The 114,359-nt window shown below is 60.2% G+C and carries 109 protein-coding genes, 1 tRNA gene, 1 other RNA gene and 1 pseudogene (2 of these 112 cut by a window edge); 36 read left to right on the top strand and 76 right to left on the bottom strand.

Annotated elements, in window-relative coordinates:
* The 29 genes from rpmC to fzlA all read right to left on the bottom strand — a co-directional run.
* Positions 1-115, bottom strand: the beginning of a protein-coding gene (gene rpmC, locus Asbog_RS03650; protein WP_023978996.1) for a 50S ribosomal protein L29. It extends 119 nt beyond the left edge of the window; only the first 115 of its 234 coding nucleotides appear in the window; its start codon is at positions 113-115; its stop codon lies off the left edge, out of view.
* Between the two features lie 2 nt (positions 116-117).
* Complete coding sequence (gene rplP / locus Asbog_RS03645) at positions 118-534, bottom strand: 50S ribosomal protein L16 (RefSeq protein ID WP_023978997.1); 417 nt, start codon at positions 532-534, stop codon at positions 118-120.
* 47 nt (positions 535-581) lie between these two features.
* On the bottom strand, positions 582-1,259 hold the full coding sequence (rpsC, locus tag Asbog_RS03640) for a 30S ribosomal protein S3 (RefSeq protein ID WP_023978998.1): 678 nt from the start codon (positions 1,257-1,259) through the stop codon (positions 582-584).
* A 1-nt stretch (position 1,260) separates the two neighbouring features.
* Positions 1,261-1,692: a 50S ribosomal protein L22 gene (gene rplV, locus Asbog_RS03635; RefSeq protein ID WP_023978999.1), complete on the bottom strand. Its 432-nt coding sequence runs from the start codon at positions 1,690-1,692 to the stop codon at positions 1,261-1,263.
* Positions 1,693-1,694: 2 nt separating this feature from the next.
* Positions 1,695-1,973, bottom strand: a complete 279-nt coding sequence (gene rpsS / locus Asbog_RS03630; protein WP_023979000.1) for a 30S ribosomal protein S19 — start codon at positions 1,971-1,973, stop codon at positions 1,695-1,697.
* Positions 1,974-1,990: 17 nt separating this feature from the next.
* Entirely contained in the window at positions 1,991-2,821 is an 831-nt protein-coding gene (gene rplB, locus Asbog_RS03625; protein ID WP_023979001.1) for a 50S ribosomal protein L2, read from the bottom strand.
* Positions 2,822-2,837: 16 nt separating this feature from the next.
* Entirely contained in the window at positions 2,838-3,134 is a 297-nt protein-coding gene (locus Asbog_RS03620; protein ID WP_171840724.1) for a 50S ribosomal protein L23, read from the bottom strand.
* Between the two features lie 41 nt (positions 3,135-3,175).
* A complete protein-coding gene (gene rplD, locus Asbog_RS03615) occupies positions 3,176-3,790 on the bottom strand; it encodes a 50S ribosomal protein L4 (RefSeq protein ID WP_062164120.1) in 615 nt (204 codons plus the stop codon).
* 12 nt (positions 3,791-3,802) lie between these two features.
* Entirely contained in the window at positions 3,803-4,486 is a 684-nt protein-coding gene (gene rplC / locus Asbog_RS03610; RefSeq protein WP_023979004.1) for a 50S ribosomal protein L3, read from the bottom strand.
* Between the two features lie 10 nt (positions 4,487-4,496).
* Positions 4,497-4,805 carry a 30S ribosomal protein S10 gene (gene rpsJ / locus Asbog_RS03605; RefSeq protein ID WP_007282720.1) on the bottom strand — a complete coding sequence of 103 codons (309 nt, stop codon included), beginning with the start codon at positions 4,803-4,805 and terminating at the stop codon, positions 4,497-4,499.
* A 123-nt stretch (positions 4,806-4,928) separates the two neighbouring features.
* Complete coding sequence (gene tuf, locus Asbog_RS03600; protein WP_023979005.1) at positions 4,929-6,119, bottom strand: elongation factor Tu; 1,191 nt, start codon at positions 6,117-6,119, stop codon at positions 4,929-4,931.
* Positions 6,120-6,224: 105 nt separating this feature from the next.
* Positions 6,225-6,701: a 30S ribosomal protein S7 gene (gene rpsG, locus Asbog_RS03595; protein WP_023979006.1), complete on the bottom strand. Its 477-nt coding sequence runs from the start codon at positions 6,699-6,701 to the stop codon at positions 6,225-6,227.
* A 14-nt stretch (positions 6,702-6,715) separates the two neighbouring features.
* A complete protein-coding gene (rpsL, locus tag Asbog_RS03590) occupies positions 6,716-7,087 on the bottom strand; it encodes a 30S ribosomal protein S12 (protein ID WP_023979007.1) in 372 nt (123 codons plus the stop codon).
* A gap of 366 nt (positions 7,088-7,453) precedes the next feature.
* Positions 7,454-11,704 carry a DNA-directed RNA polymerase subunit beta' gene (gene rpoC / locus Asbog_RS03585; protein ID WP_023979008.1) on the bottom strand — a complete coding sequence of 1,417 codons (4,251 nt, stop codon included), beginning with the start codon at positions 11,702-11,704 and terminating at the stop codon, positions 7,454-7,456.
* Between the two features lie 88 nt (positions 11,705-11,792).
* On the bottom strand, positions 11,793-15,968 hold the full coding sequence (rpoB, locus tag Asbog_RS03580) for a DNA-directed RNA polymerase subunit beta (RefSeq protein WP_023979010.1): 4,176 nt from the start codon (positions 15,966-15,968) through the stop codon (positions 11,793-11,795).
* A 238-nt stretch (positions 15,969-16,206) separates the two neighbouring features.
* Positions 16,207-16,581: a 50S ribosomal protein L7/L12 gene (gene rplL, locus Asbog_RS03575; protein ID WP_023979011.1), complete on the bottom strand. Its 375-nt coding sequence runs from the start codon at positions 16,579-16,581 to the stop codon at positions 16,207-16,209.
* A gap of 78 nt (positions 16,582-16,659) precedes the next feature.
* Entirely contained in the window at positions 16,660-17,178 is a 519-nt protein-coding gene (gene rplJ / locus Asbog_RS03570; RefSeq protein WP_062165691.1) for a 50S ribosomal protein L10, read from the bottom strand.
* Between the two features lie 294 nt (positions 17,179-17,472).
* A complete protein-coding gene (gene rplA / locus Asbog_RS03565) occupies positions 17,473-18,165 on the bottom strand; it encodes a 50S ribosomal protein L1 (protein WP_023979013.1) in 693 nt (230 codons plus the stop codon).
* Between the two features lie 4 nt (positions 18,166-18,169).
* On the bottom strand, positions 18,170-18,604 hold the full coding sequence (rplK, locus tag Asbog_RS03560) for a 50S ribosomal protein L11 (RefSeq protein ID WP_023979014.1): 435 nt from the start codon (positions 18,602-18,604) through the stop codon (positions 18,170-18,172).
* Between the two features lie 138 nt (positions 18,605-18,742).
* Entirely contained in the window at positions 18,743-20,365 is a 1,623-nt protein-coding gene (locus Asbog_RS03555; RefSeq protein WP_062164119.1) for an efflux transporter outer membrane subunit, read from the bottom strand.
* Complete coding sequence (locus tag Asbog_RS03550) at positions 20,362-21,645, bottom strand: efflux RND transporter periplasmic adaptor subunit (protein ID WP_062164118.1); 1,284 nt, start codon at positions 21,643-21,645, stop codon at positions 20,362-20,364. Before Asbog_RS03550 ends, Asbog_RS03555 begins: the two co-directional genes overlap by 4 nt.
* The gene (locus Asbog_RS03545; protein ID WP_023979017.1) at positions 21,642-24,812 is read right to left on the bottom strand and encodes an efflux RND transporter permease subunit; all 3,171 of its coding nucleotides are present in this window, start codon (positions 24,810-24,812) and stop codon (positions 21,642-21,644) included. The genes Asbog_RS03550 and Asbog_RS03545 overlap by 4 nt, the downstream gene beginning before the upstream one ends.
* A gap of 347 nt (positions 24,813-25,159) precedes the next feature.
* Complete coding sequence (locus Asbog_RS03540) at positions 25,160-26,614, bottom strand: sensor histidine kinase (RefSeq protein WP_062164117.1); 1,455 nt, start codon at positions 26,612-26,614, stop codon at positions 25,160-25,162.
* On the bottom strand, positions 26,601-27,326 hold the full coding sequence (locus Asbog_RS03535) for a response regulator transcription factor (RefSeq protein WP_062164116.1): 726 nt from the start codon (positions 27,324-27,326) through the stop codon (positions 26,601-26,603). Before Asbog_RS03535 ends, Asbog_RS03540 begins: the two co-directional genes overlap by 14 nt.
* 48 nt (positions 27,327-27,374) lie before the next feature.
* A complete protein-coding gene (locus Asbog_RS03530; RefSeq protein WP_062164115.1) occupies positions 27,375-28,607 on the bottom strand; it encodes a DNA recombination protein RmuC in 1,233 nt (410 codons plus the stop codon).
* A 162-nt stretch (positions 28,608-28,769) separates the two neighbouring features.
* Positions 28,770-29,015 carry a hypothetical protein gene (locus Asbog_RS03525; RefSeq protein ID WP_062164114.1) on the bottom strand — a complete coding sequence of 82 codons (246 nt, stop codon included), beginning with the start codon at positions 29,013-29,015 and terminating at the stop codon, positions 28,770-28,772.
* A gap of 84 nt (positions 29,016-29,099) precedes the next feature.
* A complete protein-coding gene (locus Asbog_RS03520; protein WP_062164113.1) occupies positions 29,100-29,636 on the bottom strand; it encodes a type 1 glutamine amidotransferase domain-containing protein in 537 nt (178 codons plus the stop codon).
* Between the two features lie 99 nt (positions 29,637-29,735).
* The gene (locus Asbog_RS03515; protein WP_062164112.1) at positions 29,736-30,914 is read right to left on the bottom strand and encodes a BaiN/RdsA family NAD(P)/FAD-dependent oxidoreductase; all 1,179 of its coding nucleotides are present in this window, start codon (positions 30,912-30,914) and stop codon (positions 29,736-29,738) included.
* 17 nt (positions 30,915-30,931) lie between these two features.
* Entirely contained in the window at positions 30,932-31,600 is a 669-nt protein-coding gene (fzlA, locus tag Asbog_RS03510; protein WP_023979024.1) for an FtsZ-binding protein FzlA, read from the bottom strand.
* Positions 31,601-31,732: 132 nt separating this feature from the next.
* On the opposite strand from fzlA, the gene minC reads away from it, so the two are divergent.
* The 4 genes from minC to Asbog_RS03490 all read left to right on the top strand — a co-directional run bounded on the left by minC (position 31,733) and on the right by Asbog_RS03490 (position 34,062).
* On the top strand, positions 31,733-32,470 hold the full coding sequence (minC, locus tag Asbog_RS03505) for a septum site-determining protein MinC (RefSeq protein ID WP_062164111.1): 738 nt from the start codon (positions 31,733-31,735) through the stop codon (positions 32,468-32,470).
* Positions 32,471-32,580: 110 nt separating this feature from the next.
* Complete coding sequence (minD, locus tag Asbog_RS03500; RefSeq protein ID WP_023979026.1) at positions 32,581-33,396, top strand: septum site-determining protein MinD; 816 nt, start codon at positions 32,581-32,583, stop codon at positions 33,394-33,396.
* Complete coding sequence (gene minE / locus Asbog_RS03495; RefSeq protein WP_023979027.1) at positions 33,393-33,665, top strand: cell division topological specificity factor MinE; 273 nt, start codon at positions 33,393-33,395, stop codon at positions 33,663-33,665. The genes minD and minE overlap by 4 nt, the downstream gene beginning before the upstream one ends.
* The gene (locus Asbog_RS03490; RefSeq protein ID WP_371861662.1) at positions 33,583-34,062 is read left to right on the top strand and encodes a YidB family protein; all 480 of its coding nucleotides are present in this window, start codon (positions 33,583-33,585) and stop codon (positions 34,060-34,062) included. The genes minE and Asbog_RS03490 overlap by 83 nt, the downstream gene beginning before the upstream one ends.
* 674 nt (positions 34,063-34,736) lie before the next feature.
* Here the strand turns inward: Asbog_RS03490 and Asbog_RS03480 are convergent.
* Positions 34,737-35,918 carry an SMP-30/gluconolactonase/LRE family protein gene (locus Asbog_RS03480; RefSeq protein WP_062164109.1) on the bottom strand — a complete coding sequence of 394 codons (1,182 nt, stop codon included), beginning with the start codon at positions 35,916-35,918 and terminating at the stop codon, positions 34,737-34,739.
* A 247-nt stretch (positions 35,919-36,165) separates the two neighbouring features.
* Between Asbog_RS03480 and Asbog_RS03475 the strand changes: the two genes are divergently transcribed.
* The gene (locus Asbog_RS03475; RefSeq protein WP_083510691.1) at positions 36,166-38,472 is read left to right on the top strand and encodes a TonB-dependent receptor; all 2,307 of its coding nucleotides are present in this window, start codon (positions 36,166-36,168) and stop codon (positions 38,470-38,472) included.
* Between the two features lie 98 nt (positions 38,473-38,570).
* On the opposite strand, the gene Asbog_RS03470 is transcribed toward Asbog_RS03475, so the two are convergent.
* The 10 genes from Asbog_RS03470 to Asbog_RS03425 all read right to left on the bottom strand — a co-directional run bounded on the left by Asbog_RS03470 (position 38,571) and on the right by Asbog_RS03425 (position 50,800).
* A complete protein-coding gene (locus Asbog_RS03470; RefSeq protein WP_062164108.1) occupies positions 38,571-39,524 on the bottom strand; it encodes an ABC transporter ATP-binding protein in 954 nt (317 codons plus the stop codon).
* Positions 39,521-40,522: an ABC transporter ATP-binding protein gene (locus tag Asbog_RS03465; RefSeq protein ID WP_083510690.1), complete on the bottom strand. Its 1,002-nt coding sequence runs from the start codon at positions 40,520-40,522 to the stop codon at positions 39,521-39,523. Before Asbog_RS03465 ends, Asbog_RS03470 begins: the two co-directional genes overlap by 4 nt.
* Positions 40,512-41,492: an ABC transporter permease gene (locus Asbog_RS03460; RefSeq protein WP_062164107.1), complete on the bottom strand. Its 981-nt coding sequence runs from the start codon at positions 41,490-41,492 to the stop codon at positions 40,512-40,514. Before Asbog_RS03460 ends, Asbog_RS03465 begins: the two co-directional genes overlap by 11 nt.
* On the bottom strand, positions 41,489-42,451 hold the full coding sequence (locus tag Asbog_RS03455) for an ABC transporter permease (RefSeq protein WP_062164106.1): 963 nt from the start codon (positions 42,449-42,451) through the stop codon (positions 41,489-41,491). The genes Asbog_RS03460 and Asbog_RS03455 overlap by 4 nt, the downstream gene beginning before the upstream one ends.
* A gap of 151 nt (positions 42,452-42,602) precedes the next feature.
* On the bottom strand, positions 42,603-43,613 hold the full coding sequence (gene holA, locus Asbog_RS03450) for a DNA polymerase III subunit delta (RefSeq protein ID WP_062164105.1): 1,011 nt from the start codon (positions 43,611-43,613) through the stop codon (positions 42,603-42,605).
* Between the two features lie 6 nt (positions 43,614-43,619).
* Entirely contained in the window at positions 43,620-44,270 is a 651-nt protein-coding gene (locus Asbog_RS03445; RefSeq protein ID WP_062164104.1) for an LPS assembly lipoprotein LptE, read from the bottom strand.
* A 4-nt stretch (positions 44,271-44,274) separates the two neighbouring features.
* Entirely contained in the window at positions 44,275-46,872 is a 2,598-nt protein-coding gene (gene leuS / locus Asbog_RS03440; protein ID WP_062164103.1) for a leucine--tRNA ligase, read from the bottom strand.
* Positions 46,873-46,919: 47 nt separating this feature from the next.
* Positions 46,920-47,453: a DUF3576 domain-containing protein gene (locus Asbog_RS03435; RefSeq protein ID WP_062164102.1), complete on the bottom strand. Its 534-nt coding sequence runs from the start codon at positions 47,451-47,453 to the stop codon at positions 46,920-46,922.
* Positions 47,454-47,571: 118 nt separating this feature from the next.
* Positions 47,572-49,683 (bottom strand): BTAD domain-containing putative transcriptional regulator, encoded by a 2,112-nt coding sequence (locus Asbog_RS03430; RefSeq protein WP_062164101.1) that lies wholly within the window; start codon positions 49,681-49,683, stop codon positions 47,572-47,574.
* An 832-nt stretch (positions 49,684-50,515) separates the two neighbouring features.
* Positions 50,516-50,800, bottom strand: coding sequence for a hypothetical protein (locus Asbog_RS03425; RefSeq protein ID WP_146926470.1), 285 nt, complete (start codon positions 50,798-50,800; stop codon positions 50,516-50,518).
* A 304-nt stretch (positions 50,801-51,104) separates the two neighbouring features.
* Here Asbog_RS03425 and Asbog_RS03420 point away from each other — a divergent pair, with 304 nt between their 5' ends.
* The gene (locus tag Asbog_RS03420) at positions 51,105-52,337 is read left to right on the top strand and encodes a dicarboxylate/amino acid:cation symporter (protein WP_231944649.1); all 1,233 of its coding nucleotides are present in this window, start codon (positions 51,105-51,107) and stop codon (positions 52,335-52,337) included.
* Positions 52,338-52,355: 18 nt separating this feature from the next.
* Here the strand turns inward: Asbog_RS03420 and Asbog_RS03415 are convergent, their stop codons facing one another.
* Positions 52,356-53,762 (bottom strand): amino acid permease, encoded by a 1,407-nt coding sequence (locus Asbog_RS03415; RefSeq protein ID WP_062164098.1) that lies wholly within the window; start codon positions 53,760-53,762, stop codon positions 52,356-52,358.
* Between the two features lie 466 nt (positions 53,763-54,228).
* Between Asbog_RS03415 and Asbog_RS03410 the strand changes: the two genes are divergently transcribed.
* On the top strand, positions 54,229-55,866 hold the full coding sequence (locus tag Asbog_RS03410; RefSeq protein WP_062164097.1) for a dihydroxyacetone kinase subunit DhaK: 1,638 nt from the start codon (positions 54,229-54,231) through the stop codon (positions 55,864-55,866).
* 84 nt (positions 55,867-55,950) lie between these two features.
* Here the strand turns inward: Asbog_RS03410 and Asbog_RS03405 are convergent, their stop codons facing one another.
* Both Asbog_RS03405 and Asbog_RS03400 read right to left on the bottom strand, forming a co-directional pair.
* Positions 55,951-56,769 carry a GntR family transcriptional regulator gene (locus Asbog_RS03405; RefSeq protein WP_062164096.1) on the bottom strand — a complete coding sequence of 273 codons (819 nt, stop codon included), beginning with the start codon at positions 56,767-56,769 and terminating at the stop codon, positions 55,951-55,953.
* A 96-nt stretch (positions 56,770-56,865) separates the two neighbouring features.
* On the bottom strand, positions 56,866-57,870 hold the full coding sequence (locus tag Asbog_RS03400; protein WP_062164095.1) for an alcohol dehydrogenase catalytic domain-containing protein: 1,005 nt from the start codon (positions 57,868-57,870) through the stop codon (positions 56,866-56,868).
* A 307-nt stretch (positions 57,871-58,177) separates the two neighbouring features.
* Between Asbog_RS03400 and Asbog_RS03395 the strand changes: the two genes are divergently transcribed.
* Both Asbog_RS03395 and Asbog_RS03390 read left to right on the top strand, forming a co-directional pair.
* Positions 58,178-58,960: a class I fructose-bisphosphate aldolase gene (locus Asbog_RS03395; RefSeq protein WP_062164094.1), complete on the top strand. Its 783-nt coding sequence runs from the start codon at positions 58,178-58,180 to the stop codon at positions 58,958-58,960.
* Positions 58,961-59,007: 47 nt separating this feature from the next.
* Positions 59,008-60,375, top strand: a complete 1,368-nt coding sequence (locus Asbog_RS03390; protein ID WP_062164093.1) for an FGGY family carbohydrate kinase — start codon at positions 59,008-59,010, stop codon at positions 60,373-60,375.
* 46 nt (positions 60,376-60,421) lie between these two features.
* Here the strand turns inward: Asbog_RS03390 and Asbog_RS03385 are convergent, their stop codons facing one another.
* The 4 genes from Asbog_RS03385 to pstS form a co-directional block, all read right to left on the bottom strand.
* Positions 60,422-60,949 (bottom strand): fructosamine kinase family protein, encoded by a 528-nt coding sequence (locus Asbog_RS03385; RefSeq protein ID WP_062164092.1) that lies wholly within the window; start codon positions 60,947-60,949, stop codon positions 60,422-60,424.
* Complete coding sequence (locus Asbog_RS14620) at positions 60,933-61,145, bottom strand: hypothetical protein (RefSeq protein WP_062164091.1); 213 nt, start codon at positions 61,143-61,145, stop codon at positions 60,933-60,935. The genes Asbog_RS03385 and Asbog_RS14620 overlap by 17 nt, the downstream gene beginning before the upstream one ends.
* Positions 61,146-61,160: 15 nt before the next feature.
* Complete coding sequence (locus tag Asbog_RS03375) at positions 61,161-61,628, bottom strand: low molecular weight protein-tyrosine-phosphatase (protein WP_062164090.1); 468 nt, start codon at positions 61,626-61,628, stop codon at positions 61,161-61,163.
* Positions 61,629-61,866: 238 nt separating this feature from the next.
* On the bottom strand, positions 61,867-62,859 hold the full coding sequence (gene pstS, locus Asbog_RS03370; RefSeq protein WP_062164089.1) for a phosphate ABC transporter substrate-binding protein PstS: 993 nt from the start codon (positions 62,857-62,859) through the stop codon (positions 61,867-61,869).
* A 138-nt stretch (positions 62,860-62,997) separates the two neighbouring features.
* On the opposite strand from pstS, the gene Asbog_RS03365 reads away from it, so the two are divergent.
* Entirely contained in the window at positions 62,998-63,369 is a 372-nt protein-coding gene (locus Asbog_RS03365) for a DUF4870 family protein (protein ID WP_062164088.1), read from the top strand.
* Between the two features lie 270 nt (positions 63,370-63,639).
* Here the strand turns inward: Asbog_RS03365 and Asbog_RS03360 are convergent, their stop codons facing one another.
* From Asbog_RS03360 to Asbog_RS03330, 7 genes are all read right to left on the bottom strand, one after another.
* Positions 63,640-64,713, bottom strand: a complete 1,074-nt coding sequence (locus Asbog_RS03360; RefSeq protein WP_062164087.1) for a sensor histidine kinase — start codon at positions 64,711-64,713, stop codon at positions 63,640-63,642.
* 84 nt (positions 64,714-64,797) lie between these two features.
* On the bottom strand, positions 64,798-65,493 hold the full coding sequence (gene phoB, locus Asbog_RS03355) for a phosphate regulon transcriptional regulator PhoB (protein WP_023979056.1): 696 nt from the start codon (positions 65,491-65,493) through the stop codon (positions 64,798-64,800).
* Positions 65,490-66,206: a phosphate signaling complex protein PhoU gene (phoU, locus tag Asbog_RS03350; protein WP_023979057.1), complete on the bottom strand. Its 717-nt coding sequence runs from the start codon at positions 66,204-66,206 to the stop codon at positions 65,490-65,492. The genes phoB and phoU overlap by 4 nt, the downstream gene beginning before the upstream one ends.
* A gap of 31 nt (positions 66,207-66,237) precedes the next feature.
* Positions 66,238-67,044: a phosphate ABC transporter ATP-binding protein PstB gene (gene pstB, locus Asbog_RS03345; protein ID WP_062164086.1), complete on the bottom strand. Its 807-nt coding sequence runs from the start codon at positions 67,042-67,044 to the stop codon at positions 66,238-66,240.
* A 19-nt stretch (positions 67,045-67,063) separates the two neighbouring features.
* Positions 67,064-67,933, bottom strand: a complete 870-nt coding sequence (gene pstA, locus Asbog_RS03340; RefSeq protein ID WP_062164085.1) for a phosphate ABC transporter permease PstA — start codon at positions 67,931-67,933, stop codon at positions 67,064-67,066.
* A complete protein-coding gene (gene pstC, locus Asbog_RS03335) occupies positions 67,930-68,904 on the bottom strand; it encodes a phosphate ABC transporter permease subunit PstC (RefSeq protein WP_023979060.1) in 975 nt (324 codons plus the stop codon). The genes pstA and pstC overlap by 4 nt, the downstream gene beginning before the upstream one ends.
* Positions 68,905-69,041: 137 nt before the next feature.
* Positions 69,042-69,980: a glycosyltransferase family 2 protein gene (locus Asbog_RS03330; RefSeq protein WP_062164084.1), complete on the bottom strand. Its 939-nt coding sequence runs from the start codon at positions 69,978-69,980 to the stop codon at positions 69,042-69,044.
* 150 nt (positions 69,981-70,130) lie between these two features.
* On the opposite strand from Asbog_RS03330, the gene Asbog_RS03325 reads away from it, so the two are divergent.
* Complete coding sequence (locus Asbog_RS03325; RefSeq protein WP_062164083.1) at positions 70,131-72,635, top strand: glycosyltransferase family 2 protein; 2,505 nt, start codon at positions 70,131-70,133, stop codon at positions 72,633-72,635.
* Positions 72,636-72,717: 82 nt separating this feature from the next.
* On the opposite strand, the gene Asbog_RS03320 is transcribed toward Asbog_RS03325, so the two are convergent.
* Positions 72,718-73,929, bottom strand: coding sequence for an MFS transporter (locus Asbog_RS03320; RefSeq protein ID WP_051395895.1), 1,212 nt, complete (start codon positions 73,927-73,929; stop codon positions 72,718-72,720).
* A 50-nt stretch (positions 73,930-73,979) separates the two neighbouring features.
* Between Asbog_RS03320 and Asbog_RS03315 the strand changes: the two genes are divergently transcribed.
* The 3 genes from Asbog_RS03315 (at position 73,980) to Asbog_RS03305 (ending at position 76,854) form a co-directional block, all read left to right on the top strand.
* Positions 73,980-74,357 carry an AtzH-like domain-containing protein gene (locus Asbog_RS03315; protein ID WP_062165689.1) on the top strand — a complete coding sequence of 126 codons (378 nt, stop codon included), beginning with the start codon at positions 73,980-73,982 and terminating at the stop codon, positions 74,355-74,357.
* A gap of 231 nt (positions 74,358-74,588) precedes the next feature.
* Positions 74,589-75,125: a DNA starvation/stationary phase protection protein Dps gene (dps, locus tag Asbog_RS03310; RefSeq protein ID WP_023979065.1), complete on the top strand. Its 537-nt coding sequence runs from the start codon at positions 74,589-74,591 to the stop codon at positions 75,123-75,125.
* Between the two features lie 298 nt (positions 75,126-75,423).
* Positions 75,424-76,854 carry a hypothetical protein gene (locus tag Asbog_RS03305; RefSeq protein WP_062164082.1) on the top strand — a complete coding sequence of 477 codons (1,431 nt, stop codon included), beginning with the start codon at positions 75,424-75,426 and terminating at the stop codon, positions 76,852-76,854.
* Between the two features lie 125 nt (positions 76,855-76,979).
* Here Asbog_RS03305 and Asbog_RS03300 read toward each other — a convergent pair whose 3' ends face one another.
* The 4 genes from Asbog_RS03300 to ahpC all read right to left on the bottom strand — a co-directional run bounded on the left by Asbog_RS03300 (position 76,980) and on the right by ahpC (position 81,480).
* Positions 76,980-77,963 carry an aldo/keto reductase gene (locus tag Asbog_RS03300; RefSeq protein WP_062164081.1) on the bottom strand — a complete coding sequence of 328 codons (984 nt, stop codon included), beginning with the start codon at positions 77,961-77,963 and terminating at the stop codon, positions 76,980-76,982.
* 58 nt (positions 77,964-78,021) lie between these two features.
* Entirely contained in the window at positions 78,022-79,134 is a 1,113-nt protein-coding gene (locus tag Asbog_RS03295; RefSeq protein WP_023979068.1) for a DNA topoisomerase IB, read from the bottom strand.
* Positions 79,135-79,273: 139 nt separating this feature from the next.
* The gene (ahpF, locus tag Asbog_RS03290) at positions 79,274-80,833 is read right to left on the bottom strand and encodes an alkyl hydroperoxide reductase subunit F (protein WP_062164080.1); all 1,560 of its coding nucleotides are present in this window, start codon (positions 80,831-80,833) and stop codon (positions 79,274-79,276) included.
* An 83-nt stretch (positions 80,834-80,916) separates the two neighbouring features.
* On the bottom strand, positions 80,917-81,480 hold the full coding sequence (gene ahpC / locus Asbog_RS03285) for an alkyl hydroperoxide reductase subunit C (protein WP_023979070.1): 564 nt from the start codon (positions 81,478-81,480) through the stop codon (positions 80,917-80,919).
* A gap of 143 nt (positions 81,481-81,623) precedes the next feature.
* On the opposite strand from ahpC, the gene Asbog_RS03280 reads away from it, so the two are divergent.
* Positions 81,624-82,565: a hydrogen peroxide-inducible genes activator gene (locus Asbog_RS03280; RefSeq protein ID WP_062165688.1), complete on the top strand. Its 942-nt coding sequence runs from the start codon at positions 81,624-81,626 to the stop codon at positions 82,563-82,565.
* A 111-nt stretch (positions 82,566-82,676) separates the two neighbouring features.
* Here Asbog_RS03280 and Asbog_RS03275 read toward each other — a convergent pair whose 3' ends face one another.
* The gene (locus Asbog_RS03275; RefSeq protein ID WP_062165687.1) at positions 82,677-83,306 is read right to left on the bottom strand and encodes a transglycosylase SLT domain-containing protein; all 630 of its coding nucleotides are present in this window, start codon (positions 83,304-83,306) and stop codon (positions 82,677-82,679) included.
* A 617-nt stretch (positions 83,307-83,923) separates the two neighbouring features.
* Entirely contained in the window at positions 83,924-84,136 is a 213-nt protein-coding gene (locus Asbog_RS03270) for a hypothetical protein (protein WP_062164079.1), read from the bottom strand.
* A 178-nt stretch (positions 84,137-84,314) separates the two neighbouring features.
* On the opposite strand from Asbog_RS03270, the gene Asbog_RS03265 reads away from it, so the two are divergent.
* Positions 84,315-84,692, top strand: coding sequence for a hypothetical protein (locus tag Asbog_RS03265; protein ID WP_062164078.1), 378 nt, complete (start codon positions 84,315-84,317; stop codon positions 84,690-84,692).
* A 103-nt stretch (positions 84,693-84,795) separates the two neighbouring features.
* Here Asbog_RS03265 and Asbog_RS03260 read toward each other — a convergent pair whose 3' ends face one another.
* Positions 84,796-85,041 (bottom strand): hypothetical protein, encoded by a 246-nt coding sequence (locus tag Asbog_RS03260; RefSeq protein WP_062164077.1) that lies wholly within the window; start codon positions 85,039-85,041, stop codon positions 84,796-84,798.
* Positions 85,042-85,045: 4 nt separating this feature from the next.
* On the bottom strand, positions 85,046-85,954 hold the full coding sequence (gene thyX, locus Asbog_RS03255) for an FAD-dependent thymidylate synthase (RefSeq protein WP_062164076.1): 909 nt from the start codon (positions 85,952-85,954) through the stop codon (positions 85,046-85,048).
* 171 nt (positions 85,955-86,125) lie between these two features.
* Between thyX and ssrA the strand changes: the two genes are divergently transcribed.
* Together ssrA and Asbog_RS03245 are read left to right on the top strand one after the other, a co-directional pair.
* Positions 86,126-86,458, top strand: a transfer-messenger RNA (tmRNA) gene (ssrA, locus tag Asbog_RS03250).
* A 250-nt stretch (positions 86,459-86,708) separates the two neighbouring features.
* On the top strand, positions 86,709-87,233 hold the full coding sequence (locus Asbog_RS03245; RefSeq protein WP_062164075.1) for an SspB family protein: 525 nt from the start codon (positions 86,709-86,711) through the stop codon (positions 87,231-87,233).
* Positions 87,234-87,340: 107 nt separating this feature from the next.
* Here the strand turns inward: Asbog_RS03245 and Asbog_RS03240 are convergent, their stop codons facing one another.
* Positions 87,341-87,871 (bottom strand): TetR/AcrR family transcriptional regulator, encoded by a 531-nt coding sequence (locus Asbog_RS03240; protein ID WP_231944648.1) that lies wholly within the window; start codon positions 87,869-87,871, stop codon positions 87,341-87,343.
* 104 nt (positions 87,872-87,975) lie between these two features.
* Here Asbog_RS03240 and Asbog_RS03235 point away from each other — a divergent pair, with 104 nt between their 5' ends.
* From Asbog_RS03235 to Asbog_RS03225, 3 genes are read left to right on the top strand one after another with little or no spacing between them, the layout of a single operon-like run.
* Positions 87,976-88,542 carry a hydrolase gene (locus Asbog_RS03235; protein ID WP_062164073.1) on the top strand — a complete coding sequence of 189 codons (567 nt, stop codon included), beginning with the start codon at positions 87,976-87,978 and terminating at the stop codon, positions 88,540-88,542.
* Positions 88,539-89,678: an AbrB family transcriptional regulator gene (locus tag Asbog_RS03230; protein ID WP_062164072.1), complete on the top strand. Its 1,140-nt coding sequence runs from the start codon at positions 88,539-88,541 to the stop codon at positions 89,676-89,678. Before Asbog_RS03235 ends, Asbog_RS03230 begins: the two co-directional genes overlap by 4 nt.
* A gap of 33 nt (positions 89,679-89,711) precedes the next feature.
* Complete coding sequence (locus Asbog_RS03225; protein WP_062164071.1) at positions 89,712-90,104, top strand: VOC family protein; 393 nt, start codon at positions 89,712-89,714, stop codon at positions 90,102-90,104.
* A gap of 81 nt (positions 90,105-90,185) precedes the next feature.
* Here the strand turns inward: Asbog_RS03225 and Asbog_RS03220 are convergent, their stop codons facing one another.
* The 5 genes from Asbog_RS03220 to Asbog_RS03200 form a co-directional block, all read right to left on the bottom strand.
* The gene (locus Asbog_RS03220) at positions 90,186-90,410 is read right to left on the bottom strand and encodes a hypothetical protein (RefSeq protein WP_023979083.1); all 225 of its coding nucleotides are present in this window, start codon (positions 90,408-90,410) and stop codon (positions 90,186-90,188) included.
* Positions 90,411-90,561: 151 nt separating this feature from the next.
* Positions 90,562-91,188, bottom strand: a complete 627-nt coding sequence (locus Asbog_RS03215) for a YceI family protein (protein WP_231944647.1) — start codon at positions 91,186-91,188, stop codon at positions 90,562-90,564.
* Positions 91,185-91,811 carry a cytochrome b gene (locus Asbog_RS03210; RefSeq protein ID WP_062164070.1) on the bottom strand — a complete coding sequence of 209 codons (627 nt, stop codon included), beginning with the start codon at positions 91,809-91,811 and terminating at the stop codon, positions 91,185-91,187. Before Asbog_RS03210 ends, Asbog_RS03215 begins: the two co-directional genes overlap by 4 nt.
* A gap of 157 nt (positions 91,812-91,968) precedes the next feature.
* A complete protein-coding gene (locus Asbog_RS03205) occupies positions 91,969-92,586 on the bottom strand; it encodes a YceI family protein (protein ID WP_062164069.1) in 618 nt (205 codons plus the stop codon).
* Positions 92,587-92,617: 31 nt separating this feature from the next.
* Positions 92,618-93,229: an FMN-dependent NADH-azoreductase gene (locus Asbog_RS03200; RefSeq protein ID WP_062164068.1), complete on the bottom strand. Its 612-nt coding sequence runs from the start codon at positions 93,227-93,229 to the stop codon at positions 92,618-92,620.
* A 171-nt stretch (positions 93,230-93,400) separates the two neighbouring features.
* Between Asbog_RS03200 and Asbog_RS03195 the strand changes: the two genes are divergently transcribed.
* The 5 genes from Asbog_RS03195 (at position 93,401) to Asbog_RS03175 (ending at position 97,978) form a co-directional block, all read left to right on the top strand.
* Positions 93,401-94,414, top strand: coding sequence for a LysR family transcriptional regulator (locus tag Asbog_RS03195; RefSeq protein WP_083510687.1), 1,014 nt, complete (start codon positions 93,401-93,403; stop codon positions 94,412-94,414).
* A gap of 80 nt (positions 94,415-94,494) precedes the next feature.
* On the top strand, positions 94,495-95,532 hold the full coding sequence (queA, locus tag Asbog_RS03190; RefSeq protein ID WP_062164067.1) for a tRNA preQ1(34) S-adenosylmethionine ribosyltransferase-isomerase QueA: 1,038 nt from the start codon (positions 94,495-94,497) through the stop codon (positions 95,530-95,532).
* Positions 95,529-96,701, top strand: a complete 1,173-nt coding sequence (gene tgt, locus Asbog_RS03185) for a tRNA guanosine(34) transglycosylase Tgt (protein ID WP_062164066.1) — start codon at positions 95,529-95,531, stop codon at positions 96,699-96,701. The genes queA and tgt overlap by 4 nt, the downstream gene beginning before the upstream one ends.
* A gap of 13 nt (positions 96,702-96,714) precedes the next feature.
* Positions 96,715-97,776: a tRNA epoxyqueuosine(34) reductase QueG gene (queG, locus tag Asbog_RS03180; RefSeq protein WP_062164065.1), complete on the top strand. Its 1,062-nt coding sequence runs from the start codon at positions 96,715-96,717 to the stop codon at positions 97,774-97,776.
* Entirely contained in the window at positions 97,769-97,978 is a 210-nt protein-coding gene (locus Asbog_RS03175; protein ID WP_062164064.1) for a ribbon-helix-helix domain-containing protein, read from the top strand. The genes queG and Asbog_RS03175 overlap by 8 nt, the downstream gene beginning before the upstream one ends.
* Positions 97,979-98,051: 73 nt before the next feature.
* Here the strand turns inward: Asbog_RS03175 and Asbog_RS03170 are convergent, their stop codons facing one another.
* Positions 98,052-98,303 (bottom strand): hypothetical protein, encoded by a 252-nt coding sequence (locus Asbog_RS03170; protein WP_062164063.1) that lies wholly within the window; start codon positions 98,301-98,303, stop codon positions 98,052-98,054.
* Positions 98,300-98,776, bottom strand: coding sequence for a DUF2778 domain-containing protein (locus tag Asbog_RS03165; RefSeq protein WP_062164062.1), 477 nt, complete (start codon positions 98,774-98,776; stop codon positions 98,300-98,302). Before Asbog_RS03165 ends, Asbog_RS03170 begins: the two co-directional genes overlap by 4 nt.
* Positions 98,777-99,027: 251 nt before the next feature.
* Here Asbog_RS03165 and Asbog_RS03160 point away from each other — a divergent pair, with 251 nt between their 5' ends.
* The 4 genes from Asbog_RS03160 to Asbog_RS03145 all read left to right on the top strand — a co-directional run bounded on the left by Asbog_RS03160 (position 99,028) and on the right by Asbog_RS03145 (position 104,278).
* Entirely contained in the window at positions 99,028-102,225 is a 3,198-nt protein-coding gene (locus Asbog_RS03160) for a hybrid sensor histidine kinase/response regulator (protein ID WP_197669052.1), read from the top strand.
* Positions 102,226-102,257: 32 nt separating this feature from the next.
* Positions 102,258-103,085 (top strand): TerB family tellurite resistance protein, encoded by an 828-nt coding sequence (locus Asbog_RS03155; RefSeq protein ID WP_062164061.1) that lies wholly within the window; start codon positions 102,258-102,260, stop codon positions 103,083-103,085.
* Between the two features lie 134 nt (positions 103,086-103,219).
* Positions 103,220-104,065: a sulfite exporter TauE/SafE family protein gene (locus Asbog_RS03150; RefSeq protein WP_062164060.1), complete on the top strand. Its 846-nt coding sequence runs from the start codon at positions 103,220-103,222 to the stop codon at positions 104,063-104,065.
* Between the two features lie 18 nt (positions 104,066-104,083).
* The gene (locus Asbog_RS03145; protein WP_062164059.1) at positions 104,084-104,278 is read left to right on the top strand and encodes a hypothetical protein; all 195 of its coding nucleotides are present in this window, start codon (positions 104,084-104,086) and stop codon (positions 104,276-104,278) included.
* Between the two features lie 150 nt (positions 104,279-104,428).
* Here the strand turns inward: Asbog_RS03145 and Asbog_RS03140 are convergent, their stop codons facing one another.
* Positions 104,429-105,580, bottom strand: coding sequence for an aldose epimerase family protein (locus Asbog_RS03140; protein ID WP_062165684.1), 1,152 nt, complete (start codon positions 105,578-105,580; stop codon positions 104,429-104,431).
* 359 nt (positions 105,581-105,939) lie between these two features.
* Here Asbog_RS03140 and Asbog_RS03135 point away from each other — a divergent pair, with 359 nt between their 5' ends.
* The 3 genes and pseudogenes from Asbog_RS03135 to Asbog_RS03125 form a co-directional block, all read left to right on the top strand.
* Entirely contained in the window at positions 105,940-106,785 is an 846-nt protein-coding gene (locus Asbog_RS03135; RefSeq protein WP_023979098.1) for an MlaA family lipoprotein, read from the top strand.
* A 12-nt stretch (positions 106,786-106,797) separates the two neighbouring features.
* A complete protein-coding gene (locus Asbog_RS03130) occupies positions 106,798-107,415 on the top strand; it encodes an MlaC/ttg2D family ABC transporter substrate-binding protein (RefSeq protein ID WP_062164058.1) in 618 nt (205 codons plus the stop codon).
* 94 nt (positions 107,416-107,509) lie between these two features.
* A pseudogene (locus Asbog_RS03125) lies at positions 107,510-108,064 on the top strand (metallophosphoesterase family protein); the annotation flags it as partial.
* Between the two features lie 104 nt (positions 108,065-108,168).
* Here Asbog_RS03125 and Asbog_RS03120 read toward each other — a convergent pair.
* The 3 genes from Asbog_RS03120 to Asbog_RS03110 form a co-directional block, all read right to left on the bottom strand.
* Positions 108,169-108,687, bottom strand: coding sequence for a GNAT family N-acetyltransferase (locus tag Asbog_RS03120; RefSeq protein WP_062164057.1), 519 nt, complete (start codon positions 108,685-108,687; stop codon positions 108,169-108,171).
* A gap of 68 nt (positions 108,688-108,755) precedes the next feature.
* Positions 108,756-110,435 (bottom strand): energy-dependent translational throttle protein EttA, encoded by a 1,680-nt coding sequence (gene ettA / locus Asbog_RS03115; RefSeq protein ID WP_023979103.1) that lies wholly within the window; start codon positions 110,433-110,435, stop codon positions 108,756-108,758.
* An 83-nt stretch (positions 110,436-110,518) separates the two neighbouring features.
* Positions 110,519-110,592: transfer RNA gene (locus Asbog_RS03110), tRNA-Ile, on the bottom strand.
* A 301-nt stretch (positions 110,593-110,893) separates the two neighbouring features.
* On the opposite strand from Asbog_RS03110, the gene Asbog_RS03105 reads away from it, so the two are divergent.
* The 3 genes from Asbog_RS03105 (at position 110,894) to Asbog_RS03095 (ending at position 113,550) form a co-directional block, all read left to right on the top strand.
* Entirely contained in the window at positions 110,894-111,193 is a 300-nt protein-coding gene (locus tag Asbog_RS03105) for a SelT/SelW/SelH family protein (protein WP_062165683.1), read from the top strand.
* Positions 111,194-111,346: 153 nt separating this feature from the next.
* Complete coding sequence (gene ppa, locus Asbog_RS03100; RefSeq protein ID WP_062164056.1) at positions 111,347-111,868, top strand: inorganic diphosphatase; 522 nt, start codon at positions 111,347-111,349, stop codon at positions 111,866-111,868.
* 212 nt (positions 111,869-112,080) lie between these two features.
* Complete coding sequence (locus tag Asbog_RS03095; RefSeq protein ID WP_083510927.1) at positions 112,081-113,550, top strand: carbohydrate porin; 1,470 nt, start codon at positions 112,081-112,083, stop codon at positions 113,548-113,550.
* Between the two features lie 66 nt (positions 113,551-113,616).
* Here Asbog_RS03095 and Asbog_RS03090 read toward each other — a convergent pair whose 3' ends face one another.
* Positions 113,617-114,359, bottom strand: partial view of a glycosyltransferase gene (locus tag Asbog_RS03090; RefSeq protein WP_062165682.1) — the 3' portion only. The gene runs 481 nt beyond the window's last position; only the last 743 of its 1,224 coding nucleotides appear in the window; the start codon falls outside the window, past its right edge; it ends in the stop codon at positions 113,617-113,619.

The following is a 114,359-nucleotide window of genomic DNA, read 5'->3' as shown; positions in this document are numbered from 1 at the left end:
CCGTGGCAGCCTGGAACCGGAGGTTCAGCTGCTCACGCTTCAGGTCCAGAAGAAGGGCCTGCAGTTCATCAGGGGACTTGGCGCGAAGATCGGCTACCTTGTAAGCGTCAGCCATTCTTATGCCTCCCCGATACGGGTGATGAACTTGGTCTTGATCGGCAGCTTCGCTGCGCCAAGAGCCAGGGCCTCACGTGCCACTTCAGGCGGCACGCCTTCGATTTCAAACAGCACGCGGCCGGGCTTCACGCGGGCCACCCAGAACTCGGGCGAGCCCTTGCCGGAGCCCATGCGGACTTCAGCAGGCTTCGTGGAAACCGGGAGATCCGGGAAAATCCGAATCCACACGCGACCGGCACGCTTCATCGCACGAGTGATCGCACGACGCGACGCCTCGATCTGGCGTGCGGTGATACGTTCGGGTTCAAGAGCCTTAAGACCGAACGCGCCGAAATTCAACGTCGTTCCGCCCTTGGCCAACCCATGAATGCGGCCCTTGTGGGCCTTGCGAAACTTAGTCCGCTTCGGGGAAAGCATGGTGTCGTATCCTCATGCGCCTCGCGGCGCTTGTCATAATCTACTGCTCAGCGCTGCGGCGCTTGTTCCGCTGCACGACGGTCCTGAGCCATCGGATCATGGGCAAGGATTTCACCCTTGAAGATCCAGACTTTCACACCGCACGTACCATAGGTCGTCTTGGCAGTGGCGATACCGTAATCGATGTCGGCGCGCAACGTGTGAAGTGGCACGCGACCTTCGCGATACCACTCGATACGAGCGATTTCCGCACCACCGAGACGGCCGGAGCAGTTGATTCGGATACCCTGCGCGCCAAGACGCATGGCAGACTGAACCGCACGCTTCATCGCACGACGGAAGGCCACGCGGCGCTCCAGCTGCTGTGCAATATTCTCGGCAACCAGGGTTGCGTCGATTTCGGGCTTGCGGATCTCGACGATGTTCAGCGCAACGTCGGTCTTTGCCAGGCGGCTCAGATCCTTGCGAAGAGCGTCGATGTCCTGACCCTTCTTGCCGATGACGACGCCCGGACGCGCTGCATAGATCGTGACGCGCGGCTTCTTGGCCGGACGCTCGATCACAACGCGGGAAACGCCTGCACCCGAGAGCTTGCGACGCAGGTAAGCGCGCAGCATCAGGTCTTCATGCAGCAGACGGGAATAGTCATTGCCGGCGTACCAGCGGCTATCCCAGGTGCGGTTTACGCCGAGCCGGAGCCCGATCGGATTGACTTTGTGTCCCATATCAGGCTGCCTTCTGCTCTGCTGCGTCCTTGCCCTTGCCCTTCGGCGCAGGCGCTTCGTCTGCAGCGCGCTCGGCAACGACGATCTTCAGGTGGCTGAAGAACTTCTCGATGCGCGAGGAACGACCACGGCCACGAGCGTGGAAACGCTTCATGACGATCGACTTGCCAACTTCTGCGGTCTTGACCACGAGCTGATCGACATCGAGCTGATGATTGTTCTCTGCATTGGCCACGGCGCTCTCGAGGGTCTTGCGAACCTGCTGAGCGATACGGCGACGCGAGAACGTCAGCGCTGCGATTGCCTTGTCTGCCGGCTGGTTGCGGATCATCGCCGCAACCAGGTTCAGCTTGCGCGGGCTGACGCGGATGTTGCGGGCGACAGCCTGCGCTTCCGTATCAGCGAGTGTGCGAATGTGCTTCGGCTTGCTCATGATCAGCCCCGCTTCGACTTCTTGTCGGAAGCATGACCGGGGAACGTGCGTGTCGGCGAGAACTCACCGAACTTGTGCCCGACCATGTTTTCCGTCACCTGCACCGGCAGGAACTTGTGGCCATTATAAACGCCGAACGTGAGTCCGACGAACTGCGGCAGGATGGTGGAACGACGCGACCAGATCTTGATCACCTCATTACGACCCGAAGCGCGCGACGCTTCAGCCTTGCCGAACAAGTACCCGTCAACGAACGGGCCCTTCCAGACGGAACGTGCCATCTCTGTTTGCCCCCTTCTTACTTGCCGGTCTTGCGGCGACGGATGATCAGGCTGTCCGTCTTCTTGTTAACACGAGTCTTGTAGCCCTTGGTCGGCTTGCCCCACGGCGTAACCGGATGACGGCCACCAGAGGTACGACCTTCACCACCACCATGCGGATGGTCGACCGGGTTCATGACGACGCCGCGGTTATGCGGACGACGGCCGAGCCAACGGTTACGACCGGCTTTGCCGAGATGCTGGTTCATGTTGTCGGGGTTCGACACCGCGCCAACAGTGGCCATGCATTCGCCACGAACGAGACGGAGCTCACCGGACTGCAGCTTGATCTGGGCGTAGCCAGCATCCTTGCCAACCAGCTGGCAATATGTGCCAGCCGAACGGGCGATCTTGCCGCCTGCACCGGGCTTCAGCTCGATGTTGTGCACGATCGTACCGACAGGCATCGAGCCCAGCGGCATGGCATTGCCCGGCTTCACGTCGGTGCGTTCGCCAGCGATAACCTGATCGCCAACCTTAACGCGCTGCGGTGCCAGGATGTAGGCCAGCTCGCCGTCTTCGTACTTGATCAGCGCGATGAAGGCAGTGCGGTTCGGGTCATATTCCAGACGCTCGACCGTACCGGCAACATCGAACTTGCGACGCTTGAAGTCGACATAGCGGTAGGACTGCTTGTGCCCGCCGCCACGGAAACGCGACGTGGTACGGCCGTGGTTGTTGCGGCCGCCCGTCTTGTTCTTGCCTTCGGTCAGCTGCTTGACCGGCTTGCCCTTGAAGAGCTCGCTGCGGTCGATCAGTACCGTGCCACGTGTGCTCGGCGTCGTGGGATTAAAGTGCTTGAGTGCCATGGTATCCTATCCCGCGTCAGCCCAGCTTCGCGGTGAGGTCAATGGACTGACCTTCCGCAAGCTGAACATACGCCTTCTTGATGTCCGAACGGCGACCAGGACGGCCCTTGACCATCTTGGTCTTGCCCTTCTGCACCAGCGTGTTCACGGAGACGACCTTGACGCCGAAAAGCGTCTCGACCGCAACCTTGATTTCCGGCTTCGCGGCGGTCATCGCCACGCGGAAAACAACCTGGTTACGTTCGGAGAGGGCCGTCGCCTTCTCAGTGATGAGCGGCGCGCGAACGATGTCAAACATCGCTTCACGCGTCATGCGCTGCGCCTTTGTGCGGCGCGCAAGAACGATGCCCGTGGTCATGCCAGGCGCTCCTTGAGACCCTCGAGCCCTGCGCGCGTCAGCACGAGAACATCGTGGTTCAGAATGTCATAGACGTTGGCGCCGATCGTGGGCAGCACGTCGATCTTGGGCAGGTTGCGCACAGCGCGACCGAAAGCCACATCAACGGCACCGTCGACGATCAGGGCGGAGGACCAGCCGAGAGCAGCCAGCTTTGCAGCGGCTTCACGGGTCTTGGTCACACCAGCGGCCTGGTCGATGACGATCAGCTTGCCAGCGGCAGCCTTCTGCGACAGCGCAGAAATCAGGCCGAGGCGACGCACCTTCTTAGGCAGGCCATAGCCGTGGTCGCGAACGACCGGACCATGAACGACGCCACCAGTGCGGAACTGCGGTGCGCGCAGCGAGCCCTGACGTGCCGAGCCTGTGCCCTTCTGGCGGTACGGCTTCTTGGTCGTGCCAGAAATCTCGCCCATGCCCTTGGTGCGGTGCGTACCGGCGCGGCGCTTGGCCAGCTGCCAGTGGACAACACGTGCCATGATGTCCGCGCGCGGGGTCGCACCGAACAGTTCCTCTGGCAGGGTCACCGTTCCGGCGCTGCCATTATCGAGGGTTTTGATATCGTATTCCATCGCCCTCAGTCCTTAACCGGCGGCCGCCGCAGTCGCTGCCGGGTACGGCGCATCTGCATGGCGGGCCTTCTTGATCGCATCGCGGATCATCACCAGGCCATTCTTGGCACCCGGAATCGAACCACGAACCATGATCAGGTTGCGTTCGGCGTCGACGGCTGCCACTTCGAGATTAAGCGTCGTGATGCGCTCGTCACCCATGTGACCGGCCATTTTCTTGCCCTTGAAGACCTTGCCCGGATCCTGGCGCTGACCCGTCGAACCATGCGAACGATGGCTGATGGACACGCCGTGGGAGGCTTCAAGACCAGCGAAGTTCCAGCGCTTCATGACGCCGGCGAAGCCTTTGCCCTTGCTGGTGCCGGTGACGTCGACCTTCTGGCCAACGACGAAATGGGCCGCAGAGAGCTTCGTGCCAGCCTCAAGCACGGCATCTTCTGCCACGCGAAACTCGACAAGAGTCTTCTTCGGCTCCACCTTGGTGCGAGCATAATGGCCACGCATCGGCTTGGTGACGTTCTTCACCTTTGCCTTGCTCATGCCGATCTGCACTGCCGTGTAGCCATCACGCTCCTGCGTGCGGGCGTCCACAACCTCGACCTCGTCGAGATGCAGCACTGTGACCGGCACATGTGTGCCATCTTCCTTGAATAGCCGGGTCATACCCAGCTTTTTTGCGATCAATCCGGTACGCATCGTCTGGACCTTAAAGTTTGATCTCGACATCAACGCCAGCGGCGAGGTCGAGCTTCATGAGGGCGTCCACGGTCTGCGGTGTCGGCTCAACAATGTCGAGCAGGCGGCGATGAGTCCGAATTTCGAACTGCTCGCGGCTTTTCTTGTCCACATGTGGGGAACGGTTCACGGTGAACCGCTCGATATGCGTCGGTAGCGGGATAGGACCCCGAACCCGCGCACCCGTACGCTTCGCCGTGTTTACGATTTCCTTCGTGCTGTTGTCGAGCACGCGGTGATCGTACGCCTTTAGGCGAATGCGGATGTTCTGGTTGTCCATCTTACCAATAATCCAACTCGTTGGGGTTCGGGTCTTACCCTGCTCCCTCCTGGTCCCTTCTAAAGCCGACCCCGGCCGGATTACTCCGACCGGGGCCAGCCAAATCAGGGCCCGTGCTTACAATCAGGCGCTGATCGAGGAGACCACGCCTGCACCGACGGTGCGGCCGCCTTCACGGATAGCGAAGCGGAGACCTTCGTCCATGGCGATCGGAGCAATCAGCTCGACATCCATGGCAACGTTATCGCCCGGCATGACCATTTCCGTGCCTTCCGGCAGCTGAACGACGCCCGTGACGTCGGTCGTGCGGAAATAGAACTGCGGACGGTAGTTTGTAAAGAACGGAGTGTGACGTCCGCCTTCTTCCTTCGTGAGGATGTAAGCCTCAGCCTTGAACTTCTTGTGCGGGGTGATTGAACCCGGCTTTGCAAGAACCTGACCGCGTTCAACGTCTTCACGCTTCGTGCCACGAACCAGCGCACCGATGTTGTCACCGGCTTCACCGCGATCGAGCAGCTTGCGGAACATCTCGACGCCCGTAACGGTCGTCTTGACGGTGTCCTTGAGGCCGACGATTTCGACTTCGTCACCCACGTTCACCACGCCACGCTCGACGCGACCCGTGACAACCGTACCACGACCCGAGATCGAGAACACGTCTTCGATCGGCATCAGGAACGGACGGTCAACCGGACGCTCCGGCTGCGGGATGTAGGTGTCAACGGCTTCCATCAGCTCAAGCACGCGGTCTTCACCGATTGCTGCGTCGCCGTCTTCAAGCGTCACCAGAGCCGAACCCTTGACGATGGGGATATCGTCGCCGGGGAACTGGTAGGACGACAGAAGCTCACGGACTTCCATTTCGACGAGCTCGAGGAGCTCGGCGTCGTCAACCTGGTCAACCTTGTTCAGGAACACGACCAGCGCCGGAACGCCAACCTGGCGAGCAAGCAGGATGTGCTCACGCGTCTGGGGCATCGGGCCGTCAGCAGCGGACACAACCAGGATCGCGCCGTCCATCTGGGCGGCACCCGTGATCATGTTCTTGACGTAGTCAGCATGGCCCGGGCAGTCGACGTGGGCGTAGTGACGGTTCTTGGTCTCGTACTCAACGTGAGCGGTGGAGATCGTGATGCCGCGAGCGCGCTCTTCAGGAGCAGCGTCGATCTGGTCATACGCACGGAAGGTCGCGCCGCCGGACTTGGCGAGCGTCTTCGTGATTGCAGCCGTCAGTGAGGTCTTGCCATGGTCAACGTGACCGATGGTGCCGATGTTGCAGTGCGGCTTCGTCCGCTCAAATTTAGCCTTAGCCATCATTCTCTCCATAACCCACCGCCGAAGGTGCGGCGGGGAAGATTGCTAATTCGTACCAGGCACCCCTGAAGGAGGCACCCGGGAAAATCGGTTAGCCTTTTAAGCTTACCAACGATAGTGGCTGAATGCTTTATTTGCTTCAGCCATGCGATGCGTGTCTTCGCGCTTCTTGACGGCGGAGCCGCGATTGTTGATCGCGTCCATCAGCTCGTTGGAAAGGCGTTCCTGCATCGTGTTCTCACCGCGCTTGCGCGAGGCGTCGATCAGCCAGCGGATGGCGAGGGCCTGACGGCGCTCGGCACGGACTTCGACGGGGACCTGATAGGTTGCACCGCCGACGCGGCGGGAACGAACCTCTACGGCCGGCTTCACGTTGTCCAGAGCCGCATGGAACATGGCGACCGGATCGGCCGTGGCACCGCCACGACGACGCACGGACTCAAGCGCACCGTAAACGATACCCTCGGCTGTGGACTTCTTACCATCGTACATCAGGGCGTTCATAAAACGCGTGATGACGACATCTCCGAATTTCGGATCGGGAAGGATCTCACGCTTTACAGCGCGATGACGGCGACTCATGCCTGAATTTCCTCTTACTTCGGACGCTTCGCGCCATACAGCGAACGGCGCTGACGACGCTTGGCGATGCCCTGCGTGTCAAGCACGCCGCGCAGGATGTGATAACGCACACCCGGCAAATCTTTTACACGGCCGCCGCGGATCAGCACGACGCTGTGTTCCTGCAGGTTATGGCCTTCACCCGGAATGTAGCTAACGACCTCATACCCGTTGGTCAGGCGCACCTTTGCCACCTTACGCAGGGCCGAGTTCGGCTTTTTCGGGGTAACCGTATAGACGCGCGTGCAAACGCCGCGCTTCTGGGGGCAACCCTGGAGGGCCGGCACTTTATTCCGCTTGGCGGCAGGCTCACGGCCCTTGGCGATCAACTGGTTGATGGTCGGCATACGCCCTTCCCGATCCTTGCTCACTGCTAGACCGAGCGACGCCCGATCTGCTTGCTTCCAACAAAATTCAGCGCGCGGCAGAATGCCGCCCGCTTTTGACTCTTTCACTACCGGCCTGAGCCTCACCCGAAGGCGGCGGCACCGTTAGCGTTTGATGCTGTCTATCAACGGCTCAGACGCCTTAGGAGACGGGGGTAGCCGAGGGCGCGGACCCTATGACCGTTTCGGATGAAAGTCAAGCATACTCTAGCGTTCTGCCCGATTCTCGTTCGATTCCCGTCTCGAATCGCCGGATACGAAATCGGGCGGGTATTACCCCGCCCGATCTCAAACGTAAACTAGTTTTTCCAAGGCTGAAGCGGGGTCTTACTCCGCTGCGTCGTCCGTTACCTCGGGAGTTGCCCGGCTGACACGCTGACGATCCTGAGAGGCCGCCATGGCGCGCAGCTTGTTCATCACGCTGCCCGTACCTGCCGGGATCAGACGCCCGACAATCACGTTCTCCTTTAGGCCGTTCAGTGTATCGACCTTGCCGGCTGTTGCCGCTTCGGTCAGCACACGTGTCGTCTCCTGGAAGGAGGCCGCAGAGATGAACGACTGCGTCTGCAACGAGGCCTTCGTGATGCCCTGCAGGATGGGCATGCCGCGTGCAGGCTCCTCACCCATCTTGACGCGCTTCTCGTTCTCGACCTCGAACTCGATGCGGTCCACCGTCTCGCCAATCAGATACGTCGTATCGCCCGGCTCAAGGATTTCCACCTTCTGCAGCATCTGACGAACAATGACTTCGATATGCTTGTCATTGATCTTCACGCCCTGCAGTCGATAGACGTCCTGGATCTCGTTGACGAGATAATCGGACAGCGCCTCGACACCCATGACCTTGAGAATGTCATGCGGCACGCGCGGACCGTCGACCAGCGGATCGCCCTTCTGCACGAAGTCGCCTTCCTGCACCGACACATGCTTGCCCTTGGGAATGAGGTAGTTGGTCTCTTCCCCGGTCTCGTCGTTCTTCACGATGATGCAGCGCTTGGACTTATAGTCCTTGCCGATCTCGATCCGGCCTTCGGTTTCCGCGATGATCGCGTGATCCTTCGGGCGACGGGCTTCGAACAGTTCGGCCACGCGCGGCAGACCACCCGTAATGTCACGGGTCTTCGAACCTTCACGCGGGATACGGGCCAGCACGTCACCGGCGTGGACCGTGGCGCCATTCTCGATCGACAGCAGCGAGTCGGGCGACAGGAAGTACCGTGCCTCGTTGCCGTTCGCGAGTCGGACCACATTGCCCGCCGCATCCTTGAGCTGCAGGCGCGGACGCAGGTCCACACCCTTGCTGCCCTGCTTGTAGTCAACGACCACTTTGGAGGTCAGGCCCGTCACTTCGTCCATACGCTCGACGAGCGTGATGGAGTCGATCAGGTCGAGATATTCGACCGTACCGGCCTGCTCGGTGATGATCGGCAGGGTGTAGGGGTCCCACTCGGCCATTTTCAGGCCGCGCGTTACTTCCTGGCCCTCATTGACCATCAGGCGGGCACCGTAAGGCACGCGGTAGCGTGCACGCTCGACACCTTTCTCGTCCGTCAGCAGGATTTCGCAGTTACGCGACATCACGATGGTGACGTTCTGGCTGTTCTGGACCACGTTGCGGTTGCGGATGGTCACCTTGCCGTCACGCGACGCCTCGACCATCGACTGCTCTGCACCACGCGTAGCCGCACCACCGATATGGAAGGTACGCATGGTCAGCTGCGTGCCGGGCTCACCGATGGACTGTGCAGCGATAACGCCCACGGCCTCACCGATATTGACCGGCGTACCGCGTGCAAGGTCACGGCCATAGCAGTGACCACACACGCCAACGCGACTGTCACAGGTCAGCACCGAACGGATCAGCACGCTTTCGACGCCTGCCTTCTCGATGATCTCTGCCTCGGCTTCCTCGATCAGCGTGTTGCGCGGGAAGAGAACCGCACCGCTCACCGGATCCGTCACGTCAGCCGTGAGGGTACGACCCAGGATACGCTCGGAAAGCGAGGAGATCACCTCACCGCTATCCATGACCGCACGGATCGTCAGGCCACGCTCGGTGCCGCAATCGTTCTCGACGATGATGCAATCCTGCGCCACGTCGACGAGACGACGCGTGAGGTAACCCGAGTTCGCCGTCTTCAGCGCCGTATCCGCAAGACCCTTACGGGCACCGTGGGTGGAGGTGAAGTAATCGAGAACCGAGAGGCCTTCCTTGAAGTTCGCGATGATCGGCTGCTCGATGATCTCGCCCGAAGGCTTGGCCATCAGGCCACGCATACCGGCAAGCTGCTTCATCTGGGCTGGCGACCCACGCGCACCGGAGTGGCTCATCATCCAGACCGAGTTCGTCGGCTTGCCGATAACCTGGCGGGAAATTTCCTTCATCATCGCTGCCTGGACTTCGTCCGTGCAACGCGACCAGGCATCGACCACCTTGTTATAGCGCTCGCCTGCCGTGATCAGACCGTCCTGATACTGCTGCTCGAATTCCTTGATCTCGGCCTGCGTACGCTCAACCAGCTCTTGCTTCTCGACCGGGATGATCATGTCATCCTTGCCGAAGGAGATACCGGCGCGCGCGGCGTGGCGGAAACCGAGGCCCATGAGACGGTCACAGAAAATGACCGCTTCCTTCTGGCCGCAGTGACGGTACACAGCGTCAATCACATCCGACACGTTCTTCTTGGTCAGCTGCTTGTTGACCAGCGAGAACGGGATGGCTGCATTGCGCGGCAGGATCTGCGCGATCAGCGCACGGCCCGGCGTGGTCAGCATGGTCTGACGAACGGGCTTGCCGTCGGCATCCAGCGTATCCATGCGCAGACGGATCTTGTCGTGCAGCTTGAGCGTGCCCTCGTTCATGGCGAGCTCGATCTCGGCCACCGATGCATAGGCAGACGGACCAGCCTTAACGAGACGCCCTTGTGCATCATACTCGGCCTGATCCGGCGTCGTGTGATACTCGGGAACCTCGAGGCTCAGATAGTACAGGCCAAGCACGATATCCTGCGACGGCACGATGATCGGCTTGCCGTTTGCAGGGCTGAGGATGTTGTTTGTCGACATCATCAGCACGCGGGCTTCAAGCTGGGCTTCGAGCGACAGCGGCACGTGAACAGCCATCTGGTCGCCGTCGAAGTCGGCATTGAACGCAGTACAGACCAGCGGGTGCAGCTGGATCGCCTTGCCTTCAATCAGCACGGGCTCGAAAGCCTGGATGCCAAGACGGTGAAGGGTCGGTGCGCGGTTCAGCATCACGGGATGCTCGCGGATGACCTCTTCAAGGATGTCCCAGACTTCCGGACGCTCCTTCTCCACCATGCGCTTTGCAGCCTTGATGGTGGTGGCGTGACCGTATTTTTCGAGCTTGCTATAGATGAAGGGCTTGAACAGCTCGAGCGCCATCTTCTTCGGCAGGCCGCACTGGTGCAGCTTCAGCTCGGGTCCGACCACGATGACCGAACGGCCCGAATAGTCGACGCGCTTGCCGAGGAGGTTCTGACGGAAGCGGCCCTGCTTGCCTTTCAGCATGTCGGAAAGCGACTTCAGCGGACGCTTGTTGGCACCCGTGATGGCGCGGCCACGACGGCCGTTATCGAACAGTGCGTCAACAGCTTCCTGAAGCATGCGCTTTTCGTTGCGGACGATGATGTCCGGAGCACGCAGCTCGATCAGGCGCTTTAGTCGGTTGTTACGGTTGATCACGCGGCGATAGAGATCGTTCAGATCGGACGTCGCGAAACGACCGCCGTCCAGCGGCACAAGCGGGCGCAGCTCGGGCGGAATGACCGGGACGAGGTCGAGAATCATCCATTCCGGGCGTGAACCGCTCTCGGCGAAGGCTTCGAACAGCTTCAGGCGCTTGACGAGCTTCTTGCGCTTGGCTTCCGACGTGGCTTCACGCAGGTCTTCACGCAGCAGATCGCCGTCAGACTTGTCCTGATCGCGACCGTCACGGTCGATCAGGCCCGGACGATCGGTTTCAGTGGAAAGCAGACGGGCCTTCCACAGGATCTTCTTGACCGCTTCGGCGCCGATACCGACTTCTAGGCCTTCATCAGCATAGTCGTCCATCGCGTCGAAATACTGGTCTTCCGACAGCAGCGAATAGCGCTTGAACGGGCTCGTGCCGGATTCGAGAACGATATAGCTCTCGAAATACAGAACCTTTTCGAGGTCCTTCAGCGTGATGTCGATCATCGTCGCAATGCGGCTCGGCAGCGACTTCAGGAACCAGATATGCGCAACCGGCGATGCCAGTTCGATATGGCCCATGCGCTCGCGGCGAACCTTGGCGAGCGTGACTTCCACACCGCACTTTTCGCACACGATGCCGCGGAACTTCATGCGCTTGTACTTGCCGCACAGGCACTCATAGTCCTTGATCGGGCCAAAGATACGCGCACAGAACAGGCCGTCGCGCTCGGGCTTGAACGTACGGTAGTTGATGGTCTCCGGCTTCTTGATCTCGCCGTAAGACCAGGAGCGGATCTGCTCGGATGAAGCGAGCTGGATTTTGATCTGGTCGAAAGACTGGGTCTGGCCCGTCTGACCAAGGATCTTCATGAGTTCGTTCATGCGCCGAAATCCCATTTCACGGAGCGGGCCGGAAGACCGGCCGCGCCCGCGTTAGCAACAAACACAGAGGAGGCAGAGACAAAGCGCATCAGATTGCGCTCTGCTCCAGATCGACATTCAGGCCGAGCGACTTCAGTTCCTTGATCAGAACGTTGAAGCTCTCGGGGATACCGGCTTCGAAATCGTCCTGCTCACGCACAATGGCCTCATAGACCTTCGTACGGCCGGAAACGTCATCGGACTTGACCGTGAGCATTTCCTGCAGGGTGTAGGCGGCACCGTAAGCTTCAAGAGCCCAGACTTCCATTTCACCGAAGCGCTGGCCACCGAACTGCGCCTTACCACCCAGCGGCTGCTGCGTGACGAGCGAGTACGGACCGATCGAACGGGCATGGATCTTGTCGTCAACAAGGTGATGCAGCTTCAGCATGTAGATGTAGCCGACCGTGGTGCGACGCTCGAAAGCCTCACCCGTACGGCCGTCGATCAGCTGCGACTGGCCCGACTTGTCCACACCGGCCTTCACCAGCATGTCCTCGATATCCGGGATCGACGCACCGTCGAACACCGGCGTCGCGATCGGCACGCCCTTGCGGAGGTTACCGGTCAGCTCGAGGAGCTGCTCGTTCGGCAGGGTCGCGATATCGCTTTCGAACACGGCATCGCCATAGACGTCGCGCAGGCTCTCAAGCAGTTCGAGCTTGCGCTCACCCGTGCGCTGGTAATCATCGGCAATCTTGCCGATGTTCTGGCCGATATTGGCACAGGCCCAGCCCAGATGGGTCTCGAGAATTTGACCGACATTCATGCGCGACGGCACGCCCAGCGGGTTCAGAACGAGATCGACAGGCGTACCATCTTCAAGGAACGGCATGTCTTCAACCGGCACGACGCGCGAGACGACACCCTTGTTACCGTGACGACCGGCCATCTTGTCACCCGGCTGCAGCTTGCGCTTCACAGCCACGAAGACCTTGACCATCTTCATCACGCCCGGCGGCAGCTCGTCACCGCGCTGCAGCTTCTCGACCTTGCTGTCGAAACGGGCCTGAATCTTGCCAACGGCAGCGTCGTATTCGCGGCGCAGCGTTTCCAGCTCGGACATCACGCTGTCATCGCTGACCGTGATGTTACGCCAGGCGCCACGCGGATGCTCGTCCAGAACCTCGTCGGTGATGACGGTACCTGCACGGATACCCTTGAAGCCGGCAGCCGCCGTCTGGTTGAGCAGACGCTCACGCAGACGGGCGACGAAGCTGCGCTCCTGGATGGCGCGCTCGTCGTCACGATCCTTGGTCAGACGCTCGATCTCGGCGCGTTCGATCGCCATGGCGCGCTCGTCCTTGTCCACGCCACGACGTGAGAAGACGCGCACGTCAACAATCGTACCGCTCGTGCCCGGGGGCAGCTTGAGCGAGGTGTCACGAACGTCAGAAGCCTTTTCACCGAAGATGGCGCGCAGAAGCTTCTCTTCCGGCGTCATCGGGCTCTCGCCCTTCGGTGTGACCTTGCCGATCAGGATGTCGCCCGGGTTCACCTCGGCGCCGACATAGACGATACCGGCTTCGTCGAGGTTGCGCAGCGCTTCCTCACCGACATTCGGAATGTCGCGGGTGATTTCTTCCTGACCCAGCTTGGTGTCACGGGCCATGACTTCAAATTCCTCGATATGGATCGAGGTGAACACGTCATCACGGGCGATACGCTCGGAGATGAGGATCGAGTCTTCGAAGTTGTAGCCGTTCCAGGGCATGAACGCGACGAGCACGTTGCGGCCCAGAGCCAGTTCACCCAGTTCGGTGGACGGACCGTCAGCAATGATGTCACCGGCATGAACCGTGTCACCCACGCGCACCAGCGGACGCTGGTTGATGCAGGTGGACTGGTTCGACCGCATGTACTTGCGCAGACGATAGATATCGACGCCCTGCGTCGACCCTGCTTCGTCGGTAGCACGCACAACGATACGTGCACCGTCGATCTGGTCGATCACACCATTACGCTTGGCAACGATGGTCGCACCCGAGTCATGGGCCACAGCGGCTTCCATGCCCGTACCGACCAGCGGCGCATCGGCGCGCACCAGCGGCACGGCCTGACGCTGCATGTTCGAGCCCATCAATGCGCGGTTGGCGTCATCGTTCTCAAGGAACGGAATGAGCGCGGCGGCGACCGAAACAAGCTGCTTGGGCGACACGTCACAGGCCGTGACCTGCTCGGGCGGCACAAGGCGGAAGTCACCCGAACGACGGACAGAAACGAGTTCGTCGGTCAGACGGCCCGTGCTCTTGTCCTGAGCCGCGTCGGCCTGGGCAACGATCAGCTTGTCCTCTTCCATGGCGGAGAGGTACTTCCAGCCGGCCTGCAGCACACCGTCCTGAACAAGGCGGTACGGTGTTTCGATGAAGCCGTATTTGTTTACCTTCGCATAGGTCGAGAGCGAGTTGATCAGACCGATATTCGGTCCTTCAGGCGTCTCAATCGGGCAGATACGGCCGTAATGCGTCGGATGAACGTCGCGGACTTCGAAGCCTGCGCGCTCACGGGTCAGGCCGCCCGGGCCAAGCGCCGAAAGACGACGCTTATGCGTAACCTCAGAGAGCGGGTTGGTCTGGTCCATGAACTGGCTGAGCTGCGACGAGCCAAAGAACTCACGCACGGCAGCGGCAGCAGGCTTCGCGTTGATCAGGTCATGCGGCATGACCGTATCGACATCGACCGAACCCATACGTTCGCGAATGGCGCGCTCCATGCGGAGCAGACCGACGCGGTACTGGTTTTCCATCAGCTCGCCAACGGAGCGGACGCGACGGTTACCGAGATTGTCGATATCGTCGATCTGGCCGCGGCCATCCTTGAGCTCGCACATGATCTTGACGGTGCGCAGGATGTCTTCCTTGCGCAGCACGCGCATTGTGTCCGGCGCATCGACTTCAAGACGCATGTTCATCTTGACGCGACCCACGGCCGAGAGGTCGTAGCGGTCGGCATCGAAGAACAGGCCCTGGAACATGGCTTCTGCCGTTTCCGGGGTCGGCGGCTCACCGGGGCGCATGATGCGATAGATATCGATCAGCGCTTCGTCGCGGCGGTTGTTCTTGTCCACGGCCAGCGTGTTGCGAATCCAGGGGCCATGCGACGAGTCGACGGCAAGCATCGGCAGCTCGGTCACGCCCGATTCCTCGAGCGCTTCGAGGCGCGCTTCGGTCAGCTCTTCGCCGGCCTCAGCGTAGATCTCACCGGTGTTCTCGTTGACGAGATCCTGCGCGATGAAGCGGCCCAGCAGATCAGCGCGGCCAACGAGCACGTCCTTGGTCGTTTCCGCAATCTTGCGGCACATGCGCGCGGTCAGCTTGGCGTCGGCCTCGGCCACCACTTCGCCGGTATCGGCATCATAGAGCGGCTCGAGCAGCTTCATGCCGCGGAAGGCCTCGGGGTCGAACGGACGCGCCCAGCCCTTCGGCATGCGCGTGAACGGCACCGTGCCGTAGAAATAGGCCAGGATTTCGTCCTGATCCATGCCACGGATGCCAAGCGCCTCGACATCACCACCCTCGGCAGCCTTGGCAGCGCGGGCAGCGATGGAGTGCTCGCCCTCAAGGGCATAGAGCAGGGTCGTGACCGGCAGCTTGCGCTTGCGGTCGATACGCACATAGATCAGGTCCTTGGCGTCGAATTCGAAATCGAGCCATGAACCACGGTACGGAATGACGCGGGCAGCGAAGAGATACTTGCCGGAAGAATGTGTCTTGCCCTTGTCGTGATCGAAGAACACGCCGGGGCTGCGATGCATCTGGCTGACAATGACGCGCTCGGTGCCATTGATGATGAACGTGCCGTTATCGGTCATGAGCGGCATGTCGCCCATGTAAACCGGCTGCTCCTTAATGTCGCGGATCGAGCGTGAGCCCGTATCCTCATCCACATCCCAGACGATCAGACGCAGAATGACCTTCAGCGGCGCGGCAAAGGTCAGCCCGCGCTGGATGCATTCCTCGACATCATATTTCGGCTCCTCGAGTTCATAGGAAACGAACTCGAGACGGCCACGTCCCGCAAAATCGTTGATCGGGAAAACCGACCGGAACACTTCCTGAAGACCCGTCTGCTGACGGCTGTCAGGCGCCACGTTCATCTGAAGGAACGTCTCATAGCTTGCGCGCTGCACGTCAATCAGGTTGGGCATCGGCGCCACTTCGGGGATCCGCCCGAAGCTCTTGCGAATCCGCTTGCGTCCTGTGAACGATTTGGTGATTGCGTTCATCTATCCCTGCCCTCTCGCACCAGACCTTCGGGTCGTCCACATGGCAGGAAGCCTGTCATGGCGGGCGACCGGAACGACCGGTACCGTGAATTCACATTGTTGTTGCGTGACAACCGGCCCTTATACAGGGTTTGTCCGCAACGGCAAATCGGGCGGAAACCCGAAAGGATTTCCGCCCTGACCTGTCTCAATCCACAACCGGCCCCGCCCGAAAGCAAAGCGCGGTTCGTGGGCTTGATTACTTGACTTCGACCTTGGCGCCGTTGTCTTCGAGCAGCTTCTTGATCTTGGCTGCCTCGTCCTTGGAAACGCCTTCCTTGACGGTCTTCGGTGCGCCTTCGACCAGGTCCTTGGCTTCCTTCAGACCCAGGCCCGTGATGCCACGGATTTCCTTGATCACGTTGATCTTCTTGTCGCCGGCTTCGGCGAGGATCACGGTGAACTCGGTCTGCTCTTCAGCAGGAGCAGCGGCAGCAGCCGGGCCAGCAGCAGCAACGGCAACCGGAGCAGCAGCGGAAACGCCCCACTTCTCTTCGAGCAGCTTCGAGAGTTCAGCAGCTTCGAGAACGGTCAGAGCGGACAGTTCGTCAACGATTTTGTTCAGATCGGCCATGATGATGGTCCTATATGGTAACTGGTTTTCGATTCACAACCCGCGCTCCTGAAGAGGAGCGGTGCTGCGTAAGACAATTCAGGCGGCTTCGCCGGTCTTGGCATAGGCGCCGAAAACGCGAGCAAGCTGGCCGGCCGGAGCCTGGACAACGCCTGCGATACGCGTAGCGGGGGTAGAAATCATACCCACCAGCTGCGCACGCAGTTCGTCCAGCGACGGCAGTGCGGCAAGAGCCTTGACACCATTCGCATCAAGCGTCTGGCTACCAAGGGCGCCACCGAGCACCACAAGCTTCTCATTCGTCTTGGCGAACTCGACGATCGCCTTCGCGACTGCAACCGGATCCTCAGACCACGCAAGCGCGGTCGGGCCCTTCAGCAGCGGAAGAATCCCGTCGAATTGGGTCCCATGCAGAGCGAGGCTGGCCAGCCGGTTTTTCGCAACCTTGTACGTCGCACCCGCCGCACGAACGCGTCGACGCAGCTCCGTCACATCAGCTACCGTGAGACCTTTGTTTTCGGTCACGACAACCATGGACGTGCTGTTGAACACGTTGGCGAGGAATTCGACGAAGGCCCGTTTTTCCTGACGGTCCAAATCCATTCTCCTCGTCAGTCCGGAAACCTTGGCTTCCAGACCGGGTTACCCATGGCACTTCCCCGCAATCGGAAAAGTACCGCTCGCCTGTCCATTCAATCGGAACCCAGCATTCCGGCAGGTTGCCCTACCCTTGTCTGCTGGCGCCCCGTCTCCCGCTCGCGGATCTCTCTCAAGATCCCTTAGACTGCTCCTTGGAACAGTACGCCCGGTCTCGGACAGGTTCGGAAGCGGGGGAATTTCCCCCACCCCTGCGCCACCGCACGGCCGGGCCGCGCGGTGTCATCTCTCAAATCAGGCCGTGAACGACGCCACGTCGACGCGTACGCCCGGACCCATCGTGGAAGACAGGGCTGCCTTCTTCAGATAGGTACCCTTGGCGCCAGTCGGACGAGCCTTCTGGACGGCATCGACCAGAGCCTTGATGTTCTCAACCAGCTTGTCTTCACCGAAGGAAGCCTTGCCGATACCGGCATGAATGATACCGGCCTTCTCGGCGCGGTACTCGACCTGGCCGGACTTGGCTGCCTGAACGGCACCCTTCACGTCCATGGTCACCGTGCCCAGACGGGGGTTCGGCATCAGGCCACGCGGGCCGAGGATCTTACCCAGACGACCGACCAGTGCCATCATGTCCGGGGTCGCAATGCAGCGATCGAACTCGATTTCACCGTTCTGGATCTTCTCGGCCAGATCTTCTGCACCAACGACTTCCGCACCGGCTGCCGTGGCTTCTTCAGCCTTCGGGCCGCGGGCGAACACGCCAACGCGCAGGGTCTTGCCCGTGCCGTTCGGCAGCGAGATCAGACCACGGACCATCTGGTCAGCGTGGCGAGGATCGATGCCGAGGTTCAGCGAGATTTCGATGGTCTCGTCGAACTTGGCCTTAGCGTTACCCTTAACCAGGGCAACAGCTGCGGACAGGTCGTACTGCTTGTCGGTGTCAACCGTCGCGCGGGCGGCGTTCAGCCTCTTGTTCTTGGCCATAGGATCAGCCCTCCACCACGTTCAGACCCATCGACTTGGCCGAACCGGCCAGCATGCGCACTGCGCCGTCGATGTCATTCGCGTTCATATCCTTGAACTTCTCTGCAGCGATCTCGCGCAGCTGCGCGGTCGTGACAGAACCAACAGCGGCAGCCTTGCCGACTGTCTGGCTGCCCTTGGAGACCTTGGCGGCCTTGAGCAGGAAGTAGGTGTTCGGCGGGGTCTTGGTGACGAAGCTGAACGTACGATCCGCATAGGCCGTGATAACGACCGGGATCGGCATGCCAGGCTCGAGAGTCTGCGTCTTGGCGTTGAACTCCTTGCAGAACTGCATGATGTTCAGGCCGCGCTGACCCAGGGCCGGACCGACTGGCGGCGACGGATTCGCCTTGCCTGCCGGGATCTGCAACTTGATGTAGCCAACGACTTTTTTGGCCATATCCGGGACTCCTTGATGGTTTGCCCGAACCGCGGTTCCAGTGAGGCGTTTGCGATCTCGCGACCGCTCATGCCTCTCCCGCGTTCCGAATGGGAGCGGCCCCTTAACGCCCTGCGGTTGGGGCTGTCAAGTCTTTCGTCATCGCGCGGTGCCTGTTGCCGACAGGGGAGTGACCGCCGGAACGGCGGGCGTCGCACCGGTCAGGTTCACATCGCTGGCGCTGTTGCGCGTATCCACATCGCCTGCGGGTCGCGGGTGATGCAGCCCGTCATATTGCAGCACACCGAACGGATCGATGGACTTGACCGAAGGCAGGGCCGAACGATCCCAACCACCGCCAAGCGCCTTGATGAGGCGGACACTGGCCTGAAGCTGGATCGTCTGGGCCTGAACCGCATCAATACGCGCCACAAGGGCTGCCTGCTGCGCCACAACCACGTCGAGGTAATTGGTCAGCCCACCCGTGTAGAGCGCCATGGTCATGCGCTGCGTCCGCAACGCCGCGTCCACCGCCGCATATTGCTGCTTCTGCTGGTCAGCAAAGGCGCTTGTCTGCGAGAGGCCGTCTTCCACATCCTGAAAAGCGGACAGCACGGTAGAGCGATAATGATCGGCACTCTCGCGATACTGGGCCCAGGCACGCTGCAAGGCCGCACGACGCAAGCCTCCGGTAAACAACGGCTCCACGGCCTGCACGCCGTAACTCCACATCGAGTTACCAAGACTTGCGAGGTCGAAACCGTTATTCATGAAGCCACCATTCAGGCTGAAGGTGACATCTGGGTAGAACGCAGCCCGCGCAACGCCAATGGCGCGGCTGTTCGCCGCCAGATTGCGCTCGGCGGAGGCAATGTCAGGGCGGCGCTCCAGAAGCTGCGAGGGTAAACCGCTCGGGATACGCAGGATGGAATAAGGCAGAACCTGCTTGTTGGTCGGGGCGATCTGGAAGCTGCCCGGAACGGTGTTCACCATCACCGCTATGGCGTGCTCCAACACCTGACGCTGAGCACGCACATGGCTCTGCGAGGCCATCGTGGCGTAAAGCTGATTCTCGGCTCGGGAGACGTCGAGCCCCGCCGCAATTGCTCCTGCCTGACGAAGCTGGGTGATCTTTACCGCAGTCTGGTAATAACGAATCGAATCGGCATACACGGCATACTGGGCATCCAGCCCGCGCAATCCGAGATAGTTCGAAGCCAGCTCCGCCTCGAGCATCAGGCGCAAATTCGCGTAGTCGGCCGCGCTGGCCTGCGCCATATTCTTCTGCATACGTGTGGAATTGCGGATGCGACTGAAGAAGTCAGGCTCCCATGTCGCGGCACCGCTATAGAACACGCTCGACTCGGTTGTCGGCGAATTGGCATTGGCCCCGCGCCACAGACGGGTGAGCGACGTCTTGTTGTTCGACATCCCCGCTGAGCCATTGAGCTGTGGCGCCAGTTGCGCCTCTGTCTCCCGCGCAATGTCGCGTGACTGCGTGAACACCTCCGCCTGAGCCTGCAGGTCAGGATTGGAGGCCAGCATCTTTTCCTCAAGGGCGTTCAGCTGGGGGTCATGAAAGACCTCCCACCATTTGCCCTTGGGCACGTCGTCTGCCGGCTTGGCGTCCACCAGAACGCCCTTCCCTTTCCATCCATCGGGATAGATGAATTTCGGGGCTTGGTAGTGCGGCGCAAGATCGCAGCCGGAAAGCAGGGCGAGGCTGAAAACCGCGCTAGCAGCACTGCCACGCAAGGCGCGGCGCCTGGATCCTGCCCTCATCGACGCGCCCCGTTCTCGTTGGTGCCACCATCGTCATCTTCCGGAACCGGCTGATGCGGCGCAGGAGCCACATTCTTGCGCGGTGCGGCTGTCGCATCGTTATAGCCGCGCGTAGCAGGCACCACCTTCACCTCGTCACCTTCGAGCATATCTGCCGTGGGATTGGCCACGATCTGGTCCTTGGCCGCAATGCCGCCAAGGATCTGGATCGTCATGCCATAGTTGATGCCCGTTTTCACGTCGATCAGATGAATACGGTTATCGACCACCGTGGCGAGCTGTGTGCCTTGGGCGCGAAAAATCAGCGCATTGACCGGCACGATCAGGACACCGGGCTCGCCGGGAGCGGTGAAATGGGCGGTAGCGTAGGAATCCGGCCAGAGCGACCCATCCTTGTTGTCCAGCTCGAGCTCGGTCGTGACCGTTCTCGTTGAGGCATTGAATGCCTGCGCGGTGGCCAGAAAGCTTGCATTGTAAACGCGACCGGGGAATTGCGGCAGGGTGAGCTTGGCCGCGAGCTTGTCGGAAATCACAGCCGCATAATCCTGCGGCACCGACACGAAAACACGCATGCGATGCGTATCCGCCACCGTGAAAAGCTCGGACGCACTCCCGCGGGAGTTCAGATCACCGCCGCCTGCATTTACGTAGTCGCCCACATTCACCAGACGCGACGTCACGATACCGTCGAACGGTGCCACGATGCGCTTGAAGTTTTCCAGAGCTTCAAAGCGCTCGACCTCATGCTGTGCTTGATCGACCTGCGCCTTCTGTGCCGCAGCGTTGGCAGCCTGCACATCCACTTCCTGACGCGACACGGCCTGTGTGTCACGCAGATCCGCCCAGCGCTTGGCGGTAATCACGGCCAGCTTGTAACGGGCCAAAACCACGTTGTAATTCGCCTTGGCGGCCTCGTACTGGGCATCAAGGCTCGGCGTGCTGATCTCGGCCAGCAGGTCGCCCGATTTCACATGCGCGCCGTAGTCCTTGTACCACATCTTCACGTAGCCCGAGACCTGCGCATAGATCGGTGCCTGATACCAGGCGGCCAGATTGGCTGGCAGATCGAGATGCCGCTCGGCCGGGCCGGCCTGCGGGTTGATCAGGCTCACACGCGCTCGGGCATTGTCGTCTGCCTCCTCGCGCAGGGTGCCGTAATGCATCGAACGCTCGACGATTCCCCAGACGGCCAGAAGAACGGCAACACCCAGAACGATGAGAATGATCAGGCGGCCCCGCTTGCGGTTCGGCTCGGCACCTTGTTGTGGGTGCTGGGTCATGCGTGGGCTCCCTCATCTCCGCGTTCACGCGGCTTTCTGTAATGGACAATGGCAAAAACACAGGGGACGAACAGGAGTGTCGCCGCCGTCGCCACCAGCAGGCCACCGATCACGGCTTTGCCGATCGGGGCATTGTCGGAATTGCTTATGGACATCGGCACCATGCCGATAATCATGGCCAGCGCTGTCATCAGCACGGGGCGGATACGCTCATAACCTGCTTCAAGCGCCGCCTTGAGCGCATCACCATGGATCTCCATCCGCTCACGCGCGAAAGAGATGACAAGAATGGCGTTGGCCGTGGCTGTACCCATGCACATGATGGCGCCCGTCAAGGCGGGTACCGAAAGCGAGGTATGGGTCAGGAACAGGCTCCAAGCGATACCACCTAGCGCTCCGGGAAGCGCTGTGATGATCACGAACGGATCCAGCCAGGACTGGAAGTTCACAACGATGATCAGATAGACGAGCGTGATCGACATCGCGAGGCCGACGATCAGCTGCGAATACGCATCCGTCATCGTCACCGCCTGACCACGAACCACCAGATGCGAGCCGCGCGGCAGCTCCGAACGCATCGAGTCCGCAACGCGCTGTACGGATTTGGCCACAGTACCAAGATCGATATTTTCGTTGGCTGCGTAGATATCGAACACCGGCATGATGTTGTAGTGCGCAACCTCTGCCGGGGTCCCCGTCTGCTCGATCTCGGACAGGGCGCCCAGAAGCTGGGGCTGGGCATTGGTCGGGTTACCGTCACCACGGTCAATCGGCACGGTCTTGAGATCATTGAGCGTCTGCAGATAATTCGCAGGCGTCTGCACGTCGATCAGCTGGGCGACGCCTGAACTGTTCAGGAAGTACACCTGCCCGACCTGCGCCGAGCCCGAGAGCACGACGAGCGCGTTCTGGGCGATATCCTGCTCGGTAATACCGGTGCCCAGAGCAAAGCTCCGCTTCGCGTTGATACTGAGCGTAGGCTGCGTCATAGGCTGCTGGATCGAGACATCGGTGATGCCCGGGATCGTGGCCAGCTTGCGGCGGAGCTTTTTAGCAAAGGCGAAATTGCCATAAAGGTCACGGCCCACAACCTGCACGTCCAGCGGGGCTGGCAAGCCAAAATTCAGGATCTTGGCCGTGAGGTCGGCAGGCTGGAACGTGATCTGTGTGCCGGGGAAGGCCTCGATCAGGCCCGCGCGAATCTTGCGACGGTACTCGGCGGTCGGGCTCTCGTCATTCTTGAGCGAGACAGTGATATCGCAGTCTTCGGTCCCTACGGTGGGGGTCGGGATAAAGGCCTGGTTCAGCTGCGAGAACGGCAGGCCGCAATTGTTCAGTACGGCGTCGATCTGCCCGGGCAGGATCTCGTGCATCTTCTTCTCGATCAGCACGGAAATCTTGCCGGATTCCTCCAGACGCGTCCCGATGGGGGCACGCATATGGAGTTGCAACGTGCCGGACTTGATTTCAGGGAAGAAATCCTCACCCACGAAGTAGTAGAGCCCCGTAGACAGGATCGACACGCCCATGAAGAACGGGACGAACTTCACACGCTCCTCGATCAGACCGGCCAGCACGATCTTGTAGCGCTCGCGGAAACGAAAGAACCCGCTCTCGAAGCCGCGCTGGAAGCGGCCGAAAAATCCCGGCTCCCTGCCGTCATCACCATGCTCATGCGCGGCGACCTGCGCGGCCAGCATCCAGTTGGCCATGGTCGGCACCAGCGTTCGCGACAGGATGAACGAGGCGATCATGGCGAAGATGATGGCCTCGGCCATCGGCATGAACAGCCAGCCCGCAACGCCTGTCAGTTCGAAAAGCGGGAGCCACACAATGCAAATACAGGTTGTCGAGACGAAAGTCGGGACCACGATCTGATTGGCTGCATCGATGATGGCCATTTCCAGATCCTTGCCCATCTCGAGATGGGCATCGATATTCTCGATCATGACGGTCGCATCATCGACGAGAATACCCACCGCCAATGCAAGACCGCCAAGCGTCATCACATTGATGGACTGACCCGCAAGACTCAGCCCGATGACCGAGCAGAGAATGGCGAGAGGGATGGAGGTCGCGACAATCAGGGTGGAACGCCATGACCCGAGGAAGAGCAGCACTGCAAGAGAAGTCAGAAGCGCGGCGATGATCATCTCACGCACCACGTCCTCGACCGAATCCTTCACGAAGCCGGAGGCGTCGGTCAGGATCTTGATGCTCGTTCCCTTGGGCAGCGTATCGATAACCTGAGGCAGCAGCTTTTTCACGCCTGCCACCACATCGAGTGTCGAGGCATCGCCGCTTTTCATGATGACCATCATGACGGCCTGACGGCCCTTGACCAGCACCATATTGGCCTGTGGCGGGCCACCGCGATGCACGTAAGCCACATCACGCAGATAGACAACTGAATTGCCAACCTGCTTCAGCGGCAGGTTGTTGAAGGTCTCCACCTCGCGGGGCTGCGCATTGGTCCGCACCATGTAGTCGAACGGCCCGATACGCTGATCGCCCGCCGGCAGCACGATGTTCTGCTTGTTCAGCGCCGTACTGACATCCACCGCGGACAGGTTATGCGCCATCAGCTTGGAGGGATCGATATCGACGGTGATGTAGGGCGCCAGACCACCATAGGGGTTGGGTATCGATACGCCGGGTACGGAAACGAGCTGCGGCCGGATCAGGTTGGATGCCATGTTGTACAATTCGGAGCCATTGAGCTTGTCCGAATTGATCTGCAACGTCAGCACCGGCACCGAAGAGGCGTTATAGGCCAGAATCAGCGGTGGCGTCGCCCCGGTGGGCAATTGCTTGATAACCGTCTGCGAGACCGAGGTGATCTGGGTCTGCGCCACCGAGGTATCGGTACCGGGCTGGAAATAGACCTTGACGATACCACGGCCGTAATAGGAGCCACTCTCGATGTGCTCGATATTATTGACCGTCGTGGTCAGGGTTCGCTCATAGTAATAGACGACACGCCCTGACATGTCCTCGGGCATCAGACCCAGATAGGACCAGACGATCGCCACAACCGGAATATTGATGTTCGGGAAAACGTCTGTCGGCGTCTTGAGAACCGAACGGACACCGAAAATGACGATGAAAATCGAGAGGACAACGAAGGTGTAGGGCCGCTTGAGCGCGGTAATGACAACCTGATTCATGCAGTCGACCCATCACGCAGTATGGAAACCGCCCCTCGCCTGCACTGATTGCCCGGCGTGAGGAGTCCCCATCCGTTTCCCGATATCATCAAGGACATTCCTTTTCCTGTTACAGCCAGAAATACAAATACGTCGGATGCCGACAAGGAAAATTCCTTTTAAGTTCCGTTCTGGAACGACCTTTCACCTGACTGTCACATAGCGCGGCCAGTCGTCGCCCCTTATGCCCCCGTGCCTGCAGCGCCCCTCGACACAGCGCGGGCGACGCCATGAAAAAGAAGCCCTGCCATCCCGAAAACGCCTATGTCACAGGGTTTTTCTCGACCGGTATCAGACAGGCATCGATATCAACCGACCGCTTCAGGCGGCTCGGAGACCGGAAACACCATTTCAAAGGCACAGCCCGGACGATCGGCTATTCCATCACCATCCGCAATTGCCAGATCAACCCCATGCAACCTCAATATGGCCATGACGAGGCTCAGTCCGAGGCCACTGCCCGGAACATGGCGACTCTTGTCCGAACGGTAAAAACGCCCAAGAACCGCCTCTCGTTCCGCAGCCGGAATACCAATGCCGGTATCGGCTACGCGCAGCTGGATAATGCCCGGCCCAGGCACGGCCGAAATCGTGACACGCCCGCCCGAGGGTGTAAACTTCATCGCATTGTCGAGCAGGTTGGCCAGCACCTCCACCAACAGATCACGATCACCGAATGTGATCATCGGATCAGGCACGCGCTCGCCCGGCCGGGTCGATGCAGCAGATGGCGGAACCGGCATGACCGCATTGGTCAGCACGAGGCCATTGGTCTCGGCAATCGGCTCGTAAAGATCGACGATGTCCGCCACCAGATCGGCGAGATTGACGTACCCGAACCCGGCACGACGCCGGCCATTCTCGATCTCGCCAATTCGCAGCAGCGCCGTGATGACCGAAAAGCACTGATCGAGATCCATTGTCGCGCGCTCGATCACCGAATTCAGATAATCGGCATCGTGCGGGCTCGATGTGGCGCGCTCCAGCCGGGCGCGCACGCGTGTAAGAGGCGTGCGTAGATCATGGGCGATGTCGTTGCCGACATCGCGTATCTCATCCATCAGGTATTCGAGGCGGTCGAGCATCCTGTTGACCGAACCGGCCAGACGTTCAAGCTCGTCCCTCTCGCGCGCTGCGGGCAGACGCTCATGCACATCGCCCTGCATGATGCGATCAATGGCCTCGTGCATGGTCTTGACGCGGGCCAGCGCCCGATGGCTGAGCACGACACCTGTCAGCAGTGCAAACATGACGACCGGGAAGACCGACAGCAGGGCGCCACGACGTATCATGTAGTGAAGTTCGGACAACAGGTGCAGCGAATGGGCCAGCACCAATATGCGCCCGCCCGGCACCTTCACCGCCAGAAAACGCATCTCGTAGGGCGCGTCATCTGTGGGTGAGAGCGTCAGGCGGTGAACCTTGCCATCAACCTCCAGCCCCTCGGGCCAGGCTTTGAGATCGCCGGCAATATGGTGATAGTGACCATCGAACAATCCGGCCCAGTTGATCACCACGCGCAGTTCGTTGCTTGCTCGCTCGCGTACCTGATATTCCAGACGCTCAGGCGTTTCCTGCACCAGTACATCGGCCTCCCGATGCAGAATACCGCTCGATCGCTCGGCCTCGAAATGCGTCATCTGCACGAAAAGCAGAACGAATTGCAGCACCATGCCGCCAATGATGGCGGCCACAAATGCCAGCGTCAGACGGAAAGTCGCGGTACGGAAAACGCCGAAGCGCGGATTGTCAGAGAGCGACACGCAGCATGAACCCCGATCCCCTGATGCTGTGGATCAGCGGCGTTTCACCGGCGGCATCGACCTTGCGACGCAGCTTGCCGATATGCACGTCAACCAGATTGGTCTGGGGAATGAACCGGTAGTTCCAGACATCCTCGAGCAGCATGGTGCGGGTGAGCACCTGGTTCGGCCGGCGCATCAGATATTCGAGCAAGCGGAACTCACGCGGCAGCAATTCGATCTCCCGCCCCTCGCGGGTCACGGTGCGGTCGATCAGGTCCATGTCGAGCGGCCCGACGCGCAGCATTGTCGCGCGCGTGTCATTGGGTCGCCTCAGCAGGGCCTCGATGCGCGCTACCAATTCATCCATGGCGAAAGGCTTGGTGAGATAATCATCGCCACCGGCCTTGAGACCGGTCACACGATCATCCACGGCAGAGAGTGCCGACAGAACAAGCACGGGCGCGTGGATGTTCTGGTTGCGAAGCTTCTCGATAACTGAAAGCCCATCGAGCAGGGGCAACATGCGATCAAGAACCATCAGATCATAAGCGTCGCTCGTGGCTGCCTCGAGCCCGGCCTGACCGGTGGAAACGTGCGAGACAGCAAAGCCGCGCGCGGCCAGTTCCTCGACAACTTCTTTTGCAAGCGTGTCATCATCCTCAACAAACAGGATGCGTGTTTTTGCAGACAGCTCTGGCGAAGCAGAAGAGAGACTATGATCCGGTTTCATGATGTCATTTCTGCCTAATCCCGCCCCGCTTCGATAGTAAAATTCAGCTTAAAGCTCATCCAGTGTTTCAAGGTCGTCACCCGGCCCCTGCCCGTCAAGCCCACGAAGCTTGCGCCCCAGGACACGGGTGCGCCGCCTCGCCTCATCGATCGTATTGCTCATGGCACCTGCGCCACGGGAGAGTTTTTCAAGCACGCCGTCCATCCGCAGCATTTCCTGCCGGGTGAGCCCTAGAAGGCGTGCGATGGCGTCCGTACGTTCCTCCAGCGCCAATGTCACATATCCGAGATGGACTGTACGCAGCAGGGCGGGAATGAGGGAAGGCCCCATGATAATGACGCGGTGCACACGCCCAACCTCATCGATCAGCCCCGGTATGCGCGCAACCTCCATGTAGAGCCCATCCGTCGGCAGGTAGAGCACGGCAAACTCGACGGTAAGCGGTGGATGAATATACTTCTCGGCAATCTTGCGGGCCTCGAGACGCACCGCGTTGTCGAGCGCGCGCCGCGCGATACGCTCTGCTGCCTGATCGGCGCGATCCACCGCATCGATCAGACGCTCATAGGCTTCGGTGGGAAATTTGCTGTCGATAGCAAGACGCGGCGGCGTGGCGCTGCGCACCGGCATGCGCAGGGCAAACTCCACAACCTCACCACCATCGCCAATCCGGTAGTTACTGTCGTAGGATTCTGCGGGCAGAATATCGTCCAGTATCGCGCGCAGCTGGGCTTCACCCCAACCGCCACGCGTCTTGACGTTGCCAAACAGCCTTTTCAGATCGCCAATTTGGGCTGTCACGGCGGAGACTTCGCCGATGGCCTTCTGCATGGCTGAAAACTGCTCGACTACACGCTGGAACGAGGTCTGCATCTGTTTTTCAACAGTGACGTGCAGCTGCTCACTCACAGAGGCCCGGATCTGGGCAAGCTGCTCAGCATTTTCAAGCATCATGTCGCGCAGCATCTGCGCCTGAGCCAGCCGTGTCTCGGCAAGCTCCTGACCGAGGCGATGACTTAACCCGGCCAGACGATCGCTCATATCGCTACGCTGCTGTTCGAGACGCGAGGACAAAACCCGCTCGGTCTCAATCAGGGCACTACGATGGAACTCACTCTCGCTGCCGCGCTCGGCAGCGTCACGCTCAAGCAGCACGTAGATGCGTGAGAGAAGGTCCCTGTCAGTGCCACGGCGCGAGAGCCGTGACCACAGAAACACCGAGATAGCCAGGGCGATGACAGCCACCAGCCAGGGGAAAAAACTAAAGAAATCCTGCGACAAATCCGGCTCCGCTTTACCTCCCCTGTATAGGAACAAAATAGGAATAGCGGAAGCTGTTTCGCTGCAAGCCTTTCTACCTCAGCCCGCGGCGGCCAGATTGATCACAGCAGGGACAGAGCCCCCCTGATGCAGATAATCAGCAGGGAGGCCCTTCAGGCAGAATCAGTGGATATTGCCGTAGGAGGCGGCACCAATACCCGGGCAGGAACATGGGTTACCCAGCGGCACCTGTGTCGGCATCTTGCAGGTATAGATACCTGCCTTGCAGGTATAGCCGTATCCAACGACCTGCGTACCCGGCGGCGTGGGGCCAGGTGCCGCCGTTCCCTCACAGGCGGCAAGCATGAGCAATCCAGCAAGGCCGCCGAGAACACGGGCAGAACGTCTGAAGTTTGTCGGGTTCGTCATGGTTTACACCTTTCTTGTTTGCTCCCGGCTCTGAAAGTAGCCGGTTTTCTCGTTGGCCAGAACGACGCAGAAACAAGGCAGTTTTCAGGCGGATTTGTCACGATATTGCGCCACCAGCGCCTCGCAGAATGCCGGGAGATCGTCGGGATTACGCGATGTGACCAGATCGGCATCGACCACAACCTCGCGATCAACCCAGTTTGCCCCGGCATTGAGCAGATCCGTCTGGAGTGACGGCCACGATGTCAGGGTGCGGCCTTTGACGCCACCCGCCTCGATCAGGGTCCATGCACCGTGGCAGATGCTCGCGATTGGCTTTCCCTGAGCAACGAACCCGCGCAGGAACGCAATTGCGGCCTCGTTGATACGCAGCGCGTCGGGATTCGTTGTCCCGCCGGGGAGAAGGATGCCAGCGAACTCCATATCGGCAGCCTCGCCGATGGTCGCGCCAACCTCGATGGTCGAGGCCGGGTGCACGTCGCCCTTCATGGACTGGATCGTGCCTTTCTCCGGGGCGACGACCAGCGTCCTGAAGCCATTTGCCTCAAGAGCCTGGCGTGGCTGGACAAGCTCACATTCCTCAACGCCATGTGTGGCGAGGATGGCAATGCACGAATTCATGAGATGATCTCCTGATACGACGCGCCCACAGCCCGGCATTGAGCCCTGTCAGCGCATGATGTTCTGCCATGACGCTGCACAGGCTCGAGGGTTCGCTATTCAGCGCCTTGCGGCAATCGCCCGTCCGGCGGCCACGCCACTCGACCACGCCCACTGGAAATTATAGCCGCCAAGCCAGCCGGTCACATCCACTGCCTCGCCAATCGCGAAGAGACCCGGCACATCGCGGACCTCCATGGTCTTGGACGACAGCGCACGCGTGTCGATCCCGCCTTTCATGACCTCGGCCTTGGCGTAACCCTCTGTACCCGACAACCGGGGCCGCCAGGACGCAATCCGGGCAGCCAGCTCGGCGATCCGCTTGTCTGGCAGGTTTGCAAGGGTGCAGGTCACATCCGCGAGGCTGATCCCCGCAATATGACGCGCCAGACGTTGCGGCAGGTCCGCCAGCAGCGAGGCAGGCTCGGCGCGAGGCCTTGCTTTCTTGATGGCACCCAAAGCCTCGCGAGCATCCTTGCCGGGCATCATGTCGATCAGCGGCGCATCGAGCGGACCGTCCTGATAGGAGGAGATCTGCAATATCGCCGGGCCGGAAAGACCTCGATGGGTGAACACCATCCCATCCGTGAAGCCGGTTTTGCCAAGGCTGGCGCGCACAGGCAGCGACACGCCGGCAAGATCGGGCAGCGGCGTTTCCAGCGTGAGGGGTACGAGGCCGGGCACGGTCGGCACAACATCCAGCCCGAACTGCCGTGCAAGACGCAGCGAGAGATCGGTCGCACCAAGCTTGGGGATGGAGAGCCCCCCTGTCGCCAGTACCAGATTGCGCCCTTCGATCTCACCCCGGTCTGTCCTGACGATAAAAGTCTCGCCTTTTGTGACCGCCTGGATGCGCGTGTCGAGATACAGCGCACAGCCCTCGGCCTCGCGCAGTAGCAGCGTCACGATGTCACGGGCCGACTCGGCACAGAAAAGCTGGCCTTCCGCCTTCTCCTGCCAGCCAATCCCGTGGCGCTCGACAAGAGCCAGAAAATCGCGCGGCGTGTAGCCTGCCAGTGCGGAGCGCATGAAATGACGATTGGCAGAGAGAAAGTTCTCGGCGCGCGCATCCAGATTGGTGAAATTGCAGCGCCCACCCCCTGAAATCAGGATCTTGCGGCCAGGCTCGGAAGCATGGTCGAGAATAGCCACCGACGCCCCCCCCTTGCGGGCCGCCGCCGCCGCCATGAGCCCGGCAGCGCCGGCGCCGAGAACGACCGCATCAAACACGTTGTTCATCTGATACCCTGCGTCGCTCAGAAATCGAGATCGGCGTAATGCGCGGGCGGATTGAATCCGTTGACCCGGTCATTAAGCAGGGAGCGGAAGCTTGGGCGTGATTTCATGCGCGCATACCAGTCCTTGGCCGCAGGTGCCTTCGACCAGTCGATATCTCCAATATAGTCGAGGCAGGACAGATGCGCTGCTGCCGCAAAATCGGCCATCGAGAGCATGTTACCTGCCAGCCAGGCGCGTGTTTCGGCCAGCCACCCGATGTAATCGAGATGAAAGCGCATATTGGCATAGCCCGCACGCAGGGCCGTTCCGTCCGGATTGCCGCGCCCGGCCAGACGCTTGTCGACCTTTTCGCCCAGAAGATTGCGTGAGACTTCATGGCCGAACTTGCCCTCGAACCACGCCATGAGGCGACGGACCTCGACGCGCTCTGCCAGGGTGCGCCCCATGAGCGGCGTGTCGGGATAGGCCTCCTCGAGATATTCGCAGATCACCCATGCGTTCGGGATGGAAAGGCCGTTCTCCTCCACCAGAAGCGGGACATCGCCCGCCGGGTTCAGAGCGAGATATTCAGGACGGTTTTCCCAGACCTTTTCGGTCTTGGGTTCATAGGGTAACCGTTTCTCGGCAAGAACGAGCCTGACCTGACGGCTTTGCGGCGAGAGCGGCAGATGATACAAAATGCGCATGCAGTATTCTTACGCATCTGCCATGCCGTGAAGCAAGAGAGCTGCAGCGTTCCTTTGCGCCATTTTCTGCCCCATTTTCGATCCTGATCTCTCAGGGTCTCCCCAGAGCGTCCCCCGATCATGACAGACCAGATGACCCGCGCTGAAACCGACCTCGCCGCCGCTGCCGCACCCATGCGTATCCGGGCGCGTGGCCGCTCTTTTCTCGCCCTTGTCCTGTCACCCGAGGCCCCGCTGGCCGACTGGCTGCTGGGGCTGGATAACCAGATCGCCCGCTCGGTCGGTTTCTTTGCCGGTCGCCCCGTCATTCTCGATCTCGGCCTTCTTGCGCCAGAGGCCGAAGGACTGGACAGCCTGCAGCAGGCTCTGGAAGCACGCGGGATACATATGATCGGCATCGAGGGAGCCGATCGCAGCTGGGTGCAGCTTGAGGAATGGAATTGGCCTGCCGCGCTTGAAGGCGGCAGAGCCAGCGGCGCCGTCGAGTTTCCCGAGGCCGAAGGCGATACCCCTCCCCCCGTCATGGCCCCGACGCAACGCGCCGAGACCCTGATTATCGATCGGGCAATACGCTCGGGTCAGAGCATCATGCATCTGGATGGCGATATCGTGATCATCGGCTCAGTGGCCTCCGGGGCCGAACTGATCGCCGGAGGCTCCATCCATATCTACGGGGCGCTGCGGGGGAGAGCCATCGCCGGCGTGGGCGGCCAGCCCGGCGCACGCATCTTTGCCAGCCGTATGCAGGCGGAGTTGCTGGCTATCGACGGTTTTTACATGATTGCCGAGGAGATTTCCCCCGACCTTCATGACCAGTCGGCCCAGGCCCTCCTCAGCGAAGACCGCGTGACCGTCACCCGACTGGGCTGATGGAACTATTTGCGATCTGGTGATTGCGGCACGAACCTATTCGTCAGTAGTATTGTCTCTGGTCGCCTGACGAACGCGCGATCGTTTCATGGAAGTTTGGTGGAGCGCACATGGCTAAGGTGCTGGTAGTCACATCCGGTAAGGGCGGGGTCGGCAAAACGACCACGACAGCAGCACTGGGTGCCGCGCTTGCCCAGTCGGGTCAGAACGTGGTGGTGATCGATTTCGATGTCGGGCTGCGTAATCTCGATCTCGTCATGGGTGCCGAGCGTCGCGTTGTTTTCGACTTTATCAATGTGGTGCAGGGCGACGCCAAGCTCTCACAGGCGCTGATCCGCGACAAACGCGTTGAGACCCTTTCCATCCTTCCCGCCTCGCAGACACGCGACAAGGATGCACTGACCGCCGAGGGCGTTGCCAAGGTCATCGACGAACTGCGCGAGAAATTCGACTGGATCATCTGTGACAGTCCCGCCGGTATCGAGCGTGGAGCCCAGATGGCCATGTACCATGCGGATATCGCAGTCGTCGTGACCAATCCCGAAGTCAGTTCCGTGCGTGACAGCGACCGTATCATCGGCATGCTCGACAGCACGACCGAGAAGGCAAAGAATGGCGAGAAGGTCGAGAAGCATCTTCTGATGACGCGCTACGACCCGTCGCGTGCCGCCAAGGGCGAGATGCTCAACACCGAAGACGTGCTCGAAATCCTGTCCATCCCGCTGCTTGGCATCATTCCCGAGAGCGAAGAGGTCCTGCGCGCCTCGAATGTCGGTGCTCCTGTCACCCTTTCAAACCCTGAATCGGCCCCGGCGCGCGCCTATTTCGATGCGGCTCGTCGCCTCCAGGGCGAGAAGCTCGAAATCCAGATACCGATCGAGCGCAAGGGCATACTCGACTGGCTGTTCAAGAAGAGGGTCGCATGAGCCTGTTCGGACTTTTCACCAAGCGCAATACAGGCGCTGTGGCGCGTGACCGCCTCCAGATCCTTCTGGCGCATGAGCGTTCCGGTAATGGCAACTCTGAACTGATCAGCCAGTTACATCGCGAGATCCTTGAGGTGATCAAGCGCCATGTGGCGGTTGATCAGGACAAGGTTCAGGTCAAGCTCGATGGCGGCCTCGACGGATGTTCGGTGCTTGAAATCGATATCGAGATGCCGCAAATCGACAAGGAAACACGACGCTCGGCCTGAATTTACAGGCCGGCGTCAAGACTGGAGACAGGGATTGAGCGGTTTTTTTGGGTCGATGATCAATTCTGCGCTTGGGTCCATGGGTGACAAGCTCAAGGAAAAGCTGGGCGGCAGTATCGGTGAGTATCTCACCAGCGAGCAGGGAATTCAGACCCTCGTCGAGCAGGCCCGCAAGGCCGGTCTTGAGGACAAGGTAAGGTCGTGGATTGGCTCAGGAGAAAACCTGCCGATTTCTGCGGACGAACTGCGCGCCCTGCTCACTGACGATCAGATTCAGATGCTCGTTTCAAAGACAGGTCTCCCTGCCGGTGCATTGCTCCCGGCGCTCGCACAGTTCCTGCCCGGCGTGGTGGACCACCACACAAGTGAGCAGGATCAGCCTCCAGCCGCAGGCTGAGGCCCCGCCATTACTTTACCAGACAGTATGGTCTGATAAGCAGCCGGGTCGGATATCGATCCGGCTGTTTTGCCGTTCACGGTCTTTATCCACCGCTCTTCTGACCACCGGCAGCCGACCTGACCTGCCGCCTGGTCAATCGCTCCGGGGACTTCTCTGCCCCATGGACATACCCAATCGCGCCATAAAATGCATCGAGGCTGCCCTAGCGAGATAACTGAGATGTCGCAACCGTGTCAGGCTCGCAACCGTGGCCAGCATGATCATTGCATCGAGCCAGATGCTTACCTCAAACGTCGTTAGCCAGGTAACAACCTCCGGGAGAGCACTGGCGGTAGTACGCATTATGTCGCGCTGCCCATACCAAATAATCATGCTCCCGAGACACAAACCGATAACCATGGCGAGCCCGTACAGGGGTGTGATCCGGCTTATCAACGCGGCAGGCAGGACGACCATCAGATGACCCAGAAATTCTGCTGTGGGCGTTCCGCGAGATACGGCCAACATGGACCAGAGTGTGAGGAAAACCGCCGAAGCCATCACAGCATCTCCTGCGTCATGTTTACCTGCTCCTCGCCGCTCTACCCGCTTCCGTCCTCGCCTGTCCCGTATCAATCTTCAACTTTGCTGAGCTACCTGACTGTAGGAGTCGCCGCAGCGTTCGAGAAACCTTATCGCTGTGAAGAAGCCGGTAGCGCATCGAGGGGCGTGAGCGGCTCGACAGGAAAACGGATCAGCAGATAAGGCGGCTCACGCCGGTTATGGCCCTCATTGAATGACGGCAGGCGATTCCACTGCCCCAGCGTACAATAGATCCAGTCACGCGTGGCACAGATTCCATCAGGTGACAGGATACGGGCATCCCTGACAGCCATGGCAAACGACCCGTCAGAATCACGGCGCAGGATGCAATCATGCTCGTAATTCGTGGTATAGAGCCGGCCATGCTGATCGAAACATAGGCCATCGGCTGTACCCTTTTCGCCCTCATCCCGTATCTGGGCAGCCAAGGCCTCATCCGACAGGCTTTGATCGGCCAGTGTGCGCGTCGGTATACTGTAAAGGCGCCGGCTTGTCAGCGGTGCGTAATACAGGCGGGATTCGTCAGGCAGCAAGGCAATACCATCCGCCCCACCTGACACCATCTGGGGATGATGCGGCACGTAGCGTCTGGGCTCTCCTTCCACAATCGCCATGAACCCCGGTACCGCCTGGGTCGAAACGTGATGCGTCAGAACCCGCTTGGTCTGGCCAGTGGCAATATCTGCAACAATCATGGCAGGCTCATCGCCGAATGAGGAATCCGTCACGAAGACGGTTCCCTTGGCACCGACCGACAGGGCGACGCGCAAATCATTCATATGGCTGTTCGGCAGCATGACCGGGGATTTGAGCATGATCTTGTGCGTCACGCGGTTGCTTACCGGGTCGATGCAAACAATCTTGGCCGCCCCTTCAGGAATGTCGTGGCCCGCGAGTTTGCCATCATCGATCACCCATAGCCGCCCGGCAGAATCATGGGCGATGCCATGGACAGACATCAGGCGATCTGCCGGGGCCCTGTCGGATGGGAGGCTGAGCTCGGCTGACGGATAGGGCACCACCACGCCCCCCTTGACCTCACCCAGTGTGGCACCGGCATGGTTATCGGCGTGACGCGGAAAGCTGACGAACATGCGGCCATCGGGAAGCACGGCAACGCCAGATGGCCCCGGTCCGACAAACTTGGCGACAATGTCGAACTCACCGCTCGAACTCGTCCCATCATCGGCATTGCCTGAGGCAAGGGCCGGACCAGCCACCCCCAGCAGCGGTGCAACGGAAGCAGCAGAAAGAAAGGACCGGCGTTTCATGGCAGGCTTCACCTCGATCAGGACGGGACGACCTGTTTGAAACGCTATGCGACCGATGCGGCTTCGTCCTTAAAATGCTTTTCATAAGGAGGGCTGAATCCCCCGTCCGCCACCCCCTTCACCTGTCGCCAATTTGTCACAGTTCGCAACAGAGCCAGTGGACAGAGATTAAGAAACGGTTGTTATGTTATATCATACAGAATAGGAACGAAGGCGATTTGTTCCGCCTTCAACCTGTTGGGTAGTCATGATGTCATCCCGATCCCTGTGGTCGTCCAGCCTGTTTCTGTCATGCTCGGTTTTGGCGCTCACCACGCCCGTTCACGCTCAGACTGCAGTGCCCTCCTCAACCACGACGACCCCGGTTGTGACGCCCGTGACAACCCAGTCTGGCACGCCAACGAGCGACCAAGCGTCCAGAACCTCCTTTGACAACACGGGTGATACAGCTTCGCAGGGAGTGAACGCCCAGAAGGAAGAGCATATCATCGTCAATGCGCGTCTCGATGAAATCCGCTCCTCTCTGCAATCCTCCACCGGTGCGACAACCTATCGCTTCACCCGCCGTGATATCGAAAACAACCCGGGCGGCGATAATGCGCCGCTCAACACACTTCTCCTTCAGGCACCTGGCGTCGCGCAGGACAGCTTTGGTCAGATTCACGTGCGCGGCGATCATAACGAGGTCCAGTTCCGCCTCGATGGCGTGCAGCTTCCTGAAGGGCTGAGCGTTTTCGGTCAGGCGTTGATGACACGCTTTGCCCATTCCGCCTCGCTCACCACCGGCGCGCTACCCAGCGAATATGGTTTTCTGCAAGCCGGTGTGATCGACATCACCACCAAGAACGGCAGCGCCGATCCGGGTGGCGATGCCTCGATCTATGGTGGTGCGCGCGACTATTTCTTCCCGTCGCTGCAATATGGTGGCCATGCCGGGAAGTGGGATTTCTTTGCGACCGGCGACTTCGTTCATAACCGCGTCGGTGTTGAAAACCCGACATCGAGCTTCAACCCGATTCACGACCTGAGCAACCAGTATCATGCGCTCGGTCATCTGCGTTACACGGCTGATGAGAACACCCGTATCAGCCTTACCGGAGGTGTATCGAACGCTCAGTATCAGCTGCCCAATAACCCCGGTCAGCAACGCCAGTTTGCCAATCCGAGCTTTCTCGATTCTGCCCTGTCACAACAGGTTTATGGCAGCGTGGACAGCGCCAGCCTGAACGAGCGCCAGAAGGAGATCACGGATTTCGGCATTCTCTCCCTCCAGAAGGACATGGGCAAGGTCAGCCTGCAGAGTTCGGTTATCACGCGCTACTCGTCGCTTGGCTACTCGCCCGATCCGCTGGGCGATCTGGTCTATAATGGAATCAGCCAGCACGCAGCGCGTTCGGTTTTCTCGACGGGCTCGCAAACCGATGTCACATGGCACGCCAATCGCCAGCATACGGTGCGCTTCGGTTATCAGGTCTATGTCGAGCGTAACAGCTCCAAGACGGATTCCATCGTCTATCAGCAGACGGGGGCCGAGGATGACGGCACACCCATCTATGATGGCACGACCACGAATGTGCACGATGGCAGCGGCCGCACCGGCTGGATGTACGGGCTCTACGCTCAGGATGAGTGGCGCCCGGTGCGCGATCTGACAATCAATTACGGTCTGCGCTTCGACGGTGTCGATGAGTACACGCACTCGAAACAGGTCAGCCCGCGCATCAACATCGTATGGCGTGCATGGCGGGGTGGCGTGGTTCATGCCGGATATTCGCACTATTTCACCCCCCCGCCCTTCGAACTCGTCGCCAATACCTCGCTCAGCAAATATGTCGGCACATCCAACGAGCCTCAGACCTTGCAGAACAATACGGTCAAGGCGGAGCGCGACCATTACTTCGATGCTGGCGTAACGCAGTCCATCCTGCCCGGCTGGCACGCTTCGTTCGATGCCTATGTGAAGCTCGCCAAAAACATGATCGATGAAGGTCAGTTTGGCGCACCGATCATCCTCTCGGCGTTCAATTATCGTCGCGGGCAGGTGAATGGCTACGAACTCTCGACCAATTACGAGCATGGCCCGCTCTCGCTCTACGGCAACGCGGCCTGGTCTCGGGCAATCGGCAAGGACATCACCACCGCCCAGTGGACGATGGACCCGGATGATCTTGCCTATGTCCAGAATCGCTGGATCCATCTCGATCATGACCAGCGCTGGACGGCGTCCGCAGGGGGGAGCTATTCCTTCTTCTATCACACGGGCCACCCCACCCGCGTATCGGCCTCGATGGTCTATGGCAGCGGCCTGCGCGCCGATGGTGTGGTGCCCAATGGCCGCTCTGTCCCGATCTATGCCACGTTCAACCTCTCGTTGGTCCAGTCCTTTAAGGATCTGTTCCGCGTGCCATTCCTCAAACGCACCGAACTGCGTCTCGATGTGCTGAACCTGTTCGACAAGAGCTACCAGATCCGCGACGGATCAGGCATCGGCGTCGGGGCACCCCAATACGGCCTACGTCGCACCATCCTGACCGGCATCTCGCAGAGGTTCTGAGCTCCAGGCCCTTGCCTGCCATAACGGGCAAGGGTCAGGACAACTGTCTCACCCTGGCTATGGTAGGCCGCTCCCGGTACGCCGAGCCTATCCGGCAATCAGCTGGCGGTGTTGCCATCATGCAGAAGCGGGTAATGGCACGCCGCCCGGCGCCCTGCCCCGTAATCCGTGAGGATCGGCCTCTCGATCGCACAACGGGGCCGGGCGATCGGGCAACGTGTGTGGAAGCGACAGCCCGTTGGCGGGGAGAGAGGACTTGGCACATCGCCCTGCAAGGGCGCCGCCAGCGGTTTGCCCGGTTGAGGCACAGCCTCTACCAGCGCCCTTGTATAGGGATGGAGCGGTCGCGAAAGCAGGGCAAGCGTCTCCCCCTCCTCGACAATCGCGCCCAGATACATCACCGCCACGCGGTCCGAAATCTGTCTCACCACCGCCAGATCATGCGAGATGAACAGACAGGCCAGACCCATCTCGGCCTGAAGCTGACGCAGCAGATTGACAATCTGTGCCTGTACGGAAACGTCCAGCGCCGAGACAGGCTCGTCCGCGACGATGACCTGCGGTGAGAGCGCAATGGCGCGGGCAATGTTCAGCCTCTGCCGCTGCCCGCCAGAGAGCGCACCGGGATAACGGGGCAGATAATCCGCCGACAAACCCACGCGTTCAAGGAGCGCCACCAACGTGGCCTTGGACCACTCACGCCGATGGATACGAAACGGCTCCGCCAGTGTATTGCCAATCGTCCAGCGCGGATTGAAGGACGATCCAGAGTCCTGAAAGACCATCTGCAGATGGCTGCGCAGATCGCGCAGGGCGCGCCGCCCCATTTGCGCCATATCCTGCCCGTCAAACAGGATCTCTCCCTTGTCGGGGCGATCAAACCCCATCATGAGGCGGCCCAATGTGGATTTGCCGCAACCTGACTCACCGACGAGCGCAAGGCTCTCTCCACGCTTCAAGGCGAGCGAGATGCCATCGACGGCCCGCAGTGTCCTGCCGCGCCCCAGCTGATAGGTCCGGGCGACATCACGCGCCTGAAGCAGTTCCGTCATTCGTAGAGCACGCAAGCCACCTCATGGCGCTCCTCTTTCTGCGCCTCGGCTGAGGCGGCAAGCGTAGTCCCGTATCCGTCATCGATGACGGGACGCATCGCCGGGCGTACCTCACATGGCTGCATGACATGGGGGCAGCGCGGCGCGAAAACGCACCCGCTAGGTCGTGTCTGTGGCGAGGGAGGAGCGCCCTCGATCACGGGCAGCCTGGCCGGGCGCGGTCCTTCGAGCGGTGGTATGGCCTGCAGTAGGGCCCGTGTATAGGGATGGCGCGGGGCCGAGAGAACAGCCGACACCGGGCCGGTCTCGATGACGACCCCGGCATAAAGAACGGCAACATGCGTGCAGCTTTGCGCCACTACTCCCATGTCATGGGTGATCAGCATGACGCTCGCCTCACGCGCACCGATCTCACGCAGCAACGCCAGAATCTGCGCCTGAACCGTGACATCGAGCGCCGTGGTCGGTTCGTCAGCAATCAGCAGATCCGGCTCACAGGACACAGCCATTGCAATCATGGCGCGCTGGCGCAGCCCGCCGGAGAGTTCATGCGGGAAACGCAATGCAGTTTGCGCCGGAGACGGGACGCCCATACGCCCGAGCAGTGTCACCACACGCTCATTCGCCTCGCGTTTCGATACAAGCTGGTGCAGCCTGATCTGCTCGGCAATCTGGGCGCCGATACGCCGAACCGGCAAAAAAGCCGTCATCGGATCCTGAAAGATCATGGCAGCCCGCCTGCCGCGAAAATGCTGCCACGCCCTCTCGGTCTGGGATCGCAGATCCTGCCCGTCGAAAATCAGCTCACCGGACAGGATGCCGGGAGGTTGCAGCCCGAGTACACTCAACCCGGTCAGGCTTTTCCCCGAACCTGATTCGCCCACGACCCCAAGGATCTGACCGCGCTGCAGCGAGAGGGTTACGCCATCAAGCAAATAACCGGCTCTGGGGTGTTTCAGCCTCAGGTTGCGCAGGGACAAAAGAGGCTCAGTGCCCATTCTTCCCTCCCCCGATGCGCGGGTCGAGCAGGCGATACAGTCCGTCGATCAGGGCGTTGGCAACCACCACGAAAAATGCCGCATAGAGCACGGTTGCCATGATAAGCGGCAGATCCAGTGTGCTCAGGCCCTGATAGGTCAGATGCCCGACACCGGGCAGCGCAAACACGACTTCCGTCAGCAAGGCACCGCCCCCGAGCAACTGGGCGAAATCGAGGCCGAACAATGAGAGCGCGCTCAGACCGGAAAGGCGCAAGGCGTGGAAGAACCAGAGGCGCCACGGCCCTGCCCCTTTCGCACGTGCTGTGCGCAGCGCGTCTTCCTGCATGGCTGAAAGCAGGTCCGAACGCAGCACACGACTGTAAAGGCCGATGAAAGCAACAGCGAGCGTGAGCGCCGGGAGGATCAGACATTTCGTCCAGCCAAGAACGCTTGTGGAGAGTGGCACATAGCCCAGTGGCGGCACCCAACGGAACAGCCAGGTGTCATGCAACCGGCTCTGGCTCACCAGATTGACCATCTCGCCCAGCCAGAAAACCGGGATGGACAAACCAACCATAGCCAGCACAGAAAGGAGACGGTCCAGGGCACCGCCCTGAAAAGCCGCACCCATCATGCCAAGCACCAGCGCGCCGCTCACCCAGAACAGCGCCGCCCAGAGCACAAGCGAAAGCGTGACAGGTGCAGCAGCAAACACCTCCGAAACCACATTCTGCCCGTGATTGACGTAGGACGTCAGGTTTCGCGAGATGAACAGATGATCCATCATTGTGAGATAACGGACAGGTAGCGAGCGGTCGAAGCCATAGGCATGGCGAACACGTTCGATCACCTCCGGGCTCGCGCCGCGCCCCGCAATACGGGCTGAGGGGTCCGACCCCGGCGTTGCGAAGAACACGGCAAAGACGAGTACCGAGATGCCGAACAATACGAGCAGCATTTGCCCGAGGCGGGAGAGAAAGCCCCTCATCTGCCACCCCGCCTGCGCAATGCCGTCTGCGCTGCGTCACCCAGCGTGTTCAGGGCCAGAACAGTCACGATGATGGCCAATCCCGGCGCAATGGCGACCACCGGGCGGCTATAGATCAGTCCCTCGCCATCATGAATCAGGCTCCCCCACGAAGCGGCAGGTGCCTGCACACCGAGGCTGAGAAAAGACAGTGCGGACTCCGCAAGGAGGCAAAGCGCCATAATGAGCGGTGCCAGCACAAAGACGGTTTCCGCCAGAAGAGGCAGGATTTCGCGCAGGATGATGCGCAGTGACGACGCCCCCAGCCCACGCGCTGCCAGAACGAAGCCGGCATTCTGCAGGCTTTTCGTCCGGGCTCGTATGGGCCGCGCCGCATAGGGCACATAGATGAGCGCAATGATCAGAATGGGCAGAAGCAGTGAGTCCGCCCGCAAGTGGATCGGGCCATAGGAGAGATCATGGCCGATTGTCACCACGCTGAGGCTGATGGCGAACAGATAAACCGGCACTGCCCAGAGAATGTCGAGCGCGCGTGACAGGATCAGATCGACCCACCCCCCACAATATCCGGCCGCCAGACCGCAAAACGTTGCGGCAATCAGGCACAGACAAGCGGCTGAAAAAGCGATGACCAGCGAGGATCGCGCCCCGTAAAGCAGTCTCGCAGCAATGTCGCGCCCCTGTGAATCGGCCCCAAGGGCATAAGGCCCCCAGCGCCATGACGGGCCAATGGGAGAGAGCCCCAGATGGAGCGGGTTGTCATTGGCCTGCATGATATCCTGCGCATGGCCGTTGCGCATGACGGTGCCGGCCAGATTGGAAGCCATTGCATCGACCCCAACTGCGCGCGCATAGAGCGGCGCAGCGACCGCGCCAAGCATCAGAAGAAGCAAGGCACCGATTGCCAGCAACACCGCAATGTTCCCGTGCCACAGGGCTGAGCGTCTCGTGTTTCTCATCGGTTGTGCAAGCGCGCATGCGGCGGCGGAATGACCTGCCCCGCGAGAGCCATCGACGGGTTGGCCGGCAACGCGCCGATCACCATAATCGCTTCTGGGTCGCGGGGCGAAATCTTCATCGCACCGATCGTGGCAAAACGATGCGATGATTTCAACGCTGGAATGATCTCGGGCCGAGACAAAGCTGTGCAATCAGACGACGTGACAGTGCCAGATCGGGGCTGCCCGTCTGCTTGCAGGCCAGTTCGAAACCTTGCACGGCATCGCAGGCTCTCCTGAGACCTGTGCGATCCCAGCGCTCAAGGGCTTTGGTGAAGCTCTCGGTTTTCTTGAAAAACACCGGGGGGCGAAGCATTTTCATGGCTTCCTGACGCGACTTGCCCTCATCCATCCAGTCCAGCACCCGCAGCAACCGGTTCATGAGTGACAGGCAGGCACGCGCCAGAGCGATGGGAGACAAACCATCGGCGAGCGCACGCTCCAGCGCAATGTCAGCAATGGCTCGATCACCAGCCATCGCAGCACTTGTCGCATCATCCAGCGTAGCACTGGCAGCATCACCGATACATTCCTGACAGTCATCAAGGGTCAGACGGCCACCTTTCCCGGCAAAAAGAACAAGCTTTTCGACTTCGCTTCGTATGGCTGCCCGGTCGGCTCCCATGACGGAAGAAAGCCAGAACAGGGCGTCGCGGTCGATCGTGACTGAGGCCTCACGAAAGAGATCCGCCAGTGAGGCAATAAGGGTCTTACCCTCCTCGGGGTAGCAACCGATGGAGGCAATCGAGGCATGGGCTTCAAGCGAGGTTCGCAGCTTCGCGCGTGAGGCAAGCCCCGGTGCTTCGATGACCAGAACCGTATCGCTGTTGATCGCAAGCGCCGCCATAACTCTGGGCAACAACGCGTCCTGTGCATCGCGCACCCATATGGCACGACGCCCCCCGATCAGCGAAAGCGCGCCCATCTCCTCTTCGAGGCGGCCATGCTGCTCCTGATCGAGCACTGCGACACGGAACGGGTCATCCAGAGACTCCGCCACCAGCTTGACGCACTGGGCGGCCCGCTCGCGTATCAGGCCGAGATCATCACCATAGAGCAGGACCCCGCGCCACTTGCCAATTTCAGCGAGTGTGCGGGAAGTCGAGCGGGCATCGATCTTCATGCGCGATCAGTTATCCGTGCTATTGAGATCCGTACGCCCCGTTGCCGCAGCCGGGAAGCCATCAGGACCCGCCTTCTCGTAAGGCTGACCATTCTGGGTCGGCATGGCGTTCGGATCAAAATAGGACGGCAGATCCGCTGCATTGTTACGCGATGGCTTGATCTGGGTCTTGAACCAGATGGCAATCTGCTGACGGATCGATCCCGCAAGGGTCTGGGCGATACGGGCCCGCACAGTCTCGTCATTCAGGGTCTGCGCGAGATACTGCTCGAAGGTCGCATTGAAGCCATCGAGTTCATTCACATCGCCCCCAGCCAGAAATCTTGGGGATGGCTCGACAGTATAGAGGCGCCAATGCGCTGTCCCCAGTTCGCGATAACGGCCGGCAGTATTATCGCTATGAATATCAATGACCGATGCATTGACGCCGTAGCTCACATTGAGCGTGTACCCGTCTGGCGCCTTGGTGCTGCCGCTACCCAGCTGCTCCTGAAGCGCAAGCCGCAATTCCTGCCCCTGGCGCTCGGGGATGTTGGAGACATAGATGCGCTGCATCTCATGCGTCACACGAGCGCCGCCATCTCCATTGCTCCCATAAAGCGGCTGAAACCCGCAACCGCTCAGAGCCAGAGAAGCAAGCAGGATAAGACGGCGCATCGGTTCAGCCTGCCACTACGAAATTGACGATACGGTTGGGCACGTGAATGCGCTTGACGATACGCTTGCCTTCCAGCATCCGCGCCACGTTCGGCTCGGCCTCGGCCAGCGGAAGCACCATGTCTGACGGCGCGTCGGGTGGCACCTCGATTGTGCCACGCAGCTTACCCATGATCTGCACGCCCAGCGTGATGCTGTCACGCGTGAGGAACTCGTCCAGCGCCTCCGGCCAGGCGCGCTCGACGACCATGGCCCCCTCAGGCTCCAGCAGGGCCACCATCTCTTCCGCCAGATGCGGCATCATGGGTGCGACAAGCAAGGCAAGTGAGAGAGCGGCCTCGCGACGCGCTGCGCCAATACCGTCCTCGGTCGATTTCTCGGCCTCCGACAGGGCAGCGCTCAATTCGTGCAGACGCGCCACGGCGACATTGGGTGTGAAGCCCTCAAGCGCCTCGGTCACGGCCTTGATCGTGCGATGCGTGGCCTGACGCAGGCTGCGGCCGCCCTCCGTGAAGGGCGCTCCCGGTGGCACCTGCGCCGCGACATTCTGCACCAGACGATAGAGACGCTGACCAAAACGGGCTGAAGCGGCAACGCCGGACTCGGTCCATTCCATATCACGCTCTGGCGGGCTGTCGGACAGAACAAACCAGCGTGCCGTATCTGCACCAAAGCGCTCGATAATCGCCGTAGGCGAAACCGTATTGCGCTTGGATTTCGACATCTTCTCCAGACGACCGAGCTGCACGGGCTGGCCATTGTCACGACGCACATAGCCTTCGCCCGAACGCACCACGTCCTCAGGCGCGAGCCAGCCGCTCTCATCGCGGTAGCTCTCATGGGTGATCATGCCCTGGGTGAAGAGACCATCGAACGGCTCATCGACATTCAGATGACCCGTCTCATGCATGGCACGCGTGAAGAATCGTGCATAAAGCAGATGCAGGATCGCGTGTTCGATACCGCCGATATACTGATCGACCGGCAGCCAGCTATTTGCCGCAATCGGGTCAGTCGGGGTACTGGCATGGGGCGCCGTAAAGCGCGCGAAATACCATGAGCTATCGACGAATGTATCGAATGTGTCAGTCTCGCGACGTGCCTTGGCACCGCATTGCGGGCAGTCCACGTGCTTCCAGCTCGGATGGTGATCGAGCGGATTACCGGGGCGGTCGAAGGTGACATCCTCGGGCAGCTTCAGCGGCAACTGGTCGTCCGGCACAGGCACTGCACCACAGCTGTCGCAATGGATAACCGGTATCGGACAGCCCCAGTAACGCTGGCGCGAGATTCCCCAGTCGCGCAGGCGCCAGTTCACGATACCACGGCCGATCCCCATACCCTCGAGACGCTCGATGGCCTTGCGCTTACCTTCGACGATGTCCAACCCATCGAGGAAGCCGGAATTGATGAGCGTGCCCTCACCCGTGACGGCGGTCTTGCCCACCGTAAAACCGGCCTGCTGCTCGCCTGTCGGCAGAATGACCGGACGCACCGGAAGGTCATATTTGCGGGCAAAATCAAGATCGCGCTGATCGCCACAGGGGCAACCGAACACAGCGCCTGTGCCATATTCCATGAGAACAAAATTGGCGATCCAGACCGGCACGGTCTCGTCAGGCGCAAACGGGTTGCTGACACGCAATCCGGTATCGATGCCGCGCTTTTCGGCTGCCTCGATTGCTTCCTCGGACGTACCGAGACGCTGACATTCTTCAATGAAGCTGCGTACGGCTTCGTTATCCTGACCAACCTTTGCAGCCAGCGGATGATCAGCAGCGATGGCGACGAAGCTCATACCGAACAGCGTATCCGGACGGGTGGTAAACACCTCGACCGAATCCAAATCCGTGTCGAAGCCCGCCGGAGGCGCGTGAAGCGCAAAGCGGACGCGAGCGCCTTCCGAGCGGCCGATCCAGCGCTCCTGCATGACGCGCACACGTGCCGGCCAGCGATCCAGCTTGTCGAGGCCTTCAAGCAGAGGTGCTGCAAAATCCGTAATCTTGAGGAACCACTGCGACAGACGCTTTTTCTCGATCAGCGCACCCGAACGCCAGCCACGCCCGTCAACCACCTGCTCATTGGCGAGCACCGTGTTGTCCACAGGGTCCCAGTTGACTGAGGATTCACGACGCTCGACCAGCCCCTTGCGCCACATATCCAGAAACAGCTTCTGCTGATGCCCGTAATATTCCGGCAGGCAGGTGGCGATTTCACGCTCCCAGTCCAGTGAGAAACCGAGGCGCTGCAGCGTGCCGCGCATGGCTGCAATGTTGTCCAGGGTCCACTGCCCCGGATGCACACCGCGCTCACGCGCTGCATTTTCTGCCGGGAGGCCGAACGCGTCCCAGCCCATGGGATGCAGGACCGAGAAACCACGCGCGCGCTTGTAGCGCGCCACCACATCGCCCAGCGCATAGTTACGCACGTGGCCCATATGGAGCTGACCCGACGGATACGGAAACATCTCGAGCACGTAATATTTCGGCTTGTCGGCAGCGGGATGGTCATCAGCGGCGAATGCACGCACGCCGTCCCATTTTGCCTGCCATTTGGGCTCAGCCTTGCCGAAATCGTAGCCGAGTGTCTCTTGTTCCGTCATGATCTTCTGTCGTCTGTTCGTGTCACGTGATCTTCAGAGCGGGGGTATCAGTCCCGGTTGCCATTATCGGCACGAAGCTGGCGCGCACGGGCTAGAATACGCGTGGTAATGTCTGACGTGGTATTGGCCGCAACGGGGGTATCAACCCATTCGCTTCCCTGCTTTTCCTGACGGAACACGGAAACGCGCAACGCATCCGAACGCAGACGGCGATCAAGGATATAGGCAGCGATCTTGAAGCGCTCATTGGTGCTGGCAGGCGGCTGGTACCAGTCCGTCAGGATCACGCCGCCATTGGCATCGGCAGAAGCGAACGGCATGAACGACAGGGTGTCGATAGCACCACGCCAGAGATAGGCATTGACCCCACCCTGAAGCTGGTCGTCTCCACCGGTCGCGCCACGGTCGACGCCAAGCAGATGGTTGCGGGGCTGTGTCAGGCTGTCGGGATCACGCCCACCACCACAGGCGCTCAGCGCCATAAGGGCGCAAAGCGGCAGAACGGGGAGGAACCGTCCCTTGAATGACAACGCCTTTGTGGGCGCGTTGAGAGGGGCGATCGGCTGCAAACGAGGTGTCATGTTGTCCCTATTAGACTGGCACTGGCCGCGTGTCGAAATCCCCGATCGCGGTACCCGCGTCCGGCTTCAACATCGGTTCATATCGCGCCCGCCCGGTCCCGCCAAGCGGGGCAACAATTTATCCTTGCGGGAGGCTCACACGGGTGAGCATTTCGCGCAGCCAGAGCTTCATCGATTCTGGCAGAAAATCATGGCGGGAGAGCACGCCAGAGATGGTGACATCAGGGACGAGACGCAGGAGATGGCGTTTGACGCGTTCTGTTTCCTCGCCCATGCCGTGTGAGGCCAGCGCCACGAGATAGTAGAGCACTCCCGCCGCACTGCGGGGATAAAGGCTTACGAACGCTGCACCAGCCTGACGGGCTTCCTCGTTATTGCCCGACGCCTCGAGCACGAAAATGCTGAACGGCTCCGAGAGAACGGCCAGAGGCTGTGAGGCCCGCAAGGCCCGGAATTGCTGGATTTCCTCAAGCGCGACCGCTTTCTCTTCGGACAACAGAGCCTGAGCGGCCTTGAGCGCATGAATGGACGGCGAGATGGCAATGGCAGGAAACACACCGGCAGCGCCGGTATATTCTGCCGTGAGCGCCTTTGCTTCATCAAGCTGACCGGGCGTGAAGGTACGTGTCATCATCGACAACCATACGCCAAGCGGATTAGCCCGCAGCTGAATGGCAACATAGCCTGCCGCCGAGGCAATATCCTCGATCTCTTCCTGCGACGAAGAAGACCAGTTCTCCTGATAAAGGAAAAAGCGGATCAGCGAGCGCACATACAGCACGAAGACCGATTCCTGGTCGGACTGATAGGCGCGCTCGACCAGATCACGCAGCTCGGTGGACAAGGTGACATCACAGCGCAGAAGAAGCGTCAGGGCGCGCACGGCCATCTGGAAAGCTGAAAGCTCGGCAATCGGGCGCGACATCATGCGCTGCCCTTCCGAAACAAACAGCGACCATTGCAGCGACTTCATGACATAGAAAAGCAATGCACGCTGGGCCCGCGTATCCTTGGGCAATTCGAACCGATCGGCCCATACAACGCTGCCTTCCTGCCGCAGACTGAGAAGGCGGATGATCACATACCCTTCGCTGCTCTCGCCGTGTTCCGTGTTCGCGCGCACCAGACCCGAAATCACATAATCGGTACCGGGATTGTGCGTATTGCCCAACAATGGACCAGTGTCAGCCTGCGGCGTTTCAGGGAAAGGCACGACCGTGAAGGTCTGCAACCCAACCAGCTTGACTTCCAGGCGCTCGGTCAGCTCAGCCGCGAGCGTCTCGGCATGGGCACCGCCAACCGCCTTGAGCGGTGCGACGGCAATGGAGCCCAGCGTACGGGTAGAGACCGGCGAGGCAAGAAAGGCGACATCGCCATTCACGGGTGGGAAAATCTTCCCACCTTCGGCCTGCATATCCGTATGGACAAGCGCCGGGTCCATCTCGACTGAACCACCGTGATGCGCTTTGGCATAGGAATCAAAGGCAATCCGCTCCTGCAGACTACGCACGAGCCCCATTGTTGCGGGGCCGGGAACGGTGCCCAGCTGGTCCTGGAAAAGCTGTACAACCTGATCGCCAAGCGCCGCAGCCTGCGCATATTCGCCCTTCGTCACCCAGGCTTGGATGCGTGCGCGCCACGCTGCCTCATTCAGCCCGTCACGGACCAGCAGATGGTCAGCCGTGTCGAGAATGGCGTCAGGATCGACCTGCGTGCGCAATGCGCTTTCAAAAAGCTGGTAGATATGACGGTTAAGGCGCGTACGCTGCCCCTCGATCCATTCATTGAACGCCGGGTCGATGCCATTAAGCTCGCCAAGCAGCACTTCACTCGGTGGCGGCAACTCACGCAGGATGGATTTGCCACCATTGAGTATACGCTCCACGTCGACCGACGTCAGGGCAGGCTTGAGCGCAAGCGTGTGGCGCTGAACATCGATGACGTCGACACCCAGCGGACTGAGGGCGTCAAGCAGACGATGAATCTCCTGACGCAGCGATGCGCGGGCGAGATCGTCCGGACGACGGCTCCACAACAGTTCGGCAAGATGAGAGCGTGCAACAGGCTTGCGATCGGATAGCGCAAGAATGGCAAGTAATCCCTTCGTCTTCCCGCCTACAGGAAGCACGCTTTCACCCGTCAACGTCGTTGCTTCCATACGACCAATCAGTCGCAGACGCAGCAGAGTGGAATCGGTTTTTGCAACACCACGAAGGGCCAGATCGAACATTACTTCACGCTTTCTTTTCTCAGAGCCTTATATCACATCCCTATCTCGGTTTTTTTACGAAACGTATTCTCCACTCGGCATCGCGCGTAGTTGAAGGAAAACGAATATGCCGAGAACGTGACTGCCGCTGGTGCCCTTAGGGAAAGAACTAAAGTAAATCTTTCAACATGCCAGCATAAAAGAGTTTAATCTTCTCCATGCGCGCACACATACGGACTTACTAACAAAAGCAATCTTAGAATGACTTGCGAGTATTGCAACCGATCACAGGGTACAGAAAAAATTGAAACCCGCCCTCTTGCCTGCTTCGCGGAGCAGAACTAGAATGGAAACGATGGTCCGCGTAGCTCAGCAGGATAGAGCACAGGATTCCTAAAATTGGGCGCCATGCTTGGAAACATCATGGTGGATCTGCTCAAATTCGGGGAACGCTCTGGTGTCTAGCCGTGCCAATCCCGAGCCAAATATGCGTCCGCAAGGTAGCATGGAGGTGTAGAGACTGTACGGGCAGCGCCTGTCGTCCGGTTGTCCGGGCTATGGTGAAGAGACAGTCCAGACCACGAACGGTGCGCTCTGTGCGCCGGCGGTGAAAGCCGAAGTGGTATGAATCCTGGGGCCGTGGGTTCGAATCCCGCCGCGGACACCATCGCAATCACGCAACAAGACCGACCTTGCACAGCCCCTACCCGGCCTCCTCTGCGGGTCAGACTCTCTTGTAGCCCTATTCCCGGGCCAAACCCGCGTCGCGCTCTCCTGCTCCGGCTGCTCACGTCCCAAGTTGGCACAAGGGAAGCCCGTACACATGTAAGTGCCCAATTTTCACCTTCAGGCCCTAGATCGTGACGCCCGTCATTTCCGGCGCGAACAGGGCATGCAAAAGCAGGGCCAGCAGCACAATCGCAATCAGCAAACCGAACAGCTTCCCGAACAGACGGAAGGAGACAACAACCAGCAGCAGCAGCAGCAGCGCCAGTAGCGACGTCTGCACCTGATGCGGGACACCAAGTGCCTGCAACCCTCTGCGGGCGGCCTCCTCAATAACGGCAATGATCGACACAATAAGGGAAAACAGGCCGATAATCAGGCCAAGTATCACCGCAATAGCACTCTGAATCACGCTTCTTTTCCCCCGGAACGCCGCAAGGTCAGGCATCTCGAGCTGGCATGGCACACGAAGCTGCCCATACCAGACCCTGCCATCGCTGCATGCGATGCGAATCATATGACCGAGATCATATCGCGCGACAACGCCGCAAGACGACGCAGGATCGCATTGCGTCGCAACATCGACACCAGCCGACAGGGTCTTGCATGGCGCTCATGACCCGGGGTGACTGTTCCAGATTTGATATGACAGGGTGTTATGGCCTAGACCCGGGCTTCCCCGCCGTTTTGGAGCTGCCCCAATGAAGCGCATGAGCATGACCACACTCATCATCATCGCGATGCTGCTTGGCATTACGGTGGGTGGCCTCGCCCATGCCTGGATCGCCGATTCCGTGCAGCAGCAGCATTTCGCCCATTACATCTCCATCGGCTCGACAGTCTTTCTGCGCCTGATCAAGATGATCATCGCCCCGCTGGTTTTCTCCACCCTCGTGGTGGGTATTGGTCATATGTCGGACGCGGCTTCGGTTGGTCGTGTTGGCGCAAAGGCCATGATCTGGTTCGTGCTGGCCTCGCTGTTTTCGCTGACGCTCGGCATGATTCTGGTCAATCTTTTTGGCCCCGGTGTCGGGATGCATCGCCTACACGGCATCACAACATCCCCCATCGCCACCGATGGCATGTCGCTCGACAGCTTCGTCAAACACATCGTTCCGGATTCCGTCTTCCGCGCCATGACGGATAACGAGATCCTGCAGATTGTCGTGTTCTCGGTCTTTTTCGGCGTCGCCTGCGCCTCCATGCCTGAGAAGGCCAGGGTGATCATGGAGTGGACAGAGAGCCTGTCACAGATCATCCTCAAGGTAACGGGCTATGTGATGCTCCTGGCCCCGCTGGCCGTGTTCTGCGCCATGGCTGCGACCATCACCACCAATGGCCTTGGCGTGCTCATCAATTACGGCAAGTTCATGGGCGAGTTCTATATCGCGCTCTTCCTGCTCTGGTGCTCCCTGATTGCAGCGGCCTTCGCCATTCTCGGCCGTCCGGCGCGCCGTCTGATCCGACTCATGCGCGAGCCGTTCCTTCTGGCCTTTTCGACAGCAAGCTCGGAAGCCGCCTATCCGCTGATGCTCGACCAGCTTTCGCGGTTTCCCATTTCACGCCGCATCTCGTCATTCGTCCTGCCGCTGGGCTACTCGTTCAATCTCGACGGCACGATGATGTACTGCACCTTCGCCAGCATCTTCATTGCTCAGGCCTATGATATCAGCCTGCCCTGGAGCACGCAGATCATCATGCTGCTTACCCTTATGCTGACCAGCAAGGGCGTTGCAGGCATTCCCCGCGCGTCACTGGTCGTGATCGCGGCAACGCTCAGCCAGTTCAAACTCCCTGAAGAGGGCGTTCTGCTGATCCTTGGCGTCGATACTTTTCTGGATATGGGCCGTTCGGCCACGAATGTCGTCGGCAACTCCCTGGCGACGGCTGTGGTGGCCAAATGGGAAGGGCAGTTGCCGGCAGAACCTGCCCAGCCCCGACGGGACTGAGCAGGCCGTCTTGTTTGGTCAGGCTTTCTTGCGGCTCAGGAGGATCAATCCCCAGCCACCGGCGAGAAGCACCGCAATGAACGGAATGGCAAACACCGTATAGGTGCCCTCGGGATAATCCAGACCCATCATGACAACCACAAAGCCGAGAAAACCCAGCGTCAGCCACGAAGTGAACGGCGCACCCGGCATACGGAACCCGGCGCTTTCGACCTCGCCACGATTAACCAGCTGGCGCAGGCGTATCTGGCAGATCAGAATGAAGCTCCAGGTGCTGATGATACCCAGAGCTGCCACATTGAGCACAATCTCGAACACGCGGGATGGAATGAGATAGTTGAGACCCACCCCAACCAGATAGACCGCAACGGTTGTCAGAATCCCGACATAAGGGACCGACTGCTTGTTCATCCGCGCCAGGGCGCGCGGCGCCGAGCCCCCCATGGCAAGGGCACGCAGAATACGCCCGGTCGAGTACAGGCCCGAATTCAGGCTCGACAGGGCCGCGGTGAGCACCACGATGTTCATGACCGTATCGACATGAGGCACGCCAAGGGCCTGGAAGAAGGTCACAAACGGGCTGACGCCCTTGTGGTAGGCATTCCAGGGCAGCAGACAGACCAGCAGAATCACTGACCCGACATAGAACAGGCCGATACGCCAGATCACGCTGTTGATGGCACGCGGAATGATTTCACGCGGGTTGGCGCACTCACCTGCCGCCGTTCCCACCAGTTCGATGGCCGAATAGGCGAACACGACGCCCTGCATCAGGAACAGGGCCGGCATGATGCCGTGGGGGAAGATGCCACCATTCTCGGAGATCAGATGAAAACCGGGCACAGTGCCTGCCACCGGCATCTTGAGGCCTAGAACGACGCAACCGAAAATCAGGAAAAGGGCGAGCGCGATGACCTTGATAAGCGAGAACCAGAACTCCAGCTCGCCAAAATAGCGCACACCAATCATGTTCATGGTGCCGACAATGCCCAACGCCACCAGCGCAAACACCCATTGTGGCACGTGCTCGAATGTGCCCCAGAAATGCATGTAAAGCGCAACAGCCGTAATATCGACGATACCGGTCATGGCCCAGTTCAGAAAGGAGAGCCACCCGGCCGCATAGGCTGCCTTCTCGCCCAGAAACTCACGGGCATAGGAAACGAAGCTGCCAGCGCTGGGGCGGTACATCACCAGTTCGCCAAGCGCGCGAAGGATGAGAAAGCAGAACATACCGCAAACGAGGTAATCGAGCGCGAGAGCCGGGCCCGCCTGCTGTAACCGCGAGCCGGCACCAAGGAAAAGCCCCGTGCCGATAGCCCCGCCGATGGCGATCATCTGGACCTGACGGCGCCCGAGATCCTTATGATAGCCCTCGTCGACTTGCGGCGGGGGATGAAGATGCGACTTGGATGGAATGTCCAAAACTCTGTAATCCTGACCCTGTTGACGAAAATTCTTGTCTAATCGTAACGAATTCCCGGACCTCTGCCAATCGTTTCGATCAGCCTCCGAACCGGATGCAACAATTCGGAAATGCACGGCAGCGCACCGGTTGTGTCAAGTCATTGCCCATATTCAGGTGACCGAGTGCGGCAGTCGGCACTTCTTCACAACCTGTTGAGCCTGAAAGATAACAAAGGGGTCGTTGGCACTGATCCGATGCGGCCAAAGGACCCATACCGCCCGAACAGCAACGCAGAGGCGCGATCCCTGCCACCCGCATGCGGTTAAATCACGCCCGATCTCGCAGGAATGCGATCAACGTCACATCAATGTGTCTCTTTTCACATAGAAATGTCATGTCCTCCGACCGTTGACGATTCTAGCCTGACCCAACCGAGCGATAACAGGGGCCGCCACAGCCCCGCGATCAAGGCGGAGTTCGTCCATGAAGCGCTTTTTCAACTCCCGTGACACAATCGTAGCCGAAGGCATTGAGGGGCTGCTGCGCTCCTCAGCGGGAAGCCATCTGTGTCGGCTTGAAGGTGCCGACGATATCCATGTCGTCCTGCGCAAAAACTGGGCGATAGATCGCGTGGCCATCATTTCTGGCGGTGGTTCTGGACATGAGCCCGCCCATGCTGGCTTTGTGGGAAAAGGCATGCTCACGGCAGCGGTTTGCGGTCAGCTTTTCGCCTCGCCGGGTGTCGATGCCATTCTTGCGGCCATACGCGCCGTGACCGGTCCGGCCGGATGCCTTCTTATCGTCAAGAACTATACTGGAGACCGGCTCAATTTCGGCATCGCAGCCGAACAGGCAAAGGCGCTCGGGCTTGATGTCGAACTCGTCATCGTAGGCGACGACATTGCCCTTGGCCACACGGCCAAGGCACGCGGCATTGCCGGCACCGTTCTGGTTCACAAGATCGCTGGCTACGCTGCCGAGACTGGCCGCCCGCTTGCAGAGGTCGCCGCGCAGGCGCGCAATGCTGCGGGTGCGCTTCGTTCCATCGGCCTCGCCCTGAGCGACTGCAATGTCTATACGCCCGACCAGCCGCCCCGCCTTGGCGAAAACGAGGCCGAACTCGGGCTCGGCATTCACGGCGAAGCTGGCGTCGAACGTATTCCGATGGCCCCTCTCGACAAACTGGTTGCGCTCGCAGCGGACCGGCTCCTGTCATCCCTGCCAGAGAGCGATGCCAACGGCACGACCAGGCAGATTGTCCTTCTCAACATGCTGGGCAGTGTGCCGCCCCTTGAAGCTCTTGCACTGCTTGACGGTTTCTCCCGCACGTCACTGGCCGCCCGGACAGCATGGATTGCCGGTCCATCCCCGGTCATGACGGCGCTCGACATGAACGGCTTCTCCCTGACGACGCTCCCTGCAGAACCCGCCTTTATCGAGGCGCTTGCTGCACCAGCCGAGCCTCACGCATGGCCCGATCTGGCCGCTTTCGGCCCGGTCGCGACCCTGCCTGTGCCCGCGCTGCCCGAAACGTTTACGGATGCGCCCTCTGACAATCCGTTGCTCAGGCACCTCATCACTAGCGGCGCAAACGCGCTGATCGGGCACGAAGCCGCCCTCAATACGCTCGATGCCAAATGCGGTGATGGTGATGCAGGCTCGACATTTGCCGAGGCCGCGCGACAGGTTCTGCGCGCCATCGACCGCCTTCCCCTCGCCTCGCCGCAGGCGCTCATGGCCACAATCGGACGCCTTCTGGCCCGTCACAGCGGTGGGTCGAGCGGCGTTCTGCTGTCCATTCTCATGACCACAGCGGGGCATGATGAAAACTGGCGCGAAGGTTTGCATAACGGCGCCGCGCGCATGCAGGCCTATGGCGGCGCGAAGCCAGGTGACCGCACCATGCTCGATGCGCTTCTTCCCGCCATCGCTGCGTTGCAATCCGGTCAGTCACTCGCGCAGGCGGCGGTCGCAGCGCGCAAGGGGGCCGACGCGACACGAAGCATGAAAGCGCGTGCCGGCCGCGCTTCCTATATCCCGCCCGAGCAGCTGGCCAATATCCCCGACCCCGGTGCCGAGGCCATCGCTGTGCTCTTCAAAGCCCTGGCGGCATCAGCCTGAAAACTCACCCCCCTGTTCCATCCCGGGTCATCCCCGTGAACGGGACAGGGGGCAGAAGCGAAGAAGTGGGTCAATGAGTCGCGCTCAGATGGCGCTGACATCCACTTCAAGCGGTATAAGGTCGCTGCGTACCCAGGCCTCATACACATCAAATCGCATGTTATCGCGGCGCCAGGACACCGAGCGCACCCGCAACAGGGGTGAGCCCGTCCGTATGTCCAGATGCGCCGCAATATCGCGCGGCGCGGCCATAGCGACGATTGAACGATGCGCCCCCTGAAGGGCAAAGCCTGCCTCTGTCAGAAGGGCGCTGAGGGACGAACGCCCCTCTAGAACATCCTGCCCCCGCCCAATCACATCCATCAGGTCCGGCGGGCTGTAATTGATGCTGTACAGCGCCGGCAGCCCCCGCAGGGAACGGAGACGCACCAGTTCGAAGCCTTCGCTCGCCGCAGGAATGTCGAGCAGCGCGCAGATCGTATCAGGCAGGGTCACAACCCCTGCCCTCAGCACCGCTGTCGTCACATCGAGATGCCCATGACCAAGCGCTGTTTCGAGGAAGCCCTTGCGTCCCTGGATCATCCAGCCCTGCACGGCATCACCTGCACTGACAAAGGCCCCTCGTCCGGCAATGCGCTCGACAAGCCCCCGGCTTTCGAGCGTCTGCAGGGTCTGCCGAACGGTTGCACGCGAGAGATCGTAACGCGTGCACAACTCGTTCTCGCTGGCGAGGCGGGCGCCGGGTTTGCGCACCCCCTTGCGGATTTCAGCCTCCAGATGGTCGGCAAGCTGGGCATAGTAAGGAGTCGTTGACAGACGATCGATGATGAAACCGGCCTGCCCGTCACCCGCCGAGGCAGGTGCAGAGGCAGCTGTACGCGAGGGCATCTCAGGCTTCTTCATGCTCGGATCGTCTTCCTTCCCTCAGCGAGGACACGGCTTCCGACCTTACTAGCACGCCACGATCCTGCTGACAGCCGCCGCCTTTCCCGTGTGCCCTCAGATCCCGGCTGCATCGCAGCGGATCTGCACTTTTCTTGCTGTTTCGGAACGCGCCATCGCGAAAGCCTCGGGCGCCTCCTCCAGATCATACACATGACTGACGATCTTCTTTGCAAGATCAGGCAGCGCAGCCGTAATGCCGATCGCCCGCTCATAGGCTCCTGACAGGGATTGCGAACCGATGATTGTCAGTTCCCGATCGAACAGGTCGAACGGATGAAACGCAATGGTCGCCTCGGGAGAACAGACGCCCATCTGGATCAGCACGCCCCTTGGTGCAAGTTGTTCCAGAGCGTCCGCTACAGCCAGAGGATGGCCGCTCGCTTCGATGACGAAACCGATATCACGCGCAATACGCCGCGCGCCCGGCGCAAACACGCCATCCGCCCCCAGATCGAGTGCCGCATCGCGGCGCGTGGCACTCGGCTCGACCACCTCGACACGCGCAGCCCCATGATGCCGGGCGAGAGCGATTGCCATCAATCCAATGCTCCCCGCGCCATAGATCAGGACCGATCCACCTCGCAGGTCGGGCTCACGCTCCAATGCGTGGACAACGCAGGCAAGCGGCTCGATCAGCGCACCCGACGCCATATCGAGATGAGCCGGCAATCTGTGCACGATCTTTTCAGGTACGGCGACACGCTCGGCAAAGGCCCCGTCAATCGTGACGCCCACCGGCACGAGATGGCTGCACAGATTGGGCGCGCCGGCACGGCACATCGCGCATTGACCGCAGCTGATATTGGGATCGACGCATACCCGATCCCCCGGCGCAAAGCACGAGACCGTGGCCCCGACAGCAACAACCCGGCCCGCGAATTCATGGCCGGCTATGCGTGGAAAACGGCCGAGAGGATAATCGCCGGTCAGAAGATGCAGATCGGTGCCGCAAATACCGACACGTGACGGCGCTATAAGCACGGAATCATCGCCAAGAGAGGGCTCTGCCCTGCTCTGCAATGACATTCCACCCTGTCCATCGAATACAAGTGCGCGCATGGAGAATCCTCTAGGTAGACGCAATCCCGACGCCGGAACGACGGCAGGGTAAAAAACCCATAGCGCCATAGTCGTATCGAGTCTGTCTGTACGTACAGTCCGCTCGATCATCGTTTTGTGATAGCTGCGCTCAGCCCAGATTTACCGTTGTTTTCTCTGCCTACACACCGTGACGAAGGTTGAATGACCATAGGATAGGGTTGACGGGTTTTCTGCAAGATAGTCAGTTATTGTACGTACAGACCGTACATCTCCTGACTATCCTATCTCTCCTCGTTCCGGAGAGATCCCAACGGAGTTCTTGTTCATGTCCATGACCTATCGCCTGCGCCGCACTTTGCCGAGCCATCGCGCTGCCATCATCATGCCTGTCGATCATGGTCTGATTTTCGACCGCATCGAAGGCCTCGAAACACCCTCATCGCCTTTCGCTCGCTGGGCAGGCAAAGGGGTAACGGGTTTCATGCTCACGCCGGGGCAGGTGCGCCAGACCGAGAGCTTCTTTGCAGCACATCCCGAGCTCACGCGCGTTCTGACCATCGATACCTATTACGATTATCGTCAACTCGATGGCGCCGGCTCGCATGACCTGATCACCACCGTTGAGGACGCCGTCCGGATGGGCGTCGACGCCGTAAAGATGCTCTTCCCGTGGAACATGTCGAACAGGGAACGCGTGGCGCTCTGCCATCGTGTCGGCAAGGTGATTTCTGCCTGCGACCGGTGGGATATCCCGCTGGTGCTCGAACCTGTCCTGATCGGTGCCCCCCGCACGGAAGAGGTCATCATCGAAGAGGAGAAGATCGCCCGTATCGCCTATGACCTTGGCGCGCATGTGATCAAGATCGCCTTCCCCGGCGAAGCCCGTACCAGGCGACTGGTCGAGGAACTGCGCGTTCCCCTCGTCATAGCCGGCGGCCCTCTTGCTGGCAGCCCGGCTGATACGCTCGATGCCGTTGATCAGACGATACGTGCGGGCGCACGCGGCGTCATCGTCGGGCGCAATATCTGGCAGCGCGACGAAAAGACTGCCGTTGATCTGCTCGGGCAGCTCGATGCCCTGAGCCGCTCAGTGCGCTTTGCCGACTGAGTGTATCGCGGTAGCGTGGATGGCCTTCCAGCGACGGAAAGATCGTCATGGGTTTCGATCAAGTGGCTGCCGGTATCGATATCGGCAGCACCAATCTCAAAGCCATCATCATCACCCCTGAGGGGATGGTCGTGGGCCGCGCCTCGGTTCCCACACCCAGACGCCCCGACGACCAGATGATTGATGCCACATGTCTGTTTAGCGAGGTGAGTGGCCTGCTGAACAGGCTGTGTGGCAGCCGTTACCGCATACGGGCCATCAGCACGGCAGGCATTGGCGAGGATGGCACGCTTGTGGACGCACGGCTACGGCCGCTCTCTGCCGCTCTTCCCTGGTTTGCCCCCGAGCGACAGGCGCTTTTCGAGATGTTGTCTCCTTCGCTGGCGCCCTCACCCCTGACAGGAATCGACCCTGATCCGTTTCGCACCCTGACAGGCTGGTACTGGGCGGCCAGACAGGAAGGGCATGAGCGTGCCTATGCCTGGCTGGCCCTGTCGGATTACGCAGCGGCCCAGTGGTGCCAGTCTGCTTTCATGAGTGACTCACTGGCCGCCCGCACAGCGGCCTACCTCCCACAATCCGGCGCATGGGACGACGCCCGCGTGACAGCCACCCTTGGTAAACGCGGTCTCCTGCCCCCTGTCGTCCGGACGGGGCATGTTGTCGGCCCCGTCACCCGCACGGGCTCGGCGAATCCGGTTTTCGCCCCCGACGCCCTCGTAGTGGCAGGGGGGCACGATCACCCGATAGGCGGATGGGGCATCACACAGCTGAGCCCTGCGGCCATTCTAGATTCCATGGGTACAGCGGAAGTCGTCGTCACGCAGAACGCGCCGTATCCTGTGCCCTTCCCGGCAGGCATCGATGTCGCACCGGGCATCCTGTCGCAGGGCGCAGCGCTGCTTTGCGTAGAAGAGCTCGCCCGCAACCTCGCCTGGGCGTCTCGGGACAGCGCGACCGGCGCAATGATTGCGGCATTGTTCTCTGGTGCCAGCAAGCCGGATTCATTCCTGGAGAGCGGCTGTTTCATTCCCGGCTCTCATGGGGGACATACCCCCGCCTTTACAGACGATGCGCCGCTCGCCCCCCTCTCCCGGGCCTCTGCTGTTGTGGGCGCGCTGGCGCGTGCCGGAGAAACCGCAATTGAGAGAATCAACCAGCTCCGTGCCGCATCATGGCAGGCAAATCCTGCTCAGCCCGATGTCGGGACCACGCAACCCGACTTCTATCTGTCGGGCGGATGGTCGCGTGCGCCCGGCTGGGTAGCCATCAAGCGCCAACTTGGATCGCAGCCTTTCAGGATCGTCCGCGAGCCAGAGCTGACTGCAGCAAGCGCTGCGCTCCTCGCCGCCCGTGCCTTGGGCTGGACGCCATCGGTCATGGATCTGCTCATGCCCGGAGAACAGCACCTGTGAATCAGCGAAGGTTTAAAACTCTACCGCCTGCGCTTAGTCAGCGGCCTCAAAGCTCCAATGTATCGAGCAGGCTCTGTACAAGACCCAGATAGGTGGCCCCGAACAGACGGTAATGCACCAGTGCAGGCCAGAGACGATAGACATTGATGCTGCGTTCATACCCCTCCGGCAACGGACCGTAACTGCGCCAAAACGCCTCTGGCGGCGTCGCAAAAAGCGTCAGTATGGCGAAATCCGCACTCGCATCGCCGATATAACAGGCAGGATCGATCAATACGGCGCATATCCCGCCCTCAGGCGCGGGCGAGGTGATGAAATTGCCGGTCCAGAGATCACCATGCAAGAGTGTGGGGCGCGGGGCCGAGGGCAGAAAACGATCGAGAGTTTGCGACAGGTGATTGACCCGTGCCGCCACTTCCCTGGGGAGGCTATCGAGGAAGGGCCTTAACCGGCAATCCCGCCAGAAATCACGCCAGTCGAGCGTCCAGTCATTAATGATAGGCACCGTGCCGAAAGCGTAATCCTCGTCCCACCCATAACGCGGAGGCTGCTTCACCTCATGCAGGCAGCGCATCGAGCATGGCCGCCTCAGTGGCGACATGAGGGCCATTCTTGACGATGACACGACGCCCGGACGCGAAATCGAGCTGCCAGATGTCTGACAGATCGCCCCCACCGAGGGATCGCACCTCGAAGGCCCCCTCTTCCCCGACCAGGGCCGCAATCTGCGCAAATCGGGACGAGGCCTGTTGAGGGGGGTGAGCGGACATCAGGGGAGCCCCTTTTCAGGAATCCAGCGTGAAACTGGCCAGATGCGCGCAGCCTAGAGCAATTTCCTGCCACGCTGTCTCGAAATCGATGTCCTTGCCATAGAAAGGATCAGAGATTTCCTCACCAGCGCGCTCTGGCACATAATCCATCAGCAGGCGGATACGCTCCTGTTCCGCCTCCGGGGCAAGGCGACGCAGGGCACGCAAATGCCCTAAATCGAGCGCGATGATATGATCGAAACGCGTGAAATCGTCTTCCTGGACCTGCCTTGCGACATAGGTATCGATATCGAGCCCGTGTTTCTTGGCAACGCGCCGCGCACGGCTGTCCGGGGCTTCGCCCACATGCCAGACACCGGTCGCCGCCGAGTCAATATCCAGAGTCAAACCCCGACGGGCCGCCTCGGCGCGCATGGCCGCCTCGGCAAGGGGAGAGCGGCAAATATTGCCCGTGCAGACAAAAAGAAAGGAAGGCAAAGGCATAGAATCATTCCCGCAGAATCTCTGGTGCCGTTCCGAAACCGGGTATTACTTACCGGCATCGGAAGGATCTGAGCCAGAATAGACCGCCCGTGACGCTTGGAAATGCCATGGCCTATCAAGACTTTGCTACTGCCTGGCAAGGGAACTTTCAGCCCCCGGCCCTATCAGGCGTCAGAGAGACCCTTTCAGGAAATCCGCGCCAGTCGTGTCGGCTCGTGCAACGTTCCGGCAGCCGGGTTCAGTGCGGCCAGCCAGCCAGAATATCGTCGCGCACCGCCTCGGGCACAGTGATGAAGTCGAGCTTTCGCGCTTCCTGCTCACCCTCGCGCAGGCCGATCTCGAAGAAACGCTTCGTCTCCGGCTTCACCCCAATCGGCACGATGGCGTAGGTCGCGCTCATGATCGGCCAAGCATTGTCACCCGCACTGTCGAGCAAATCCACCACATGGTGGCTGGCATGGGCCCAGTCGGCCTGCGAAGCGGCGGCCATGAAGCTTTTAGGCGAGGCCGTGACATAGGCCCCGTCATGGCTTTTCATACGCGCCATTGGAATGTGGTTGTGGCTGGCATAGGCATATTCCACATATCCGATCCCCCCCACGGTCTCCTTGACGCTGGCCGCAACACCATCATTGCCCCGAGCGCCTGCGCCATCACGCCATGCCACAGAGGTTCCCGCGCCAATATGAGCTTTCCATTCAGGCGAGACATGGGAGAGATAGGAGGTAAAGACGAAGCTCGTTCCCGAGGCGTCGGCTCGATGGATCGGTGCCACATCCGCATCTGGCAAATTCAGCCCGGGATTCTGTGCCTGGATTTTCGGGTCATTCCATTCGGTGATGCGCCCGTCATAAAGGGCAGCTAGGGTCGACCCATCGAGTTGCAGCGCCCCGGCCGGGATACCGGGAACATTCACGATGACCACAATCGCCCCAAGCGCCGTGGGAAACTGGTAAAGGTGATGGGCATCGAGCAGGGCAGTCGCTGCCGGTTTGTCCGACGCGCCGAAATCGACCGTACCGGCCACGACCTGATTGAGCCCCGCGCCCGAACCCACGCTCTGATAATTCACCCCGAGCCCCGCCTTTGCCTTGGCGATTTCGCCCCAGCTTTCATAAAGCGGTGCTGCAAAACTCGACCCGGCACCGGTCACGCTCTGGGCGTGTGCGGCGGGAGCGGAAATGACGGCTGCCAGACCGAAAAGCAGAAGGGAGCGAGAAAGCGAAATCATGACACCGATCGATTTTCTGTAACCACAATGTTGCTCTTCAGGATAGCCTGAACGAGCGGGCTGATGATACGATACCATATCCCGCCAACAGGCCTAATACCGCATCGGCCCGACAGGATTTCAGGAGCGACTCCTTCCATGCAACCGAGCTTTACACAAACCTGGCCTGCTTCGCCCCGAAGCGACCGTGCAAGACGCTGGGCCTGGATCGTTCATATCCTTTTCATCGCCTCGTTCTTTTTCGGCATCACCAGCATACCCGGTGTGATTGTTGCCTATCTCAAACGCGGTGACGCGGTGGGGACGATCTATGAGAGCCATTTCATCTACGCCATCCGCACATTCTGGCTCGGGCTCCTGGGGGCCATCGTGGCAGGGCTGCTCTGCCTCGTGATGATCGGTTATGTCCTGCTTGGTCTGCTTTTTGTCTGGTGGCTGGTCCGGGTCATCCGCCCCATCGTCGCGCTAGTTGACGAAGCACCGATGCGCAATCCGCGCGGTTGGTTCTGAGATCGCGGCCGCAAGGCCGTTTATGATGGCGCAGACGCCCCCTGCCTTTCTACCCTAGAGGAAGGCAGGCCTCACCTCGCGGCTCGCCCGCATCAGTTAATGAGGAACCCGTATCGCGGTGCCGTGCCCCGGTGAGGTTTCGAGATCGCCTCCCCTCGCCCCTGCCAACGACGCGCTTTCCGGTATCTGAACCGAGCAGCCTCAGCCATTGCGCCAGATTTTCCGCCCTTCACCGTGAACCTGACCGGGCCTAAACCAGCTCGTTGCCGCTCAGCTCGTTCGGGGCAGCCAGATGCGGCAGGTCATGCCCTTGCCCGGTGCGCTCTCGATACGCAGGCGGCCGCCATGCCGATCCACGATATGCTTGACGATTGCCAGCCCGAGCCCTGTACCCGACTGAGAGGCGGTGGCGCGCCCCTCGACACGATAGAAGCGCTCGGTCAGGCGTGGCACATGCTGGCTATCCACACCGCGGCCATTATCCGCAACGGTAATCTCGATACCCTTACCGTTCTCTGCGGTGATCCCGACCCGTATCTCGATGGCGGGGCCGCCATATTTGAGAGCGTTTTCAACCAGATTGAGCAACACCTGAACGATCTGGTCCTCATCAGCCGGGAAGAAAAGGTCATCTTCGGTCGGCAGGAGGATCAGTCTGGCATCGGATGACCGTATCAGGATCTGACTGTCTTCCAGCAGGCGATCCATAAGGTCCTGTGCGGACACCATGTCATGAGGCCGCATATGTTCGAGGCGCTGAACACGCGACAGATAAAGCAGGCGCTCGATCAGCCGCTCCATACGCGCAGCCTGCGCCGCCATGATCGCCAGAAATTGCTGCTGTGCCGCAGGATCATCGGCCGCAGGACCCTGAAGCGTTTCGATGAACCCGATGAGCGATGCCAGAGGGGTGCGCAGTTCATGGCTCGCATAGGCCACGAAATCGGCGCGCATCCGATCCACGACCTCGAACTCCGAACAGTCTTCCAGAACAGCGAGCACGCCCTCTTCCCAGCCTATGGCGCTAGCAAAGCGCTCCGGCCATTTCCGAAAGGTCACCTGCACGATCCGACGCACCGGCACGTCAAGTTCGACACGCGTGACGACACCCGTTTCGGGGGTCAACGTTGCAAGAACAGATTGCACCGCAGGGTGCCGGATGACTGCCCCGAGCGCATCACCAAAGACAGCATGTGCCACACGATTGGCATGAAAAATGCGCCCGCCTGCGCCAAGCAACACAGCGGGAATAGGCAGAAGTTCGCAAAAGACCGGGGCCTTGGGCGCCTCCCCCGGCTGGGTGTTCACCAGCGCGACAGGGGGCGGCAGGCGGGCAAGGCGCAAACGTGACTGTCGCCATGTAAGCCCCCACCCGAGACATGAACAACCAAGAAGGATTGCAAGCAGAGCCGTCAGGGTCGTGGTCTCTCAGGCCTGATCGTCAAGGGCATAACCGGCAGAACGCACGGTCCTGACGTAATCGAGTTCCGTGTCGAGATTGAGCGCCCGACGCAACCTGCGGATATGCACATCGATGGTGCGCAGTTCCACATGCACGTTGGAGCCCCATACTTTCTGAAGCAGATCCTCGCGTGAAAACACCCGGCGCGGATGACGCATCAGAAATTCCAGCAGGCGGAATTCGGTCGGGCCGAGGGTCAGGGCGCGGCCATTGCGCTCGGCACGATGGGTCTGCAGATCGAGCGTCAGATCGGCAAAGCTCAGGACATTCTGCTTGACGGGCTGCGTACGGCGCAACAGGGCGCGCAAGCGGGCGTCGAGCGCCTCGATGCTGCAGGGCTTGGCAATATAGTCATCAGCACCGCTGTCGAGTCCGCGAATACTGTCCTGCTCGTCGGCGCGCGCCGTCAGCATGAGCACAGGCAGATCATGCAGCGAGGCTGTGCCCCTGATGCGGCGGCACAGATCGATGCCCGACATACCCGGCAGCATCCAGTCCAGCACCATCGCATCCGGACGGGAGCGGGAGATGAACTCCCAGGCCTGCTCGGCCTCGGGGAAAGCCGAGACGTCATAACCGAGCTTATCGAGGTTATAGCGGATCATGAGTTGCAGGGAGGGATCATCCTCAACCACAACGATTTTCACCAGAGAGCCACTCATCGCGAAACCAGATCATCCCCAGCTGCCAGACCACCGCGCGGGCGCACCGAAGGCAGGTTCTCCCCCGTCACGGCGTAATAGACGCGCTCGGCGATATTAGTGGTGTGATCACCGATGCGTTCAAAATTCTTGGCAATGAACAGCAGATGGGTGCACGGGCTGATGTTGCGCGGGTCCTCCATCATGTAGGTGACGAGTTCGCGGAACATGGCGGTGTAATACTCGTCCACCTCACGATCGGCCTGCCAGACTTCGGTTGCGCGGTCGGCGTCCTGCTGGGTCACGGCATCGATCACACGGCGCAGGTTCTCCTGCACCAGTCGCCCCATGCTGCGCAGACCCGAAAGCGAGATCTGGCGATCGACCAGATCGAAGCGCTGACTGCGACGGGCGATCGAGGCAGCGTAATCGCCAATACGCTCAAGGTCGCCGGTGATCTTGAGAGCGGCCACGATCTCGCGCAGATCACCCGCCATCGGGCTGCGCAGCGCCAGAAGGCGGATCGCCAGGGCCTCGACATCGCGCTCGAGCATATCTACCTGCGGGTCCTGCGCAGGGGCCGCCTGAGCGGCGTCCTCATCGTGCTCGGTCACGGCCGCTACGGCCTGCGCAACCTGACTTTCGACAATACCGCCCATACGCGCCATCATGGCGCGCATCCGGTCCAGTTCCTGCTCGTAGCTCTTGACTGTGTGAAGGCTGTCCGCTGGCATAATTGCGTATCCCTACCCGCTTGGGGAAAACTTAACCGAAACGCCCGGTGATATAATCCTGAGTCTGCTTCTGACGCGGATTGGTGAACATCCGGTCAGCGCTGTCCATCTCGATCAGGGAGCCGAGATAGAAGAACGCGACCTGATCCGCGCAGCGTGCCGCCTGCTGCATGTTATGCGTCACGATAGCGATGGTGAAATCCTGCTTGAGCTCGTCAAGAAGCTCCTCGATACGCGCGGTCGAAATCGGGTCCAGCGCCGAAGTCGGCTCATCGAGCAATAGCACTTCGGGTTTGGTCGCAATGCTGCGGGCAATGCACAGACGCTGCTGCTGCCCACCCGACATGCCCGCTGCGGGCTCTTTCAGACGATCGCGCACTTCCTTCCACAAGGCCACGCGCGTCAGCACGTCCTCAACACGCGCATCCATTTCCGTGCGCGAGAGCTTCTCATGCAGGCGCACACCGAAAGCGATGTTGTCATAGATCGACATCGGAAACGGGGTGGGCTTCTGAAACACCATGCCGATACGCGAGCGCAGCATGTTCAGGTCGAGCGCCGGATCGAGAATATCGGCTCCATCGAACAGGACCGATCCTGTTGCCTTCTGCCCCGGATACAGATCGTACATCCGGTTGAAGATACGCAGCAGCGTGGACTTGCCGCAGCCGGAAGGGCCGATCATGGCCGTTACGTTCTGCTTGCGAAAATCCATCGTGATGGATTTCAGGGCCTGTTTCTCGCCGTAGTAAAAATCGAGTTCGCGCACGGCCAGAGCCGCCTCCGGTGTGGCCGGAGCGGACGATGTATGGGGGAAATCCTGCAGGGCTTCGCTCATGAGCGTGTCGTCCTCTTGCTTATGACTGTTTACTGCGGAAGCCGAACCGCACGATGATATTGATACCCAGAACGCCAAGCGTCACCAGAAGCGCTCCCGTCCAAGCCAGACGGACCCAGTCATCATAGGATGCGCCAGCATACTGGTAGATGGCGATGGGAAGGCTCGCCATGGGCTTGTTGAGACTGAACGACCAGTTCTGGTTACCAAGCGAAGTGAAAAGAAGGGGCGCGGTCTCACCGCTCACGCGGGCAAGCGCAAGCAGGATGCCCGTCAGAACGCCCGGTGCTGCCGAACGCAGGCACAGGAAGAGCACAACGCGCCAATGAGCCGCCCCAAGGGCCGAGCCAGCCTCACGCATGGCCACGGGCACGAGGCGCAACATATCCTCGGTCGTGCGCACGATGATCGGCACAGCCAGAATGGCCAGCGCCACCGATCCGGCGAGCCCGGAGAAGTGGCCGAAAGGGGCCACAAGTACGAGATAGACGAACAGCCCGATCAGAATGGACGGCGCCGAAAGCAGAACGTCGGAGACGAAGCGCACCGACATCGCGAATTTCGAGCCGCTGCCGAACTCTGAAAGATAGATCCCGCAGCCAAGACCGACGGGTGTTGCGATGATGAGCGCCACTGCTGTCTGAATCAGGCTGCCGAGAATGGCATTGGCCAGACCGCCATTGCTGCCCGGCGGCCCCATGGGATGAAGCAATGCCGCCAGAGACAGCCCTGCAAGACCGTTCCAGAGCAAAGTCCAGAGAATGGAAACCAGCGCCAGCACGAGTATGCCCGTTGCGGCAAGACTCATGACAGTCGCCAGACGGTCCATCACGAGGCGCTGTGTAGCGCGCGGGTCCTTGCGCCATCCCGCTCCCATAGTCTTGCTCATGCCCGTTTCTCCCGCAGCAGCCAGCGTGCAATGGCAAGCGTGGTGAAGGACAGCAGCATCAGGATGAAACCCAGAGCCAGAAGCGAGGAGAGCTTGAGGCTGCCTGCCGCACTCTCAGGGAATTCGAGCGCGACAAGAGAGGCCACCGTATTGCGTGGTGCAAACAGTGACCAGCCAATCGTATTGGCATTGCCGATGACGAAGGTGACCGCCATGGTCTCACCGAGGGCTCGCCCCATGCCGAGCACCACACCACCAATCATACCGGCGCGCGACCAGGGCACGATCACCCGGCGCATGACCTCCCAGCGTGTGGCGCCCAGCCCGTAGGCGCTTTCCTTGAGCATGGGCGGCATGACCGCAAACACGTCACGCATCACGGCCGTCACGAAGGGTGTGATCATGACAGCCAGAACGAGCCCGCCCGTCAGCAGGCCATAACCGAACGGTGCGCCATGCACGAGCCAGCGTATGCCAGGCACATGGCCGAAATGATGCCGGAAGAAAGGCTGCACATGCTGCGCCATGAAGGGCACGACAATGAAGAAGCCCCACATGCCGAAGATGATCGAGGGCACCGCGGCGAGAAGCTGCACGGCAGTCCCGACCACACCGGCCACCATGGGCGGGGCAATATTGGTCAGCCAGAATGCTGCCCCGAAGGCCAGCGGCACACCGATCAGGATGGCGATAAGCGTCGAGCCGATCGTGCCGAATACAGGAGCCAGGGCACCGTATTCATTGGTGACGGGGTTCCATACATCGTGAAAGGCAAAGCCTGCACCGAAGGTGCTGAAGGCCTTGCTGCCTCCCATAGCCATGGTCAGAACAAGCCCGCCCAACGATACGAGCACCAGCAGGGCGCACGCCCCCACCAGCAGCCGGAAGAGACGATCGCCCTTCCAGAACGGGGTTTTCCGGGCTTCCTGGAGCGGTGCAGGCTGGGTCCGCGGCGCGGCAGCACTAGTCATACGGTCGTTGCGTCCTGGCTCAAACAAGGCGGTGACAGAGGTCAAAGGCATCTTCTGCCAGTCTGTCGTGTAGCTTTCCAGCCCCTGTGAGACAACAAGCCTGTTCATGGCAGGCCTGTGAATATTTCATGACAGAGTCAGAAGCTGCGCCCCTCAGCCCAGCCGTGAAGCAGATAATGCATCAACGGGCCGGGTGCCCAACCCCGCACGTCGGGCTGGGCGTCTTCATAGGCAGCGGCTGACCAGGGGCGGGTCATGCTTGCATCCTGAAACAGGATCGGCCCATTTTCGACATGCGTTGGCAGCGAGGACGCCGATTTCGCCCATGGAACATACGCCTGGAGCAACCCGTCATACCGGGACAGAAAATGCCGCTCATCCTCCAGAAGAACACCGATAAGATGACGCCCCGGCAAATTTGGGGTCGCGGCGTACCGCATCAGAGCCGGTCGGTCATCCGGATCGAGAAGTGAATTCGAGAGCTTGAGACGAGCGCGACGCTGCATCTCTCCATAATCGTGATTATGCCAGTGCAGATAGGTAAAGCGTGTGAGCGCAAAGCCCGGTGCGCGCATCGATGTCGGGTTGTGCTGGCCGTTATCGACGACACCAACGCTGCGTGACGGCAAAAACCCCTTGTAGAATCCCGTATCGACAGCAAACCACCCGCTACGCGCCGGCACATTGAACAGCGATGTAGCAATACGGAGGGCACGCGTCTCGCCAAGATGATACGCAAACTCACGCTGGATGACTGAAGGTTCTGTGGAGAGCCCCTCATTCCCCACCACGGCAAGAAACTCGTCGCAATCGACGGGAAGCGCGAAGTCATAAGGCGCGCCACGGTCCCACTCGCGTATCTGTTCGGCGAAATGCAGACCCTTGCCGTGGAAATCACCCGGGTCATCGCAGTCGCGTCGTACCGTGACACCACATCGTTCAGCCTGCGTCAGCAGATGAAGGGTCAAGGGGTCACGCGACCCGTTATCGAAGATCGTGAGGTTGGAAAACCCAAACACCCGCCCGTAATAGGACAGCCACGCCATAAGCATGGCGCCTTCGTCACGCTGCATCATCAGGACGCGAATTCTTGGAGCGAATGTAATGAAATATCTCCTGGACGGACAAAGCGGGGCATTTACCTAGCCATAACGCCGTATCTGCGGCATTGCTGACGCCAACGACCGGGATAAGGTCAACGATGCGACTGGCAAGAGAAACAGATCATGAAAACTGCCCCAGCCAACAGCCCCTTTATTGGTTATTGCGAAGGGCTCCAGAAGGAGACCCTGATTGGTTGGGCCGTCAACCGGCTTGATCCTTCAACGCCGGTGCGTCTTCATATCCTGATCGACGGGCAGGAAATCACGCAGATCCTGGCCGACCAGTCCCGCAGCGACGTTCAGAATGCTCTGCGGACACCTCACGACAGACTGGGTTTCACCTTCTCCATTCCTGCAAAATTCATGGACGGCGCGCAGCATGATTTGTCCATTCGCCTCCAGGACCGAACTTCTTTACCGATAAAGAACGATTCTTTACCTGAAGGAAGGGATTTAGTCTATAGATTTACTCTGGAATCCAGACCTGAATACACAAGCTGCGTCGATGGCATCAAGCAAGGCTCTCTCAAGGGCTGGATCCTGCAAAAGATGCCGACAGACGCAGACTGGCGCGGTGACTGCATTGTTTCGGTAACAGCCAATAATGTCCTGGTCGCCCAGGTGCGTGCCGATCGCTATCGTGGCGACGTTGCTGCCGCTGTGGGCTGCAATCCGAATTGCGGGTTCGAAATTCCCATCCCGCAGCGCTTTCGCGGCTCTTCGCCAAGAAGCTTTTCGGTCAAAGTCATGCCTGAGGGGGAACACCTCATGGGCAGCCCGTTCACAAGCTCGATTGCCGATGACGCGCTTGAAACGCGTCTTCTCGATATTGCCGAGACAATCGACCGCCTGCACCGCGAGCTGACCAAGCTGCGCACCGAGATACGCGCTGCCATCCCCCAGGCAGGATATAATCTTGGCAATTATGACCGCTGGGCCTCGCTCTATTATCCGGCCCTGCGCGAGCGCACAGCGCTCCTGCGCGTCAAGGCCCCGCTTGCAGATGAACCGCTGATCAGCATCCTTTGTCCCACTTACAAGCCTCTGAAGGCAGACTATGTCACCGCCATCAACTCGGTCCTGAACCAGACCTATCGCAACTGGGAACTTCTCCTGATTGATGACGGCATGGTCTGCCCCCAGACGACAGCGCTGATGGAGGAATATGCCGCCAAGGACAGCCGTATCCGCGTTCTCCCGCTTGCGGAAAACCAGGGAATTTCCGGCGCTACCAATGCTGGCATGGAAGCTGCCAGGGGCGCCTACACAGTGTTTTTCGACCATGACGACATGCTGGTCGATGTCGCGCTTGAAGTCATGCTGCGCAAGGCACAGGAGAGCAATGCGCTCATCATCTATTCAGATGAGGACAAGGTTGATCTGGCCAATAACTGGCAATCCCCCAATTTCAAGCCTGATTTCAACTACCGCTATCTGCTGGGCTGCAACTATATCTGCCATCTCACGATGGTTGAAACCGCGACCATGCGCGCCATTGGCCCGCTGCGCGCCGAATATGATGGTGCGCAGGATCACGATTTCATGCTGCGTGCCTGTGAAACCGTTCCTCATGATCGCATCGCCCATGTGTCAGAGCTGCTCTATCACTGGCGCATGACGCCCAATTCGACCGCGGTGACGGTGGGCAACAAGAATTACGCGATCGCCGCCGGGGTGAAGGCCGTCTCGGACCATCTGACACGTCGGGGCTTCTCGGCCGATGTCTCGTCCATCAATGGCCTTACCCTTTACCGGGTGGACTGGCGGCTCGATGCCGCCCCCAGTGTCTCGATCATCATCCCGTTCAAGGATCAGATCGACATTACGCGCCGCTGCCTGGAAACCCTGCTGGAACGCACGGATTATCCGGATTTCGAGATTGTCCTGATCAATAACTGGTCAGTCACGCCCGAGGCACATGCCTTCATGCGTGAGTTCGATGACCAACCCAATATCCGCTTTCTGACAGTGGAAGAGCCTTTCAACTATTCGAGGCTCAACAACCTTGCCGCGGCCGGATGCCGGTCCGACTATCTTGTGTTCATGAACAATGATGTGTTCGTCGAACACCCCAACTGGCTGCGCCTGATGATGAATGAAGCGCTGGCCGATACGGGCGTCGCCGCCGTTGGGGCGCGCCTGCTCTATCCCAACCAGACCATACAACATGCCGGTGTCGTGGTTGGCCCTGCTGGTGTCGGGGCCCATGCCCATCGCGGCTGCGGCCCTGAGGATTACGGCTATATCGGTCGTATCCTGCTTAGCCATGAGGTCACGGCGGTCACCGCCGCCTGCATGCTCGTGAAGCGCTCGGTTTTCGAGGAGGTCGGGCAGTTCGACGAGACCCATCTGAAGATCGCCTATAACGATGTCGATCTTTGCCTCAGGATCCGGGCGGCCGGTCATCGCATCATCTATTGTGCCGAGGCACTGGCCTGGCACCATGAGAGCATCTCACGCGGCTCGGATGATGTGCCGGAGCAGGAAGCGCGCTTCTTCGAGGAAGGGCAGGTCATGCAGCAGCGCTGGGCCGGACACCCACTCTATGAACGCGACCCCGCCTATCCGCGCTTCTTCACCGTCGATCTCCAGCCCTTCTTCGATCTGGTCGATCCCCAGCGCACCTGATCGGGACTACCCGCATGAAGGGCTCGCGCCCGTGACAAGGCGCTTGCCCGCGAGAGAGGGTGTTCCCCTCTCCCGCCCCGGCTCACACGCGGGGTATGTTGTTCTTCTTGGTTCTGAATTCGTCGGCAATGCTCAGCACATAGATGCCAAACCCGCCAAGCGAAAGCGCGAGCCCCACCCAGCCGACTGACGTCCAGCCAAGCCCAGCTGAGATGGCAAGTCCACCCAGCCAGGGGCCGACTGCGTTGGCGATGTTGAAAGCACTCTGGTTCAGTGCGGCGGCGAGGCCTTCCGCGCCAACCGCCACAGTCAGCAAGCGCGCCTGTACCACAGTGGCAAGACCGCCGCTGGCACCGATCATGAACACGTTGATGGCCAGAGGCACGAATTTATGCGCAGCCTCAGGAAAGCCCGCCATCGATGCCGCCCCCATGAGCAGCACACCCGCAAGGGTTGGCATCATCTTGTGATCGGCAAGCCAGGCACAGACCAGCGTGCCGATTGTCATGCCCACACCGAAAACCGCCAGCATGATCGGCACATAGGATTCCGGCACCTGCGTGACGTTGATCATGATTGAGGCGAGATAGGTATAGACGCAGAACACGCTGCCGAAGCCCACCGCACCGATGGCAAGCGTCAGCCAGACCTGTCGCAGCTTGAGCGCCGTGAATTCGTTGAGAATACTGGCGTCCTTGCGCGGCGCATCCTTGGGAGCAAAGATACTCAGCAGAACGGCAGTGCACAGCGCCAGAAAGGCAATGAGGGCGAAAGCCCAGCGCCAGCCGACAATCTGACCGATACCATTCGCCAGCGGCACACCACCGATGGTGGCAATGGTCAGGCCCAGAATGACACGGCCCACAGCCTGGGAGCGCTTGTTAGGCGGCACGAGTGATGAAGCCAGAATGCCGGCAATGCCGAAATAGGCGCCATGCGGCAGACCACTGATAAACCGGCAGGCCAGAAACAGCAGATAGTTCGGTGCGATCGCACTGACACCATTACCGATCATGTAAAGCAGCATCATGCTGATCAACATGGTGCGTCGGCTGATCCCGGCGCTGAAAAGGGCAATGGTCGGTGCCCCGACGCACACACCTGCCGCATAGAGCACGATGGCATGACCCGCTTCGGGATCGGTCACCCCAAAGCTGTGGGCAATCATGGGCACGAGGCTCATGGCGGCAAATTCTGCCGTGCCGATTGCAAAGGCCCCGAGCCCAAGACTAAAAAATATGATGCGAATGTCGCGCATCGACCGAGCCAGATCGCCAGATCCCAAGCTGCTCATGCCACCCTCAGCCAGTATGAAGAATGATTCCCGTGAATAAGGGCGCGCCCATGGACCTTACCGCATACCCCGAGACGATTTCTGCCCTTACCCTAGCTTCGGACCAATACGAAGAGGCTCTGGCGCAAAATGATGTCACCGCCCTTGATGCGTTGTTCAGCAATCAACCGAACGTGATCCGCCTCGGCGCGACTGAAAACCTTTTCGGACCAGAAGAAATCGCTGCGTTCCGCCGTGAACGCACAGATGGCGCTCCCCCCCGTGAACGCCTGCGCCGCGACATCATTTCTCTCGGTGCCGATGCCGGTTGTGTCACCATCCTGTTTCGCAATCTGCATAACGGGCGCATCGGTCGCCAAAGCCAGACCTGGATCAGGCAGGACGCGGCGTGGAAGGTCATTGTCGCGCATGTCTCGTTTCTCGCGTGACCGGCCTGCGTCACAGCATTGAGTATTCGAGGTATGAGAGACGGGGCCTTGTTCAGAAAGCAACAGGGATGACCGTGACTGAAGACCGCGTCCCTCACACCATGATGAACTATTCGACATGAATAAGAGCCCCAGTTTGACGAGGCTTTAGCGCAACCGGCTCCCCTCAGGCACGTTTGGAGATCATCGCTTTGCGCGAATGTCCGACATCAAACTTGTTAGGGTAGATCAATGACCACGAAACACGCGATGCATACGACCCAGAATGCTCTGAAGTCCAACGCCAAGACCGTGTCGATTGAAACGCTCAATGCCCGCCTTGCCGATCTGATCGATCTGGCGCTGATCACGAAGCAGGCACACTGGAACCTCAAGGGGCCGCAGTTCATCGGCGTTCACGAAATGCTCGACGGCTTCCGTGACAGCGTTGACGATCTCGTGGACAAGGTTGCCGAACGCGCCGTGCAGCTCGGTGGCACTGCCTATGGCACAGTGCAGGACGTCTCGAAGAATTCGGCCTGCACACCCTACCCCACTGACGTTTACAAGATCGCCGATCATATCTCCGCCCTGATCGACCGCTACGCAACGGTTGCAAACAATGTGCGCGAGTCCATCGACGTGACGGACGAAGCCGGCGATGCCGACACGGCTGATCTTTTCACAGAAGCGTCGCGTGCGCTCGACAAGCATCTGTGGTTCCTCGAAGCCCATACGCAGGAGCCGACGGGCGAGATGCGCGATGGCGACCATAAGGGCGCACGATAAGTCCTGCCTGTCTTCCTGACAGGAAGAAATGATAAGAGCCCCATCGTAAGCGCTACGATGGGGCTTTTTCATGACTGATCAGTCAGATTCGAGACAGAATCCGCCTTATGCTGCTGTGAACACAGCGATTATCGATCGGAGACCAACCGTTATTTTATCGTTTTATAAGATTTAACGGTTATATCGAGTTTCTTACTAAGAAAAATCTTAAAATAACGTAACTGGCATAGTCATCTAGCAATCTTTAACGGCACAACCCTTCTAGCGCCCCCGGGCTTTTCATAGAGGGTGAACCGTTTTGAGCATTGTCACGATTGTTGGCACATCAGGTACAGCTATTCAGGTCACTGTCGGGGGCGGCAAGGCACAGACCCTCGCTCAGACTTATGCCCAGCAGATGTCCGATGTTTATAAACGTAACGATCTCAAAACAGTTCTCGTGACCGACTCTACCGCCCGAACAATCACCACGGGCAATACGCTGCTTGAAGGCTTCGTCACTACCGGTGGCAGCTTTGCGCCTCTTGGCACCTACGATTTCATCGGTGTGGGTGGATGGGCCGGGAACGGCACCCAGTCAGGCGAGACATTGCTGAATGAGCGTGTGACGATAGACGGTAGCGGTGTGACGCCAACGACGACCCTCTCGGTCCTGGGCGGTAGCACGGCAGGCCTGACCTATGAGGCTGGCAGCGGCAACGGCAGCTTCCTCGGCCTCTCCGGCGACAACTATTTTAACGGAAACAGCCAGAGCGCCAGCTGGACCATCCTTACCGGCGCCGGCAACGATACCATCCTCGCGACCAACGGCATAAACACCATCGATGCCGGAACCGGCCGCAACGTTATCCAGCTTCAGCAGGGCACGAACTATGTCGCCTCCGAAGGGCAGGACACGATAACAGGTCAGGAAGGCGGCAGAACCGTTCTGACGCTGACTGGCGGCAACGCCCTGGTCACTCTGGGCAGCAACAGCTTCGTGAGCGACGAGGCGACGATTGGCAGCCATATCACGATAGGTGATGACAGCACTGTCCAGGCGGGCCAAGGCTCGACCATTGTCTTTTCAGGCAAGAATGGCACAATCTCCGGGGTGCATAACGATACGGTCTCGGCGCTCGGCAATCTCACGGCCCTAAACGGTAGCGCGCAGACCCTCAGCGTGAACGGCGCACTCCAGTTCATTGCAGGTACTGGCGCAACCCGGATCACTGCCGATCAGGCCACGCTATGGGGTGCCGATGGTCTGAACGCCAATATTGACGTGAACAAGACATCGCTCTGGACCGGTAACCAGTCCGGCAGCAGCAGCGCCGAGATGATCAACGCTTCGTCATCGAAGGGATCGTTCGAGGCCTGGACCGGCGCAGGGCAACAGACGATCATTGGCAGCGAGGCCTCGGATCATTTCGTGTTCGGCACCCGTTACAGCGGCAATGAGGGCGAGACCTACGCCACGGTGACAGGCGGCAATGTGGCGGCAAACACCTTTGGCGTGCTGGCCGGCCACACGGCAGGTGACATCACGATCACAGATTTCTCGGCTGTCAGTGGCAACAAATTCTTTATGTATAATTACAAGCCGGCGGATGCCGAGGCTGCTGCGAAGGAGTTGCTGGCCACGGCCACAGTGTCAGGAGGCAACACCGCCATCATGCTTGATAACAACATGAAGGTGACCTTCATGGGTGTAACCGATCTGAAAGCCAGCAGCCTCGATATCAGCTAATCCAACCCCGGCTGACGACCGGAGGACGGCTCCACGTCATCGCCTGCCAACGACGACGGGACGCGTGAACGATTACCGATCACCCACCCTGCCCTGTCCGTCACGCAGGGCGGGCGCGCGTTTGTTTAGCGATTGACCAAAGCCATATTGCTCTCATTGTAGCGCAGGCCGGTAACGGTCCCGGCGGTAAGCGCCTTGTCGAGCACCACCATATCCTCATCACCAAGACGCACGTCCAGTGCACCCAGATTCTCATCCAGATAGCTCTGCCGCTTCGTGCCTGGAATAGGCACGATGTCCTGTCCCTTTGCCAGCAACCACGCTAGAGCGATCTGGGCCGGTGTCGCGTCATGCTGGCTGGCAATCACACCCACAATCTCGGCTGCCTTCTGGTTCGCTGCAAAGGCTTCACCCTGAAAGCGCGGGTCAGTATGCCGGAAATCGGTCGCCGGATAGGATTCCGCGGGCTTCGCCGTCCCGGTCAGGAAGCCACGACCCAGCGGGCTGAACGGTACGAAACCAATCCCCAGTTCACGCAGGGTAGGCAGGATGTCCGTCTCTACATTACGCTCCCACAGCGAATATTCGCTCTGTACGGCTGTGACGGGATGCACGGCGTGAGCCTGCCTGATGGCCGTTGTGCCAGCCTCCGAGAGGCCGAAATGCAGAACCTTTCCCTCCTCGACGAGCCGTGCCACCGCGCCCGCCACATCGGCCATGGGCACGGCCGGGTCCACACGATGCTGATAAAGCAGGTCGATATGGTCGGTCTGCAGGCGTCGCAGTGACGCTTCGACCACTTCCCGGATATGATCGGGGCGACTATCGACGCCGCAGGATTTTCCATTGTCGATCTTGAAGCCGAATTTTGTGGCGAGCTTTAGAGCACTGCGCCGTCCTGCCAGAGCGCGGCCCAGCAGCTCCTCATTCAAAAATGGCCCGTAGACCTCAGCCGTATCGAACAGGGTAATGCCACGCTCTATCGCGCGGTCGAGTGTGGCCAGGCTCTCGCGTTCATCGGCAGCACCGTAGGACTGGCTCATCCCCATACAGCCCAGCCCCAAAGCCGAGACGCGCAGCCCTGATGCTCCAAGAGCGCGATATTCCATAGACCGACCCCTTTACCTGCAAAACTTCCAATCCGGCAGACACAAAGCGGGGCGCGGGTCAGGGTTTCTTGCGAGACGATGGTCTTTTGGCAGGTTTGTCGAGCAAGCGGCTCAGATACCCCACCATGAGCGCCTCATCGGCGCTCAGGCTCGTGCGTGCGCTCTCCTGTTCCAGCAGGGTCTCAGCCTGACGGGCAAAGGCTTCGCGCAGGCTCCCATCAAGATAGCCGGTCAAAATCTGCGGATGGATATAACATTTGCGGCACACGGAAGGGGTGTTCCCCAGTTGGGACGCGACATGCTCGATCGTGCGCAGGATGTTTTTCTTGGCCCTGGCCCGGCTGTCGCTTGCCTCGAGGCTGGACAGCGTCAGCGCTGCCAGATGGGTCGCCGCCCAGGTCCGGAAATCCTTGGCAGTGATATCCTCTCCGCTGATTTCCTGCAGATAGGCGTTTACGTCCTGAGAGTGGATCTCGTGCGGTTCGCCCTCATCATCGAGATACTGAAACAGCTTTTGCCCGGGCAGATCCTGCAGCCGTGAAATCACGCGGACGAGTTTGGGGTCGCGCACGTCAAGATGTGCCTCGATCCCGTGTTTGCCCCTGAAGTCCAGCGCCAGCTTTCCTCCCTCGATATGCGCATGCCTGTGCCTGAGTGTCGTCAGGCCAAAGCTGCGATTATCCCGGGCGTAGGTCTCGTTGCCGATACGCGCCATCGTGCGTTCCATAAGGCGCACCACGGCAGCCAGCACGCGCGCCCGGTTGAGGCTGGGATGTCTGAGGTCGTCATCCACGCGCTGTCGTATCAGAGGCAGCTTGTCGCCAAAGACCAGCATACGCGCAAATTTGTCCTCGTCACGGATCAGGCGCCATCTGGGGTGGTAGCGATATTGCAGCCGGTTCCGGCTATCCTTGCCCACCGCCTGCAGATGGCCCTTCGGGTTGGCGCAAATCCATACGTCCCGATAGGCAGGAGGAATTGCGAGCCCCTTGATGCGTGTGAGTTCTTCCGGGGCGGTGATACGATCTCCCGAAGGGTCGCGATAGAAAAACCCCTTACCCGCGCGGTGGCGGGTGATACCGGGGCCGGAGCGGTCCACATAGGTCAGGCGAGCGGACCGGGCATGTTGGCGCGCCTCTTGCTCGGCACTCGCTGTTGTCTGACTTTGCATGGCGCCCATTCTCCCGCTTCGCACGGGTTAGTCCCCGTGCATGGGTGGAGAAAAGCGCGACAGGGGCAGGAGGGTTCCCCCTCCTGCCCCTGTCTTGCAAGGGCACGGCCTGACCCGTGCCCGATTGTCCCCGCAGACGTTACTCGGCAGGCAGACGGATCAGATAGTCGAAGGCGGAAAGGGCGCTCTTCGCTCCCTCGCCCACGGCAATCACGATCTGCTTGTAGGGCGTCGTCGTCGCATCGCCTGCGGCAAATACGCCCGGAACAGAGGTTGCGCCGTGATCATCGACCTTGATCTCGCCGAAATCGTTCAGTGCCAGCGTATTGCGCAGCCACTCAGTATTGGGCAGCAGCCCGATCTGGACGAACACGCCTTCCAGCTCGATCCTGTGGTCCTTGCCATCGCCACCGCGATAGGTCAGGCCGTTCACCTTGTTACCGTCACCCTCAATGCGGCTCGTCAGCGCCTCGGTCAGAACCGTCACATTGGGCAGGCTGCGCAGCTTGTCCTGCAACACCTTGTCGGCCTTGAGCTTGGAGCTGCGCTGCAACAACGTGACATGACCGACGATACCCGCCAGATCGATGGCCGCCTCGACACCACTATTGCCGCCGCCAGCCACGGCAACACGCTTGCCCTTGTAGAACGGGCCATCGCAATGCGGGCAATAGGCCACACCCTTGGTGCGATACTGCTCCTCACCCGGCACACCCAGCTGACGCCAGTGAGCCCCTGTGGTCAGAATGACCGTGCGGCTGTGCAGGATCGCACCGCTCTCAAGCGCGATGCCATGAAGCCCACCCGGTCGCGCAGCGGGGAAGAGTTCCTTGGCACGCTGACCGGAGATGATCTCCACATCATAGCTGCGCACATGGGCTTCGAGTTGGGCGGAGAGCTTGGGTCCCTCGGTTTCCTTGATCGAGATGAAGTTCTCGATTCCGGCCGTGTCCATGACCTGACCACCGAAGCGGTCAGCCACAAGCCCCGTTCGCAGTCCCTTGCGTGCCGCGTAAATGGCGGCGGAGGCGCCGGCAGGGCCGCTGCCGATGATCAGCACATCGAAGGCGGGCATGTCCTTCAGACGCTCTGCCGCACGACGCGGGGCGTCGTCATCCAGCTTGGCAAGGATCTGGTTCACATCCATGCGGCCAGAGCCGAAGGCCATGCCATTCAGATAGACCTGCGGCACAGTCATGATGTTCTTCGATGCCACTTCCTCCTGGAACAGGGCACCGTCGATGGTCGTGACGTTGATGGCCGGGTTGATCACGCTCATGGCGTTCAGGGCCTGCACCACATCAGGGCAGTTCTGGCACGAGAGCGAGACGAAGATCTCGAAGCGGAACTCGCCTGCAAGCCCCTTGATCTGCTCGGCAATTGCCGGCTCGATCTTGGGCGGATGGCCACCCGCCTGAAGCAATGCCAGCACGAAGGAAGTGAATTCATGCCCCATCGGGATGGCCGCAAAATTCACGCCATGTCGGCTGTCGCCACGACGGATCAGGAAGGACGGACGACGCTCGCTGACACCGTCTTCCGAATAGGTCACTTTATCGGAAAGGGCAGCAACTTCCTGAAGGAGTTCACCCATCTCCCGCGCTTTCGCGCTCCCGTCGAGGGACGCTTCAAGCACGACCGGGTGGCCCAGATTGGCGAGATAGGTCGAAAGCTGTGACTTGATGGGGTCCTGCAACATCAGGCTGATCCTGCTCTTTCCGAAAAACTGCACCGGATGATTCCGGCGGGGTTGGCCCGGCATGAAAGCCGGGCCAGACGACCTCAGATCTTGCCGATCAGGTCGAGCGACGGGGACAGGGTGGCTTCACCCTCTTTCCACTTCGCAGGGCAGACTTCGCCCGGATGCGACGCCACATACTGGGCTGCGCGGATCTTCTCGATCAGCTCGGCAGCCGAGCGACCGACGCCACCCGAAGTGACCTCGATGTACTGGATCTTGCCTTCCGGATCGATCAGGAACGTGCCGCGATCGGCCATTCCGGCTTCCTCGATCATGACATCGAAGTTGCGGCTGATCGTACCCGTCGGGTCGGCCAGCATCACATACTTGATCTTGCCGATAGCCGGCGACGTGTCGTGCCATGCCTTGTGTGTGAAGTGCTTGTCGGTGGAGACCGAGTAGATCTCGACGCCAAGCTGCTTGAAGGTCTCGTAATTCTCGGCGAGGTCTTCAAGTTCGGTCGGGCAGACGAAGGTGAAGTCAGCGGGGTAGAAGAAGAAGACAGACCACTTCCCCTTCACATCAGCTTCAGACACCTTGATGAACTTGCCATCATGATAGGCGTCGGTCTCGAAAGGCTTCACGGTCGAATTGATGCGTGGCATGCGATATGCTCCCTTTTCACATCTCTGTTTGATGACGGGCTCGTTGTCCCACGAACACGAACGCCCCGGAAATCGTTTCTGTCAATGGCAGATATAGGCAAAACCGCTTTCACAAACCGGTCGCATTGGTCCTATCTATGAACATGACCTATATTCCTCTTTCCGGGCTTTCCCTGCGTGACATCGAGTATGTGGTGGCTGTCGATGATCTTCGCAATTTCTCGCGTGCCGCCGAACGATGCGGTGTCAGCCAGGCCGGATTGTCGGAGCAGGTCCGCAAGCTTGAAATGCTGCTCGATGTCACACTTTTCGAGCGCTCACGCCGCCATGTAGCCCCTACGCCCGATGGTATCCGGCTCATCGCCATGGGCCGCGAAGTTCTGGCGTCTGCACGCGCCATGATCGAGGCCGCCCGAGCCCGCACAGGTCCGCTGGAGGGATTGCTGCGCATTGGCGTCATCGCAACCCTGGGCCCTTATTATGTGCCGAGCCTTCTGCCCCTGTTGCGTCGGTCCTATCCGGAACTGAAATTGCAGCTGACCGAAAGTCTGACCAACACAATGCTGGCCCGCCTGCGCCAGAACGAGCTCGATCTCGTCTTTGCAGCCTTGCCCGTTTCGGGAGAGAGCTTCGAGACCGCGCCTCTGTTTGAGGAGCCCTTTCTGGCCGTGTTCCCTCGCACGCACCCATTGGCAGAGCGCGAAACACTCGGCATGCAGGATCTCGCGGGTGATCATGGCGAGAACGGCTTGCTACTGCTCGAAGATGGCCATTGTCTGCGCGACCAGGCGCTGGCTGTCTGCGGCATGATGCCCATGCGCGACCAGCAGCGCCTTGCCACCAGTCTGGAAATGCTCTGGCACATGATCGGTGCCGGCGAGGGCTATTCGCTCATTCCGCAACTTGCCCTGCGCAACCGTGCCGAATGGGACGAACTTGTGGTCACGCGCGCGCTTCCCTCGGCCAGCCGTCAGATCGGTCTCGTCTGGCGCAGTTCAGACCCGCGTGGCCCGGCTTTTCGCGAATTTGCGTCCTTCCTCAGCCATCATATCCCCGAAGGCTGCCGTCAGATTGGCGCTGCCTGAGACGGTCCGTGAAACGGCATGATATGTTTTGGAGAGTGTAAGGTCTGCCGCCTTCCGGCGGCAAGGCATCGAGCACGATGAGGTCGTTACTCTCGGTGACCTTGGCTCGGCCTAGAAAAGCCAGCTCCAGAATCCCTTGTCCTTGAGGTCGTTCTCACAGCTGGCATATTGCGCGGCATAGACGTTGGCCCGTGCACCTACCTTGCGCGCGACGGTCATGAGCCACCCCTTGCTGGCATAGGATCGCTTGCGGTACCCGCCCCAGCCCTCGTGATAGGCCAGATATTGCCGCATCCCATCCGTCACGGGCACGCGGTTCTGCTTGCGGGTGTTGGTTATGTACCAGTTGATGAAATCGAGCGAGTCGGCGAAATTCTCACGACTGGCGCTGGTATCGGTCGCCTTCTGATAGTCCTGCCAGATATCCGTCTTGGCCTGCGGGTACCCGTAAGCCGTGGTGACGTAGCCCCAGGGGATGAACCACAGAATGTAGGTGCGCTTCGTATGCAGGTTACTGTGGTACCCGGATTCCTGATACATGATCGCCATCGGAACGGAGAATGGCACATTCCATTTCTTCTCCTGACGCAGCGCCGCATGATACCAGCCCCGCTTTTCGTGAAAGACCGAGCAGATATCATCAGGATGAGCGGGCGGCGCGGGCGTACAGGCAGCGAGGCCCAAGGGCACGAGGCAACCGCCTGCGAGGCCAAGACGCCTCACCGATTTTCTGGACGACAAGATCGACACCACCCCTCGGAACCTGTTGCCACACCACGCCCCGACATGCCGTCCGGGCACTCATCTCATAGCACAAATTATGTCGGGCTTATGGTTGATCGGCTGGCACAGCACCATCGGCGGAATCGTCCGGTGCCGTGCAGTGCCCTTGGAGAGATGCTAACCCGATGGCCCTGACACTCCCTCATACAACGCAGAGACTTAAGCCCCTTACTATCGTATCAGGTAACGGGTCGAATGGGGCGGCGGCGGCCCCCCCTCGTGATCTCGTGAACTGGACCGGGCTCAAGAACAGGCGTGCAGCAATGTCTGATCTCCTAGAACGTATGGCAGCAAGCCGCGAAGCCAAAGCAGAGCAGCTGGAAAGCCTCATCTCGGGCGGGAGAAACCCAGAGAGATTTGATACCTCCTAAGCAAAGCCCCTGCCCTGACCGACGACATCAGGAGCTTCAACGCCCTGTCCATCTTCATGACGCGGCGAAACCATCCGCCTCCTTACGCTGAGGTTCGGGTTCTGGGATCTGAAGTATGAGGCCTGACCTTCGCATCTGCCTCGACAACGAACCACTGCTTCCCGATCAGTCTGAGCCGAGAAGCCGGGAGGCTCACTCAGCGGTTCAGCGCTCCGTCGTGACGCCGCGCCATTCATCACGGGGGATGAGCGAGAGATCAGCGGCGCAGCTTCCCACCATGTAGCGATCAGCGTCCCAGGACCAGATTTCAGGGGCGTTTCGGGGCTCCTCGCCGCCATAGGTGGGAAGCGAGGATGTCAGGCCAACCGCGCCCGTCTTGATTGCCTCGTACAGGCTGTCCAGTGTCGGATACATCATGGGATTTTGCCTCCTTATCGAGCCTTCTTGTTCATCCCCGGTATTGTTTTCCGGTTTGGATGCAGAACCAGCAGCAGGCTTCGGGGTTTCGGTCAGACCCTCTGCGGAATCCCTCACTTTTCCGACAGCGTCACATAGGGGGATCGTCGCACGCCACCCTTGAGCAGTAATGAAAACCATGACCAGAGACCCTGCTTCCACGAACCCAGCCTCCGCCCATGACACCGTTCATTCTGAAGGCCAGAAGAGCAAGGCCGAGCGCGATGAAGCCGAGCGGCAACGTCGGCTCGGGCTGCTGATCGACCGGTTACCCGCACGCCTCGCCAAAACCGTGCGCTGGCTGCTCGCGCCGTCCCGGATCTGGATCCGTATACCGGCGGGGCTTCTCTTCATGGTCGGTGGCTGCCTGGCTTTCCTGCCCGTCCTTGGCGTCTGGATGTTGCCTCTGGGCTTTTTTCTGCTGGCGGAAGATATCCCTCTTCTGCGTCGATGGAGCGGCAGACTTCTCGCCTGGATCGAGCATCGTCATCCCGGCTGGATGGGGCTCAATTCCTGATTGACGCCGTGCCGACGCAGTCAGAGTGGGACGTTCATTCCGCGCAGGGATCATGAGATTGTCCAGCCATCGGCAGGCGCGTAGCCCGGTGGCCGGAATAAACTCAGTGCGTCGGGCTACCCGCTGGCGCCGGTACGGGATTGGTACGCACACAAGCCGTCTGCGCCTTTGCAGAAGGATCGCAGAGCGGCAGTTTCTCAGCGGCGGGAATGGGCCAGAACAGCCTAATGCCAAGCGAGATCAGCACCAGAACAAGCGCAACGATTGCCCAGGGCATGATCGAGGGGAGTTTGCGCGGCGGATCGGGGTCAGGCACCCCGTCCTTCATGATGCGATGCAGATCATTCACCGGGTCAGCCCTTCACCAGAACGGCCTGCATTTCGTCCCATTCGCGCTTGCTCAGCCCTGAATCGGCCTGTGTCACAGTCTCACCGGCCAGCTGGCGCTGCAGCACGGCAATCATGCCTGCCGAGAAGGTGAACGCACCCAGTCGGTAGTCCTCGAAGGCCGATGCCGTGATGGGCACCCAGGCACGCAGGATATCGAGCATCGCCTCGGCATAGACCCGGATCTCATACTGCGCGTGGCTGTCAGCACGCAGGCTCAGGAAGTGCAGCAGATTGTGGAGGTCGATCTTCCAGTACCACTGCGTGTAGGTGTTGAGCGTGAGGTTCATGCGCGCAAGCTCACGCGCCAGACCATAGCCCTCGGGGTCGAGCATCGTCTCGTAATTGTCGTAGCAGCGCGAGGCGTCCTGACGCAGCAGGTCCAGCACCTCGGCGGCCTTGTCGGGCGAAAGCGCCTCGGCACGACCCTGACGGTTGGAAACGCTCTGGGCCGAAACCTGCTCGGGATCGGGCAGATAGAACTCGCGGTCGAGAATTGAATAACGCGCCGAATATTCGTTCACGTTCGCCATACGATGGCGAATCCACTGGCGCGCCACGAATACCGGCAGCTTCACGTGGAACTTGATCTCGCACATCTCGAACGGCGTCGAATGACGATGACGCATCAGATACCGGATCAACCCGGTATCCTCGGACACCTTCTTGGTGCCGCGCCCATAGGACACGCGCGCAGCCTGTACCACCGCGCCATCATCGCCCATGTAATCGACCACACGAACGAAACCATGGTCGAGCAGCTCGATCGGATTGAAGAGAATCGCCTCTAGGGCAGGCACGGTCGGCCGGCTCGTCTGAGAGGGCGTAAGGCGGGAGGCGTCGATCTCGGCGCGTTGTTCTGGTGTCAGTGGCATAGGCCGAGGCTTACCACAGGAATACCGGCTTAGACACCAGCACTTCGCCTTGCGAGACAATTTGTCCGCTTCCGACACCCCTACATATCAGGCGCCATCAGGAAACGGGCACTCATGGTTCATCACGATTCAACCGGCTTGGTGTGACGCGCGGAATGCGGCGGCAAACCACCCCTTGCCGGGCGCACAGCAACACCCTATATGCATCGGTGCCGGAGGGCTTGCCCTTGGCTATGGCGATAAACGGTAAGTGGAATAATCGTTACGGACCCGGGGGCAGTGCCCGGCGTCTCCACCATTCCTTCCCGAGGGCTTTGCCCGACGGAAAGTTAGGGGACGAAACAGGCTCGACGTGCGTGGTAAAGACTTATCTTTTGCCCGGCATTGTACCGCCGTTATCGGGCTAAATCACAAGTGCCAATGATAACACAAAGGTGCTCGCTGTCGCTGCATAAGCGATAAGCGCGGTTCGGGAGGGCACCGGGCAACAGAAGCCCTCCCACTTTTCAAACCAATATGAATTCCACACGGCAAATCCCGAGGCCAGCTTTGCCTGAGCTGTCGTCGTTCGGGCTTTCGGGTGTCGCGCGCTCCCGCAGGAAGCGTCCTATGATGCGACAGGGCCACACCATGCAGTCGGGGCGGGTTCAGCCTGAGCATGGGTGAAATACCACGTCTCCCCGCAAGGCCTTGCCATCCCGCATGAAACGTCGCATCCCTGCGTGATCAGTTTTCGCAAGATGGATCTTCCAGAATGAATGATGATCAGGGTGACGGCATGGATCACGAACTGCCAGAAAGCCTGCTGCCTTACGATGAGTGGGTTGAAGACGCCTATCGCGAAGTCATGCTGCGTGCTCTCGATTACGCGGGCGCCGAAGGGCTGCCGGGCGAGCATCATTTCTATCTCACCTTTCTGACCGATTATCCGGGCGTCATCATTCCCGATCGTCTGCGTGCTCAATACCCGCATGACATGACAATCGTGCTGCAACACCAGTTCTGGGATCTCAAGGTAGATCGCGATGCCATGACGGTATCCGTCGGCCTCTCCTTCGGGGGGATCGGCAGCGTTCTGGTCATTCCGTTCGCCGCCATCACGGCCTTCGCCGACCCGCATATCCGTATGGCCCTGCGCTTCACGGTTGCACCGGGCGAAATGGCCGCTGAAACCGAAGAACCCGAGGCCGAGCCCGAGGAGGCCGAAGCCACCCATCGGGCGGCCAGCGAGGATGGCCAGGTTGTCAGTCTCGACGCCTTCCGCAAGCGCCCTCACTGAACGCGGCTACCGCACTCTGACGACACCACCCCCAAAAGGGCGCCCTCGCGGCGTCCTTTTGTTTCCCAGTCGTTTTGGCCGGCACGGCGGCAAACCCGGCTTGTCCTTCAAGCCGCGTTCACAAGCCCCAGAACGAGCTTTTCCATTTCCATCCTGACATCCTTGTCGGCCTCGCTCCTGACCAGTTGAGGGGCGAGTTTGAGGAGGTGCAGCAGCACGACACCACGTGCAGGGGCGCTGGCTTGCGCTTCGGGTTCTGCCTTCTCCAGAATACGCACCACGCGGCCCTGGAACTGGGCACGCCACTGCGCCGTGTGGTGCTCGGCGTCGGGTCGGGCTGCCAGAAGCAGTGTCGTGTAATCGCGCTCTTCGCGCTTATCCAGCCAGACATCGAGCAGCGCACGGGCCAGTTCTTCCCCCGCTCCGGGCCGGACGGTCTCGCCAAGCCGGTCGAGCACGGCAAGGCGGTCATGGATGAACCGCTCAAGAAGCGTCGCGGCAATACTCTCCTTGGTGGGAAAGAACCGGTAGAGCGACCCGATGGCCGTGCCCGAGCGCGCGGCGATCTCGGTCATGGTCGTCCCATCGACCCCTTTTTCGGCAAAAACCGCCCCGGCAGCATCAAGGATACGCGCCACTCTCTCGCGCCCGCGCTGCCTCTTGGGCGCAATTGCGTTTGACTTATGCGAGGATTCCCTCGCATAAGTAGCGGGTGACGTTTCCATCAGAGAAGGGTTCTCCCATGCTTGCTCTCGATCCCAAGACAACGGCGCTCGTGCTGATCGATCTTCAGAAAGGCATATTAAGTATGCCCGTCACCCCCCATACGGGCCAAGAGGTTCTGTCGCGCAACATGAAACTTGCGGAGCAGGCCCGTCAGGCCGGTGCCCCGGTCATTCTGGTGCATGTCGGCTTCGCCCCGGATTTTGCCGATGCGCCGCCCCAAAACGTGGATAAGCCTCTCGCCTCCTCCAGCCCCCTACCCGCAGACTGGAGCGACTTTGCCCCGGACCTCCAGCAGCCCGATGATCTTGTCGTGCTCAAGAAGCAATGGGGCGCCTTCACAGGAACCGATCTGGATCTGCAACTCCGCCGCCGGGGCATCCGGACGATCATTCTGGCCGGTATCGCCACGAATTTTGGCGTGGAATCGACCCTGCGTCACGCCTGGGAACTCGACTATGATGTGGTCGTGCCCGAGGATGCCTGCACCTCGCTCAATGCCGATCTGCACAGCATGGCGGTAACCCATGTCTTTCCGCGCCTGTGCCAGGTCACACGCAGCGACGAGATCGCGTTCGACGCATGAAAGATAGGGCGTCGCTCTGGCTGGGGCTGATTGCCCTTTCCGCTTTGCTGGGTGGCGGGCTCACCCTGCTGGGCCTGCCTGCTGCCCTGCTGATCGGCGCGATGGTCGCGGCCATTGCTGTGGCCGTTTCGGGCCGTGTCATCCCGTTGCACCGCACGCTGCCTGTTGTCGCTCAGGCGGTCATCGGGCAGCTCATGGCGCATAGCCTGACCCTTGGCGTTCTGCGCGAGATCCTGTCGCAATGGAGTATCTTCCTGGGCGGGGTGTTCTCGGTCATCGTCATGAGCTTTGCCCTCGGCTGGGTGCTGGCGCGCTTGCGCGTCATGCCCGGCAGTACGGCCCTGTGGGGTGCCTCTCCGGGGGCTGCCACGGCCATGCTGCTGCTTTGCGAGGCCTACGGTGCCGATCAGAGGCTTGTGGCCTTCATGGTGTATCTGCGCGTGTTGCTGGTAACGCTCACCACATCGATCATTGCCCATATCACCGGTTCGCACCGCCCTATGCCGCATGATGCCAGCACCTCTCACGCCAGCCTGACCAGTCAGGCCGGGATGCCGGAAACAGCCCTTCACCTGATCGGCCATGAAGCCGCAACGCTGTGGCCCTGCCTCGCCGTCATTGCCTGCGCGGTTCTGCTGGCGCGTTTCGTCCGTCATGGTGCCGCGCCTTTGCTGCTGAGCATGGCGGGCGGGGTTATCTTTCAGGCTGGTTTCGGCGTGCATTACGCCCTGCCCCATTTCCTGCTCGTCCCGAGCTATATGGTGATTGGCTGGATGGTCGGGCGACGCTTCACCCGCGATGTCATGCACCATGTCTGGCGCACCCTGCCCGCTGTCACGCTTTCGACGCTCATCCTGATTGGCGGTTGCGCCCTGCTCTCCTGGCCCCTTGCCCATATTGCCCATGTGGATGTGCTGAGCGCCTATCTGGCGACGAGCCCCGGCGGCGCTGACTCGATTGCCATTATCGCAGCCTCGACACCCATCAACATGCCCTTCGTCATGGCCATGCAGGTGGCGCGCTTTCTGTCTCTGCTGGTGATTGCGCCGCGCATTGCAACAACACTGGCCCGGTTTCTGCCCCGTGACCCCGATGCTGTCTCTAGTCAGACGGCCCGGAACACTGATAGTGCTTGATATACGCCCCCGCCAGCCGAGGTTCGATCCTTCATGCGCTTCACTGTTGATCGTCTAGACCATATCGTTCTTACGGTTCGTGACCGTGCACTCTCCGCCAACTGGTATCAGCGTGTCCTTGGGATGGAAATCGAGGAATACGGTCGCAATAACCGTGTCTCCCTGAGCTTCGGTGGCCAGAAGATCAACCTGCGCCCTATCGATTCAGAAGGCTGGACGACAGCGGAATCCGCTGCCCCGGGTGTCAGCGATCTGTGCTTCACCACCGCCATCGACTCGGAAAACATCATCCGTCATCTGGATAAATGCGGTGTGGCCGTCATTGAGGGACCTGTTACCCGTATCGGCGCCCTTGGGCCCATCACGTCTGTCTATATTCATGATCCTGACAGGAACCTGATCGAAATCGCTTCCTATCAGGGGTAAGGCGTTACCCTTCTCTCGGATCACGACCACACGTCCGGGCACTGGCCATTATCGACCACGCCCTGACCCGTGAGGCGTGCCTTACCAGTTCTTGCTGATCAGCCAGAACTCTTCCGAGGTAAGGGTCACAAGCCCACCACCCGGCAGGCTGGTCTCGGCAGCGGCGCTGGCCAGCGCTTCGATACGCTCGACCATGATCGTCTTGCGGACATGGGTTTCGGACTGTTCCTTCACCTGACCCAGCGCAGTGAGGGCGGATTTGGACGCCTTGGCGACACGCGCGGCATCGAGAGCAGCATAGGACATGGTTTACCTCCGTAAGAAACGTTCCGCCAATCTAGCGGAAAACAGCCATCACTCCACCCCCCGATACGGGGGTGGTTTTCCACGCTGACCTAGCGGGAAGGACATCGCGTCTGACGCGGGCAGCAGCAACCCGTTTAGAGGTACCGCGACATCAGCCCGCGCGATGCGCTGTCAGATCGAAAACCACCGACACCTCGAGCGCCACCCACTGCCCTGTTGACCACGGCCCCTGCCCCACGCCGAAGCGACTGCGCAGCAGATCGACATGGCCTTTCGCATGGGCGGTCTCCCCTGTGACCTCCAGGGTGAAGTCCAGCGTCACGGGTTGCGTGACACCGCGCAGGGTGAGTGTGCCGCTGGCCTGATACTGATCGCCCTGAACACGGCGGATTGCGTTCGATACAAAATGGGCTTTCGGGAACGTCGCTGTGTCGAACCAGTCCGATCCGGGCAGGGCCGTGTCACGTTGCCTATCGCCGGTTTGTGCACTGGCCAGATCGATTGTCATGTCGATCTGCCCTGTCTCAGGGTGGGCAGGGTCGAGCGCGATCTGGGGCTCATACTGCGTGAAACTTCCCGCAAACGGCGTCCCGGTCTGGGTTCCGGTAAAACCGAACCGGCTATGCGCCTTGTCCACCACCCAGCTTGTGGGCAGCCCCTTCGCAGAGGGGCCGGTGATATCCTGCGCACTGGCGAGCGTCGCCCCCGCCATGGGCACAAGAAATGAAAACAGGGCAATCATCTGCCGCACAGGCAAGGCGCGAAACTGAACATTCATCGACGGGATCTCCGCAGAAAATTCGGCAGCATGCGGGCAAGCACCTCATCATGCAGTACGAAATGGTGGCGCAGGGCCGCAAACCCATGCAGCACAATGAGCGCAATCAGCAGATAGGCCCCATAGGCATGGATCGCCGAGAAAACAGCCTCGACCGGCTTCTTGTCAGGCAGTGATGAGAGCCATGGCAGATCCGGCCAGGGGATGACGCCAAACAAGACGGTCGGGATGGCAAACACCGAACTCGACACAACAGCCCAGCCCGTAAGCGGCAGCCCGACCATCTCGGCATACAGGGCAAGATGGGCCAGCCCTGCAAGACGCCTCTCGCCCGGCGCCATATCCGGGGGTAGAGGCGGTGGCGGGCGAACGAACCGCCACATCAGGCGCAGACAGGCGGCGATCAGGATCGTGATGCCAATCGATTTATGCAGCTGATACAGGGCAAACAGTCTGGATGGGCCGAGCGTGGCATGGACCATGACCAGCCCGATGCCGATCAGCGTGAGGATACCAAGAGCCATGACCCAGTGAAGCGTTACGGCAACCGGGTCATAGCGCCGCATGGGCCCCGCCCCGTCTGCGGGGCGGCTTGTGCTTAGCGGTGCGTCGCGACGAGTCATCTTCTTTTTACCCAACTGACCTGACCCATGCCGGCGTCATGCCGTCCGATCGGGGATCGGCACCGATCCACTCCAAAGGGCCCGGATGTCCCGGGCCCTTGTCAGGCGCGTTATCCGGCATGGGTACCGGGCCTGACCGAGGGGCATTATGCCCCGCTCAGGACTGGCGCTCGAAAGCCGCAGCGATGTGCAGGGTTACGGCATCGCCCACCAGCGGGACGTAGCGCGACACACCGAAGGCGCTACGCGAGATGGTCGCATTGCCTTCAAACCCGACCGTATCCTTCTTGTCGAGCGGGTTGACGCCACTACCGATCAGCTTCGCCTTGAAGGTGACAGGACGCGTGACGCCATGCAGGGTGAGATCACCGCTGATGCTCGCCATGCCTGCGCCATTGCGTACGATATGCGTCGAAACGAAATGCGCCGTCGGGAACTTATCGGCATCGAACCAGTCCGCGCCCTTGAGTTCACCATCCAGCTTGGCCACCGTGGTCTGGACCGAGGCGATCGGCAGGGTCACATCAAGCTTCGCCGCGTCGATATGGGCCGGATCGAGCGTGAGCGACCCCGATGCCTGCGAGAAAAACCCCGAGAAATTGGTGAACCCCATATGCAACAGCGTAAAGCCGACCTGCGTATGATAGGGCTCGACCGCATAGGTGCCGGCCTGCACGGCCTTGGGGTCGGGGGTCCCGCCCTTCTGGGCATGAGCCTGCGGCAATGCCGCCAGGGAGGTAACGAGCGTGAGACCGGCGAGGAAAGACTTGTTCACAACCGATGATCCTTGCGTGAGGGTTGACTGATCAGAGAGAGAGGGCGGCGATCTCGGCCCGGGCGGCCTTAAAGGCGGCCTCACGAGCTTCCGGCCCGCGGCTCAGACCTTCGGCACGGATCCAGGTGATGTCTTTCAGGCCCAGAAAGCCCAGGACCGCGCTCATATAGGGCTCCTGATGATCCATGACGGCAGCCGGGTTGCCCGGTGTGTAATTGCCGCCGCGCGTCGAGATCAGCACGACCTTCTTGCCCTGCGGCACAAGGCCGGCGGGACCGTTCTCGCCATAGCTGAACGTCTTGCCTGCCACCACGACACGATCGATCCAGTTCTTGAGCTGGGCCGGGACGGTGAAGTTGTACATCGGCACGGCAATGACGATCACATCGGCGGCAAACAGCTCATCCACATGAGCATTGCCACGCGCCAGATCGGCCTGAATCGTCTCATCGGTCACCTCAGCGCCGAACCGCGCTGCAACATGACCGGCGCTGAGCACCGGGATCGGGTGCGCAGCCAGATCATGATAGGTGATTTCAGCGCCGGGATGCGACGCCTTCAGATGCGAAATCGTCTCGGCCGTCAGGACCCGGCTGGCCGAGTTGTCACCAAGAATGCTGGAATCGATATGAAGAATCTTCATGGGCTACGCTCCTGAATACAGCGTCGATAAGGCGACGGGCGGCCCGTATCGAGCCTCACCAGCTGCCGTGAGGAGCGCACCGTCCCATATGTTGATCCATCTGGACACTTGATATATTCCGATAGATAGTATCGCTTCAGGTTATGGATAATCAGTTAGGGAAGAGGCGCAATGCTCGACCGTATCTCGCTCGATCAGCTACGCGTTTTCATTGCCGCCGCCGATGATGGCAGCTTTTCCGCCGCAGCCCGACGCTTCCGCCGGTCGCAACCCGCCATAAGCGAGATGATCGCCACGCTGGAATCCCAGATGGGTGTCGCGCTTTTTGACCGTATGGGGCGCTACCCGCAGCTCACAAAGGCAGGCGAGACCCTTCTAGCGGATGCACGCGGCATCGTACTGGGCGTAGACCACATGAAGGCGCGCGCTTACGGCATGTCATCGGGGATCGAGCCGGAATTATCGGTCGTGGTCGATGTGTTCTTTCCCATGGATCGCATGACACGCGTGGCACGTGGCTTTCGCGAGACCTTTCCCCACACGCCGCTGCGCCTTTATGTCGAGGCGCTTGGAGGCGTGTTCGAGCCGATCCTCGATTCAAGGGCCCGTATCGGCATTGCAGGCCCCCTCCCCGATCTGCCTGACGCGCTCTCCTCGGAAGTTCTGGGCGATATCCGTTTCATGATGGTGGCCTCGGCCGAGCACCCCCTGGCCCGTCACGAAGGTCCCATTCCACGTGAGGAACTCGCCCGGCATGTGCAGCTTGTGCTGACGGATCGTACCTCCCTTTCCGCCGGGCGCGAGCGTGGCATTTTCTCACCCTCGACCTGGCATCTGGCCGATCTCTACGCCAAGCATCACTTCCTGCTTGGCGGGCTTGGCTGGGGCGGCATGCCGGTCCACAGCATCAGGGCCGATCTGGACTCCGGCAGGCTTGTCGAACTCGATATTGACGGCTTCATCCCCGGCGGCTCGGCCATGCCCATGACCGCTGTCTACCCAACCGCCGAGCCGCCCGGCCCGGCGGGGCGCTGGCTGATCGACCACCTCAAGCTTTGTCCTGGCCATCAGGCCGAGGCTGAGAGTGCCGGCTTGCCCCGGAGCGATCACACACACCCCGACGAGCGGCTTCAACCGCAAATCACGACCGGTGCCTGCCGCTCCACGCAGCCGGTTCTTCCCTGACGACACATGCGCCGGCGGGGAATGGAAAGGATTATTTGCACTGGCATTTCAGGCCGGATCTGGCCTAAACGAAGCCGCCCATGCAGATATCCGATTTCGATTTCGATCTTCCGCGCGAGAATATCGCTCTGGAACCCGCCCGCCCGCGTGACAGCGCCCGCCTGTTGCGTGTTGCTGCCGGTCAGCCTTTGGCCGAGACGCGTATCAGCGATCTGCCCAGCCTGCTCGAACCCGGCGATCTGCTGATTGCCAATGACACGGCGGTCATCCGTGCCCAGCTCGCGGCACGACGCGGTGAAGCCAAAATCGGGATCACGCTCGATCGTATTCTGAGCGATGGCAGTTGGCATGCGCTGGCGAAAAACGCCCGCAAGCTGAAGCCGGGCGACACACTGCATTTCGGCACGGATCCCGTAACCGCTGAAGTGGTCGAGAATGAAGGCGATGGGGCAATCTCCATGCGCTTTTCCGCCGAGGGCGAGGCCTTTGACGACTTCCTCAAACGCGCTGGCGTTCTTGCCCTGCCGCCTTATATCGACCGCCCTACCGGCCCGACGGCGCAGGATGACAGCGACTACGCCACGATTTTCGAGCGCTACAAGGGCGCCGTTGCGGCACCCACGGCAGGGCTGCATTTCACGCCCGAGGTCCTGGCCGCCCTCGATGCGCGCGGCGTAAAGCGCCACACCCTCACCCTGCATGTGGGAGCGGGCACCTTCCTGCCCGTGCGTGACGAAATTGCCACCCACAAGATGCACGCCGAATGGGGCCGCATCGACGCCCAGACGGCACAGCTAATCAACGACACCCGCGCCAGCGGCCGGAAAATCGTGGCCGTCGGCACGACCAGCCTGCGTCTGCTTGAGAGCGCCGCCGATGAGCAGGGCATCGTTCTCCCCTGGGAGGGGGAGACCTCCATATTCATCAAGCCGGGCTATCGTTTCCGAGCGGTTGATCGGCTGATGACCAATTTCCATTTGCCGCGCTCGACCCTGTTCATGCTCGTCTGTGCCCTGGCCGGAACCGAGACCATGCGCGAGGCCTATCGTCACGCGATTGCCAATGGCTTTCGCTTTTATTCCTACGGAGATGCCTGCTTGCTGGACCGCGCCCCATGACCGAATCCGCCACGAAAATGCAGTGGAAGGCCGAGGCCTGTTGCGGTCAGGCGCGTGCAGGCCATCTGCATACCGCCCATGGCACGATCCCGACGCCTACCTTCATGCCGGTCGGTACGGTGGGCACGGTCAAGGCCATGACCATGGATGCCGTGCGCTCGACGGGTGCGGGTATCATTCTGGGCAATACCTACCACCTCATGCTGCGCCCCGGCGCCGAGCGCGTGCGCAAGATGGGCGGCCTGCATCGCATGATGGACTGGTCTGGCCCGATCCTGACCGATTCAGGCGGGTTTCAGGTCATGTCGCTCGGCGCGCTGCGCAAGCTCGATCAGGACGGGGTGACGTTCAACTCGCATATCGATGGCTCGAAGCATCGCCTGACGCCGGAAAGCAGCACCGACATCCAGCACGCGCTAGATGCCACCATCACAATGTGCTTCGATGAATGCCCCGCCCTGCCCGCCACGCCGGAGCGCCTCGAATCCTCCATGGAATTATCCATGCGCTGGGCAGCGCGCTCGCGCGAGGCCTTCGTGCAGCGCCCCGGCTATGGCCAGTTCGGCATTGTGCAGGGTGGCACGGAACGCGATCTGCGTGCCCGCTCGGCCAAGGCGCTGACCGATATTGGTTTTGAGGGTTATGCCATTGGCGGTCTGGCGGTGGGTGAAGGTCAGGAACTCATGTTCTCGACGCTCGATTTCACCACCCCGCTCCTGCCGCAGGACCATGCACGCTATCTGATGGGCGTGGGCACCCCCGATGATCTACTGGGCGGTGTGGAACGCGGTGTGGACATGTTCGATTGCGTCATGCCCACACGTGCAGGCCGCACGGCGCGCGCCTATACCGAGCGCGGCACGCTCAATCTGCGCAATGCCCGCCATGCCGAGGATAATCGCCCGATCAGCCCGGACTGCGATTGTCTGGCCTGCTCGCGCCATAGCCGCGCCTATCTGCATCATCTCTTCCGCGCCAATGAAATTCTCGGCCCGATGCTGCTGACCTGGCATAATCTCGCCTATTACCAGCGCCTGATGCGTGAGATACGCGCGGCCATCGTGGACGGCACTCTGCCGCAGAAAGCGCTTGCCCTGCGTGCCGGCTGGGCCGCGGGAGACTGGACGCAGGACGAATTTCCCCAGCCGGACTGGCCACCCGTCCCATGACGCCCTCTGCCCCATGAGCAAGAGCATCGAAGACCGCATCGCCGACCATGCGCGGCATCTCGGCTTCGATGCGATCGGGTTCTGTGACGCCACCCTGCCCGAAGAAGCCCGCACGCGGCTGCGCCAGTTCGTGGAAGACGGGCGCCACGGCACCATGAGCTGGATGGAACAGCGCATCGACCAGCGTGGCGACCCCAAGGCCCTTTGGCCCGAGGTCCGCAGCGTGATCTCACTCGGCCTGTCTTACGCACCAAAAGCCGATCCCGCCGAAACTCTGGACCAACCCGATACCGGCACGATCTCGGTCTATGCCCGCCATCGCGATTATCATGATGTGCTCAAGGGCATGCTCAAGCATCTGGCGCAATTCGTGGTCCGTCAGGATGTCGGTGGCGATGGCACACAGGTGAAGGTGTTTGTCGATACGGCGCCGGTTATGGAAAAGCCTCTGGCCGAGCAGGCCCAGCTTGGCTGGCAGGGCAAACATACCAATGTCGTCTCGCGCGATCATGGGTCATGGCTGCTTCTGGGTGAAATCTACACCACACTCGACCTCACCCCGTCACCACCACGCGCCGGGTCATGCGGCAGTTGTACGCGCTGCCTGACCGCCTGCCCCACCGACGCTTTTCCGCGCCCTTATGCGCTCGATGCGCGACGCTGCATCGCCTATCTCACCATCGAGCATGACGGGCCAATTCCAGTCGAATTTCGCAAGTCCATGGACAATCGCATCTATGGCTGCGACGACTGCCTGAATGCCTGCCCGTGGAACCGTTTTGCCGCGACCTCGCGCCATATGAAGCTCCAGCCCCGTGCCGATCTGATGGCGCCCCGGCTGGACGATCTGGCCCGTCTGGACGATGCCGGATTTCGCAGCTTTTTCTCCGGCTCGCCTATCAAGCGCATCGGCCGCAACCGCTTTGTGCGCAATGTTCTGATTGCGCTCGGGAATTCGCGCAACACTGACCATCTGGCCCTGATCGAAACCCTGACCGGGGACGAGAACCCGATGGTAGCTGAGGCGGCAGAATGGGCACGAGCCGAGTTGCTGGGTAACGAAGACAATGAGTGATCTTGTCAAACGCAGCTTCACGTTGTCGCGCCACCGCACCAGCATCGCTCTGGAGCCTGAATTCTGGGCCGTGCTGGAGGAAATGAGTGCTGGCAATTCGCTGGCGTCCCTGATCGCCAGTATCGATGCAACCCGCCCGCCGGAACGCCCGCTCGCCTCGGCATTACGGGTAGCCTGTCTGGCCTCTCTACGCAGTTCCTGAGCGCAATCCGGTAACGCTCAAGGCGTCCCGAATTGTCACGACTGCGAACACTGCCTGCTGTATCCTGCGGAATTCAGGCCTTGCGGCGGCTCATCAACGCACGCAGCCCTGTCACGATGACATAGGCCAGAATGAGGCTGACAAGCATCATGGTCGTCATGATGATACTGGCCTGACTCAGACCCAGGGCAAGAGCGTCATTGACGTAAAAAACGGGTGACAGAATCTTCCAGCTTCGACCCGACCAGGCAAAATAGTGATGCGTGGCATTACCCAGAGCGAGATAGATCAGAATGGCGACTGGCAGGGTGACAAGCGCTTTCATCTGACGTCCAGCGTCCCGTAAGACCGCATCCCGTTCACATAGGCCGGCGATTGAGCGAGCAGGAATTCACGCAGGCGATAGAAATCATGGGTTTCAGGCAATGTAATGCATCCCTTGCTGATCCCCCAGAACCCAACAGGATGCAGCCGGAAAGCCCCGCGCCTGATGCCGTCTATCGATGTCTGATCGTCTATGATGCCGTCATCACGGTAGAGGGCAAACCAGTCCTGACGATGGGTACCTGCGAAGAAATCACCGACATGATCCCTGACGACACCCAGTCGACCTCCGCACTGCCGATCGAGGATATGGTAAAGCCCCGTTGGGAGAGGACCGTTGTTCCTGTTGCTGGCCGCCGCGGGACGGTTGGTGAAGTCGCCGGACCCGGAATAGGCAGGAAAAGAGCCGAACCCCACGCAGGTAAGTACCGAAACGTCTCTCTCGTTGAGGTAGAATACGCAATGCGCGGGCAAGTGAGTTGTCTCCGATATCAGGCACAGAGCGATCTGCTCGAGTAATTATCTCTTTTACACTTTGCGGGATGCAGGACCATCACTGCAAGTCTCTGCATAGGCGGCTGCCAGTGAGGATTCAGGCGCTCCCACGATTGTTGCAACGCCTCTCACCTGACCGTGAGCAAACCTCTAGCCAATGACGATCGTTGTCGATATTTAACGACAACATCATAATGCTCACCTTCGTGATGCTGGGGCTTCATCGATCCATGACGTCTTGCCCATCTGGCACTGCCATCTCTCCTGACAGCCTCGAAGCCTTCATCGAAGCCGAGATCACGCGTGGCAGCTTCGCGAGTGAGCGCGCCATGATCGAAGCTGGCCTGACCCTGCTGCGTGAGAAAATGGCCACTTCCGCCAAGCGGGAGGGAGTCGCCTTTCCGCCTGCTGGTGGTCAATGCGGTGCGCTGATCCGTGGGCTGGACTGGGCGCAGCATGCCGTTGGCCCAACATGCCGATGGTCTGATCCGCTACGGGCAACGATTACCAATATCGTCAATTCCCCCGTGGCCAAGATGCTGCTTTGGGGGCCCGAGCAGATCCTGTTCTACAACGACGCCTTCAGTCTCATCGCAGGCGACCGCCACCCCTGCGCACTTGGAACGCCGCTCGCAAAAGCCTTCCCCGAACTCGATGCGTGGACAAGACCCGTTCTCGAAGCCGGATTGCGCGGGGAAGCCGCAAGTTTTCAGAATCGCAAGATCAGGCTCAACCGGCAGGATCAGATCGAAACGCTGATTCTCGATTTCTATTTCACGCCGGTCTATGAAACGGGCGAAGCGCCTGGCGGCGTCTTGTGCACCATCGTCAACAATACCGAGCGCGTTCACGCTGAGAAGCGTCTGGCCTCAAGCGAAGCGGAATTACGGCGCGTCACCGATGCGACGCCCATGCTCGTTTCCTATGTCGATCAGGCGCATGTCTATCGCTTTGCCAATGCCGCTTATGAATCCTGGCTTGGCCTGCCGCTTGAGCGCATCGTCAACTGTCCCGTCATCGAGGTCCTGGGGGCGCGCGTCTATGAAGACAGGCGCCCCGATCTGGAAGCCGCGCTCTCGGGCCGGTCTCTCACCGCTGAGACTCTCCTGCCTCATCAGGACGGCACAGAGCGTCATACAGAGTTCCGCTACGTGCCGCATATCGACGATGATGGGGTCGTGCACGGCGTGCATATCCTCGGCATCGATATCGAGGACCGGGCACGGCGTATCGCCGAGGTCGCCGCGAGCGACAGGCGTTTCCGCACCGCGATGGAAGCCGTTCATGGTGTGCTGTGGACCAACAGCGCCGATGGCCGCATGACGGGCGAGCAGCCGGGCTGGGCTGCGCTGACAGGCCAGACAAGCGAGGAATATCAGGGCTTTGGCTGGGCCAATGCCGTTCATCCGGACGACACCGCCGCCTCGGTTGTCGCATGGAACGCCTCCGTGTCGTCGCGCAGCATGTTCGTGCATGAGCATCGCGTGCGCAACCGCGACGGGCAGTGGCGCAATTTTGCCATACGCGCCCTGCCCATCCTCGATGACTCAGGCGAAATCACCGAATGGGTGGGGGTTCATACCGACATCACCCATCAACGCGCCGCAGAAGCTGCATTGCGCGATCACGCGGAAGACCTGTCCCGTCAGGTACGCCATCGCCAGAGGGCCGAAGAACAGCTGCGCAAGCTGAACGAGACGCTCGAAAACCGCGTGATCGAGGAGATCACGGAGCGACGTCAGGCCGAGACCCGACTGGCTCAGGCGCAGAAAATGGAATCCATCGGCAAACTGACTGGCGGCGTGGCGCATGATTTCAACAACCTGCTTCAGGTGATCAGCGGCAATCTGCAACTGCTCGGCAAATATGTGATGGGCAACAGCCGGGCCGAGCGTCACGTCAGCAGCGCAATGGGCGGCGTGCAGCGTGGTTCACGTCTGGCCAGCCAGCTTCTTGCCTTCGGCCGCCGTCAGGCACTCGAACCCAAGATCGTGAATGTGACCCGCTTCGTGCGTGGCATGGATGAAATGCTGCGCCGTGCAATTGGTGAGGGGATCGAGATCGAGACCATCGTTTCGGCTGGTCTGTGGAACACGTTCATCGATCCGGCACAGATCGAAAATGCCCTTCTGAATCTCGCCATCAATGCCCGCGATGCGATGGAGGGACAGGGCAAGCTGACGATCGAACTCGGCAACACCCATCTCGATGACGCCTATGTTCGTCAGCATGACGAGGTCAAGGCCGGGCAATATGTGCTTCTGGCCGTCAGCGATACCGGCACGGGTATGACACCCGACATTCTCGCCAAGGTGTTTGAGCCGTTCTTCTCGACGAAGGCAGAAGGCAAGGGCTCCGGGCTTGGCCTCTCGATGGTCTATGGCTTCGTCAAGCAGTCTGGCGGCCACATCAACATCTACTCCGAGCCGGGCGAAGGCACGACCATCAAGCTCTATCTGCCCCGTGCGATGGACGCCGAGGATGTCGAGATCGAACATCACATGGCCCCCGTCACCGGCGGCAGCGAGACCGTGCTGGTAGTGGAGGATGACGACGAAGTGCGGGCCACCGTGGTCGAGATGCTTTCCGACCTCGGCTATCAGGTTCTCAAGGCCACCGATGCCGCCAATGCGCTGGTGGTGATCGAAAGCGGTATGCCCATCGATATCCTGTTCACCGACGTGGTCATGCCCGGAACCCTCAAGAGCCCGGAACTGGCCCGTCGCGCCAAGGAGCGCCTGCCGGACATCGCTGTGCTTTTCACCTCGGGCTATACCGAGAACTCAATCGTGCATGGCGGCCGCCTGGATGCCGGGGTAGAGCTGCTTTCCAAGCCCTATACGCGCGACGCGCTGGCGCGGAAATTCCGCCATGTTCTGGCCAATCGCCAGCAACGCGTGCAGGCAACAGCGCCGCGCCAGCCGGACCCATCGGAAGCCTCGTCTGCCAGCGCCGGACAGGCGGCCCTCATTTCCGGGGCGGAGTCCGTCGGAATGGGCAACGCCCCGGCCCGCACGCTTTGCGTGACGGTACTTCTGGTTGAGGATGACCGTCTGATCCGTCAGGCTACCTCGGAAATGCTCAAGGAATCGGGCTTCCTGACCGTTGAGGCCGCCGATTACGACGAAGCCCTTATCGTGCTGCAAACCATGCCGGTTGATGTGTTGCTGACAGATGTGAACCTCCCGGGCCTCTCCGGGAAGGATCTGGCTGCGCAGGCGCGCCTGCTGAGGCCGGATATCGGGGTCGTTTTCGCCACAGGTGATGTCCATGCCGTCGAGGGCGATCCGTCTGTCGTCGTGCTGTCCAAACCCTATGACCTCACAACGCTCACTTCGTCCCTATCGCGTAGCCTTCCTCGCCTCTCGCCTCAGGCGCAACCGGCTGACGACACGGCTCCGGCCAAGGATCGCCCCGCCACTGTTTGAACTCTCCCCTGTGCTCATGCTACCGGTAGTGAATGGCATTCTGGGGAAAGATGTTCGGTGGCGTGGCCGGTTTCGCTGTTGGCGGACCGATGGGCGCGCTCATGGGTGCGGCGCTGGGCCATGCGGCCGATCGCGGCTCGCTGCTTGAAACACCAACCGGGGGATGGCACGAGCACTGGCGCACCAAGGGACAGCCTGATCCCAATGGGGCCGCTTTCATGGCCGCCGCCAAGATGTCCACCCTGCTTGGCAAGACCGATCAGCTTTATGCCATAGGTCTGGTCGCCCTCTGCGCCAAGATGGCCAAAATCGATGGTCCGGTGAACAAGGCCGAGATCAGGGCCTTTCGCTCGCTCTTCCAGTTCCCGGCCGATAACATGCGTGAAGTGGGCATGTTGTTTGATCGGGCCCGTGACCGCACGGATGATTTCGAGATGTATGCCCGCGAACTCGGCAAGGGCTTTACCAAGGACCGCGCCCCGCTTGAGCAACTGCTGATGGCGCTCTTCGTCATCGCTCGGGCGGATCTTCCCCCCGGCGCCGATCTGCATCCTGCTGAAACGGCTTTCCTGAAAAAGGTCCATGCGGCTTTTGGCCTGCCGCCCGGGGCGTGGGACAGGGCCGAGACGGGTCGTTCCGGTTCGGCCAGCAACGAGAATGATGCCTATGTCGAACTGGGTCTCACGCGTAGCGCCACGGATCAGGAAGTCAGGACGCGCTGGCGTGTGCTGATCAGGGAGCATCACCCCGATGTTCTGGGTCAGAAAAACCTCAGTCCCGATGCCCTGGCCAAGGCCGGTGATCGCGTCGCCCGCATCAACGCGGCGTGGGACCGGATCAAGCGCGACCGCAAATTGTAGCCCCTGCCTGCGTCATACCCTGCCCCTCTCACGTCGAGTTGCAAGCGATACGACACAGGCGGTCCTCCCCGACATGATTTGATAATTTGTTGAGAGTAATTCTCATATAGAAAAGACCCTCATGAGCCCGGCATATGCTGCTTGCCGGTGCGCCTTGCGGAAGCGGTTTCCCGGCCATGATGGTTTTTCTGCTCCTTTTCTGCCTCTCCTGTGCTGCCTTCACGATCTCCTCCGTTGCAGGCGGGGGCGCTGGCCTCGTGATCATGCCCGTGCTGGGCCTTGTGCTGGCCACACCCAAAATTCCGGCAGCACTCTCCATCGGCACCATGTGCAGCACGGTCGGGCGCATCGTCACCTTCTGGCAAGTCATCAACTGGCGGGTTGTTCTGTTTTTTACCCCGGCCGCCCTGCCAGCTGCCGCACTGGGCGTGTTCTGCCTGCGGCTCATGCCACCGGTTTATCTTGAGCTCGTTCTCGGCCTGTTTCTGAGCGGCAATGTCTTTCTGCTCCTTCGCCGCAGCCCGCCCGTAGAGACCGATCAGCGCCAGTGGCGCTACCTGCCTGCCATAGGGTTCGCGGCAGGGTTCGTTTCCGGATTCACCGGTGCGACAGGCCTCCTTTTCAACCGGTTCTACCAGAAGCTGGGCCTGCAGAAGCAGGCACTGATTGCCACGCGCGCAGCCAATGAGGTGCTGCTTCATGCCATCAAGCTGGTGCTTTACGCGCAGTTCGGCCTGTTTGATCGCGGGGTCTTTCTGGCTGGGGTTTGCGTTGGTGTCGCAGCGCTGGCCGCTATCAAGGTGACACAGTGGGTCCTGCCTCTGCTGACCCACGCCCAGTTTTGCCGGATCGGCCATGCTGCGGCTGCGGTGGCAGGAGTTCTTATGCTGAGCGGTGCTGCCCACCAGATTGTTCAGAAGGATGCGATGTCGCTTAGCTACGGGCGCGCCCATGGCGAGACGGAACTGGCCATGACATGACGCAGTCACCGGCTGGCAGTGGAATTCGAGCGGCCTCTGGAACTCGAGGTCAAACATCGGGTGGCCAGCGTGATCGACCCGCAGACAGGCCGTTCAGGCGCGCGTCTGACGGTGCTGCATCTTGCGGCCAATCGTGGCCTGTTCATCACACGGCGCGACCTGCATGGCGAACATGAATACGGCTTCCATCGACGCCACCGGCATGACGCATAGCGACGTACCCACGGCATGACGGGACCAGATCAGGGCTCCTGAGACCGTGAACGCCGTGCCTCCCAAGCCCTGTGGCCGTAGCACCAGGCGTAAAAAAACCCCGCACGCCCGGAGACATGCAGGGTTCTTTCGGGTCGGGCCGCAGGAAGCTTAGCGGGTTCCGAGCTTGAAGATGGTCGTGTAGTCGAACTTCTGCCCCGGACGGAGTTCCGTGGTCGGGAAGGACGGATGGTTCGGGCTGTCGGGATAATGCTCGGCTTCAAGGGCCAGCGCGTCGGTCTGACGATAGGCCCGATGGGAGATACCGGCATATTTCCCGGTTAGCGAATTGGAGGTGTAGACCTGCAATCCCGGCTGGTTGGTCGAGACCTCGAGCGTGCGACCCGAGGCCGGATCGAAAATCACCGCAGCAGGCCGCGGGGCTTTGCCGTAGGCACCATCGACAATCCAGTTATGGTCATAGCCACGAGCAATCAGCATCTGAGCAAAGTCGCTGCGCAGATGATCACCGATCCGCATGGGCTTGCGGAAATCAAGCGGCGTTCCCGCCACTGTGGCCAGCTCGCCCGTCGGGATCGAGGTGCCGTCGGTCGGGGTATAACGCTCGGCGTTGATCTGCATGACCTCGTTCTCGATCGAGCCCGAACCCTCGCCATTCAGGTTCCAGTAGGAATGATTGGTCAGGTTCAGCACGGTCGGCGCATCGGTTGTCGCCTGATAGTGCAGGCTGAGCGCGTTGTTTTCATCCAGCGTGTACGTCACGCTGGTCGTGAGCGTGCCGGGGAAACCCTGATCGCCATTGGGGCTGACAAGGCGCAGCGTGACCGAAGCACCCTTGGCGTTCTTTTTCGTGTCCACCAGCGTCCAGACATGCTTGTCGAAACCGATTTTTCCACCATGCAGGGCGTTTGGCGGGTCGGTCAGATCCGTATGATAGCTCTTGCCATCAATGGTGAAGGTGCCATGAGCCAGACGATTGGCGTAACGGCCGATCATGGCCCCGAAAAACAGGCCGCCCTCAGCCGAGTCCTTCGTGTAGCCCTCAAGCGTGCCGAAGCCCAGGACCAGATCCTGCACATGACCTGCACGGTCCGGTGCTTCCACAGACTGGATGATGCCGCCATAGGTGATGACACGGACCGTCATCGCATGATCGTTGGTCAGGGTGATGATTTTGACATCCTCACCGGCAGGAGTCTTGCCCCAGGGCTGGACCGTCACAGCTGGCGCAGCCTGCGCCGCACCGTCCATTATCCCCGCAAGCGCCACCAGACATACGGCGCTCTTCACTAATGCTTTCATGGACAAGGTGCTTCCATCTGTTGATTCGCCGCCACACTGGTCGGAGAAATGATCTGTGTCAAAGTATATAAAGTTCATTTTCCTCAACCGCAGCCCACCTCAAACGCTACGCATACGGCATGAGTTGGCATCTACGGTCTGGCGTCTGACAGACATCGTGCTAGAAAACCACGATGCTGCGTCTGTCGCGAGACAGCACGGACATTCTCTCCCCGTCGGAGAGAACGTTTCCTGCTGAATTGTGGAGGACGCGATGAGGTAACAGGACCGGAGTTGAGTGACGGCTCCGGATAAACGATCGTGAGCAGGTGCGCAGTATGTGGCGCGACCGAGCGCGCTGACACGACTTGGGGATTGCGATGACCGCACCGCTAGGTGATTCCGATAACCGGCCAACAGCCGGAACTGCCGATTCAAGCCGTAAGAGACGGCGCGAGCAGCGCAAGGGCGGCCGTGTTCTCATCGGGCTGAGCGCCCTTCTCTCCCTGAGTGCCTGCGCAAGCTGGCGCAACCCGCCGCCGAAAGATCCCGAGGCGCTGGCGGACTACAAGGAAGCCAACGACCCCTACGAGCCGGTCAACCGCAAGATGTATGGCATCCAGATGTGGGCCTATCATCACGCGCTGCGTCCGGTGGGCAAGGCCTGGGCCTGGGCGGTACCTAAGCCGATCCGCAACTCGATCGATAACCTGAACCAGACATGGTACATGCCAACGGTCTTTTTCAGTGATGTCGGCGCCGGCAAGCCACGCCGCGCTGGTGATGACTTCATGCGTTATGTCATCAACATGACACTTGGCGCTGCCGGGTTTATCGACGTTGCAACATCGCTGGGCTATCCGCATCATGACAGCGATCCGGGTCTGACGCTGGCGACATGGGGCGTACCGAGCGGCCCCTATCTCTTCCTGCCGGGCCTCGGCCCCAACACGCTGCGCGATGCTGGCGGTTACGCCATCGCTCAGGGCCTGTCGCCCATCAACTACGTGCCACGCGGCTATGGCCTGCTGACCTTCAACTGGGCCTATAACGTCGCTGGCGTGCTGGGCGGATTCTCGTCTCATATTGACGAGATCGATCAGGTCGAGCAGGATTCACTCGATCCGTACGCGTTTATTCGTAGCGCCTGGCAGCAGAACCGCGCCAGCCAGGTTGACTCGCTCCGCAACGACCACCGGGCGACCGTGCCGGACTGGTACAATTAAGGACCTCCCGACATGTTCAAAACCTGCATCTCTTTCTCTCGTCGCGCAGCGCTTGGCGTTCTGACCACAGCGCTCGTTTCCGTCGCAGCCCTGTCCACACCGGCCCATGCTGAAGATGCACAGGGCTTCGTGACGGCTTTCGGTAGCAAGCTCGTCGGGATCATCAACAGCGACAAGGGCCTGGCTGAGAAGAAGGCCGAAGTTCTGCCCCTGCTGCAAAGCAATGTGGACATCGCCACCATCGGCAAGTTCTGCCTGGGACGTTACTGGCGCACGGCCACCCCTGATCAGCAGGCCCAGTATTTGAAGCTATTCCATCAGGTTCTGGTCAATGCCGTTACGGACAAGATCGGTGACTATCGCGGCGTGAGCTTCAAGGTGACCGGCGAGACCAACACCCCCAACGGTGAACTCGTCAGCGCCCAGATCATGCGCCCCGGTCAGCCGGTTGCCGATATGGGCCTTCTGATCGCCCATGACGGCGGCATGAAGATTGTCGACATGATTGGCGAGGGAACGAGCCTGCGTCTGACCCAGCGTCAGGATTACAGCTCCTATCTCGCCCGCAATGGCGGCAATGTCGCTACACTGATCAGCGCACTCGAGCGTCAGCTCTCGCATCGTCACTGATGACACATCCTTTTCGTCGGGAGTTGTGACGCTCCCGACGAAAAGACCTGCTTCATGAAAATAACCACCCTTTCGGACATACACGGCACTTGATGCCGTCCTGGCAGATTGCGCCCTGCACAGCGTCGACCAGCCGGTCATTCTGGGCGATCATTTCTCTGGTCCGCGCCTGCCCTTCGAAACAGCCGAAAGACTGATCTCCCTCGCCCCGACTGCCATAGCTGGCAATCACGAGCGGCAGCTTCTCACGCAATCATTTCATGAGATGGGAGCGCCCGACTGCTTTACCTGCCGGGCCCTCGCCCCTCATCATTTCGACTGGATGACGAGGCTTCCGGCAACGCTTCGGCTGGAAAGCGATATTTTTCTCATTCATGGCACCCCCATCAGCGACACCGCCTATTTCCTTGAAACTGTCGCGGTCGGGGGCCTGCGTCCCGCTACGCGGGCAGAAATCGTCGCCCGCCTCATCCTGTGCGGTCATCCCCATATCCAGCGCGAGGTGGCCTTCGGAAAAGGGAGACTGGTACTCAATCCCGCTAGCGCGGGCCTGCCTGGCTATGAGGATAACGAACCGTTCCCTCAGCAGATCAGCAATGTCTCTCCGCACGCGCGTTACGCGCTACTTCACGGCGCAAACGGCAACTAGGCTGCCAGCTTCCATATAGTCGCCTATGACTGGGAAGAGGCGGCACAAACTGCAGAAAGAAATGGCCGGCCAGACTGGGCCAAGGCACTGCGTACGGAGCGCCCTTAGGTCAAAGCAGGTTGCTTGTCCTGCCTGATTTCATAAACGAGCATCAGATAACCATCGCGCTCGAAGCTTTCCACATGGTGCATGCCGATACTGCCCAGCACGATGCGTGAGGGCATGTTGTCCTCGCGGGTGACGCCCACCACGCGTTCGACGCCGGCATCCAGCGCAAAACGCAGCGCAGCGCCCGCTGCCTCGCGCGCAATACCACGCCCGGCGGCCTCGGGTACCAGGGCGAAGCGCAGGCCCAGGCCGCGCCCGTCCGGACGCTCATGCAACCCCGTGATACCCACGAAGCGATTATTTTCGCGAATGGTAAAAATACCGATGCCGCGCTTTGCCCAGAAAGCGAGGTCATCGGCCATTTCGTCCTCAACCTGCCGGAGCGAGCGGACACCCCCCAGCATACGCCCGAATGAGGCGCCATTGGTCTTGAGGCGAATCATGTCCTGCATATCGTGCCAGCTTACGGGCTGCAGCACGAGCCGCTGGGTCCGTATCTGACGGCCAAGCGTCACGATGCGTACCCGGTCATGACATCGGCAAGAGAGATGTCAGAGATGAACAGCTCCGACATCTTCATCCCTTAGCGTGCGATGGGGCGATACTTGATACGGCTCGGTTCGGTCGAATCCGGGCCAAGGCGACGACGCTTGTCTTCTTCATAATCCTGGAAGTTACCCTCGAACCATTCGACATGGCTATCACCCTCGAAGGCGAGGATATGCGTGGCCAGACGGTCGAGGAACCAGCGATCATGCGAGATGACCACGGCGCAACCGGCGAATTCGGCAAGAGCGTCTTCGAGTGCACGCAGCGTGTCGACATCGAGATCGTTGGTCGGTTCGTCGAGCAGAATGACATTGCTGTCCTTCTTGAGCATCTTGGCCAGATGCACGCGGTTGCGCTCACCACCCGACAGCACGCCGACGCGCTTTTGCTGATCGGAGCCCTTGAAGTTGAAGGCCCCGACATAGGCGCGTGACGGCACCGTGCGCTTGCCCAACTGGATGACATCCGTGCCGCCCGAGATTTCTTCCCACACCGTCTTGCTGTCATCGAGCGAGTCGCGTGACTGATCGACATAGCCGAGCTTGACCGTGTCACCGATCTTGAGTGCACCGCCATCCGGCTGGTCCTGACCCGTGATCATCTTGAACAGCGTGGACTTACCCGCACCGTTCGGCCCGATCACACCCACGATACCACCCGGCGGCAGCTTGAAGTTCAAGCCGTCGATCAGCAGACGATCGCCGAAGCCCTTGGAGAGATTCTCCGCCTCGATGACCGTGCCACCCAGACGGGGGCCGGGGGTGATGACGATATCGGCCGTGCCACCGGCACGCTCCTGACTGGCGGCCAGCATTTCCTCGTACTTGGTGATACGGGCCTTGCTCTTGGCCTGACGGGCCTTCGGCGAGGCGCTGATCCACTCCTGCTCGGCGGCAAGGGCTCGCTGGCGCGAGCTCTCTTCCTTCTCTTCCTGAGCCAGACGCTTGCGCTTCTGGGTCAGCCAGGAAGAGTAATTGCCTTCGAACGGATAACCACGACCGCGCTCGATTTCGAGAATCCAGTTCGTGACATTGTCGAGGAAGTAGCGGTCATGGGTAATGACCATGACGGTGCCCTGATAGTCGCGCAGGGTCTTTTCGAGCCAAGCCACGCTCTCGGCATCGAGATGGTTGGTCGGTTCGTCGAGCAGCAGCAGGTCGGGCTTTTCGAGCAGCAGGCGGCACAGCGCCACGCGACGGCGCTCACCACCAGAAAGCATGGTGACAGGGCTATCAGCAGGCGGGCAGCGCAGGGCTTCAAGAGCGATCTCGAGCTTGCGGTCCAGCTCCCAGCCATCGCCAGCGTCGATCTTTTCCTGCAATTCGGCCTGTTCGGCCAGAAGCGCGGTCATTTCATCGTCGGTCATCGGCTCAGCAAAAGCCATCGAGATCTCGTTGAAGCGATCCACCGCGTGCTTCAGGTCACCGAAGCCGAGTGCCACGTTCTCACCGACGGTCAGGGACTCGTCGAGCTTGGGCTCCTGCTCTAGATAACCGATGCGCGCGCCTTCAGCGCCCCAGGCCTCACCGCCATATTCCTTTTCGATACCGGCCATGATCTTGAGCAGAGTCGATTTACCGGCGCCGTTGACGCCGAGCACACCGATTTTGACGCCGGGAAGGAAGGACAGGGTGATACCCTTGAAGACCTCACGGCCCCCGGGATAGGCCTTCGTCAGGTCCTTCATGACATAGACATACTGATAGGCGGCCATGACGGATCTCCTGATGGAATGGTCGGACGGAATAGGACGAGAACGCGGCTCGAGTGCGCTCCGCATAGGAGCGTAAAAACCCCTGCGCCCGGCAGGACTCGAACCCGCAACCAAGCCGTTATGAGCGGCCTGCTCTAACCAATTGAGCTACAGGCGCACAGGTTGTGCAGGAAATCGCGCAATTCGGCCCCATTTGCAAGACGACATGACAAAGAAATAGGTCTGTTCGTCATTTTGTCTGTCATTGCCTGCGAGAGCTCTCCCGCCGCATCACAGGCATCTCCCCAGCCTCGCACGATCGTCGTGCTTCAGGACACGGGTATTGCACGAGCAACAAGATATGACTGGTTTCCACCCTGACCCATTCTTAAATCTTCCTACAAATCAAAAGACGACCTGATCGGACGGTCATGACAGGGACAATAACGATGCCAGACAATACGACAGCACAAAGCCCCATGCCGCTCCCCTCTTCCCTCCCCTCGGCCGGGATACGTATTGCGATACGCTACTGCACCCAATGCAACTGGATGTTACGCTCCGCCTGGATCGCCCAGGAATTGCTGCAGACCTTCGGCACTGAGCTGGCAGAAGTCGCCCTCATTCCCGATACCGGGGGGCACTTCAGTATCATGGCGGGTGATCATCTGATCTGGGAGCGCAAGCGCGACGGGGGTTTCCCCGGCCCCAAGGACATCAAGCAGCGCGTTCGCGACGTGATCGCCCCGGAGCGTGATCTGGGCCATGTTGATCGGTAAATCACGGGCAAAGAGCATGATCCTTATCACATCTGCCCAGAACCGTGACCAATAGAACAACATGGACGGTACATAACGTTACGGCATCTGTGCAGGGAGGAAACGAGCGGTTAAGATAAGGCGATCAATTCACCCCCACCAGGACATGTAGTGATGGACGTCAGCAAGATCTCCCCCGGCAAATCCGTTCCCGATGACATCAATGTCGTGATCGAGATCCCGCAGGGCTCTTCGGTCAAATATGAAGTGGACAAGGAAAGCGGCGCCGTTTTCGTCGATCGCTTCCTTTTCACCCCGATGTACTATCCGGCCGCGTATGGTTTCATTCCGAATACGCTGGCTGCTGATGGCGACCCGGCCGATGCACTGGTTCTGGCACCGGGGCCGATCGTTCCGGGTGCGGTCATTCGTGCGCGCCCCATTGGCATGCTGAAGATGGAAGATGAAAGCGGACAGGATGAAAAGATCATCTGCGTGCCTCACGACAAGATCCACACGCAGTATACCGATGTAAAAACGATCGACGATCTGCCTGAAATCACTCTGAAGGCAATCGGCCACTTCTTCGAGCGTTATAAGGACCTCGAGCCTAACAAGTGGGTCAAAGTCTCGGGCTGGGCAGGACCAGAAGAGGCCAAGAAAGCGATTATTGCTGCTCTTGAAGCCGCCAAGTAACACCACCACGCTGTAATAAACAGTGACCGGAAAGACACAGCGTCTTTCCGGTTTTTTATATCACAGCGCTGTGAGCCTAATCCGGCTTTCTGCCCCATTGCCAAATCTAAATTAGATGTAATAAAAGGGTCATGTTGGGATAAGGAATGAAATACCTCATCCCGGAAAGTCACGGAACCTCGCGTTTTTCATCCGACTGGCGGATTGCACTCATGTCTCTTCCCCGTATCTCCACTAAGGCGCTGGGTGTCGTCACCACAGCTCTCGCTACCCTTGCTGCCATGCCGTCGGCCCAGGCGCAGTCGCCTCTGGCTGGGGGTGCGCCCAACGGCACAGGCCTTGCACCTTCGGTGCGTGTCTCGAGCCCGATCGGCACAGTCAATTTCCAGAATTCATCCGTCCCGCCCCTGCCCCATCCGGAGGCCATTTTCGATGATCCATGGGGATGGAACACCTGGCTGCGCCAGCATGGCGTCGCGATCCTTCTGGACACGACCAACGAATTCGCGGGTGCCATCACGAGCCCGACCAAAGGCTTGGGCCTGAGACAGGGCAGCAGCAATGCCGGTCAGTATGGCTTTGAAAACGATATCGACTGGGAAAAGCTTGCCGGTATTCGCGGCTTTTCGACCCACGCCGTGTTCGTCGGACGTTACGGTATTCCTGCCAGCCGCATGTTTGGTGACAACCTGAACCCCAGCCAGGAAATCTATGGCGGTGGCGGTAACGTGGTCGTTCACCTTGTCTATATCTACGGTGAAGAAACGCTGTTCAATGGTCACCTCGACATTGCCGCCGGTCGTATTCCGCTGCTGACCGACTTCTCGTCGAACCCGCTGTACTGCAACTTCATGAATAATGCCTTCTGCGGTAACCCGAAGGCCTCTTCTGACAATACCAGCCATTCATCCTACCCGGATTCGAACTGGGCAGCGCGTGTCCGTGTTCGTCCGTCGCAGTACACCTACCTGCAGGCCGGCGTTTACTTCAACACGATGGGCATCTACGGCGTGCAGCAGATGCGCACGGGCTTCAAGTGGAACGGCGCGGATATCAATGGCGAGGCCGCACCGGTCGAGTTCGGCTGGGAGCCGATCTTCGGCAAGGACAAGCTGCCGGGTCACTACAAGCTTGGTGGTATTGTCGATACGGCACCCCATCCGGACGTGTTGTACGATATCAACGACAATTACTGGGCTGTAACGGGCCAGGCCCGCAAGGTTCACAACAACTCGTGGTCTGCCTATGCTCTGGCCGATCAGATGATCATGCGTCATAAGGGCAATGGTCCCGATGCCGGCATCACCCTGCTTGGCGTGTTCTACAACAACTCGCCTGTAACCCAGACGCGTGAACGTCAATACTCGATCGGCGTGCTCGATCGTGGTTTCTGGAAGTCCCGTCCGCTGGATGCCTGGGGTGTAAACTTCAGCTACATCCAGGTCTCCAAGAAGGTCAAAACCGCTCAGGAAATCCAGCAGAGCCTGGGTTATCAGACCCTGCTTAACGGCTCGTTCTTCCCGCAGACCAACGGGATGGTCATCGAAGCGATGTATCAGATCCGCGTCTGGCGCGGCATCACCTTCGCTCCTGATTTCCAATACTTCATCCGTCCGGGTGCCCAGCAGGGCCTGAAGGATGCAGCAACACTCGGCTTCAAGTCGCACATCGAAATCTTCTGATCCTCACACGCCCCTGCCTCGCAGGGGCCTCGATCAGCCTGCGCTATACACGCCCTTATTGCCTTTTCATCCCACGATGGAGGCGATAAGGGCGTCGTAGTTTTCGAGATAGCCCTGAAGCGACAGCTCGGCTTCCGCATGTCGACGGGCTGCCCGGCGCAAGCGGGCCGCCAGCTTTCGGTCCTCAAGAATTTCGAGGATAGAATCCGCAATGCGATCGGGTTCGAGAAACGGGGTCAGTAATCCTGTCCGTCTATCCGTAATGAACTCTTCCACCGGAGCCGTCTGGCTTCCCACGATGGCGCACCCCGTTGCCATGGCCTCACGCAAGGACCATGAGGCGACGAAGGGATAGGTCAGATAGACATGCGCATCAGAGCGTCGCAGCGTAAGCCTGAACGTGTCGTAATCGACCTTGCCCAGAAAATGCACCCGATCGGTGTCTATGCGTCCCGCCACTTCCTTCAAGAAGATATCGCGCCAGCTTCCCGCATCTGAAGGAGGCGGCGCACCATAGCTTGTCCCGTCGCCACCGATCAGGACGATCCGTGCGTCGGGGCGTTCATCGAGAATACGCGGGAGCGCCCGCATGAAGCTATGGATCCCGCGATAGGGCTCAAGGTTGCGCGCCACAAAGGTCACAAGCTTGTCCCCGGGGCGGATCACCAGGTCGCCGATAACGACATCGCTTTTGAACACCGCTTGATCTGGCGCACAGAGATCGAGATTGACCCCTTCGCGCAGCAGCTTGATGCGGCCATGCGTCCAGTCGGGATACGTCCCTCTCTGAAACAGCGTGGGGGTCTGAC

Origin of the sequence: Asaia bogorensis NBRC 16594, from assembly GCF_001547995.1 — a bacterium.
GTDB lineage: Bacteria > Pseudomonadota > Alphaproteobacteria > Acetobacterales > Acetobacteraceae > Asaia > Asaia bogorensis.
The sequence above is the reverse complement of the archived record's forward strand: the minus strand, read 5'-3'. Positions and strand labels throughout refer to the sequence as shown.

Coding starts and splice junctions, on each gene's coding strand:
- rplP (WP_023978997.1), bottom strand. CDS start 534: ATGCTTTCCCCGAAGCGGACTAAGTTTCGCAAGGCCCACAAGGGCCGC.
- Asbog_RS03385 (WP_062164092.1), bottom strand. CDS start 60,949: ATGCGCTGCCTGCATGAGGTGAAGCAGCCTCCGCGTTATGGGTGGGAC.
- Asbog_RS03435 (WP_062164102.1), bottom strand. CDS start 47,453: ATGACACCTCGTTTGCAGCCGATCGCCCCTCTCAACGCGCCCACAAAG.
- rpsG (WP_023979006.1), bottom strand. CDS start 6,701: ATGAGTCGCCGTCATCGCGCTGTAAAGCGTGAGATCCTTCCCGATCCG.
- pstA (WP_062164085.1), bottom strand. CDS start 67,933: ATGAGCAAGACTATGGGAGCGGGATGGCGCAAGGACCCGCGCGCTACA.
- rplV (WP_023978999.1), bottom strand. CDS start 1,692: ATGAGCAAGCCGAAGCACATTCGCACACTCGCTGATACGGAAGCGCAG.
- rpsJ (WP_007282720.1), bottom strand. CDS start 4,805: ATGGACAACCAGAACATCCGCATTCGCCTAAAGGCGTACGATCACCGC.
- minE (WP_023979027.1), top strand. CDS start 33,393: ATGAGCCTGTTCGGACTTTTCACCAAGCGCAATACAGGCGCTGTGGCG.
- Asbog_RS03230 (WP_062164072.1), top strand. CDS start 88,539: ATGAAAGATAGGGCGTCGCTCTGGCTGGGGCTGATTGCCCTTTCCGCT.
- Asbog_RS03200 (WP_062164068.1), bottom strand. CDS start 93,229: ATGAAGATTCTTCATATCGATTCCAGCATTCTTGGTGACAACTCGGCC.
- phoU (WP_023979057.1), bottom strand. CDS start 66,206: ATGCCAGCGGACAGCCTTCACACAGTCAAGAGCTACGAGCAGGAACTG.
- Asbog_RS03545 (WP_023979017.1), bottom strand. CDS start 24,812: ATGAATCAGGTTGTCATTACCGCGCTCAAGCGGCCCTACACCTTCGTT.
- Asbog_RS03130 (WP_062164058.1), top strand. CDS start 106,798: ATGTTCAAAACCTGCATCTCTTTCTCTCGTCGCGCAGCGCTTGGCGTT.
- Asbog_RS03470 (WP_062164108.1), bottom strand. CDS start 39,524: ATGACGGAACTGCTTCAGGCGCGTGATGTCGCCCGGACCTATCAGCTG.
- pstS (WP_062164089.1), bottom strand. CDS start 62,859: ATGATTTCGCTTTCTCGCTCCCTTCTGCTTTTCGGTCTGGCAGCCGTC.
- rpoC (WP_023979008.1), bottom strand. CDS start 11,704: ATGAACGAACTCATGAAGATCCTTGGTCAGACGGGCCAGACCCAGTCT.
- thyX (WP_062164076.1), bottom strand. CDS start 85,954: ATGCCACTGACACCAGAACAACGCGCCGAGATCGACGCCTCCCGCCTT.
- Asbog_RS03135 (WP_023979098.1), top strand. CDS start 105,940: ATGACCGCACCGCTAGGTGATTCCGATAACCGGCCAACAGCCGGAACT.
- Asbog_RS03410 (WP_062164097.1), top strand. CDS start 54,229: ATGAAGCGCTTTTTCAACTCCCGTGACACAATCGTAGCCGAAGGCATT.
- Asbog_RS03215 (WP_231944647.1), bottom strand. CDS start 91,188: ATGAATGTTCAGTTTCGCGCCTTGCCTGTGCGGCAGATGATTGCCCTG.
- Asbog_RS03465 (WP_083510690.1), bottom strand. CDS start 40,522: ATGGGCACTGAGCCTCTTTTGTCCCTGCGCAACCTGAGGCTGAAACAC.
- ahpF (WP_062164080.1), bottom strand. CDS start 80,833: ATGTTGCAGGACCCCATCAAGTCACAGCTTTCGACCTATCTCGCCAAT.
- Asbog_RS03325 (WP_062164083.1), top strand. CDS start 70,131: ATGAAAACTGCCCCAGCCAACAGCCCCTTTATTGGTTATTGCGAAGGG.
- Asbog_RS03150 (WP_062164060.1), top strand. CDS start 103,220: ATGCTGCTTGCCGGTGCGCCTTGCGGAAGCGGTTTCCCGGCCATGATG.
- rplB (WP_023979001.1), bottom strand. CDS start 2,821: ATGGCACTCAAGCACTTTAATCCCACGACGCCGAGCACACGTGGCACG.
- queG (WP_062164065.1), top strand. CDS start 96,715: ATGAGCAAGAGCATCGAAGACCGCATCGCCGACCATGCGCGGCATCTC.
- Asbog_RS03550 (WP_062164118.1), bottom strand. CDS start 21,645: ATGACCCAGCACCCACAACAAGGTGCCGAGCCGAACCGCAAGCGGGGC.
- Asbog_RS03265 (WP_062164078.1), top strand. CDS start 84,315: ATGACCAGAGACCCTGCTTCCACGAACCCAGCCTCCGCCCATGACACC.
- Asbog_RS03175 (WP_062164064.1), top strand. CDS start 97,769: ATGAGTGATCTTGTCAAACGCAGCTTCACGTTGTCGCGCCACCGCACC.
- Asbog_RS03555 (WP_062164119.1), bottom strand. CDS start 20,365: ATGAGGGCAGGATCCAGGCGCCGCGCCTTGCGTGGCAGTGCTGCTAGC.
- tuf (WP_023979005.1), bottom strand. CDS start 6,119: ATGGCTAAGGCTAAATTTGAGCGGACGAAGCCGCACTGCAACATCGGC.
- Asbog_RS03475 (WP_083510691.1), top strand. CDS start 36,166: ATGATGTCATCCCGATCCCTGTGGTCGTCCAGCCTGTTTCTGTCATGC.
- Asbog_RS03525 (WP_062164114.1), bottom strand. CDS start 29,015: ATGACGAACCCGACAAACTTCAGACGTTCTGCCCGTGTTCTCGGCGGC.
- Asbog_RS03515 (WP_062164112.1), bottom strand. CDS start 30,914: ATGAACAACGTGTTTGATGCGGTCGTTCTCGGCGCCGGCGCTGCCGGG.
- Asbog_RS03445 (WP_062164104.1), bottom strand. CDS start 44,270: ATGCGCCGTCTTATCCTGCTTGCTTCTCTGGCTCTGAGCGGTTGCGGG.
- Asbog_RS03455 (WP_062164106.1), bottom strand. CDS start 42,451: ATGAGAAACACGAGACGCTCAGCCCTGTGGCACGGGAACATTGCGGTG.
- rplK (WP_023979014.1), bottom strand. CDS start 18,604: ATGGCCAAAAAAGTCGTTGGCTACATCAAGTTGCAGATCCCGGCAGGC.
- Asbog_RS03245 (WP_062164075.1), top strand. CDS start 86,709: ATGAATGATGATCAGGGTGACGGCATGGATCACGAACTGCCAGAAAGC.
- minC (WP_062164111.1), top strand. CDS start 31,733: ATGACCCGCGCTGAAACCGACCTCGCCGCCGCTGCCGCACCCATGCGT.
- Asbog_RS03220 (WP_023979083.1), bottom strand. CDS start 90,410: ATGTCCTATGCTGCTCTCGATGCCGCGCGTGTCGCCAAGGCGTCCAAA.
- dps (WP_023979065.1), top strand. CDS start 74,589: ATGACCACGAAACACGCGATGCATACGACCCAGAATGCTCTGAAGTCC.
- holA (WP_062164105.1), bottom strand. CDS start 43,613: ATGAAGATCGATGCCCGCTCGACTTCCCGCACACTCGCTGAAATTGGC.
- rplA (WP_023979013.1), bottom strand. CDS start 18,165: ATGGCCAAGAACAAGAGGCTGAACGCCGCCCGCGCGACGGTTGACACC.
- Asbog_RS03225 (WP_062164071.1), top strand. CDS start 89,712: ATGCGCTTCACTGTTGATCGTCTAGACCATATCGTTCTTACGGTTCGT.
- Asbog_RS03170 (WP_062164063.1), bottom strand. CDS start 98,303: ATGAAAGCGCTTGTCACCCTGCCAGTCGCCATTCTGATCTATCTCGCT.
- Asbog_RS03105 (WP_062165683.1), top strand. CDS start 110,894: ATGCCGCTCCCCTCTTCCCTCCCCTCGGCCGGGATACGTATTGCGATA.
- phoB (WP_023979056.1), bottom strand. CDS start 65,493: ATGAGTGGCTCTCTGGTGAAAATCGTTGTGGTTGAGGATGATCCCTCC.
- Asbog_RS03460 (WP_062164107.1), bottom strand. CDS start 41,492: ATGAGGGGCTTTCTCTCCCGCCTCGGGCAAATGCTGCTCGTATTGTTC.
- Asbog_RS03620 (WP_171840724.1), bottom strand. CDS start 3,134: ATGACGCGTGAAGCGATGTTTGACATCGTTCGCGCGCCGCTCATCACT.
- Asbog_RS03140 (WP_062165684.1), bottom strand. CDS start 105,580: ATGAAAGCATTAGTGAAGAGCGCCGTATGTCTGGTGGCGCTTGCGGGG.
- rpsL (WP_023979007.1), bottom strand. CDS start 7,087: ATGCCGACCATCAACCAGTTGATCGCCAAGGGCCGTGAGCCTGCCGCC.
- rplD (WP_062164120.1), bottom strand. CDS start 3,790: ATGGAATACGATATCAAAACCCTCGATAATGGCAGCGCCGGAACGGTG.
- Asbog_RS03160 (WP_197669052.1), top strand. CDS start 99,028: ATGACGTCTTGCCCATCTGGCACTGCCATCTCTCCTGACAGCCTCGAA.
- Asbog_RS03320 (WP_051395895.1), bottom strand. CDS start 73,929: ATGAGCAGCTTGGGATCTGGCGATCTGGCTCGGTCGATGCGCGACATT.
- Asbog_RS03430 (WP_062164101.1), bottom strand. CDS start 49,683: ATGTTCGATCTGGCCCTTCGTGGTGTTGCAAAAACCGATTCCACTCTG.
- Asbog_RS03295 (WP_023979068.1), bottom strand. CDS start 79,134: ATGCAAAGTCAGACAACAGCGAGTGCCGAGCAAGAGGCGCGCCAACAT.
- Asbog_RS03535 (WP_062164116.1), bottom strand. CDS start 27,326: ATGAAACCGGATCATAGTCTCTCTTCTGCTTCGCCAGAGCTGTCTGCA.
- tgt (WP_062164066.1), top strand. CDS start 95,529: ATGACCGAATCCGCCACGAAAATGCAGTGGAAGGCCGAGGCCTGTTGC.
- Asbog_RS03395 (WP_062164094.1), top strand. CDS start 58,178: ATGTCCATGACCTATCGCCTGCGCCGCACTTTGCCGAGCCATCGCGCT.
- Asbog_RS03480 (WP_062164109.1), bottom strand. CDS start 35,918: ATGAAACGCCGGTCCTTTCTTTCTGCTGCTTCCGTTGCACCGCTGCTG.
- Asbog_RS03155 (WP_062164061.1), top strand. CDS start 102,258: ATGGCATTCTGGGGAAAGATGTTCGGTGGCGTGGCCGGTTTCGCTGTT.
- Asbog_RS03330 (WP_062164084.1), bottom strand. CDS start 69,980: ATGATGCAGCGTGACGAAGGCGCCATGCTTATGGCGTGGCTGTCCTAT.
- Asbog_RS03400 (WP_062164095.1), bottom strand. CDS start 57,870: ATGCGCGCACTTGTATTCGATGGACAGGGTGGAATGTCATTGCAGAGC.
- Asbog_RS03280 (WP_062165688.1), top strand. CDS start 81,624: ATGACCTATATTCCTCTTTCCGGGCTTTCCCTGCGTGACATCGAGTAT.
- rplL (WP_023979011.1), bottom strand. CDS start 16,581: ATGGCCGATCTGAACAAAATCGTTGACGAACTGTCCGCTCTGACCGTT.
- ahpC (WP_023979070.1), bottom strand. CDS start 81,480: ATGCCACGCATCAATTCGACCGTGAAGCCTTTCGAGACCGACGCCTAT.
- rplC (WP_023979004.1), bottom strand. CDS start 4,486: ATGCGTACCGGATTGATCGCAAAAAAGCTGGGTATGACCCGGCTATTC.
- Asbog_RS03315 (WP_062165689.1), top strand. CDS start 73,980: ATGGACCTTACCGCATACCCCGAGACGATTTCTGCCCTTACCCTAGCT.
- leuS (WP_062164103.1), bottom strand. CDS start 46,872: ATGACGGAACAAGAGACACTCGGCTACGATTTCGGCAAGGCTGAGCCC.
- queA (WP_062164067.1), top strand. CDS start 94,495: ATGCAGATATCCGATTTCGATTTCGATCTTCCGCGCGAGAATATCGCT.
- ppa (WP_062164056.1), top strand. CDS start 111,347: ATGGACGTCAGCAAGATCTCCCCCGGCAAATCCGTTCCCGATGACATC.
- pstC (WP_023979060.1), bottom strand. CDS start 68,904: ATGACTAGTGCTGCCGCGCCGCGGACCCAGCCTGCACCGCTCCAGGAA.
- rpsS (WP_023979000.1), bottom strand. CDS start 1,973: ATGGCACGTTCCGTCTGGAAGGGCCCGTTCGTTGACGGGTACTTGTTC.
- Asbog_RS03490 (WP_371861662.1), top strand. CDS start 33,583: ATGGCGGCCTCGACGGATGTTCGGTGCTTGAAATCGATATCGAGATGC.
- Asbog_RS14620 (WP_062164091.1), bottom strand. CDS start 61,145: ATGTCCGCTCACCCCCCTCAACAGGCCTCGTCCCGATTTGCGCAGATT.
- Asbog_RS03520 (WP_062164113.1), bottom strand. CDS start 29,636: ATGAATTCGTGCATTGCCATCCTCGCCACACATGGCGTTGAGGAATGT.
- Asbog_RS03405 (WP_062164096.1), bottom strand. CDS start 56,769: ATGAAGAAGCCTGAGATGCCCTCGCGTACAGCTGCCTCTGCACCTGCC.
- Asbog_RS03095 (WP_083510927.1), top strand. CDS start 112,081: ATGTCTCTTCCCCGTATCTCCACTAAGGCGCTGGGTGTCGTCACCACA.
- rpoB (WP_023979010.1), bottom strand. CDS start 15,968: ATGAACGCAATCACCAAATCGTTCACAGGACGCAAGCGGATTCGCAAG.
- fzlA (WP_023979024.1), bottom strand. CDS start 31,600: ATGCGCATTTTGTATCATCTGCCGCTCTCGCCGCAAAGCCGTCAGGTC.
- Asbog_RS03365 (WP_062164088.1), top strand. CDS start 62,998: ATGCAACCGAGCTTTACACAAACCTGGCCTGCTTCGCCCCGAAGCGAC.
- Asbog_RS03270 (WP_062164079.1), bottom strand. CDS start 84,136: ATGATGTATCCGACACTGGACAGCCTGTACGAGGCAATCAAGACGGGC.
- Asbog_RS03300 (WP_062164081.1), bottom strand. CDS start 77,963: ATGGAATATCGCGCTCTTGGAGCATCAGGGCTGCGCGTCTCGGCTTTG.
- Asbog_RS03390 (WP_062164093.1), top strand. CDS start 59,008: ATGGGTTTCGATCAAGTGGCTGCCGGTATCGATATCGGCAGCACCAAT.
- minD (WP_023979026.1), top strand. CDS start 32,581: ATGGCTAAGGTGCTGGTAGTCACATCCGGTAAGGGCGGGGTCGGCAAA.
- Asbog_RS03210 (WP_062164070.1), bottom strand. CDS start 91,811: ATGACTCGTCGCGACGCACCGCTAAGCACAAGCCGCCCCGCAGACGGG.
- Asbog_RS03420 (WP_231944649.1), top strand. CDS start 51,105: ATGACCACACTCATCATCATCGCGATGCTGCTTGGCATTACGGTGGGT.
- pstB (WP_062164086.1), bottom strand. CDS start 67,044: ATGAGCGAAGCCCTGCAGGATTTCCCCCATACATCGTCCGCTCCGGCC.
- Asbog_RS03235 (WP_062164073.1), top strand. CDS start 87,976: ATGCTTGCTCTCGATCCCAAGACAACGGCGCTCGTGCTGATCGATCTT.
- rpsC (WP_023978998.1), bottom strand. CDS start 1,259: ATGGGACACAAAGTCAATCCGATCGGGCTCCGGCTCGGCGTAAACCGC.
- ettA (WP_023979103.1), bottom strand. CDS start 110,435: ATGGCCGCCTATCAGTATGTCTATGTCATGAAGGACCTGACGAAGGCC.
- Asbog_RS03195 (WP_083510687.1), top strand. CDS start 93,401: ATGCTCGACCGTATCTCGCTCGATCAGCTACGCGTTTTCATTGCCGCC.
- Asbog_RS03375 (WP_062164090.1), bottom strand. CDS start 61,628: ATGCCTTTGCCTTCCTTTCTTTTTGTCTGCACGGGCAATATTTGCCGC.